This window comes from Agromyces sp. NPDC058064 (assembly GCF_042885275.1).
Lineage (GTDB): Bacteria > Actinomycetota > Actinomycetes > Actinomycetales > Microbacteriaceae > Agromyces.
Map to the genome: position 1 here is coordinate 196135 of NZ_JBHVSE010000004.1, position 111931 is coordinate 308065.

The window sequence follows — 111931 nt, forward strand, 5'->3', positions numbered from 1 at the left end:
CGGCCGCGAGCCGTGCCCGTTGCGCGGGGGCGACCCTGCGGAGGAGCTCGCTGCGCGAACGCTGCGTCTCGTCGACGAGCATGCACAGCGGGCAGCCGCGCGAGATCGTCACGGTGCCGTCGCCCGACGGCGCCCCGTGCCCGCAGCGGAACCTCACCGCGACCATGCGCCGCCTCCTGTGCTCGTCATGCCGACGATCATCCCCGCCACCACCGACACCGGGGCGGGCGCGGCATCCGGATGCGACGCTGTCGGTGCCCGGCGCGAGAATGGTGGGATGCGGATCGCGATCGGAACGGCGCCGCGCGGCCGGGTCGCGCTCGTCGATCTCGGCGAACCCGCCCAGCCGCTCGCCGTGGTCGCGCCCGACGAGCTGCCCGCCACGGTCGCCGAGCTCGAGCGGCAGCGCCCCAGATGGGTGTGGAGCGACGTCCGCCGCTGGTATCCCGCCCTGCTCGCCGCAGGCGTGCGCGTCGAGCGCTGCCACGACCTCCTGCTCGGCGGGGCGATCGTGGAGGGCTCCGCCGACGTCCTCGCGGCGCGCGCGGCCGATGACGAGGTCCGCCCGCAGTGGCTCGCGGCGGCGCCCAACCTCGCCGGCGGCGAAGGGGTGACGGTCCCGGCCGCCGGTGCCGCCGCGGCCCCTCGCGGCACCGCGCTCTTCGAGATCGGCGAGTTCGACGAGTTCGGCGACGGGGGCGGTGCGCCGATCGTCGGCCCGGTCGCGGCCGACGACCGAGCGGTCGGGTCCACGGTCGGCGGAGCGTCCGCGGCGCCTGCGGGGCGCGAGGCATCCGATCCGCTCGCGGGCGACGTCCCGGTCGAGGCCGTCGTCGCCGAGTACCGGCGGCAGATGCGCCTCGTCGAGGCGAGCGCGCGACCGCGCGCGATGCAGCTCCTCCTCGCCGCCGAGTCGGCGGGTGCGCTCATCGGAGTCGAGTTGCAGGCGGCCGGCCTGCCGTGGAATCGTGCGGTGCACGAGGCCGTGCTCGAACGCGAGCTCGGAGCGAAGCCGAAGCCGGGGTGGAAGCCCGCCCGCATGGAGGCGCTGGCCCTCGAGGTGCGCGCCGCGCTGGAGCAGCCGACCGTCAACCTCGACTCGCAGGTCGAGTTGCTCCGCGCGCTGCGGCGCGCAGGCATCCAGGTCGCCTCCACCGCCAAGTGGGAGCTGCGCGAGCACGACCACCCGGCGATCGCGCCGTTGCTCGCCTACAAGCGCCTCTCTCGGCTGCTCAGCGCGAACGGGTGGTCATGGCTCGACGAGTGGATCGTCGACGGTCGCTTCCGCCCTGACTACGTACCGGGCGGCACGGCAACCGGCCGGTGGGCGACCTCGGGCGGCGGAGCGCTCCAGCTGCCGAAGAACGTGCGCGCCGCAGTGGTCGCCGACCCCGGGTGGAAGCTCGTCGTCGCCGACGCCGCCCAGCTCGAGCCGCGCGTGCTCGCCGGACTCGCCCGGGACGAGGCCCTCGCCGGCGCCGCGCGGGGCACCGACCTCTACCGGGGCATCGTCGACGCGGGGGTCGTCGAGACGCGCGACCAGGCGAAGGTCGCGATCCTCGGGGCCATGTACGGCGCGACGACCGGCGACAGCGGTCGGCTCGTGCCCCGGCTCGCGCGGGCCTATCCGCGTGCGATGGCCCTCGTCGACCGCGCCGCTGCGGTGGGGGAGCGCGGAGGCCGGGTCACCACGAACCTCGGCCGCTCCTCGCCCCTGCCTCCGGCTTCGTGGCGCGAGACGCAGGCGCGCGCGAGCGACCCCGAGGCGACCGCCGTCGACGAGCGGCGCGCGCGCTCGGTGGCGCGCGAATGGGGGCGCTTCACCCGCAACTTCGTCGTGCAGGGCAGCGCCGCCGAATGGGCGCTCTGCTGGATGGCGGCGCTCCGCACCCGGCTCAGCGCGCTTCCGCCGTCGAACACGCGGGCGCCCCGTTCGGGCACGGCCTTCGCGGAGGTCCCGCACCTCGTGTACTTCCTCCACGACGAGATCATCGTCCACACGCCGGCCGATCGCGCCGACGAGGTCGCCGCCGCGGTGGCCGAGTGCGCCGCGAGCTCGGGGCGGCTCCTCTTCGGCGACTTCCCGGTCGACTTCCCGCTCGAGCTCGCCGTGGTCGACAGCTACGCGATGGCCGAGGGCTGATCGTCGGCGTCCGTCGTGCGCGCGGCAGCTGACGGGCGGCGGCCGCGCCGGGGGCGCTCGGCGCTCGGCACGAGTTCGAGCGAGGGTCCGGATGCCACGGCCGAGGCCGCGCGCTCGAGCCAGTCGACGGCGGCGCGGGCCCGCGCGGCGTCGGCCGCCCGCGCGAGCGACGCGAGCGCGGGCTCGGCGCCTGACGCCGGGCCCGCATCGAGCTCGGCCGCGGCCAGCCGTTCGCGCCAGCGCTGCGCCTCGGCCTCGACGATCGACGACGCGTCGATGCCGGGCAGGGAGGCCGCGATGAGCACGCGGTCGACGGTCTCGTCCCAGGGGTCGGCGCCCGGGGCATCCTCGCCGCCCAGCCAGGCACCGGCGGCCGCACGGCCGACCGCGGTGAGCCGGTGCAGCGGCAGCCCGTCGTCGGTGGCGCCGGCCGACTCGATCAGCTTCGCCTTCGCGGCGCGCTCGAGCGTCGCGTAGCTCTGCCCGACGTTCACCTGGCGCCGGCCGCCGGTCCGCACGGCGAGCGCGCCGTGGAGCTGGAACCCGTAGCCGGGTCCGGGGATGAGCGACGCCAGCAGTGCCTCACGAACGGCCATCCGCGACTCCTTCGATGTCGGGCGAATACTTCACCGAGCATAGTGATCCCCGGTACCTGGCGCACCGCCGGGCCAGTCCTCTTGTGAACCGCCCTGATCCGGGGCATAATCGGCGATGCGGCACCTGCCGCGCACAATCGAAGATCCGGCCACCTGCCGTTCAGAGGTCGTAGGGGAAGACGCACCTCAGCAGAACGGAGAAGGAGATGGCAGAGACGGTCGCGCGGGCCACACGCTCCGCGCGGGGTGTGCTGTTCGTGCATTCCTCGCTGCGGGCGCTCTGCCCGCACGTCGAGTGGGCGGCGGGCCGTGCCCTCGGCGTACCCGTGAACTTCGAATGGCAGGAGCAGCCCGTGCTCCGCGGCGCCATGCGCGCCGAGTTCTACTGGGAGGGCGAGCCCGGCACGGGCGCCAAGATCGCCTCGGCGCTGCGCGGCTGGGAGCAGCTGCGCTTCGAGGTGAGCGAAGACCCCACGCCCGGCAACGACGGTGCGCGATGGATGCACACGCCCGACCTCGGCGTCTACTTCGCGCAGACCGACGCCGCGGGCAACACCGTCATCCCCGAGGACCGCATCCGCTACGCCCTCGAGGTCGGCGGGCTCGACGCCCTCGAAGTGCACCGAGAGCTGCGGCTCGCCCTCGGGCAGGCGTGGGACGACGAGCTCGAGCCGTTCCGCCACGCGAGCGACTTCGCTCCCGTCGTCTGGCTGCACCAGGTGGGGTGACCTCGACCACGGGCCCGCTGCGGCGCGACGCGGAGGTCGGACGGACGAGTCCCCGGCAGACGTACGAGTGAAGCAGCAGGTCCGGCGACGACGAAGGTCCCGGTGCGATTCGCACCGGGACCTTCGTCATGCGGGAGGGCGTCAGACCGAACGGAACCCGACGACCGCGTTGTGCCCGCCGAAACCGAACGAGTTCGAGATCGCGACGAGCTCGCCGTCGGCGAGCGTGCGCGGCTCGCGCACCACGTCGAGCGGGATCTCGGGGTCGAGCTCGGCCACGTTGATCGTCGGGGGAGCGGTGCGCTCGTGGAGCGCGAGCACCGTGAACATCGCCTCGATGGCGCCGGCACCGCCGAGCAGGTGCCCGGTCGAGGCCTTCGTCGCACTGATCGCGATGTTGTCGAGGTGGTCGCCGAAGACCTCGCGGAGCGCGGTGTACTCGGCGATGTCGCCGACGGGCGTGCTCGTCGCGTGCACGTTCACGTGCGCGACGTCGCCCGGCTCGAGACCGGCCGCCTCGAGCGTCGCGCGCATCGCCCGCGAGGCTCCGAGACCCGAGGGGTCGGGCGCGGTGATGTGGTACGCGTCGCTCGTGACCGAGCCACCGAGCAGCTCGGCGTAGATGCGCGCGCCGCGGGCCTTCGCGTGCTCCTCGGTCTCGACGACGAGCGCGGCGGCGCCCTCGCCCATCACGAAGCCGTCGCGGTTCACGTCGTACGGCCGCGAGGCGGTCGCGGGGTCGTCGTTGCGCTTCGAGAGCGCCTGCATCGACGCGAACGAGGCGATGGTGATCGGGTGGATCGCCGCCTCGGAGCCACCGGCGATCACCACGTCGGCCTCGCCGGCCTGCAGCTGGTTGTAGGCGTTGACGAGCGACTCGGTGCTCGAGGCGCACGCCGACACGACGGTGCGGATGCCGGCGCGGGCGTGCAGGTCCATGCCGACCGCCGCGCCCGGGCCGTTCGGCATGAGCATCGGCACGGTCATGGGCAGCACGCGACGGGGGCCGCGCTCGCGCAGGGTGTCCCAGGCGTCGAGCAGGGTCCAGACGCCGCCGATGCCGGTCGCCCAGTCGACGGCGAGCCGTTCGGGCTCGACCTCGGGGGCGCCCGCGTCGGCCCAGGCCTCGCGGCCGGCGATGAGGGCGAACTGGCTCGAGGGGTCGAGACGCTTCATCTCGTGGCGCTCGAGCACCTCGGAGGCGGCGACCTTGGCGGTCGCGGCGAAGGTCACGGGCAGTTCGAGCTCGGCGACCCAGTCGTGCTCGAGGGCACGGGCGCCGGATTCGCCGGCGAGCAGCGCGTTCCAGCTGTCACGAGCGGTGCCGCCGATGGGCGAGGTCGCACCGATACCCGTGATGACGATCTTCTTGGTCATGACGAAAACACTCCGGGGAGGAAGACGAAGGAAAACGGATCGAGCGGGCCGGGCGATGCCGCGGCCCGCTCGTCGCAGCGACTAGGCCTGGGCCTTGACGATGAAGCTCACGGCGTCGCCGACGGTCTTGAGGTTCTTGACCTCTTCGTCGGGGATCTTCACGTCGAACTTCTCTTCGGCGTTGACGACGATGGTCATCATCGAGATCGAGTCGATGTCGAGGTCGTCGGTGAACGACTTGTCCAGCTCAACCGTGTCGGTCGCGATGCCGGTCTCGTCGTTGATGAGCTCGGCCAGGCCGGCAAGCACTTCTTCGGTGGACAATGCCATGGTTCTTCTCCTTGAGGGGTGTCTCGTTTGACCGAGAGACAGTCTAGATGGACAGGGGTCGGCGGTTCAGGGAAGAACCACCACTTGGGCGCCGAACACGAGGCCGGCGCCGAAGCCGATCTGGAGGGCGAGGCCCCCCGAGAGTTCAGGGTGCTCTTCGAGCAGACGGTGCGTCGCGAGCGGGATGGACGCGGCCGAGGTGTTGCCCGTGGTCGCGATGTCGCGGGCGATGACGACGGACTCGGGCAGCTTCAGCTGCTTCGCGAACTCGTCGATGATGCGCATGTTCGCCTGGTGGGGGATGAAGGCGGCGAGGTCCGCGCTCGTGACGCCCGCGGCATCCAGCGCCTGCTTCGCGACCTTCGCCATGTCCCAGACGGCCCAGCGGAAGACCGTCTGGCCCTCCTGGCGCAGCGTCGGCCACTCGGCGGTGCCGTCGCGGAACTCGACGAGCGTGCCGTTCATGCCGACCGCGCCCGCCTTCGAGCCGTCGGAGCCCCACACCGTGCGTGCGATCCCGGGCGTGTCGCTCGGGCCGATGACCGCGGCGCCCGCGCCGTCGCCGAGCAGGAACGAGATGCTCCGGTCGGTCGGGTCGACGACGTCGGAGAGCTTCTCGGCGCCGATGACGAGCGCGTAGTGCGCTCCGCCCGTGCGGATGAGGGCGTCGGCCTGCGCGACCGCGTAGGCGTAGCCCGCGCACGCGGCGTTGCTGTCGTAGGCCGCGGCGGGGTTCGCGCCCACCCGGTCGGCGACGACGGCGGCCATCGACGGGGTCTGCTGCACGTTCGAGATCGTCGCGACGATCACGAGGTCGATGAGCTCGGGTGCGACGCCCGAGCGCTCGATCGCCTCCTTCGCCGCGTCGGTCGCGAGGTCGAGCGCCGACACCTCGGCGCCGGCGCGGGTGCGGGTGATGATGCCCGTCCGCTGCTGGATCCACTCGTCGGAGGAGTTGATCGGGCCGATCAGGTCGTCGTTCGGCACCGCGTGCTCGCCGCGGGCGGCGCCCAGGGCGTAGATGCGGGTGTACGCGGGTCCGTGCGACTGCTGGAGCGTAGGTCTCGTCATGCTCGGCTTTCTCGTGATGCGGGGGTCAGGCGGCCTGGTCGATGAGGTCGATCGCGGCGGCGAGGTCGTCGGGCGTCTTCACGGCGACGGTCGGCACGCCCTTGAGGGCGCGCTTCGCGAGCCCGACGAGCGCGCCGGCGGGCGCGAGCTCGATGATGCCGGTCACGCCGGCCTCGCCGAAGGACTCCATGCAGCGGTCCCAGCGGACCGGCGAGGAGACCTGGCCGACGAGCAGCTCGAGGAAGGTCGCGCCGGATGCCACGCTGCCGCCGTCGCGGTTCGTCCACAGCGGGAGGGCGGGGTCGGCCGGAGCGAGCGTCGCGGCGACCTGCGCGAGACGCTCGACCGCGGGCTGCATGTACCGGGTGTGGAAGGCGCCGGCGACCTGCAGCGGGATGACGCGCGCACCGGCCGGCGGCTCGGCCTTCAGCTGCTCGAGCGCGTCGAGCGCGCCGGCGACGACGATCTGCCCGCCGCCGTTGAAGTTCGCGGGCTCGAGCCCGAGCTCGGCGAGGCGCGCGAGGAGCTCGGCCTCGTCGGCCCCGATGACGGCGCTCATGCCGGTCGCGACCTGCGCCGCGGCATCCGCCATGGCGCGACCGCGCTCGGCGACGAAGCCGATCGCGTCGGTGTCGCTGAGGACGCCCGCGCCGGCGGCAGCGGTGATCTCGCCGACCGAGTGGCCTGCGATGCCGCCGATGCGCGCTGCCCGGCCGTCGGCGAGGAGCCCGCCGAGCGTGAGCAGGCCCGCCGCGACGATCAGGGGCTGCGCGACCGCGGTGTCGCGGATCGTGTCGGCGTCGCTGACGGTGCCGTGCGCGGCCAGGTCGAGGCCCGCGGCGGCGGAGAAGGCGTCGAGGCGCTCGGCATAGCCGGGCACGTCGAGCCAGGGGGCGAGGAATCCGGGGGTCTGAGAGCCCTGTCCAGGGCAGACGACGACGATCACCACCCCAGTCTGCCAATCAGCGGGCCGCATGTGGTGTGCACACGCTACAAGCTCTTCGCGAAACCCTTGTGTCGACGACACAGCGGCGGCGACGCCAACGTCTCGTGCGACGCGCACGGTGCGCGATCAGGGACGGCGCGGCGTGCTGTGCTCGTGATCGCTCATCGAACCGATGATGAGCGCCGACTGCAGGATGAGCGCCTCCCGGGCCCCCGTCGCGTCCCACCCGATGACGTCGGAGACGCGCTTCAGGCGGTACCGCACCGTGTTCGGGTGCACGAAGAGCTCGCGTGCGGTCGCCTCGAGCGAGCGGCCGTTGTCGAGGTAGCTCCACAGCGTCGTGAGCAGTTCGGTCGAGTGCGCCCGCAGCGGGCGGTAGATGCGGTGCACGAGCGTCGCACGGGCGAGCGGGTCGCCCGCGAGCGCTCGCTCGGGCAGCAGGTCGTCGGCGTGCACCGGTCGGGGCGCATGGCGCCACGAGCGCGCCACGGCGAAGCCCGCGAGGGCCGCCTTCGCGCTCTTCGACGCGTCGACGAGGTTCGGCACCGCGTGTCCGAGCACGAGGTGCCCGGGGCCGAAGTGCGGTTCGAGCTGCGCGGCGATCTCCATGAAGGTCAGCGCCGGCGCGGTGCCGATCGACTCCTCCGCCTCGCGGGCGAGCGGGTCGGCGCGGCCGATGACGAGCACGAGCCGGTTGCCCTGCACGCCGATGAGTACATCGGCGTGCATGTGCCGGGCCGCGCGTCGCACGTGGTCGACGTCGAGCTGCTTCGGCGCCGTGCCGACGAGCACTGCGACCTCGCCGTGCCCGTGCCAGCCGAGCGCGGCGATGCGGCTGGGCAGCTCGTCGTCGGCCTCACCCGAGAGGATCGAGTCGACGACGAGCGCCTCGAGACGGGCGTCCCAGAGGCCGCGCGCCTCGGCGGCGCGCGCGTAGACGTCGGCCGCGGCGAAGGCGATCTCGCGCGAGTAGAGCAGGATCGCCTCGCGGAGCGGCTCGCCGCCGTCCTTCACGCGGTCCTCGACGACCTCGACCGTCACCCTGATGAGCTGCAGCGTCTGCTGCAGGCTCACCGATCGCAGCAGCTCACGCGGAGCCGCGCCGAACACGTCGGCGGCGATCCAGGGCGTCGATCGAGGGTCGTCGAACCACGCGATGAACGAGGAGATGCCGGCCTGGGCGACGAGGCCGACGGCGGAGCGGCGGCTCGGGGGCATGTCGCCGTACCACGGCAGGGTGTCCTCGAGTCGCTTGAGCGTCGCGGTCGCGAGCTCGCCCGCGATGGTCCGCAACCACGCGAGCGTCTCCGCCTTCGTCTTCGGCTTCGTCGCCACCTCGTCGCCCGCTAGCTCTCGCCGCCGGCCGATCCGGTCGTGCCGGCGTTCACGTCGTGCAGGCGGTACTTCTCGATCGCCTGCGCGGGCAGTGCGCGGTCGACCTCGCCGCGCTCGGCGAGGAGCTCGAGCGTGCGCACGACCACCGACGGGCCGTCGATCTTGAAGTAGCGGCGCGCGGCCGGACGCGTGTCGGAGAACCCGAAGTCGTCGGCACCGAGCGTCGCGTACTGGCCGGGCACGTAGGCGCGGATCTGGTCGGGCACCGCGTGCATGTAGTCGGACACGCCGACGAACGGGCCGCGGGCCCCCGCGAGCTTCTGCGTCAGGTACGAGACGCGACGCTCGGCGTCGGGGTTGAGGAAGTTGTGCTCGTCGGAGGCGAGGCCGTCGCGGCGCAGCTCGGACCAGCTCGTGACCGACCAGACGTCGGCCGACACGCCCCAGTCCTCCGCGAGGAGCTGCTGCGCCTCGAGAATCCACGGCACGGCGACGCCGGAGGCGAGGAGCTGGGCCTTCGGGCCGGCGACCGTCGACTCCGAGAGACGGTGGATGCCGCGGAGCAGGCCCTCGACGTCGACGCCCTCGGGCTCGGCGGGCTGCACGATCGGCTCGTTGTACACCGTGAGGTAGTACATGACGTTCGGATCGGCGTGGTTGCCGCCGTACATGCGCTCGAGGCCGGCGCGCATGATGTGCCCGATCTCGTAGCCGTAGGCGGGGTCGTACGACACGACCGCGGGGTTCGTCGAGGCGAGCAGCGGCGAGTGGCCGTCGGCGTGCTGGAGGCCCTCGCCCGTGAGGGTGGTGCGCCCGGCGGTCGCGCCGATGATGAAGCCGCGCGCCATCTGGTCGCCGGCCGCCCACATCGCGTCGCCCGTGCGCTGGAACCCGAACATCGAGTAGAAGACGTACACCGGGATGAGCGGCTCGCCCTGCGTGGCGTACGAGGTGCCGATGTTCGTGAACGCGGCGAACGCGCCGGCCTCGTTGATGCCGACGTGGACGATCTGCCCCTGCGGGCTCTCCTTGTAGGCGAGGAGCAGCTCGCGGTCGACGGAGGTGTAGTGCTGGCCGTTCGGGTTGTAGATCTTCGCGGTCGGGAAGAACGCGTCGATGCCGAAGGTGCGCGCCTCGTCGGGGATGATCGGCACGATGCGGTGGCCGAAGTCCTTCGAGCGGATCAGGTCCTTCAGGAGTCGCACGAAGGCCATCGTCGTGGCGATCTCCTGCGTGCCCGAGCCCTTCTTCGCGATCGCGTAGGTCGAGTCGTCGGGCAGGTTGAGCGCGACGTGCTTCGAGCGACGCTCGGGCACGTAGCCGCCGAGCTCGCGACGGCGCTCCTGCAGGTACTGGATCGCCTCGTCGTCCTGGCCGGGGTGGTAGTACGGCGGCAGGTAGGGGTTCTCCTCGAGCTGCGCGTCGGAGATCGGGATGCGCATCTCGTCGCGGAAGGTCTTGAGGTTGTCGAGGGTCATCTTCTTCATCTGGTGCGTCGCGTTGCGCCCCTCGAAGGACTTGCCGAGGCCGTACCCCTTGATGGTCTTCGCGAGGATGACCGTGGGCTGGCCCTTGTGCTCGGTGGCCGCCTTGAACGCCGCGTAGATCTTGCGGTAGTCGTGGCCGCCGCGCTTGAGGCCCCAGACCTCGTCGTCGCTGAGGTGCGAGACGAGCTCGAGCGCGCGCGGGTCGCGGCCGAAGAAGTTCTCGCGCACGTAGGCGCCCGACTCGGTCTTGTAGGTCTGGTAGTCGCCGTCGGGGGTGACGTTCATCAGGTTGCGCAGCGCGCCGTCGTGGTCGCGTGCGAGCAGGTCGTCCCACTCGCGGCCCCAGACGACCTTGATGACGTTCCAGCCGGCGCCGCGGAAGAAGCTCTCGAGCTCCTGGATGATCTTGCCGTTGCCGCGCACCGGGCCGTCGAGGCGCTGGAGGTTGCAGTTGATCACGAAGTTGAGGTTGTCGAGGCCCTCGTTCGCGGCGACCTGGAGCTGGCCGCGGCTCTCGACCTCGTCCATCTCGCCGTCGCCGAGGAACGCCCAGACCTGCTGGTCGGAGGCGTCCTTGATGCCGCGGTTGGTGAGGTACTTGTTGAGCTGCGCCTGGTAGATCGCGTTGATCGGGCCGAGGCCCATCGACACGGTCGGGAACTGCCAGAACTCGGGCATGAGGCGCGGGTGCGGGTAGCTCGAGAGGCCGTGCGGGGCACGCGAGCGCTCCTGCCGGAAGCCGTCGAGGTCGTCGTTGCTGAGACGCCCCTCGAGGAAGGCGCGGGCGTACATGCCGGGGGAGGCGTGGCCCTGGAAGAAGATCTGGTCGCCGCCGCCGGGGTGGTCCTGGCCGCGGAAGAAGTGGTTGAGTCCGACCTCGTAGAGCGAGGCGGCGCCCGCGTAGGTGGAGATGTGGCCGCCGACGGCGATGCCGGGGCGCTGCGCCCGGTGCACGAGGATGGCGGCGTTCCAGCGGAGCCAGGCGCGGTAGCGGCGCTCGATGTCTTCGTCGCCGGGGAACTCGGGCTCGTTCTCGGGGGCGATGGTGTTCAGGTAGTCGGTCGTCGGCACCATCGGCACGCCGAGGTGGAGCTCCTTCGAACGCTTGAGCAGGCTGAGCATGATCTCACGCCCGCGCTGGTGGCCCTTCTCGGCGACGAGGGCGTCAAGGGATTCGGCCCACTCGCTCGTCTCCTCGGGATCGGCGTCCATCGCCTCGACGGAGTAGGGGTCCTGGTCGTTGACAGTCACACTCGACCTTTCTCTACGGCAGATCATGCCGCGCGCGAGGTGCTGCGCGCACGACGAACGGCCGGGTTTCGACCGATCACACTTGGCCATACTAGTGACATTCGCACAACGTTTCGGCTCGGTCGGCTGTGCCTTCGCTCAGCCTTCCGACAAAGCAGAGGAGAGAACGGATGCCGCTGCAGATCGGTGCCCTCGCCCCCGACTTCGAACTCGTCGACCAGCACGGCCGCGCGGTCGGGCTGGCCACGCTCCGCGCCGAGAAGCCGGTGGTGCTCGTCTTCTTCCCCCTCGCGTTCTCGCGCACGTGCGAGGGCGAGCTGGCTGCGCTCCGCGACGCCCGCTCGCTGTTCGAGGGCGCTGGCGTGCACCTCGTCGGCGTCTCGGTCGACTCGAAGTTCGCGCTGCGCGCCTGGTCCGAGGAGCAGGGCTACGAGTTCCCGCTGCTCGCCGACTTCTGGCCGCACGGCGAGGTCGCGAGGGCCTACGACGTGTTCCTCGAGGAGCGCGGTCATGCGGCGCGCGCGACGTTCGTGATCGACGAGTCCGGCGTCGTCCGGGCGGCGTTCGCGACGGGGCCCGGTGAGCCGCGTTCGATCGAGCAGTACCGCGAGGCGCTCGAGCTGCTGCGGGCGGGCTGAGCGCGCCGTCCGCGATAGCATGGCGATGCGTCGCACCTACGCGACGGGCCTTTAGCTCAGTTGGTAGAGCGCCACGTTTACACCGTGGATGTCGTCGGTTCGAGCCCGGCAGGGCCCACTCCTCGTGACCTCGGCTCGAGTCCGATACCCCTCCCGAATCGATCGTCGCCGACATCCCGGATCGGTCGGTTCATCGACACCGCATCAGTGGACCCCTGGTCGGGTCGGTGAAGCACCTACGCTGGGGTCCCGAACCTCGTGCGCGGATCGTCGTATGGAGGGGCGCGTCCTGGGTGTCGATGTTGCGTCTGGTTGATGGCGGACTGGTGCTGCGCACGCCTGTGCAGCGGGGGCTGGTCGACTCGGGGCCCTACGGCGCCGGGCACGGCTACACTTCCTCCACGGATTGGAACGTACGATGACCCCCCGAAGCGTGATGACGGCTGCTGTCGTGGCGGGAGCACTGCTCCTGACCGGGTGCGCCGGGCCGAGCGAAGGGGAACGATCCATGACGCCCACCGAGTCCCGAGAGACCATGCTGACCCTGCTCGCCTCGACGGTTGACGCATCCGGGCTGTCTGCAGATGGGTGGCTCCACACGATCGACGTTCATGAGGAGTTTCGCGCCGACCCGTGTGCCCTCGCCGACGGCGGAACCGGCGTCAGCTACAGCAGCGGAATCGGCTGGGAAGGTGACACGAGTGACGCCGTCGAAATGGACGCGGTCGTCCGACGGGTCCGCGATCATTGGGAAGACCGCGGGATGGTCACCAGCCTCGACACTCGTGACGGGAACCCCGGAGACCAGCCGCATGTGTGGTTGATCGGCGAGGGCGGAGACGAGGTGAGGGGTGTCGACATCACCGTCATCCCGGGCAAGATCACGTTCTCCGCGGAATCGGTCTGCGTGGTCGGGGATGCGGCGAGACTCAATCTCGACGGTTGACTCAGTCTCGAGCGACCTGACCCATGTCGACCGGGGGCTCGGCCAGTTCGCCGAGGCGGCGTGCGGGAGTCCCTCTGCGTCGTGGACGAACAAGTCAGCCGCGACCGACAGATGTAGCCCCGGTCCTCGCTGGCGACTGCGACGAGGGTGTGAAAGCATGCGGAGGGATTTCGTATCCGAAGGAGCCTCTCTCCATGGTCATCGCCGGACTCGTGCTCGCGGGCGTCGCTGCGCTCGTGCACGTCTTCATCTTCTACCTCGAGTCCATCGCGTGGACGAGCAAGCGCGCCAGGCGCATCTTCGGCACCGGCTCGGTCGAGCAGGCCGCCGCGCAGAAGGAGCTCGCGTTCAACCAGGGCTTCTACAACCTGTTCCTCGCGATCGCCGTGGGGCTCGGCATCATGTTCTTCGCGATCGGCGAGCACGTCGTCGGCGCCACCCTCGTCTTCACCGGCGCCGGCTCGATGGTCGCGGCGAGCCTCGTGCTGCTGCTCTCGAGCCCCGACAAGGCAGGTGCAGCGCTCAAGCAGGGCGTCATCCCTGCCCTGGGCGTCATCGTGCTCGCGATCGGCATCGCGCTGTGACCCGACGCTAGGCTGGACGGGTGCCCCAGCAACTCGCCGATGTCCTCGCCGTCACCGAACGGCTGTGGCCGGCATCGGGCACCGAGCCGTGGGATGCCTCGGGGCTCGTCTCCGGAGCGATGGACGCGCCCGTTCGGCGCATCCTGCTCGCGGTCGACGCCGTCGCCGCGACGGTTGACGAGGCCGTCGAACAGGGCGCCGATCTCCTGATCGCCCACCACCCGCTGCTGCTCCGAGGCGTGACGACCGTCGCCGAGGACCGCTACAAGGGTGCGCTCCTCGCGAGGCTCATCCGGGCCGACTGCGCGCTGCTCGCGGCGCACACGAACGCCGACGTCGTCGCGACCGGCACCTCCGCGGTGCTCGCCGAGCGGCTCGGTCTCGTCGAGACGCAGCCGATCGAGGCATCCGACGACGGTGTCACCGGCATCGGGCGCGTGGGTCGGCTCGCCGAGCCGACCACCCTCGGCCGCCTCGCCCGGCACCTCGCCGAGCTGCTGCCGCCGACGGCGACGGGCGTCCGCGTCGCGGGCGGCTTCGACGATCCCGTCGGTACCGTCGCCGTGTGCGGCGGCGCGGGCGACTCGCTGCTCGGCCACCCGCTCGTGCGGGCCGCCGACGCCTACGTGACCGCCGACCTCCGGCACCATCCCGCCTCCGAGGCGCGCGAGCAGGCACTCGTCGGCGGCGGCCCCGCACTCGTCGACGTCTCGCACTGGGCGAGCGAATGGCTCTGGCTCGACACCGCCGCCGCCGAGCTGCGCGCGGCGCTGCCCGGCGTCGAGGTCGCCGTGAGCGAGATCCGCACCGACCCCTGGGACTTCCAGGTCGTGCAATGATGACTTCTTCCACCCCGACCCCCTCGAGGAGCACCACGTGAAGGCCAGCCCCGCCGAGCAGCAGGAACTGCTGCGCCTGCAGTCGATCGACACCCGCCTGGCGCAGCTCGCGCACCGGCTGGGCGCGCTGCCGCAGACCGCTCCGCTCGCCGAGCTCGCCCAGCGCGACACCGCGGTGCGCGGCACGCGCGCCGAGGCCGTCGGCGTCCTCGAAGACGCGAAGGCCGAGCTGGCCCGCCTCGAGTCCGACGTCGCACTCGTCGAGGCGCGCATGACCCGCGACAGCGAGCGGCTCCAGCACACCTCGTCCGTCAAGGACGTGCAGGCGCTCGAGAGTGAGCTCGCGTCGCTCGCGAAGCGCCGCTCCGACCTCGAGGACCAGGAGCTCGTCGTCATGGAGCGCGTCGAGGAGGCCGAGGTCGCGGTGTCGAGCATCGACCTCCAGCGCGCCGCCATCGTCACCGAGGTGACCGCGCTCGAGGCCGAGCGCGACGAGGCCGCGGGCACGCTCGCGGTCGAGCGCGAGCAGACCGAGCGCGACCGCGAGGTCGTCGCCGCGGGCGTCCCCGCGGAGCTCCTCGGCTTCTACGAGCAGCGCCGTGCCAAGGGCGCCGGCGTCGGCGCCGCCCTGCTGCGCCAGCGCACCTGCGGCGGCTGCACCATGACCCTCACGGGCTCCGACCTCGAGTCGGTGCGCCGTGCGGCGCCCGACGACGTCGTGCAGTGCCCCGAGTGCGATCGCATCCTCGTGCGCACCGACGAGTCGGGTCTCTGACGCTAGACTGCAAGGGCGAGTGGGTCGGCAAGACGGTCGCGTCGCACGGTTCCGATCGTGCGCCGAGGAACGTCCGGGCTCCACAGGGCAGGACGGTGGGTAACACCCACCCGGGGCAACCCGCGAGACAGTGCCACAGAAAGCAGACCGCCCGGTGCGCGAGCGCCGGGTAAGGGTGAAACGGTGGGGTAAGAGCCCACCAGCGGTCGCGGTGACGCGATCGGCTCGGTAAACCTCGTCCGGAGCAAGGCCAGACAGGGAACGATGGGGCTGCCCGTCCCGTTCCCGGGTAGGCCGCTGGAGGGTCACGGCAACGTGCCCCCGAGAGAGATGGCCGTCCAGCCGGTGTCGCGCAAGCGCCCGGTGAACAGAACCCGGCGTATCAGCCGGCCCGCTCGCCCCTACCTCGCCGCGAGCGACGCCGCCCCGAGGATGCCCGCGTTGTTGCGGTGCACCGCGGGCACGATCGGCGTCTTCAGCTCGAGCAGCGGCAGGAACTGCTCGTGGTGCTTCGAGACGCCGCCGCCGACGACGAACAGGTCGGGCGAGAAGATGAACTCGACGTGCGCGTAGAAGCGCTGGAGCCGCTCCGACCACTGCGCCCAGTCGAGGTCCTCGCGCTCCATCGCCGAGTACGCCGCGCGCTTCTCGGCCTCGAGCCCGTCGAGCTCGATGTGCCCGAGCTCGGTGTTCGGTACGAGCACGCCGTCGTAGAGGAAGGCCGAGCCGATGCCGGTGCCGAGCGTGGTGAGGATGACGAGCCCGTCGGCGTCGACCGCCGCGCCGTAGCGCGACTCGGCGTAGCCGGCGGCATCCGCGTCGTTGATGAAGTGGATCTCGCGGCCGAACGTCTGCTCGAAGAGCTCCTCGGCGGGCAGGCCGATCCACTCGTGCGAGATGTTCGCCGCCGAGAGGGTGCGCCCGCGCTTCACGATCGCCGGGAAGCAGACGCCGAGGGGGAGCGAATCGTCGAAGTCGGCCGCGAGCCTCGTGAGCAGTTCCTCCGTCGCCGCGAGGATGTCGTCGGGTCGGCCGCCCTCGGGCGTCTTCACCTTGATGCGGTCGGAGACGAGCTCGCCCGCGCGGAGGTCGACGACGGCCCCCTTGATGCCCGTGCCGCCGATGTCGATGCCGATCGCGAGTTCCGTGCTCATGCGGTTCACACTATCCCGAGCGGGCGGGGCGCTCGGCGAGGCTCAGGGCAGGGTCAGGATCTCGGCGCCGCGCTCGGTGACGACGAGGGTGTGCTCGAACTGGGCGGTGAGCGAACGGTCGCGGGTGACGACCGTCCAGTCGTCGGCCCAGACGTCCCACTCGATGCCGCCGAGGGTCAGCATCGGCTCGATCGTGAACACCATGCCCGGCTCGATCACCGTCGTCGCGCCCGGGTCGTCGAAGTGGGGGATCACGAGCCCGGTGTGGAAGGCGCGGCCCACTCCATGGCCGGTGTAGTCGCGGACGACGCCGTACCCGAAGCGCTTCGCGTACGCCTCGATCGCGCGCCCGATGACGTTCACCTGGCGGCCGGGGGCGACGGCGCGGATGCCTCGCGCGAGCGCCTCCCGCGTGCGCTCGACGAGGAGCACCGCCTCCTCGCTCGCCTCGCCGACGAGGAAAGTGCGGTTGAGGTCGCCGTGCATGCCGTCGAGGTAGGCCGTGACGTCGAGGTTCACGAGGTCGCCGTCGGCGAGCACGGTGTCGTCGGGGATGCCGTGGCAGATGACCTCGTTGACCGAGGTGCAGCTCGACTTCGGGTAGCCGCGGTACCCGAGGGTCGACGGGTAGGCGCCGTGGGCGACGACGTACTCGTGCGCGATGCGGTCGAGCTCGTCGGTCGTGACACCCGGCCGGATCGCGGCGGCCGCCGCCTCGATCGCCCCGGCGGCGACGCGCCCGGCCGCGCGGATGCGCTCGATCTCGTCGGGGGAGTAGCGGTCGCCGTCGCGGTTCGCCGCAGGCGCGGCGCGGCCGACGTACTCGGGCCGGGCGATCGACGTGGGAACGGCGCGGTTCGGTGACAGTCGGCCGGGGATCAGGTGGCCGGAGGCGTCCTTGGGCATAGGATCAGCCTATGGCCGAGGACATCGAGCACCGGTACTGGTACAACCTGAAGACCGGCGAGGTCGAGCAGGGCTTCGTCTCGCCGTCGGTCGATCGGGTCGGCCCCTTCGAGACGCACGCGGAGGCCGAGCGGGCGCTCGAGATCCTGCGGGCGAACAGCGCGAAGTGGGCCGAGGAGGACGCCGAGGAGGGCTGACGCGCCGGCGCCGCCCGGCGCCGCCTACTCGTAGGAGTGCTCGGCGTTCGGGTAGCTGCCCGACTCGACGTCGTCGCGCCATGCCTTCGCGGCGCCGCTGAGGATGCCCGCGAGGTCGGCGTACTGCTTCACGAACTTCGGCACACGGCCGATCGTGAGCCCGGCCCAGTCGGTCCAGACGAGCAGCTGGCCGTCGGTGTGGGGGCCGGCGCCGACGCTGATCGTCGGGATGTCGAGGAGTTCGGTCACCTGGCGCGCGGCGTCGGCGGGCACCATCTCGAGCACGACGGCGAAGGCGCCCGCGTCCTGGATGGCCTGCGCGTCGGCGAGCAGCTGCTTGACCGCGTCGCCGCGGCCCTGGATGACGTGGCCGCCCAGCCCGTGCTCGCTCTGCGGCGTGTAGCCGATGTGCGCCATGACCGGGATGCCGGCACCGACGATGCGTCGGATCTGCTTCTGGCTGCGCTCACCGCCCTCGAGCTTCACGGCGTGTGCACCGGTCTCCTTCATGAAGCGCACCGCGGTGTGCAGCGCCTCCTCGGGGCCGTTCTCGTACGAGCCGAAGGGCATGTCGGCGACGACGAAGGCGCGCTTCACGGCCCCTGCGACCGCGCGGGTCAGCGGGATGAGGTCGTCGACCGTCACCGGAAGCGTGGTCTCGTAGCCGAGCACGTTGTTGCCGGCCGAGTCGCCGACGAGCAGGAAGTCGATGCCGGCCTCGTCGAAGATGCGGGCCGTGAGCTGGTCGTAGCTCGTGAGCCCGGTGATCTTGATGCCGTCGCGCTTCGCGTTCTGGAAGTGCCGCGTGCGCACTCGCTTCGGGGCGCCCGGCGTCGGCGCGCCCCCGTACGGGTTCTGCTCGACCGGCTGGTCGTCGGATGCTGCGGTCTGGGGCTCGCCTGACATGTCGCCATCCTCGCACACGCGGGCGAGGCATCCGCCCACGGAACGTCGCGGTGAAGGGAGCGCGAGCCAGTACGCTGGATGATGCGAGAGAGGGTGTGGATGGATAAGCAGCGTGACTTCGTTCTTCGCACGATCGAGGAGCGGGGCGTCAAGTTCGTCAGGCTCTGGTTCACCGACGTCGTCGGCACCCTGAAGTCGGTCGCGATCGCCCCGGCCGAGGTCGAAGGGGCCTTCACCGAGGGCATCGGCTTCGACGGCTCCGCCATCGAGGGGCTCAGCCGCACGTTCGAGTCCGACCTCCTGGCCTACCCCGACCCGTCGACGTTCCAGACGCTGCCGTGGCGCGGCGACATCGACCCCACCGCGCGCATGTTCTGCGACATCACGACGCCCGACGGCGAGCCCGCGGTCTCCGACCCGCGCAACGTGCTGAAGCGCACGCTCGAGCGCGCAGCCGACCGCGGCTTCACGTTCTACACGCACCCCGAGATCGAGTTCTACCTGCTCAAGTCGTCGAAGTACGGCCCTGCCGGCCCCGAGCCCGTCGACTCCGCCGGCTACTTCGACAACGTGCCCGGCGGCACCGCCCACGACTTCCGCCGTCGCTCGGTGCGCATGCTCGAAGACCTCGGCATCTCGGTCGAGTTCAGCCATCACGAGGCCGGGCCGGGCCAGAACGAGATCGACCTGCGCTACGCCGATGCACTGACCACGGCCGACAACATCATGACGTTCCGCACCGTCATCAAGGAGGTCGCGATCGAGCAGGGCGTCTACGCGACGTTCATGCCGAAGCCCCTCGCCGATCAGCCCGGCTCGGGCATGCACACCCACCTCTCGCTCTTCGAGGGCGACGCGAACGCGTTCTACGAGCCGGGCGCGCAGTACCAGCTCTCGAAGATCGGCCGGCAGTTCATCGCAGGGCTGCTCCGGCACGCCCCCGAGATCACCGCCGTCACCAACCAGTTCGTCAACTCGTACAAGCGGCTCTGGGGCAGCGTCGGCGACTCCGGCCTGGCCGAGGCGCCGAGCTACATCTGCTGGGGTCACAACAACCGCTCCGCGCTCGTGCGCGTGCCGCTCTACAAGCCGAACAAGGGGCAGAGCGCGCGCGTCGAGTACCGCGCCATCGACTCGGCCGCCAACCCGTATCTCGCCTTCTCGCTCCTGCTCGCCGCGGGCATGAAGGGCATCGAGGAGGGCTACGAGCTCCCGCCCGAGGCCGAAGACGACGTGTGGGCGCTGACCGACCGTGAGCGACGTGCGCTGGGCTACGATCCGCTTCCGGCGAGCCTCGACCACGCGATCGAGTACATGGAGGGCTCCGAGCTCGTCGCCGAGACACTCGGCGAGCAGGTCTACAACTACGTGCTCGCGAACAAGCGGGCCGAGTGGCGCGACTACCGCTCGCAGGTCACGCCGTTCGAGTTGCAGCGCAACCTCGAGATCCTCTGACCCGCGACGTGTCTCGACAGGCTCCGACGCTCGGTCGGCTCGCGCGGGCGGGCTTCGCTGATCTCGACCGGGCGGCGACCGGCCTGGGGCGGCTCGCGGAGGCGACGGGCATCGAGGGTGAAGCGCTGCTCGAGGCGCTCGGCGCCGCGGCCGACCCCGATTCGGCGCTCGCCGAGCTCGAGCGCCTCCATGATCGCGCCTCCGCCGAGATCGTGGCGGTGCTCGCCGAGCCCGCTGCGGCCGAGCGCCTTGCACGCCTCCTCGGTGCGTCGCGCGGGCTCGCCGACTTCCTGGGCCGGCATCCCGCCGACATCGCGCTGCTGCGCGCGGTGCCGATGCCGCCGCCGACGTCCGCCGAGGCGCGCGGCCTGCTCCTCGCGGCCGTCGACGAGATCCCGGGGGGCACCGCCGCCGATCCCGACGTCGTCGCGGCCGCGATCCGCGCGCGGTACCGCCGGCTCCTCACAGGCATCGCGGTCTACGACCTCACCCGGCACGACGCCGTCGACGTCGTCGATGTCGTGGCCGCCGGGCTCGCCGACCTCGCCGGCGCGGCCCTCGACGCGGCGATCGCGGGTGCACGGCGCATCGTGTCCCGCGACGAGGGCGCCCCGGCGGCACCCGGGCGCTACCCGGCCGCAGAGGTCGAGGCGACCCGGCTGGCGATCATCGGCATGGGCAAGGCCGGCGCCCGAGAACTGAACTACGTCAGCGACGTCGACGTCATCTTCGTCGGCGAGTCGGCCGACGACGCCGTCGTGTCGACGCCGCGTGCGATCGAGATCGCCACCCGCATCGCCATGGTCGCGATGCGCCTCATCGGCGAACCCGGCATCGAGCCGCCGCTCTGGGAGGTCGACCCGAACCTCCGCCCCGAGGGCAAGGACGGCGCGCTCGTCCGCACCCTCGACTCGCACCTGCAGTACTACGAGCGCTGGGCGAAGAGCTGGGAGTTCCAGGCGCTGCTGAAGGCGCGCCCCCTCGCGGGCGACCTCGAGCTCGGCGGCCGGTACATCGCCGGTGTCGCGCCCATGGTGTGGTCGAGCTCGAGCCGCGAGGGCTTCGTCGAGTCCGTGCAGCGCATGCGCGAGCGGGTCACCGAGCACATCCCCGCCGACGAGGTCGACGTGCAGGTGAAGCTCGGCCCCGGCGGTCTCCGCGACATCGAGTTCACGGTGCAGCTGCTCCAGCTCGTGCACGGTGCGGGCGACGACTCGATCCGGCAGGGAGGCACCCTGCTCGCGCTCACCGCCCTCGCCGAGGGCGGCTACGTCGGCCGTGAGGAGGCGGGGGAGTTCTCGCGCGACTACCGCGTGCTCCGGGTGCTCGAGCATCGGCTCCAGCTCGAACGCCTGCGCCGGACCCACCTGATGCCGCGCGACGCCGACCGCCTCCGCGTGCTCGCCCGGGCGTCCGGGCTCGGGCGCGACGCCGCCGAGCTCACCCGCGTCTGGCAGTCGACCCGGCAACGGGTGCGGGGTCTCCACCAGCGGCTCTTCTACCGGCCGCTGCTGTCGGCGGTCGCCGCCCTGCCCGCGTCGGGTCTCGAGCTCACGAGCGCCCAGGCGGAGGCCCGCCTCGCCGCGATCGGGTTCCGCGACCCGCGCGGGGCGCTCGCGCACATCGCCGCGCTCACCTCGGGTCTCTCCCGTCGCGCGACGATCCAGCGGCATCTCATGCCGGTGCTCATCTCATGGTTCGCCGAGGGCACCGACCCCGACTTCGGCCTGCTCTCGTTCCGGCGCCTGAGCGACACGCTCGGCACGACGCACTGGTACCTCCGGCTGCTGCGCGACTCGTCCGACGCAGCGCTCCGCCTCACCCGCGTGCTCTCGGGCTCCCGCTACGCGGCCGAGCTGCTCGAGCGCGCCCCCGAGGCCGTCGCGTGGCTCGAGGACCTCGAGGAGCTGCGGCCCCGTTCGCTCGCCGCCCTGCAGGACGAGACCCGCGCGGTGCTCCGCCGCCACGAGCAACCCGACGACGCCGCGAAGATCTTCCGCGCTGTCCGCCGCCGCGAGATGCTGCGCCTTGCACTCGCCGGCATCCTCGACGTCTGCACCGTCGACGAGCTCGGCCACGGCCTCAGCGACCTCACCGAGAACCACATCGCTGCCCTCGTCTCGGCGATCCGGGGCGACGAGCCCGACGGCATCGAGTTCGCCGTGATCGGCATGGGGCGCTTCGGCGGGCGCGAGCTCGGCATCGGCTCCGACGCCGACATCATCTACGTGTACCGGCTGCAGGGCGCCGAGGCCGATGCCGCGCACTCGCGAGCCCTCCGCATCGTGAGCGAGCTCGTGCGCCTCTCCGAGGACGCACGCCTGCCCTTCGAGCTCGATGCCGACCTCCGGCCCGAGGGGCGCAACGGGGTCGTGGCGCGCTCGCTCGATGCGTACCGCGCGTACTACTCGCGCTGGTCGCTCACCTGGGAGGCGCAGGCGCTGCTGCGCGCCCGCGGCGTGGCCGGCGATGCGGCGCTCATCGCCGACTTCACCGAGCTCGCCGACACCGTGCGCTATCCCCGCGAGATCGCCGAGCAGGCGGTGCGCGAGGTCAAGCGCATCAAGGCCCGCGTCGAGAACGAGCGGCTGCCGCAGGGCGCCGACCCCACCCGCCACCTGAAGCTCGGTCGCGGATCGATCTCCGACGTCGAGTGGTTCGTGCAGCTCGTGCAGCTGCAGCACGCCGCCGAGATCGCCGCGCTCCGCACGACCTCGACGCTCGGCGCGCTCGAGGCGGCCACCACGGCCGGCCTCGTGGAGGCCGACGACGCCGAGACCCTGCGCGCCGCCTGGGTGTTCTCGTCCCGCGCCCGCTCCGCGCTCACGCTCTGGCTCGACCGCACGACCGACGTGCTGCCCGTCGAGCGCTCGCAGCTCGAGGGCGTCGCCCGCATCATGGGCTACCCGGCCGGCTCGGCGACCCAGCTCGAGCACGACTACCTCCAGCTCACCCGACGCGCCCGCGCGGTGTTCGAACGCGGGTTCTACGGGCTCGAGCCGAAGCGCGAACCCACCGTCTGACCGTCGACCCGGTCGACGGCGCGGATGCCACGGGGCCGGCCCCGTGGCATCCGGCTCGCGTCGCGGCTCGCTCGAGCGGAGCGCCCCGAGCTGGGGTCGTGCGCGTCGCGACGGAGGGCCGATAGGCTCGCGGCAAATGGCAGACATCCCCGGCGCGATCGCCCTCTTCATCTCCATCGCCGCATTCGCATTCTCGCTGCTCTCGTACGCGCTGCAACGTGCGAAGGATCGGCGCGATCTCTTCCTCAACCTGCACCAGACGCTCATCGAACCCGAGCTGCAGGAGGGGCGGCGGCGCCTGCACGTGCTCGACGAGAGCCGCCTCGGCACCATCCAGGACGAGGACCTCGACGGGTACCAGCAGATCAACCGCTCGCTCGCGATGTTCGACGTCTTCGCGATGTACGTCAACCGGCGGTACATCAGCGAGGAACTCGCGCTCGAGGAATGGGGCGACGTGCTCGCCCGCACCTGGACGAAGGCGGAGCCCTTCATCGAAGCGAGGTACGCGCGCTCCGGTCACCGTCCGTGGCCGCACCTCAGGGCGCTCGGCCCACGGGCCGTCGCGTGGGCGAAGGCGCACGGCGCGGGCGGCTGAGCGGCGCATCGGCCCGAGGTCGCCGCTGAACGGACCCCGAACGGCGGAAGGGCCGCCCCGCATGCGCGGGACGGCCCTTCCGGAGCAGCAGGGGGCTGCGGGGTGATCAGACGCCGTAGTAGAGCTCGAACTCGAACGGGTGCGGGCGCTGAGCGAGGGGCTTGAGCTCCTTCTCGCGCTTGTAGTCGATCCAGGTCTCGATGAGCTCCTTGGTGAACACGCCGCCCTCGAGGAGGAAGTCGTGGTCGGCCTCGAGCGCGTCGAGCGCCTCGCCGAGCGAGCCCGGCAGCTGCGGGATCGCCTTGGCCTCCTCGGGCGGGAGCTCGTAGAGGTCCTTGTCGACCGGCTCGTGGGGCTCGATGCGGTTCTTGATGCCGTCGAGGCCGGCCATGAGCTGGGCCGCGAAGGCGAGGTAGGGGTTGCTCGCGCCGTCGGGCACGCGGAACTCGATGCGCTTGGCCTTCGGGTTGGTGCCGGTGATCGGGATGCGGATGCACGCCGAGCGGTTGCCGGCCGAGTACACGAGGTTGACGGGCGCCTCGAAGCCGGGCACGAGGCGGCGGAACGAGTTGACGCTCGGGTTCGTGAAGGCGAGCACCGCGGGGGCGTGCTTCAGCAGGCCGCCGATGTACCAGCGCGCGATGTCGCTGAGCCCGCCGTAGCCGGCCTCGTCGTAGAACAGGGGCTTGCCGTCGTTCCAGAGCGACTGGTGGGTGTGCATGCCCGAGCCGTTGTCGCCGAAGAGCGGCTTCGGCATGAAGGTCGCCGTCTTGCCCCACTGGTCGGCCGTGTTCTTGACGATGTACTTGAACTTCAGGATGTCGTCGGCCGCGTGCACCATCGTGTCGAAGCGGTAGTTGATCTCCTGCTGTCCGCCGGTGCCCACCTCGTGGTGCGACCGCTCGAGGTGGAAGCCCGCCTCGATGAGCTTGAGCGAGATGTCGTCGCGCAGGTCCGCCGTCTTGTCGACGGGGCTGACCGGGAAGTAGCCGCCCTTGAACGGCGTCTTGTTGCCGAGGTTGCCGCCCTCCTCCTTGCGGCCGCTGTTCCAGGCGCCCTCCTCGGAGTCGACGGAGTAGAAGCTCGAGTGCTGGTTGATCTCGTAGCGGACGTCGTCGAAGATGTAGAACTCGGCCTCGGGGGCGAAGTAGGCGGTGTCGGCGATGCCGGTCGACGCGAGGTACTTCTCGGCCTTCTTGGCGACCTGGCGCGGGTCCTTCGAGTAGATCTCGCCGTTGCGCGGGTTGTAGATGTCGAAGACCATGACGAGCGTGCGCTCGGCGCGGAACTGGTCGATGTACGCGGTCGTCACATCGGGGATGAGCTGCATGTCGGACTCGTGGATGTTCGCGAAGCCGCGGATCGAGGAGCCGTCGAAGAGCTGGCCGACCGTGAAGAACTCCTCGTCGACCGTCGAGGCCGGGATGTTGAAGTGCTGCTGCACGCCCGGGAGGTCGGTGAAGCGGATGTCGAGGAACTTGACATCCGTCTCCTTGATGAACTTGAGGACTTCGGACGAATCAGTGAACATGTTTCGGCGTCTCCAACGGGGGCGGGTTAGCGGAACGGTCTTGCACAGCCACGAGCGACGCTATCCGCGCGCCGTTTCCCGACCGTGACCGGAATGTTTCGGCCATGTTACGCGGAGTCGGCTTCGGTAGAATCATCTGGTGCCCGACGCGAAACCTCAGACATTCGGCGATCTCGAACCGAGTCGCTGGCCCGGCGAACGACTCGGGCTCCCCGACAAGGGGCGCGGTTCGGTCGCTCGCGCCGGCCGCCGCATCGCGGCGCTCCTGCTCGACTGGGGCAGCGCGATGCTGCTCTCGCTGCTCGTGACGCCCTACGAGTCGGTGGCCTACACGTGGGTCACGCCGCTCGTGTTCGCGGTGCTGCAGATCGTCTTCATCCCGACGATCGGGGGCAGCCCCGGCCACCGGCTGCTCGGCATGCGCGTCGTCGCCGTCGAGGGCGGCTGGGTCGGCTTCGTCCGCCCGATCGTGCGCACGGGCCTGCTGCTCCTCGTGCTCCCCGCCCTCGTCTGGGACTCCGACCAGCGCGGCTTCCACGACAAGGTCGCCCGCACGGTGCTCATCCGGTCCTAGCCTGCGACGAGGCATCCGCCCGCCGCCCTCGGCTGCAACGACGAACGCGGCACCCGTCGATTCGAGACGGATGCCGCGTGGCCGAGGTGTGCGCTCAGCGCATCTTGCCGCGCTGCGGCCGGGCCTTCATGGGGTCGATGCCCTTCGGGATCGGCAGCGCCGTCTGGAGGGAGTTCAGGCGGTTCGAGACGGCGAGCACCTCGGGCTTCGTGAGGGCGCGCTTCGTCTTGCGGAGCGTCGCGGGGAGACGGTACAGCTCGATCGAGCCCTCGTCGTGCCCCACCGAGATGAGCGTGATGGGCACGTTCGGGAGCACCCGCGCGACCTTGCGCTGCTCGTCGTCGAGCATGCGCTGCGTGCGGCTCAGGGGGCCCTCGCTGATCAGGGCGACGCCGCCGCGGCCGACCGCGCGGTACACCGCGTCCTGGGTCTTGCCGTTGACGACGACGGGCATCTCGTTGCCGACCCAGCTGCCGCGCAGGCCGCTGCGCAGCACCGCGCCCACGGCGCCCGGCTGGCCGTCGATCTGCGAGTACGCGGCGCGCTCGGCACGGCGACCGAGCACCACGAGCGCGAGCAGGAGACCGGCGAGGACGCCGGCGACGATCCAGAGGGCGATGGTGAAGCCGTTGCCCTCGCTGAGCAGCAGTGCGAGCGCGAGACCGACGATGATCGGCCCGAGGAACGCCAGGAGCATCAGCCACTGCGCGGTCGAGTCGTAGCGGCGGGTCATCTGGAAGACCTGCCACATCTGCTTGAGGCGGCCGGGCTCCTTCTGAGCCTTCGATGCGTCCTTGGTGCGTGCCATGGTTCCAAGGATACCGGCGGCGGGGGCCTGCTCGGACCGCGTGGGACGTCGCGTTCCGAGCAGGCCGGTCACCCGCGGCGCCGGATCAGCCGACGGCCTGCGCGAACCCGAGCGATGCATCGGCGAGGTGCGCGAGCTCACCGGGGAGCTCGCGGCCCTTCGCCCGCATCGACTGCGCCCAGAGCCGGCCGGCCCGGTACGACGAACGCACCAGGGGTCCCGCCAGCACGCCGAGGAAGCCGATCTCCTCGGCCTCGGCCTTGATCTCAAGGAACTCCTCGGGGCGCACCCAGCGTGCGACCGGGAGGTGGCGCGGACTCGGGCGCAGGTACTGGGTCACCGTGATGATGTCGGTGCCCGCGTCGTGGAGGTCGCGGAGTGCCTGCGAGACCTCCGCGCGCTCCTCGCCCATGCCGAGGATGAGGTTCGACTTCGTGATGAGCCCCGCGTCGCGACCCTGCGTGATGACGTCGAGCGATCGCTCGTAGCGGAATGCCGGACGGATGCGCTTGAAGATGCGCGGGACCGTCTCGACGTTGTGCGCGAAGACCTCGGGCCGTGCGTCGAACACCTGCTGCAGGAGCTCGGGCTCGCCGTTGAAGTCGGGCACGAGGATCTCGACGCCGGTGCCGGGGGACTGGCGGTGGATCTCGCGGATCGTCTCCGCGTAGAGCCACGCGCCGCCGTCGGGCAGGTCGTCGCGGGCGACGCCCGTCACGGTCGAGTAGCGCAGTTGCATGCGCACGACCGACTCGCCGACGCGTCGCGGCTCGTCGGCGTCGAAGTCCGCGGGCTTGCCGGTGTCGATCTGGCAGAAGTCGCAGCGACGCGTGCACTGCGAACCTCCGATGAGGAAGGTCGCCTCGCGATCCTCCCAGCACTCGTAGATGTTCGGGCAGCCGGCCTCCTGGCAGACCGTGTGCAGCTCCTCGCTCTTCACGAGCGACTGCAGCGCGCGGTACTCGGGCCCCATCTTCGCCCGGGTCTTGATCCACTCGGGCTTGCGTTCGATCGGCGTCTGGGCGTTGCGGACTTCGAGGCGCAGCATCCTGCGCCCCTCGGGAGCGGTGCTCATGCCGCGATCGCCGCCTCGAACTCGAGGCGGAGGCGGTCGCTCACGGCGTCGACGAGGTCGGCCGGCGTGACCGTGCGGCCCGCTTCGCGGCTGACGGTCGTCACGCCGGCGTCGCGGATGCCGCAGGCGACGATGCGCTCGTACGGCTCGAGCGAGTTCGAGCAGTTGAGCGCGAAGCCGTGCATCGTGACGCCGTCGGCGACCCGGATGCCGATCGCGGCGATCTTGTTCTCGAGGACGGGGTCACCGACCCAGACTCCGGATCGGCCGTCGACGCGTCGGCCGGCGACGCCGAACTCGCGGAGGACGTCGATGAGGACGCCCTCGAGGCGGCGCACGTAGCCGACCACGTCGATCGGCTCGGCGAGGTGGATGATCGGGTACCCCACGAGCTGGCCCGGACCGTGCCAGGTGATCTTGCCGCCGCGGTCGACGTCGATGACGGGGGTTCCGTCGGTCGGCCGCTCGTCGGGAGCGGTGCGCTTCCCGGCGGTGTAGACGGAGGGGTGCTCCAGGAGGAGGACGGTGTCGGGGCGTTCGCCCGCGACGACCGCGCGATGGACGGCGCGCTGAAGGTCGAGACCCTCGATGTACGGCACGGAGTTGGCGCTTAGCCCCGTGACGACGATGTCGAGCATTCGGCCAGTCTAGGCGACTCGTCCTCCACAGCGGTTCCCCGGCCCCGCAGCCCGCCCGAATCGCCGGAGGCGGCGTCAGGACGACGCCTCGGCGAGCAGAGTTCCGGGATGAGACGTCATTTGCGCAGCCGCTCGGCCGCAGCTGCTCGTTCCCGCACGGACCCGAGCCACGACCTCGCGGCGACGCATGCGGCGCCGATCGGCGACGAGCGCGCGGTCATCTCGGGCTATCGGCTGCTCCGTCGCCTCGCCTCGGGCGATCGCGCCGGGGTCTACCTCGCGAGCAGCCTCACTCCCGCCGAGGGCGGGTCGCCTCCGGCGGCACCGGTCGCCCTGCGCATCTACGAGGCGGGGTGCGACGACGCGCGCGTCGCGGTCGAGATCTCGGCGATGACGGCGGATGCCACGGGCACCCTGCCTGCGCTCATCGACGTCACCGCGCTCGACGACGGTCGCTGCGTGCTCGCCGTCGAGCGGGTCGGCGGTCCCACGCTCGCCAGGCTGCTCACCGAGCGAGCACTCGAGCCGGGGGAGGCGGTCACGATCCTCGCCCCCATCGCGGTCGCGGTCGCCGGGCTCGCCGAGGCGGGCTTCGTGCACACGCGGCTCGCCCCGAACGACGTGCTGATCGACGGGGTCGGCCGGCCCAGGCTCATCGGGCTCGGTGCCGTCCGTCGGCTCGACGAGGTGTCGAGCGCGATCGAGCGCACCGAACTGCTCCGGGAGGGCCATGCGGCGCTGTCCCAGCTCGTGGCCGTCGTGGCGGAGGCGACGCGCCCCCGGGGCAGCCTCGACCGAGCCGTCGCCGCGATCCGCGACGCCGCCGCAGCGCGTCCCTTCGTCCGCAGCGAAGCGCTGCTCGAGCGCACGCTGTTCGAGTCGGCCGCCGCGTCGCCCGTCCGCGGCGTCATCGCAGTCGCTGGGCACTCGTCCTCGTGGACTCGGCCGCCCGGCATCGGCGAAGCCGACGGCGGCGGCCACGTGAGCGACCCGCAGCATGTCGCATCGCCCGGCGCCTCGACACCGGCGACTGCTCCCGAGCCACCGGCCCGCCCAGGCCTGCTCCGAACGCTCGCGGCCCTCGCCCAGCTGCCGGCGGACGCGTTCGAGCACGGTGCCCGCCTCGCCGACGCCGACCCCATGACGTCGCTCGTCGCTCGCCTGCGGCGTGCTCTCGCCGCGCGCCGACGGGCCGTGCTCGTCGCGGCGCTCGCGGGCGGCGCTGCGCTGGTGCTCCTGCTCGCATTCGTGCCTCCGGCCGATACGGGCGCCGCGGGGGTGAGCGGCGAGTTCGACGCCGGCGCGTCGGCGTCGAACTCGCCGGTCCACGGGCCCGGCGCCGTCGACGCCGCGGCAGATGGTGTCGGCGAGTCCGAAGCGGGGTCCGGCGAGGCCGACGTCCCCGCGGGTACGGTCGCGGACGAGGCGCAGGCTGAGGGCGGCGCCGAGCGCGAAGCCGACCCGGTCGCCGCGACCAGGGCGCTGCTCGCGCTCCGCGAGGACTGCCTCGGCTCGCTCGACGCCGCCTGCCTCGGGCAGGTCGCCCAAGCCGGTTCCGCGATCGAACGGGCCGACCTCGCGGCACTCTCGGGTGCGCGCGAAGGGGCCGCGATCGCGCCGGGCGCCTTCGCGCTCGACGCGGTCGCGATCATGGCGGAGATGGGCGATGCCGTGCTCATGACCGTGCCGTACACCGACCCCGAACGCGAACCGGCCTCGCTCCTCGTGATGAGGAGCGAGGCCGGTTGGCGTCTTCGAGAACTCTTCGACTAGATGCCGAGGTCGGCGTCGAACGCACCCTCTTCGAGACGGTCCTTGACCGCCGTGAGGAAGCGCGCGGCGTCGGCGCCGTCGATGATGCGGTGGTCGTACGACAGGGCGAGGTAGACCATCGAGCGGACGGCGATCGCGTCGGCGCCGTCCTGGGTGACGACGACCGGGCGCTTGACGACGATGCCCGTGCCGAGGATCGCCGACTGCGGCAGGAACACGACGGGCGTGTCGAACAGGGCGCCGCGCGAACCGGTGTTCGTCAGGGTGAACGTGCCGCCTGCGAGCTCGTCGGGCTTCAGCTGGTTGTTGCGCGTGCGGTCGGCGAGGTCGGCGATCTGCGCGGCGAGGCCGGCGATGTCGAGCTCACCCGCATTGCGGATGACCGGCGTGAGCAGGCCGCGCTCGGTGTCGACCGCGATGCTCATGTTCTCCTGCGGCGGGTAGACGATGCTGTCGCCGTCGACCGTCGAGTTGATGATCGGGTACGCGCGCAGCGCCTCGGCCGCAGCCAGGGCGAAGAACGGCAGGAAGGAGAGCTTGTTGCCGGTCTTCGCGAGGAAGTCGCCCTTCACGCGGTCGCGGAAGCGGGCGACGCGCGTGACGTCGACCTCGACCACGGTGGTGAGCTGCGCCGTCGAGGTCATCGAGACGACGGCGCGCTCGGCGACGACCTTGCGCAGGCGCGTCATCGGCACGGTGGTGCCGCGGAGCGGGGAGGTCTCGAGCGGGGTGCGCGCGGCGGGAGCGGCCGCGGCGGCGGGAGCCGCCTGCGCCGAGATCACGTCCTGCTTGCGGATGCGGCCGCCGACGCCGGTGCCCGTGACACTGGCGAGGTCGACGCCCTGCTCGTTCGCCAGCTTGCGGACGATCGGGGTGACGTAGCCGGAGGGGCCGGCGTGGGCGCCCGTGGTGGGCGCGGGAGCGGCGGCCGGCGCGGCCGGTGCTGCAGGCTCGGGAGCCGGAGCCGGAGCCGGAGCCGGAGCCGCGGGTGCGGCCTGCGGCGCCGCGGGAGCGGCGGCGGGCTCGGGAGTGGCCGCCGGGGCAGCAGGCGCTGCGGCGGGCTCGGGAGCGGCGGCCGGCGCCGCGGGCTCTGCAGCCGGCGCAGGGGCAGGTGCGGCGGCGGGCTCGGGAGCGGCCGGAGCCGCGGCGGGCTCGGGCGCGGGAGCGGGCGGTGCGGCGACCGGCTCTGCGGGAGCGGCCGCGGCCTCGGCGGCCGGAGCCTCCGAGGGTGCGGGAGCCGCAGCCTCGGGAGCCGCGGCCTCGGGCGCGGCAGCGCCGGAGCCGTCACCGATCGTCACGAGCGCGGTGCCGACCTCGACGGTCTCGTCCTCCTGGACGAGGATCGCCTCGATGACACCCGCGACGGGCGACGGGATCTCGGTGTCGACCTTGTCGGTCGAGACCTCGAGCAGCGGCTCGTCGACCTCGACACGGTCGCCGACATTCTTCAGCCAGCGGGTGACCGTGCCTTCAGTGACACTCTCACCGAGTGCCGGGAGGCTGACGGATTCGCTCATGCGCTTGTCTCCTTCACAGCGTGGGAACGCTTTCTAGCTTATTGCAGTCGTTGGGCGGGCAGCGGGGCTCAGATGGCGTGCAGCGGCTTGCCGGCGAGCTTCAGCACTGCCTCGCCGAAGGCCTCGGCCTGGGTCGGGTGGGCGTGGATGAACGGGGCGATGTCCTCGGGGTACGCCTCCCAGTTCACGGCCAGCTGCGCCTCGGCGATGAGCTCGCCGACGCGCCCGCCGATCATGTGGACGCCGACGATGGGGCCGTCGTTCACGCGCACGACCTTCACCGAGCCGCCGGTGCCGAGGATGCTCGACTTGCCGTTGCCCGCGAGATTGTAGTCGTACGAGCTGATCTGCTCGGCGCCGAACTTCTCGGCCGCCTTCGCCTCGGTGTAGCCGACCGAGGCGATCTCGGGCTCGCAGTAGGTGATCTTCGGCACGTTGACGTCTTCGACGACGATCGGGTTCAGGCCCGCGATCTCCTCGGCGACGAAGATGCCCTGCTGGTAGCTGCGGTGGGCGAGCTGGAGGCCGGGCACGATGTCGCCGACCGCGTAGACGCCGGGGACGTTCGTGGCGAGGCGCTCGTTCGTCAGCACGAAGCCGCGATCCATCGCGACGCCGGCCTCTTCGAAGCCGAGCCCCTGGGTCGACGGGCCGCGGCCGACGGCGACGAGCAGCAGCTCGGCGTCGTAGCTCTGACCGTTCTCGAGGGTGATGACGACGCCCTGCTCGTTCTGCGTGACGCCCTGGAAGCGGACGCCGAGCGAGAAGTCGATGCCGCGCTTGCGGAAGGCGCGCTCGAGCTGCTTCGAGATCGACTCCTCCTCGTTGGGAACGAGGTGGGGGAGCGCCTCGATGATGGTCACCTCGGCGCCGAAGGAGCGCCAGACGCTCGCGAACTCGACGCCGATGACGCCGCCGCCGAGCACGGCGACCTTCTTGGGCACGAAGTCGAGCTCGAGCGCCTGCTCGCTCGTGATGACGCGGCCGCCGATCTCGAGGCCCGGCAGCGAGCGCGAGTACGAGCCGGTGGCCAGCACCACGTTCTTGCCGACGTAGCGGTCGTCGCCGACCTGCACCGTGTCGGCGGCGACGAGCCGGCCCTCGCCCTCGACCACGGGGATGCCGCGTGCCTTGAGCAGGCCCTGCAGGCCCTTCCACTTGCTGGCCACGATGCCCTCGCGGTACGCCGAGACGCCGTTGATGTCGATGCCCTCGAACGCCGTCTTCACGCCGTACTTCGCGGCGTCCTTCGAGACCTCGGCGACCTCGGCCGCGTGCAGCAGCGCCTTGGTCGGGATGCACCCGCGGTGGAGACACGTGCCGCCGAGCTTGTCCTTCTCGATCACCACCGCGGTGAGCCCGAGTTCGACGGCGCGAATCGCAGCGGCATAACCCGCGCTGCCTCCGCCGAGGACGACCATGTCAAAGTTCTGCTCGGACAACCGCAATCTCCCTTGCGCATCTGATCTGCGTCATGGACCGCCGCCGGCGTGTCGCCGCGGCGGACTTCTGGGCGACGTTCTCGCCCATACGACCTTACTACTTGGCGGAGAGCTCCTCGCCCAGCGCGACGAGGGTGCGGACCGCCGCGCCGGTGGCGCCCGTTCCGGTGAATCCCCACCCCGCGCCGCCGTTGTGGCCGGGGCCGGCGATGTCGAGATGGGCCCACGGGATCCGCGTCTCCGTGCCGTCCTTCTTGCCGACGAACTGCTGCAGGAAGACGCCGGCGAGGAGCATGCCGGGCACCGTCATGCCGAGCTTCGTGTTCATGAGATCGGCGACGTCGGACTTGAGGAGGGGGAGCAGGTCGGCGGGGAGCGGCATCGGCCACGTGGTCTCGTCGACGGCGTCGGCGACCGCGCGCACGCGTGCGACGAGCTCGTCGTCGCCCATGAGTCCGGTGATGCGGTGGCCGAGCGCGACGACCTGGGCGCCGGTGAGCGTCGCGACGTCGACGATGGCGTCGGGCTGCTCCTCGCTCGCGGCCACGAGGGCGTCGGCGAGCACGAGCCGGCCCTCGGCGTCGGTGTTCACGACCTCGACGGTCTTGCCGCCGCGGATCCGCAGCACGTCGTTCGGTCGGATGGCGGTGCCCGACGGCATGTTCTCGGCGAGGCACAGCCAGCCGGTGACCTTGATCGGCAGCCCGAGCTCGGCGATCGCGACGATCGAGGAGAGCACGGCCGCTGCGCCCGCCATGTCGGTCTTCATGCCGACCATCGAGGCCATCGGCTTCAGCGAGAGCCCGCCCGAGTCGAAGGTGATGCCCTTGCCGATGAAGGCGACATGGGCGGATGCCCCGTCGGGCGCCCACTCGAGGCGCACGAGCCGGGGCCCGCGGCTCGAGCCCTGCCCGACGCTGGCGATGCCGCCGAAGCCGTCGGCCGCGAGGGCCGCCTCGTCCCACACCCTGCTGGTCACGCCGACGGCGGTCGCCGCCTCGACGGCGAGCGCGGCGAAGGACTCGGGGTAGAGCTCCGACGGCGAGGCGTTCACGAGATCCTTCGTGCGCGCCACCGCCGCGACGACCGAGCGGACGCGGTCGAGGCCGACCTCGTCGGCGGTGAACCCGGTGTGCAGCTCGAGGCGCGACACCGGCGGCTTGGGCTCGCTGCGGTACTCGTCGTACGCGTAGGCGCCGAGCGCGGCGCCCTCGAGGACGGCCGCGGCGGCGGCCGCGTCGTCGACGGTCGCGGCGATCGCGACGGATTCGGTGCCGGTGAGGCGGCGCACGGCGGAGCCCGCCGCACGACGGAGGCTCGAGGCATCCGCCCGCTCGCCGACCCCGACGACCGCGACGACGCGGGCGCCGCCCTCGACGCCGGGAACCCGCGTGAGTTCCTCGCTCGCCCCGGTCGCGCCGAGCGCGACGAGCTGGGGACCGACCCACTCGAATCCGTCGGCGGCCACCAGCTCGGGACCGTCGGCTCCCTTCGTCGCGAGGAGCAGCACGACGTCGGCGTCGGCGGTGGATGCGGGGGAGGTGGAGACGGAGAGCGTGGGAACGGTCATGACTCCCGATCGTACGTGTTCGCTCTCGGCATGAAGGCCCGGCGCCGGGTTCGGGAGGGCGCCCCGGCCGCGTCAGTAGGCTGGAATCATGCGCGATCCCCGCTCCCTGTTCGAGTTGAACGCCGACGTCACGGTGCCGCCGGGCCTTCCGCTCGTCGCGGGACTCACCGGCTCCGCCGACGCGGGCGGCGCCGTCGCGCAGACGACCGAGTACCTGAGGGAGACCCTCGACACCACGCTCGTCGCGAGCTTCGACATCGACGAGCTCCTCGACTACCGCGCCCGCCGCCCGATCATCCTCTTCGAGGGCGACCACCTGAGCGACTACACGCCGCCCAGGCTCGCGCTCGAGCTCGCCCGCGACGAGCTCGGCCGCCCGTTCCTCCTGCTCACGGGCTTCGAGCCCGACTTCCGGTGGGAGCAGTTCAGCGCCGCGGTGCTCCTGCTCATCGACGAGCTCCAGGTCTCGTCGACCACGTGGGTGAACTCGATCCCCATGCCGGTGCCGCACACGAGGCCCATCCGCGTCACGGTGAGCGGCAACCGCGAGGAGCTGATCGAGACCATGTCGGTCTGGCGGCCGACGACCCAGGTGCCGTCGAACGCCCTGCACCTGATCGAGTACCGCCTGGTCGAGCTCGGCCATCCGACGACGGGGTTCGTGCTCCTCATCCCGCACTACCTCGCCGACGCCGAGTACCCGTCGGCGGCGGTCGCCGCGCTCGAGGCGATCAGTGCCGCGACGGGGCGCATCTTCCCGACGGACGCCCTTCGCGAGCAGGGGCGCGACTTCCTCGGCCGCATCGACGAGCAGGTCGGCGAGAATGGCGAGCTCGCGAAGCTCGTCGGCACGCTGGAAGAGCGTCACGACGCCTACATGGAGGGCACGACGCTGCGTTCGCCGCTCACCGACGAGGACGGCGAGCTGCCGAGCGCCGACGAGATCGCCGCCGAGCTCGAGAAGTTCCTCGCCTTCCGGCGTTCCCGCGACGACGAGCCGCCGCGCGCGGGCTGAGCGGGTCCGGGCCGACGAGGTCAGGCCGACGAGGGGCGGGCCCCGAAGGAATTCCCGGGCCCCGCCGGGCGTTGACCAGAGATGTACGCCGGGGTGTCGAATGTGCGTTCGCGCCGTTCAGGGCCTGTATAATTAAGGCAGGACCCGTTCGGGTCCGCGGGTGCGATCGAGGTCGCACCGACACGCGGACTTGACATGGGTCCTCATAGTGTCCGAAAACGACCGGACCGACAGCTCGAGCCGCGCCCTCCGCCGAGGGCACACGCCGGCCGACGGTAGGAGAGGTTCATACGTATGGCAACGACGAAGGCGAAGGCGAAGGCGGCCGGCGAGGCTGAGGCCCCCGCCGCGAAGCGCCAGACCGCCGCGAAGTCGGCCGCGAGCAAGGCGCCCGCGAAGGCGCCCGCCGCCAAGGCCGCGGCGAAGACGACGACGGCGTCCAAGACGCCCCGCACCGCGACGGCGAAGGCCGCGGCGAAGCCCCGCACGAAGGCGAAGGGCAAGGCGTCCGAGGACGAGGACGAGGACGACGTCGAGCCGGTCGAGCTCGACGAGGTCGAGGTCGACGGCGACGGCGCCGACGAGGGCGACGACGACGCGAAGCCCGTCGCGGTCGAGCCGCACCCGACCGGCGCGCTCGTGCTGCGCGCCGCCGACGACGAGGACGAGGTCCCCGTCTACTCGTCCGCGATCACGGGTGCGACGGCCGACCCCGTCAAGGACTACCTGAAGCAGATCGGCAAGGTCGCGCTCCTGAACGCGGCCGAAGAGGTCGAGCTCGCGATGCGCATCGAGGCGGGTCTCTTCGCAGAAGAGAAGCTGTCGGCGATGACCGACGCCGAGAAGCGTTCGCAGCTCGGTCGCGAGCTGCAGTGGGTCGCGAAGGACGGCCAGCGCGCCAAGAGCCACCTGCTGGGAGCCAACCTGCGCCTCGTGGTCTCGCTCGCCAAGCGCTACACGGGTCGCGGCATGCAGTTCCTCGACCTCATCCAGGAGGGCAACCTCGGCCTCATCCGTGCGGTCGAGAAGTTCGACTACACCAAGGGCTTCAAGTTCTCGACCTACGCGACGTGGTGGATCCGCCAGGCGATCACCCGTGCGATGGCCGACCAGGCCCGCACCATCCGCATCCCGGTGCACATGGTCGAGGTCATCAACAAGCTCGCCCGCGTGCAGCGGCAGATGCTGCAGGACCTGGGCCGCGAGCCCACGCCCGAAGAGCTGAGCCGCGAGCTCGACATGACCCCCGAGAAGGTCATCGAGGTGCAGAAGTACGGCCGCGAGCCGATCTCGCTGCACACCCCGCTCGGTGAGGACGGCGACAGCGAGTTCGGCGACCTCATCGAGGACACCGAGGCGGTCGTCCCGGCCGACGCGGTGGGCTTCACGATGCTGCAGAAGCAGCTCGAGTCGCTGCTCGACTCGCTGAGCGAGCGCGAGGCGGGCGTGATCCGCATGCGCTTCGGCCTCGGCGACGGCATGCCGAAGACCCTCGACCAGATCGGCGACACCTTCGGCGTCACGCGCGAGCGCATCCGCCAGATCGAGTCGAAGACGATGGCGAAGCTCCGCCACCCGTCGCGGTCGCAGTCGCTGCGCGACTACCTCGAGTAGGCCGCAGGTGCGCTACGCGCCGGCGATCCTCGTCGGCCGACTCACCCGTTTCGCCGCCCGGCTGCGCAAGCCGGGCGGCGGTTCGGCCGTTCCCGGCCTCGCCGTCAACCGCATCGCCCCGAAGTACCTGAAGCGAACGCTGTCGGGCTTCCCGCAGGGGCTCGTCGTCGTGTCCGGCTCCGCCGGGAAGTCGACGACGACGAAGATGCTCGTCGCGATCCTCCGCGAGCACGGCGTCGACGTGTTCACGAACCCGTCGACGGCGAACATCAGCCAGGGGCTCACCTCCGCGCTGCTCGAGCAGGCCGACTGGCGGGGCCGCGTGCCCGGCGAGGTCGCGGTGCTCGAGATGGACGAGGGCCACGGCGCCCTCGTGATGCAGGGGGTCGACGCGCGCGTCGTCGCGCTCACGAACGTGATGGTCGACCAGATCGACCGCTTCCACGACTCCGAGATGGTCGCCGGAATGCTCGGCCGCATCGCGGCCCGCGCCGGCGAGGCGGTCGTCGTGAACGCCGACGACGCGTACCTCGAGCGTTTGGCCGCCGAGCTTCGACCGGATGTCGCGGTGCACCGGTTCGGCGTCTCCCAGGCCGTGCTCGACTCCGCCCCGCGCGGCCTCGGCTACACCGAGACGTCGACGCACCGGCTCGCGCCGGGCGACGGCCTCGTCATCGACGCGGTCGACGGACGCGAGGTCGTGCTCGACGACCGCGGCGCACCGGTGCGCGCAGGGCTGCCCGCGCGAGGCATCCACTACGCCGTCGATGCCGCCGCGGCCTACGCGACCGCATCCGCCGTGCTCGGCGACCGCTTCTCGGCAGAGGTCGCCGCGCGCGCGCTCAGCGCCATCCCCGCGGTCTTCGGCCGCGGCGAGCGCGTCACCGTGCGCGGCCAGGAGGTTGAGTTCGTGCTCGTGCAGAACCCGGCGAGCTACCAGCTCAACGTCGACAGCATCGAACCCGGCACGAGCGACATCCTGTTCGCGATCGGCTCCGACGTGCGCGACCCGTCGTACTTCTGGCCGGCCGACGCCGCCTCGCTCGAACGCGTGAAGATCGTGAGCGGTTCGAAGGCCGCGGAGGCGGCGCTCATGCTCGCCTACGACGGGGTCGAGATCGAGCGGGTCGAGCCCGAGCTCGGGGTCGCCCTCGACGACTTCCTCGCCGCGCCCGCGCCCGAGCGCGGCGTGAAGACGATCGTCTTCACCGCCGACTCGATGCGGCGCACGCGCGCCCACCTCGGACTGACGGGATCGGAATGACGTTCACCATCGTGTCGCTGCTGCCGACGCTGCAGAACACCAACGGCGACGCGCAGAACGCGGACGTGCTCGCGCGACGCGCCCGATGGGCGGGCCTCGAGGCCGAGGTCGTGGCCGTCGACGACCGCTCCGCGCTCCCCGAGCGGGTCGACGCCGTCGTCCTCGGCTCGGGCAGCGACGCCTCGCTCGAGTCGAGTCGCGAGGCGCTGCTCGCGATGCACGACGAACTCCGGCGGTGGGGCACCGAGGGTGTGCCCGTGCTCGCGGTCGGCACCGGCTGGGAGCTGCTCAGCTGGGGCATCGAGACGGGCGACGGGCGCAGCATCGAGGGCCTCGGCATCCTGCCCGGCCGCGCCGCGCCGCGTGACGGCCGGGTCACCGGCGACCTCGTCGTGAAGTCGCCGCTGCTCGGCATGCTCGTCGGTTTCGAGAACCACGCCCGCGACTACCTCGGCGCCGAGGGCTCACCGCTCGGGCGCGTCCGCGCCGGCGGCGGCAACGGGCGCGAGTCCGGCCAGGAGGGCGTCGTCATGGGCGCCGTCTTCGGCACGCACCTGCACGGGCCCGTGCTCGCGAAGAACCCCGCGTTCGCCGATCACCTGCTCGGCATCATGGCCGAGCGCGCGGGCGTCGCGTACGCCCCGGGCGGGCGGGCCGGCGAGGTCGACGGCTACGCGGCGGCGGCACGCGCCGTGCAGCTCCGCGCGGCGGGCGTCGAGGCATCCGCCCACTGAACGCCCGATCTGCTCGACGAGCCGCTCGAACGACGAAACGCCCCGGGGGAACCCGGGGCGTTTCTCATGCGATCGGTGCGCTCAGCGCTTGTCGTCGGCGAGCAGGCGGCTCGACTCGTCGTGCCAGCTGTGCGCGATCTGCGAGAGCTTCTCCTGGTGCTTGCGACCGTGGTGGGCGCAGAAGAGGAGTTCGCCGCTCGCGACGACGACGCGGATGTAGGCCTGCGCGCCGCAGGCGTCGCAGCGGTCGAGCGCGGTGAGCTCGTAGGGGGTCTCGAGTTCATCGACCGCACCGGTGGTCTCGGTGTACTGGGTCATGGCTCCTCCTCCGTGCTCATGGATTCCGTTCATCAATGAAAACACGCGGGGGACCGCCTCCCTTCCATGTGGCAGGGCATTTCGCTCAGCGCGTAGCGCCTGTCCGACGGTGTCGGTGCGGCTCACTAGGCTTGTTCGACGTGAGCTCCGACTATTCCGCCCGCCACCTCTCCGTCCTCGAAGGGCTCGAGGCGGTGCGCAAGCGCCCCGGCATGTACATCGGTTCGACCGACTCCCGCGGTCTCATGCACTGCGTGTGGGAGATCATCGACAACTCGGTCGACGAGGCGCTCGCGGGCCACGGCTCCGAGATCGGCGTGCTGCTGCATCCCGACGGCAGCGTCGAGGTGCGAGACCGCGCCCGAGGCATCCCCGTCGACGTCGAACCGAAGACCGGGCTCACCGGCGTCGAGGTCGTGTTCACGAAGCTCCACGCCGGCGGCAAGTTCGGCTCGGGGTCGTACGCGGCGTCGGGCGGCCTGCACGGCGTCGGCGCCTCCGTCGTCAACGCCCTCTCCGAGCGCCTCGACGTGGAGGTCGACCGGGACGGCAAGACCTACGCGATGTCGTTCCACCGCGGCGAGCCGGGCGTCTTCGCCGACTCGGGCACTCCGTCGCCCGACGCGCCGTTCACGCCCTTCGAGGAGCGCAGCGAGCTCCGCGTCGTCGGCAAGGTCAAGAAGGGCGTTACCGGCACGCGCATCCGCTACTGGGCCGACCGGCAGATCTTCACGAAGGGCGCCGAGTTCCAGACCGACGAGCTGCTGGGGCGCGCCCGGCAGACCGCCTTCCTCGTGCCCGGGCTCGCGATCGACGTGACCGACGAGCGCGGCGAGGTCGCGCACACGACCTCCTTCCAGTTCGACGGCGGCATCTCCGAGTTCGTCGACCACCTCGCGCCCGACTCGGGCATCACCGACATCTGGCGGCTGAGCGGCACCGGGAACTTCACCGAGACCGTGCCCGTGCTGAGCGACGGCGGCGCCATGGTGCCGACCGAGCTCACCCGCACCTGCGACGTCGACATCGCGCTGCGCTGGGGCACCGGCTACGACACGGTCGTGCGCTCGTTCGTGAACATCATCGCGACGCCGAAGGGCGGCACCCACCAGACCGGCTTCGACCAGGGCCTCCTGAAGTTCCTGCGCCAGCAGGTCGAGCAGAACGCGCGGCGGCTCAAGGCCGGCAACGACAAGCTCGACAAGGACGACGTGCTCGCCGGCCTCACGGCGGTCATCACCGTGCGCCTGCCCGAGCCGCAGTTCGAGGGCCAGACCAAGGAGGTGCTCGGCACGCCGGCCGTGCGCAACATCGTCTCGAGCGTGCTCACGAAGGAGCTGGGCGCCCGGTTCGCGTCGACGAAGCGCGACGACAAGGCGCAGTCGGCCCTGCTGCTCGACAAGGTCGTCGCCGAGATGAAGTCGCGCATCTCCGCCCGCGCCCACAAAGAGACGCAGCGTCGCAAGAACGCGCTCGAGAGCTCGTCGCTGCCGGCGAAGCTCGTCGACTGCCGTTCGAACGACGTCGCGCACAGCGAGCTCTTCATCGTCGAGGGCGACTCCGCCCTCGGCACGGCGAAGCTCGCTCGCGACAGCGAGCACCAGGCCCTGCTGCCGATCCGAGGCAAGATCCTCAACGTGCAGAAGGCGAGCGTCGCCGACATGCTCGGCAACGCCGAGTGCGCGTCGATCATCCAGGTCATCGGCGCGGGCTCCGGGCGCAGCTTCGACCTCGCCCAGGCCCGCTACGGCAAGGTCATCCTGATGGCCGATGCCGACGTCGACGGTGCGCACATCCGCACGCTGCTGCTCACCCTCTTCTTCCGCTACATGCGCCCGATGATCGAGGAGGGGCGCGTGTTCGCGGCCGTCCCGCCGCTGCATCGCGTCGTGGTCATCAACCCGGGCTCGAAGCCGAACGAGACGATCTACACGTACTCCGAGGCCGAGCTCAAGGGCGTGCTGGCGGGGCTCGACAAGCAGAAGAAGCGGTATCAAGACCCGATCCAGCGGTACAAGGGCCTCGGCGAGATGGACGCAGACCAGCTCGCGACGACCACGATGGACCGCCGTCACCGCACCCTGCGCCGCGTCGGCATCGGCGACGCCGAGAACGCCGGGCGGGTCTTCGAGCTGCTGATGGGCAATGAGGTCGCGCCCCGCAAGGAGTTCATCATCGAGAGCTCCGACGCGCTCGAGCGCGACCGCATCGACGCCTGAGCTCCACGGCGCCAGCCGGCGCCGGCGGCGTCGACGGGCTGCAGCCCGATGTGTCGTCGCCCCGAATGCGAAGGAGGCGGGCACCCGACCGGGTGCCCGCCTCCTGGTCTGCTTCGCGCGTCAGCCGACCCGGCGGCCGACCGCGGCGACCACCGACTCGAGCGGCTGGCCCGACCCGTCGCGCTTCGCGCCGGAGTCGGGCAGTTCACGGGTGCTGCCGTCGGGGCCGACCGCGAGCGCGGGGGAGGGCCCGACCCAGGCGAGGTGCAGCGCGTCCTCGCCCTTCAGGAACCGCTGGGCTCGGACGCCGCCGGTTGCGCGACCCTTGGCCGGGAACTCGGCGAAGTCGCTGACCTTCGCACTGCCGGGGTCGGTGCCGAGCAGGGTGTCGGTCGACGCGGCGACGGTGACCACCACGGACTGCGCTGCCTCGTCGGCGGAGATGCTCGTGAAGTGGATGACGTGCGCGCCCGAACCGAGGTTCAGGCCGGCCATGCCGCCGGCGGGGCAGCCCTGCGGGCGCACCGAGCCCGCGGAGAAGCGGAGCAGCTGCGCGTCGGAGGCGACGAACACGAGCTCGTCGCTCTCGTCGCCCTGGACCGCGCCCACGACCTCGTCGCCGGCCTTGAGGCCGATGACCTCGAACTCGGGCTTGTTGGGGTAGGCGCCGGTCGCGACGCGCTTCACGACCCCCTGCTTCGTGCCGAGCGCGATCGACCGGTCGGACGTGAGCGACACGATCGCGAGCACCCGCTCGTCGCGGTTGGGGAGCGCGAGGTAGTCGGCGACCTTGACGCCGGCACCGAGCTGCACCGAGGTCGGCGGCAGCATCGGGAGGTCGACGGGGGTGAACCGGATGAGCCTGCCGCGACTCGTCACCGCGCCGATCTCGGCACGGCTCGTCGTGTCGAGCGACGAGGCGATCGCGTCGTGCTTGCTGCGTCGCGCCGGCACGGTGATCGTCGGCGCGCCCTCTGCGCCCTCGGGCAGGTCGACGCGCGCGATGCGGCCGGTCACCGAGAGGAAGACGCGGCACGGCACGTCGGCCACCTCGAGCGCCGCGGCGGCCGCGCGCTTCGCGGCGGCGCCGGCGATCGACGGACGCGCGTCGGTGAGCAGGGTACGGCGCGGCGTGCCGTAGCGCTCGGCCGTCTCGGCGAGCTCGTCGGAGACGAGCGCCTCGATGCGGTGGCGGCTGGCGAGCAGCGCCTCGAGCTCGGCGATCTCGGCGCGCAGCTTGTCGCGCTCGGTCTCGAGCTCGATGCGCGAGAACTTCGTGAGGCGGCGCAGCTGCAGCTCGAGGATGTACTCGGCCTGCACCTGGCTGAGGTCGAAGACCTCCATCAGCCGGCTGCGGGCGGCCGCCGTGTCGTCGGATCCGCGGATGAGCTGGATGACCTCGTCGATGTCGAGGATCGCGATGAGCAGGCCGTCGACGAGGTGCAGCCGCTCGCGACGACGCGCGAGGCGGTACTCGGAGCGGCGCGTGACGACGGAGATGCGGTGGCCGACGTAGACTTGGAGCAGTTCGCGGAGGCCGAGCGTCTGGGGGCCGCCGTCGACGAGCGCCACGTTGTTGATGTTGAACGAGTCTTCGAGGGGCGTCAGCCGGTAGAGCTGCTCGAGCACCGCGTCGGGGCTGAAGCCGGTCTTGATGCCGATGACGAGCCGCAGACCGTTGGTGCGGTCGGTGAGGTCGGTGACGTCCGAGATGCCGTTGATCTTCTTGGCGTTGACGCCGTCCTTGATCTTCTCGATGACCTTCTCGGGGCCCACGAGGTAGGGCAGCTCGGTGACCACGAGCCCGGTCTTGCGAGCCGTGATCTGCTCGACCGAGACCTTCGCGCGCGTCTTGAAGCTGCCGCGCCCGGTCGCGTACGCGTCCTTCACGCCGGCGAGGCCGACGATCGTGCCGCCCGTGGGCAGGTCGGGCCCCGGCACGAACGCCATGAGGTCGTCGAGCGTCGCGTCGGGGTTCGCGATGAGGTGGCGGGCGGCGCCGACGACCTCGATGAGGTTGTGCGGCGCCATGTTCGTGGCCATGCCGACGGCGATGCCCGCCGCGCCGTTCACGAGCAGGTTCGGGTATGCGGCGGGCAGCACCTCGGGCTGGGTGAGCTGGGCGTCGTAGTTCGGCACGAAGTCGACGACGTCCTCGTCGAGGCCCTCGGTCATCGCGAGGGCCGTCGACGCGAGCCGCGCCTCGGTGTACCTGGGTGCCGCCGGGCCGTCGTCGAGCGAGCCGAAGTTGCCGTGGCCGTCGATGAGCGGCACACGGAGGGTGAAGGCCTGCGCCATGCGGACGAGCGCGTCGTAGATGGCGGTGTCGCCGTGCGGGTGCAGCTTGCCCATCACTTCGCCGACGACACGGGCCGACTTGACGTGGCCCTTGTCGGGCCGGAGGCCCATCTCGCTCATCTGGTAGAGGATGCGCCGCTGCACCGGCTTCAACCCGTCGCGGGCGTCGGGGAGGGCTCTCGAGTAGATCACCGAGTAGGCGTACTCGAGGAACGAGCCCTGCATCTCGGTGGCGACGTCGACGTCTTCGATGTGCTCGACGATCGGCTCGTCGGCGGGCTGCGATGTGGCTCGGGTCATCCGTGGTCTCTGTGCCGTGCGTGCTGGGCACGCGGGGGAACGGGGGCGCGCCCGGCCTGTGCCAGACTGGGCGCGATGTCTGCCATGCTACCGGTGCCCGCCGACACGGCCCCGCGCCTCACCGAGGTGCTCGGCAGTTCGCTCGCGAGCCTCACCGGGGCGCCGAACCCCCTCGGCCTCGCACCGGCGCGCAGCGCGGTCGTCGTGCTCGTCGACGGCCTCGGTGCCGCGAACCTGCGTCAGCGCGCGGGTCATGCCCGCCACCTCGCCGGCGCCATGGCGAAGCGGGACGTCATCCACACCGTCGTGCCCACGACGACCGCGGCCGCCCTCGCGAGCCTCACCACCGGGGCCATGCCCGGCTCCCACGGCCTCGTCGGCTATCGCACCCTCGATCGCGCGCACGACCGCCTCGTGAACCAGCTCAACGGCTGGGACGCAGGCATGCGCCCCGAGACGTGGCAGCTGCGTCCGACGATCTTCGAGGCGGCCGCCGTGGAGGGCGTGGACGCCGTCGTCATCGGTGCGCCGCGCTACGCCGACTCCGGATTCACGCGCGCCGTGCTGCGCGGCGCCCGCTACGTCGCGGGCGCGAGCATCGCCGATCGCTTCGACGCCGCGCTCGACGTGCTCGACAGGGGAGCGCCGGCGCTCGTGTACCTCTACATCCCCGAGCTCGACCAGGCCGCCCACGCCTCCGGCTGGGAGTCCGACCGCTGGCTCGGCCTCCTCGAGCAGCTCGACGCCGAGACGGCGTCGTTCGAGCGCCGGATGCCGCGTGGCACCGGCCTGCTCGTCACCGCCGATCACGGCGTGGTCGACGTGCCCGCCCACCGGCACGTCTTCGTCGACGCAAAGCCCGAGCTCGTCGACGGCGTCCTGCACGTGGGGGGCGAGCCCCGGTTCCTCCAGCTCTACTTCGACGACGAGCTCGACGCCGCGTCGCGCGCGAGCCTCGTCGAGCGGTGGCGCGAGTCGGAGTCGGGCCGCTCCTGGGTGATGACCCGCGCAGAGGCGATCGCCGCGGGCCTCTTCGGCGAGGTCGCGCCCGAGGCGGAGTCGCGCATCGGCGACCTCCTCGTCGCCGCGCGAGCGGGGATCGCCTACTACGACCGGCGCGCGGCCGACCGCCAGGCCGAGGCCATGATCGGCCAGCACGGCTCGCTCAGCGACGAGGAGGCGCGGGTTCCGCTGATTCGACGAGGTGCGTTCGCGCGCGCCTGACGTCGCCGAAACGCGAGGATGCCACGCAGCCGGCCGGCCACGTGGCATCCTCGATGTTCGAAGCGATCAGGCGGGGTACTTGCCGCGCTTGACCTGGGGCTTCGGCAGGCGCAGCGCACGCAGCTGCAGCGCGCGCATCGCCGCGTACCAGCGCACCTTCTCGACCTTGTCGGCGCCGAACTTCGCCGCGAGCTTGCGGGTCAGCACCTGGCCGAGGATGATCACGTCGATCACCGCGACGAGGAAGAACGCCCAGAGCGACATGATGCCGATGGCCTGGACCTCGGCGCTCGGGATGAACGTGAGCACGATGACGGCGAACATCACGGGGATGAGCACCTCGCCGATGCTGAAGCGCGCGTCGACGTAGTCGCGCACGTACTTCTTCTGCGGGCCGCGGTCGCGGGCGGGCAGGTAGCGCTCGTCGCCCATCGCCATGCCCACGCGGGCCTTCTCGCGGGCGTCGGCGGCCTTCACGCGCGCCTGCTTCGCCGCCTCCTTGCGGTCGTTCGGCACGAGCGGCCGCTTGTTGGCGGCCTCGCGCTCGGCGCGGGTCGGAGTCGGCGCGCCCTTGCCGCCGCCCTTCAGGCGCGTCTGGGTCTCTTCGAGCGTCTCGGCGCTCGGCTGCTCGGTGCTGTTGGGTTGTTTGGCCACGGGGTCCTCGAATCGGTCCCCTTAAGATTACCGGCATGAACGACTCTCTCCCCACTGTCGCCGGAGCTGATGCGGTGAACCCGCAGGTCGAGGCGATCCGGGCGGCCGTCGCCGACGGATTCCCGTCGACGATCGCCGACCTGACCGACCTCGTGAAGATCCCCTCGGTGTCGTGGCCCGCCTTCGATCCCGCCAACCTCCAGGCGAGCGCCGAGGCCGTCGCCGAGCTCGTGCGCGGACTCGGCGTCTTCGACCTCGTCGACGTCCGCCGTGCGCCCGTCGCCGGCGCCGAGCACGACGAGGACCCGCAGCTCGGCTCCCCGGCCGTGATCGCCCACCGCGCGGCGCGCAACGGCCGCCCGACGGTGCTGCTCTACGCGCACCACGACGTGCAGCCCCCCGGACGCGACGAGGACTGGGACTCGGCGCCGTTCGAGCCGACCCTCCGCGGCGACCGCCTCTACGGACGCGGCGCCGCCGACGACAAGGCCGGGATCATGGCGCACGTCGGCGCGATCCGCGCCCTCACCTCGGTGCTCGGCCACGACCTCGACCTCGGCATCGCCCTCTTCATCGAGGGCGAGGAGGAGTACCTGTCGCAGTCGTTCGGCAACTTCCTGCACGCGCACCGCGAACTGCTCGCCGCCGACGCGATCATCGTCGCCGACTCCGGCAACTGGGACCTCGAGACGCCCGCGATCACCGTCGCCCTCCGCGGCGCGGTCGCGTTCAACCTCCGCATCGACACCCTCGCGCACGCCTCGCACTCGGGCATGTTCGGCGGCGCGGTGCCCGATGCGATGTTCGCGGCCATCCGCCTGCTCGACACCCTCTGGGCGGCCGACGGCTCCGTCGCGGTCGAGGGGCTCACCTCAGCCGGACTCGAGACGCCCGACTACGACGAGGCGCAGCTCCGCGCCGAGACGGGGCTGCTCGACGGCGTCGCCCCCGTCGGCAACGACACGATCCTCTCGCGCATCTGGTCGCAGCCGGCCATCACGATCACCGGTATCGACGCGCCCGACATCGCGAACGCCTCGAACACCCTGGTGCCCGGCGTCCGCGTGCGCGTGAGTGCACGGGTCGCACCCGGCCAGGACGCCCGCGAGGCGTACGAGGCGATCCGCGCGCACCTCGAGCGGAACGCGCCCTTCGGCGCCAGGCTCACCTTCGACGACGTCGACACGGGGCAGCCGTTCCTCGTGGACACGAGCGGCTGGGCCGTCGAGGAGACCCGCGGCGCGATGGAGGACGCCTGGGGCAAGGCCGCGGTCGAGATCGGCGTCGGCGGGTCGATCCCGTTCATCGCCGAGCTCGTCGACGAGTTCCCGTCGGCGCAGATCCTCGTGACCGGCGTCGAGGACCCGGACTCGCGCGCCCACAGCCCGAACGAGTCCCTGCACCTGGGCGTCTTCCAGCGCGCGCTGCTCGCCGAGGCGCTCTTCCTCGCGCGCCTCGACGCGCGCGACGGAGATTCCTGAGCGCTTCCTGCCGTCGGCCGGTTTCCGGCGGTTACCATTGGATGAGGAACACGCGTTTCCAGACGCATCGAGGAGAGACATGAGCGACACGATCACCGACACCACGCACGGCGTGAAGCTGAGCGACCCCGCCGCCGACAAGGTGCGCAGCCTGCTCTCGCAGGAGGGCCGCGACGACCTGCGTCTGCGCGTCGCAGTGCAGCCCGGCGGCTGCTCGGGGCTGATCTATCAGCTCTACTTCGACGAGCGCCTGCTCGACGGCGACGCCGTCGTCGACTTCGAGGGTGTCGAGGTCGTCGTCGACAAGATGAGCGTGCCCTACCTCGACGGGGCCTCGATCGACTTCGAGGACTCGATCCAGAAGCAGGGCTTCACGATCGACAACCCGAACGCGCAGGGAAGCTGCGCGTGCGGTGACTCGTTCCACTGAGCCATACCTCATACTGCCGAAAGGAGGCCGCGAAAAGCGGCCTCCTTTCGTGTTTTCTGCAGATCGAAGGTGGTTTCCGGGGCGCGGCACGCCCGACACCGCGCCCGGATGCACACCTCGGGGGCGGAGTCGGAGTAGGCTAGACAACGATCAACGCGCTTCGCTGTGAAGCGCCTTCGAGTCTCCCGAAAGGTCACCGGTGCGCCACAATCGCCGTCTCCGATGGGCTGCTATCCCGATCGCAGCGTCACTCAGCCTCGTACTCGCCGGGTGCACGCAGGCTCAGCTGAACGGATTCCTCCCCGGCTTCGTCGAGGGCGAGGCACCGGTCACGAACCACACCGAGCGAATCTCGGGCCTGTGGGTCACCTCGTGGATCGTGCTGCTCATCGTCGGCGTCATCACGTGGGGTCTGACGATCTGGGCGGTCATCGCGTACCGCCGCCGCAAGGGCCAGACGGGCCTGCCGGTGCAGCTGCGCTACAACATGCCGATCGAGGTGTTCTACACGATCGTGCCGCTCATCCTCGTGCTCGGGTTCTTCGCGTTCACCGCGCGCGACCAGCAGGCGATCGAGCAGCGCTTCGCCGAGGACGAGATCGACGTCAAGGTCGAGGTCATCGCCAAGCAGTGGGCGTGGGACTTCAACTACGTGAACGAGGACGTCTACTCGCCCGGCATCCAGGGCCGGCTCTCCGACGAGGGCCCCAAGGGCTCGCTCGTCCAGTCCGAGCTGCCGACCCTGTACCTGCCCGTGGGCAAGAACGTCGAGATCGAGCTCGAGTCGCGCGACGTCATCCACTCGTTCTGGGTCGTCGACTTCCTCTACAAGAAGGACATGTTCCCGGGCAAGACGAACTACATGTCGTTCGTCCCCGAGCGCGAGGGCACCTACGCCGGCAAGTGCGCCGAGCTCTGCGGCGAGTACCACTCGCTCATGCTCTTCAACGTCGAGGTCGTCTCCGAGGCCGAGTACGAGGACTACATCGAGTCGCTCCGCGACGCGGGCCAGGAGGGCCAGCTGTCGAGCGAGTACGACCGCAATCAGAACCTGCCCGGCAAGGGCGCGCCTGAACTGAACGAGGAGCACGAAGCCGAATGAGCACCACGACCGCACCGGCTCGACCTCAGTCGAGCGGCCTGCCGTTCGGCGCCTCGAAGGTCGAACGCAAGGGCAACATCCTGGTGAAGTGGATCACCTCCACCGACCACAAGGTGATCGGGTACATGTACCTGATCACGGCCTTCATCTACTTCTGCATCGGCGGCGTGATGGCGCTGATCATCCGCGCTCAGCTGTTCGAGCCCGGTCTCGAGCTCATCCAGACCCGCGAGCAGTACAACCAGCTGTTCACCATGCACGGCACGATCATGCTGCTGATGTTCGCGACCCCGCTGTTCGCGGGCTTCGCGAACGTGCTGATGCCGCTGCAGATCGGTGCGCCCGACGTCGCGTTCCCGCGACTGAACGCCTTCGCGTACTGGCTCTTCAACTTCGGTTCGCTCATGGCGGTCGCCGGCTTCTTCACCCCGCAGGGCGCCGCGTCGTTCGGCTGGTTCGCATACCAGCCGCTCGCGTCGACGACGTTCTCACCGGGCGTCGGCGGCAACCTCTGGATGATCGGCCTGGGCCTCTCGGGCTTCGGAACCATCCTCGGTGCGGTGAACTTCATCACCACGATCATCACGATGCGCGCCCCCGGCATGACCATGTTCCGCATGCCGATCTTCACGTGGAACACGCTCGTCACCTCGATCCTCGTGCTGATGGCGTTCCCGGTCCTCGCCGCCGCGATGCTCGCCGCCGCTGCCGACCGCGTCTTCGGCGCCCACATCTACGACCCCGCCAACGGCGGCGTCATCCTGTGGCAGCACCTCTTCTGGTTCTTCGGCCACCCCGAGGTCTACATCATCGCGCTGCCGTTCTTCGGCATCGTCTCCGAGATCTTCCCGGTCTTCAGCCGCAAGCCGATCTTCGGGTACAAGACGCTGATCTACGCGACGATCGCGATCGCGGCCCTCTCGGTCACCGTGTGGGCGCACCACATGTACGTCACCGGCTCGGTCCTGCTGCCGTTCTTCGCCCTGATGACGATGCTCATCGCCGTCCCGACCGGCGTGAAGATCTTCAACTGGGTCGGCACGATGTGGCGTGGATCGATCACGTTCGAGACCCCGCTGATCTGGTCGCTCGGCTTCCTCATCACCTTCGTGTTCGGTGGTCTGACCGGCGTCATCCTGGCGTCGCCGCCCCTCGACTTCCACGTCTCCGACACGTACTTCGTCGTCGCCCACTTCCACTACGTGGTCTTCGGCACCGTCGTCTTCGCCATGTTCGCCGGCTTCTACTTCTGGTGGCCGAAGTGGACGGGCAAGATGCTGAACGAGACGCTCGGCAAGTGGCACTTCTGGCTGCTCTTCATCGGCTTCCACACCACGTTCCTCGTGCAGCACTGGCTGGGTGTCGTGGCCATGCCCCGCCGGTACTACTCGTACCTGCCCGAAGACAACATCACCTGGATGAACCAGCTGTCGACGATCGGCGCGGGCATCCTCGCGATCTCGCTCATCCCGTTCTTCCTGAACGTCTACATCACGGCTCGCCGTGCACCCAAGGTCACGGTCAACGACCCGTGGGGCTACGGCGGTTCGCTCGAGTGGGCGACCAGCTGCCCGCCGCCGCGCCACAACTTCACGTCGATCCCGCGCATCCGCTCCGAGCGTCCTGCCTTCGACCTGAACCACCCCGAGGCCGGCATCCCGGTCGGCATCGGCCCCGCGAAGGACGCCCCTGAGGCACCGACGTACGACGCCGCCACGGAGGAGATCAAGTAATGCGCGCCAACGTCATCCTGTTCTGGATCCTCACGGTCTTCTTCGTGATCATGGCCGGCGTCTACACGGCGTGGAGCTGGGCCGACAACCTCGCACACGGGCTCAACCACCCCGAGTGGGCGGGCACCGTCGCGATCAGCCTGAGCGCGATCCTGTCGGGGTTCATCGCGTTCTACCTCGGTCGTGTGCACAAGGCCCAGGGCGCTGAGCTCCCCGAGGACCGCCTCGACGCCAACATCGACGACGGTGACGCCGAGCTGGGCTTCTTCAGCCCGTGGAGCTGGTGGCCGATCATGCTCGCCGGCGCTGCCGCGCTCCTGTTCCTCGGCCTCGCCGTCGGGTTCTGGATCTCGTTCATCGCGGTCGGCATCGGCCTCATCAGCCTCGTCGGCTGGGTCTACGAGTACTACCGCGGCAACTTCGCCCGCTGAGCTCGATCGTTCGAAGCCCCTGACGCCGCACGGCGTCGGGGGCTTCGTCGTTCCGGTGGGCGCTGCGTCAGCGCTGCGCGCCGACGATGCACCAGCCGCGATCGCGGTGCCGGTAGCCCGCCTGCAGTCCATGGCGCGCGAGCACGTCGACCATGGCGTCGGGGGAGTGGATGAACCCCCGGTAGCTCCGCCCGACGAGCCACATCATCAGGTTCACGGAGACGGCACCTGCTCTGCTCACGAGGTTCCGCGGCGGGTGACTGAAGACGAGCGCCCGCCTCGCGCGATCGGCGGCCGCGGAGAGCAGCCGATCAGCGTCGGGGTAGCAGCAGACCACTCGGTGGAGCACGACGATGTCGGCTTCGTCCACCGCGTTCGGACGCTCGGCGAGGTCGAGGCCGACCGTCCTGGTCACCCGATCACCGACGCCGGCCGCGGCCGCGAGTCGACCGGCTGTCGCCTCGTACGCGGAGGAGAGCTCGAGGTTGACGGTGTTCGCGGCTCCGCGTTCGAGCAGCGCCAACTGGAGCTCGCCGACGCCTCCGCCGATCTCGAGCACTCGCGCGCCGACGATGCCGACCTCGTCCGCGAGGTAGTCGACGATGTGCTGCTCGGAGGGCGTCAGCCCGCGCTTGGAGTACTGCCGCGCGATGCGCTGAGCGAAGCGCTCGTCGAAGACCGCGTCGTAGCGGCCGTCCGCGAGGCGGTCGGGCGCACGCGAGTCCCCGCCGGCGCTGCAGCAGTCATCCACGCCGCCAGTATGGTGCCCGGGGCCCCCAGGCGCACGCGACTCGTGCCAGTCGTCTCAGGCAGGAGCCGTGAGTTCGAAGCTCAGGAGCTCGACCGAGACGGTGATCGGCTCGGTCGCGTCGGGCGCCGCGGGCGACTCGGTGGCGTCATCGCGGGCGAGGGCGTCGGTGTGGTGCGCTGAGGGGCCCATCTCGGCGAGCAGCAGTCGCGTGAGCCCGCTCGCCTCGAGCGGGTACTCGATCTGCGTGTTCGAACGCAGCGTGAAGCCGGCGCCCGTGAACTGCTCGACGAGCTTGGCGGACTTTCCGCTGGGGATGTCGAGCACGAGCCCCTCACGGCGCAGTTCCTGCAGGTGCCGTTCGGTCGGCACGACGACGAGCAGCTCGCCGCCGGGGCGAAGGACCCGTGCGAACTCCTCGAGATTGCGCGGCGCGAAGACGTTCAGGATGACGTCGGCGGCATCGGTGCGCAGCGGCAGCGGCCGCCAGATGTCGAGCACGATCCCGGTCGCGGAGCGAAGGGTGCGGAGGCCGGCACGCACCGCGTCGGGGGAGCGATCCGCGAGGAGCAGCTCGAGCTCGGGCATGGCGCGAGCCAGCTCCGCCGAGTAGTGCCCCGTGCCGCATCCGAGATCGGCGACACGGAGCGGGCGCGGAGCCGCGCCGGCGGCGTGCTGGCCGTCGCGTATGGTCAGCGGCCTCAGCGACGCGCGAACCGCCGTGATGAGCGCATCGGAGATCGGGGCGAAGGCTCCGCTGCCGAGGAGGTCGGCGCGTGCCCGCAGCATTCCCGGATCGTCACCGATCGTTCGGGGCGCCTTCGGTGGGAGCAGCGTGAGGTAGCCGTGCTTCGCCCGATCGAATCGATGACCCGTCTCGCATCCGAACGTGCGTTCGTCGACGGGGGAGAGCTCGAGGAAACAGTTCGGGCACCGAAGCCACGTCGAATCGATCGACATGGTTCGGTGCCCGGAACCGTCAGACGCGTGCGTCAGTGGTGGCCGTCGTGGCCGGACTCGAGCTCGCCCTTCGTGACCGGCGAGATGCGGTCTTCGAAGAACCAGCGGGAGAACCCGGCACGGATGCGCTGACCGACCGTGATCTTGCCACGGGCGTTCGGACGGATCATGAGCGGCTCGTAGCTCTCGAAGCTCACCAGGCGCCACCGCTCGTACTCGTCGAGCGGCTGGTGCACCTCGATGAACTCGCCACCGGGGAGCTTGACGATACGACCCGACTCGAAGCCGTGGAGCGCGATCTCGCGGTCCTTCTTCTGCAGGGCGAGGCACACGCGCTTCGTGATGAAGTACGCGATGAACGGGCCGATGACGACCACCGCCTGGAGCGCGTGGATCACGCCCTCCATGGTCAGCCAGAAGTGGGTGGCGAGGATGTCGGAGCTCGCCGCGGCCCAGAGGCCCGCGTAGAACGTGACACCGGCGGCGCCGATCGCGGTGCGGGTCGGGGCGTTGCGGGGACGGTCGGCGATGTGGTGCTCGCGCTGGTCTCCCTTGATCCACGCCTCGATGAACGGGTACATCAACACCAGCACGATGAAGATTCCGATCGCGATGAGCGGAACGAGGATGTTGAACGACCAGGTGCGGTCGAGCCAGACGAACTCCCAGCCCGGCGGGATGAGGCGCAGCGCGCCGTCGGCGAAGCCGATGTACCAGTCGGGCTGGGTACCGGCGGAGACGGGCGACGGGTCGTACGGGCCGTAGTTCCAGATCGGGTTGATCGTGAACATCGAGGCGATGAGCGCGAGCACACCGAAGATGATGAAGAAGAACCCGCCGGCCTTGGCCGCGTAGATCGGGAGGATGGGCGGGCCGACCGCGTTCTGCTGGGTCTTGCCGGGGCCCGCGTACTGGGTGTGCTTGTGCACGACCACGAACACGAGGTGGAGCGCGACGAGGGCGACCACGAGCGCCGGCAGCAGCAGGATGTGCAGCGTGTAGAGGCGGCCGACGATCACGGTGCCGGGGAACTCGCCGCCGAACAGCAGGAACGAGGTCCAAGTACCGATCAGCGGGATGCCCTTGATGAGGCCGTCGATGATGCGGAGTCCGTTGCCCGAGAGCAGGTCGTCGGGCAGCGAGTAACCCGTGAAGCCCTCGGCCATCGCGAGGATGAAGAGGGTGAAGCCGATCACCCAGTTCAGCTCGCGCGGCTTCCGGAACGCGCCGGTGAAGAAGATGCGCAGCATGTGGAGGCCGATGGCCGCCACGAAGAGCAGCGCGCCCCAGTGGTGCATCTGGCGCACGAACAGGCCGCCGCGGATGTCGAACGAGATGTCGAGGGTCGACGCCATCGCGACCGACATCTCGACGCCCTTGAGCGGCACGTAGGAGCCGTCGTAGTGGACCTCGGCCATCGACGCCTGGAAGAAGAACGTCAGGAACGTGCCCGAGATGAGCACGACGACGAAGGCGAAGAGCGCGACCTCACCGAGGAGGAACGACCAGTGGTCGGGGAACGCCTTGCGGCCGAGCTCCTTGACGAAGCCGGCGACACTCGTCCGTTCGTTGACGTAGACGGAGGCTGCCGCGGTGAACGACCGCTTCTGCGGCGCTGTGGCGGACGGTGCGGTGCTCAATGGCGCTCCCAGAAGCTCGGGCCGACGGGTTCGGTGAAGTCGCTCTGCGCGATGAGGTAGCCCTCGTCGTCGACGGCGATCGGCAGCTGCGGCAGGGGCCGCTTGGCCGGGCCGAAGATGACCTCGCAGTGGTTCGCCACATCGAACTGCGACTGGTGGCAGGGGCAGAGCAGGTGGTGCGTGTGCTGCTCGTACAGTGCGACCGGGCAGCCGACGTGGGTGCAGATCTTGGAGTAGGCGACGATGCCCTCGTACGACCAGCTCTCGCGCTCGGGGAGCTGGTTGAGCTCCTCGGGGTTCAGGCGCATGAGCAGCACTGCCGCCTTCGCCTTCTCCTCCAGCTTGCCGTGCTCGAGCTCGGTGAGGCCCTCGGGGATCACGTGGAACGCGCTGCCGATGGTGACGTCGGCGGCCTTGATCGGCGTGCCCGACGGGTCGAGCGCGAGACGGGTGCCCTTCTTCCACATGGTGTGGCTGAGGAGCTCGACCGGGATCTGGTCCTGGGGAGCGAAGCCGCGGAACAGCACGACGGCCGGGAGCGGGAAGACCAGCAGCGCGCCGATGAGGCTGTTGCGGATCGCCGCGCGGCGGGTGAAGCCCGACTCGCGGTCGGCGTCGGCGAAGACCTGCGCGGCCGCGGCCTGCGTCTCGGGGGAGCCGCCGATCGGGTGGCGCTCGTCGGCGAGCTCGACGTCGGTCATGATCGACTTCGCCCAGTGGACGGCGCCGAATCCGATGCCGAACAGGGCGAGCGTCGCGCCGAGGCCGATGAACATGTTGTTCAGTCGCACGTCGCCGACGTTGTTCGACTCCATCGGGAACAGCATGTAGGCCGCGATGGCCCAGACGCTGCCGAGGATCGACAGGTAGAAGAGCGTGTAGACGGTGCGCTGCGCACGCTTCTCGCGCTGGGGGTCCTCGTCGGTGACGCGGGGACGGTGCGGCGGGAATCCGGGGTTCTCGAACGCGTCGGCGGCGATGACCGCGGTACCCGGCGAGACGGCTGAATCGTGCGCGGCGTGCGACGAGTCGGCAGCGGCGATCTCCGCGCTGCTGTGGTCGTCCTGTGCCATGGTTCTCCTTCGTAGCTTCTTCAGTGCCGGGCGTGCGCTAGTTGGACTTCGCCGTGATCCACACGGTGATCGCGACGATCGCGCCGAGACCGAAGATCCAGATGAACAGGCCCTCCGCGACCGGGCCGAGCGAGCCGAGCTCGAATCCGCCGGGGGAACGGTTGTCCTGGACGTACTTGAGGTACGTGATGACGTCGCGCTTGTCTTCGGGCGAGATGTTCAGGTCGTTGAACACCGGCATGTTCTGCGGGCCCGTGACCATGGCCTCGTAGATGTGGACGCCCGAGACGTCGGTGAGCGGGGGAGCGAACTTGCCCTCGGTCAGTGCGCCGCCGGCGCCGGCGACGTTGTGGCACATCGCGCAGTTGATGCGGAAGAGCTCGGCGCCGTTCGCCGCGTCGCCGCCGCCGTTGACGAGGTGGTCGCTCGGGATCTCGGGGCCGGGGCCCAGCGAGGCGACGAAGTAGGCGAGCTGCTTGACCTGCTCGTCGGTGAACTGCACGGGCTTCTGCTGGGCCTGCGGGCCCTGCATCTGCATCGGCATGCGGCCGGTGCCGACCTGGAAGTCGACCGAGGCGGCGCCGACGCCGATGAGGCTCGGTCCGTTCTCGGTGCCCTGGGCCTCGAGGCCGTGGCAGGTCGCGCAGTTCGCCTGGAAGAGCTTCTTGCCCTCCTCGATGGTCTGCTGCGAGTTCGGGTCGACTTCGGCCTGGGCGACGGTGCCGGTGCTGAGCGCTGCGTAGGCGCCGCCGGTGAAGACGAGTCCGAGCGCGAGGAGCGCGACGGTGGCGAGCGGGTGCCGGCGTCCGGCGCGTCGCTTCGAGCGAGTCATGTGGTTCTTCCTGTTCACGGGCATGAGGGCTGACGCTTCTGGGGCGGCTTACTTCAGTACGTAGATGACGAGGAAGAGTCCGATCCAGACGACGTCGACGAAGTGCCAGTAGTACGAGACGACGATCGCGCTCGTGGCTTCGCGGTGGCCGAAGTTCTTGACGGCGAACACGCGGCCGATGATGAGCAGGAACGCGATCAGTCCGCCTGTGACGTGGAGGCCGTGGAAGCCGGTCGTCAGGTAGAAGGCGGAGCCGTAGGCGTTGGAGTCGATCGCGATGCCCTCGGAGACGAGGGTGGCGTACTCCCAGACCTGGCCGGCGACGAAGATCGAGCCCATGGCGAAGGTGAGGAAGAACCACTCGACCATGCCCCACTTCGCGAGGTTGTACCACGCGCCGGTCGCGTACGGCTGCATGCGCTCCGCCGCGAAGACGCCGAACTGGCACGTGAACGACGAGAGCACGAGGATGATCGTGTTCGTCAGCGAGAACGGGAAGTTGAGTCGATCGGCCTCGAACGCCCAGAGCTCGGGCGACGTCGATCGCAGCGTGAAGTAGATCGCGAAGAGGCCGGCGAAGAACATGACCTCGCTGCCCAGCCAGACGATCGTTCCCACCGCTACGGTGTTCGGTCGATTGATCACGGGCGCGCTCGCCTGATAAGTGATTGAGGTGCTCGTCACCCCCCCATTATGGCCGAAATCAGGCCTGAGTTTTCGTCATCCGCGCGGACCGTGTCGTGCGAGGCGAGTAAGGGAACCCTAAGTCGGGCTGTGGGAAGCCCGTGAATCCGCCTCGAATCGGCGGATAGGATCGGGACATGCCCGCTCACCAGAATTGGCCCGACATCCTGAACTCCCTTCTGCAGGGGGTAGATCTGAGCGTTTCGGATGCCGCGTGGTGCATGGAGCAGGTGATGACGGGCACTGCGACGGAGGCCCAGCTCGCGGCGTTCCTCGTCGCGCTCCGCATCAAGGGGGAGACGGTCGACGAGATCGTCGGCTTCCGCGATGCCGTCCTCGAACACGCCGTTCCGCTCGAGGCGGACCCGATGGCGCTCGACATCGTCGGCACCGGCGGCGACCGCTTCGGCACGGTGAACGTCTCGACGATGGCGTCGATCGTCGCCGCGGCCGCGGGCGTGCCCGTGATCAAGCACGGCAACCGCGCCGCGAGCTCCGCCTCCGGCTCCTCCGACGTCCTCGCGGCGCTCGGGCTCGACCTCGCCCTTCCCGCCGACCGCGTGACGCGGGTGCTCGACGAGGCGGGCATCACCTTCGCCTACGCGGCGGCGTTCCATCCTGGATTCCGTCACGCCGGCGCCGTCCGCGCCCAGCTCGGCGTGCCGACGGTCTTCAACTTCCTCGGCCCGCTCTGCAACCCGGCCCGCCCCGAGGCCTCGGCGGTCGGCGTCGCCCAGCTCGACCGGGTGCCGCTCATCGTCGGCGTGTTCCAGACCCGCGGCGCCACCGCGCTGGTGTTCCGCGGCGACGACGGACTCGACGAGCTCACCACCACCGGACACAGCCATATGTGGGAGGTCTCGGGCGGCACCGTGAAGGAGCACGACCTCGATCCGCGCGACCTCGGCATCCCTCGCGCGAGCATCGACCAGCTCACCGGCGGCGACGCGGCGCACAACGCCGCGATCGTGCACGAGGTGCTCGGCGGCGCGAAGGGCCCCGTCCGCGACATCGTGGTGCTGAACGCCGCGGCCGGTCTCGTCTCCTTCGAGCTGGCGAAGGACCCGTCGCAGTTCCAGCGCCCCATCCTCGACCGCTTCCGCGACAAGATGGCGATCGCCGAGGAGACGATCGACCGCGGCGCCGCCGCGACGAAGCTCGACGAGTGGATCGCGGCGACCAAGCGCTGAGGCCCGACCGACAGCGGCGCGGGCCCCGTGGCATCCACGGGGCCCGCGCTCGGTGTTCGGCGAGTGCTACTTGACGTCCTCGTCGACCCAGTCGAAGGTCTTCGAGACGGCCTTCTTCCAGAGCCGGAGCTGACGGTCGCGCTCGGCGGCGTCCATCTCGGGCTCCCAGCGGGAGTCCTCCTGCCAGTTGGCGCGGAGCTCGTCGAGGCTCGACCAGAAGCCGACCGCCAGGCCTGCCGCGTAGGCCGCGCCGAGCGCGGTCGTCTCGGCGACGACCGGACGCACGACCGGCACCCCGAGGATGTCGGCCTGGAACTGCATGAGCGTGTTGTTCGCGATCATGCCGCCGTCGACCTTGAGTTCGGTGAGCTCGACCCCCGAGTCGGCGTTCACCGCGTCGAGCACCTCCCGGGTCTGGAACGCCGTCGCCTCGAGCGCCGCCCTGGCGATGTGCCCCTTGTTCACGAAGCGGGTCAGGCCGACGAGGGCGCCGCGGGCGTCGGGACGCCAGTACGGTGCGAACAGGCCCGAGAACGCCGGCACGAAGTACGCGCCGCCGTTGTCCTCCACCGACTTCGCGAGGTCCTCGACCTCGGGGGCGCTCGAGAAGAGGCCCAGGTTGTCGCGCAGCCACTGGATGAGCGAACCCGTGACGGCGATCGAGCCCTCGAGCGCGTAGTGCGGCGCCTGGTCGCCGAGCTTGTAGCCGAGCGTCGTCAGCAGCCCGTTCTTGGAGTGGACGATCTCCTCGCCGGTGTTGAAGATGAGGAAGTTGCCCGTGCCGTACGTGTTCTTCGACTCGCCGGCGTCGAACGCGGCCTGCCCGAAGGTCGCGGCCTGCTGGTCGCCGAGGATTCCGGCGACCGGCACCTCGCGGAGCAGGCTCGACGGCTCGACGGTGCCGTACACCTCGGAGGAGCTCTTGATCTCGGGGAGCATCGAGCGCGGCACGCCGAAGGCGGCGAGGATGTCGTCGTCCCAGGCGAGCGTCTCGAGGTCCATGAACATCGTGCGGCTCGCGTTGGTCACGTCGGTCGCGTGCACGCCGCCCTCCGGACCGCCGGTGAGGTTCCAGAGCACCCAGGTGTCGGTCGTGCCGAAGAGCAGGTCGCCCGCCTCGGCCTTCTCACGGGCCCCGGGCACGTTCTCGAGGATCCAGACGATCTTCGTGCCCGAGAAGTACGTCGCGAGCGGGAGACCCACCTGCTGCTTGAACCGCTCGACGCCGCCGTCGGCCGCGAGGCGGTCGACGATCGGCTGCGTGCGGGTGTCCTGCCAGACGATCGCGTTGTACACCGGCTCACCGGTGTTCTTGTCCCACACGACCGCGGTCTCGCGCTGGTTCGTGATGCCCACCGCGGCGATGTCGTGGCGGGTCAGGTCGGCCTTGCCGAGCGCCTGGCCGATCACCTCGCGGGTGTTGCGCCAGATCTCGGCGGGATCGTGCTCGACCCAGCCCGCCTTCGGGAAGATCTGCTCGTGCTCGAGCTGCCCGGTCGACACGATCGATCCGGCCTTGTCGAAGATGATCGCGCGCGAACTCGTCGTGCCCTGGTCGATAGCCAGGATGTAGTCGGCCATGACTTCCTCTCATTCATGCGTGCGAGGCCGGTCGCCGCGCACGCTCGGTTCAGTGGCTGGGCGGAGCGGGCGGCGGGGCCGGTTCGACCCCGCCGCCGCGATTCAGCCGAGCACGGGCAGCAGCGCGAGCGCCGCCCAGCCGGCGATGAGTCCGCCGATGATCGGGCCGACGACCGGGACCCAGGAGTACGACCAGTCGGAGCCGCCCTTGCCCTTGATCGGCAGGACGGCGTGCGCGATGCGCGGACCGAGGTCGCGCGCCGGGTTGATCGCGTAGCCGGTCGGACCACCGAGCGAGGCGCCGATCGCGATCACGAGGAACGCGACGGGAATCGCGCCGAGCTCCGCCGGGGTGCCGCCGTAGCTGAAGCCCAGGATGACGAACACCAGCACGAAGGTGCCGATGATCTCGGTGACGAGGTTCCAGCCGTACGAGCGGATCGCGGGGCCGGTCGAGAACACGCCCAGCTTGTTCGCGGCCTCGGGCTCGGCGTCGAAGTGCTGCTTGTACGCGAGCCAGCAGAAGATCGCACCGATGAACGCACCGACCATCTGCGCACCGATGTACGTCGCGATGGAGGCGCCGTCGATCGGAATGCCGGGAACGAACTCCGTCTCGCCTTTGCCGAGCCGGTTCACCGCGAGCCCGAGCGTGACCGCCGGGTTGAGGTGAGCCCCGGACGCGTACGACACGATGACGCCGGCGAAGACCGCGAGGCCCCAGCCGATGTTCACCATGAGGAACCCGCCGTTGTGGCCCTTGTTCCTGATGAGCGCGACATTGGCGACGACGCCGCAACCGAGCAGCACCAGCATCGCCGTGCCGACCATCTCCGAAAGGAAGATGACTCCGAGATTCATTTCAACCCCCTCCGATGCGGGAGCTTCGTCGCCCCCGCTCACTGGTCACGATAGCCGCGCGGCACCGTCAGGCGGAATGCCCCCGCCGGAATCGGCTTGAAGCCCCTTACGCCGGAGGCAGCCGCGGGCGTAGGTTTGCGAGGGAGTGCTGCGTCGGGGTCGATGCACGGTCGCACGACCGCAGGCAGCCGCGGCGGAAGGGGTGTCCGTGAAGAAGATCATCAACGACCCGAAGCGCGTGGTCGACGAGTCGGTCGCAGGGTTCGCGCTGGCGCATGCCGATCTGGTGAGGGTCGAGACCGACCCGATCCACGTCGTGCGCGCCGATGCGCCGATCGCCGGCAAGGTCGGCATCGTGAGCGGCGGCGGCAGTGGGCACGAGCCGCTGCACGCCGGCTACGTGGGCTTCGGCATGCTGGATGCCGCGGTGCCGGGTGCGGTGTTCACCTCGCCGACGCCCGACCCCATCCTCGCGGCGACGAAGGCGGTCGACGGCGGCTCGGGCGTCCTCCACATCGTGAAGAACTACACGGGCGACGTGCTCAACTTCGAGACCGCCGCCGACCTCGCCGCGGCCGAGGGCATCACGGTGCGTGCGGTCGTCACGAACGACGACGTCGCCGTGAAGGACTCGCTGTACACGGCCGGGCGCCGCGGCGTCGCCGGCACGGTGCTCGTCGAGAAGATCGCCGGCGCCGCCGCCGAACGCGGCGACTCGCTCGACGAGGTGGCCGCGATCGCCGAACGCGTGAACGCCGGCGCCCGGTCGATGGGACTCGCCCTCACGCCGTGCATCGTGCCGCACGCCGGCGAGCCGAGCTTCACGCTCGCCGAGGACGAGATCGAGATCGGCATCGGCATCCACGGCGAACCGGGGCGCGAGCGCGTCGCACTCGAGCCGGCAGACCGGCTCGTCGACCGGCTGCTCGAGCCGATCCTCGACGACCTCCCGTACGCCTCCGGCGAGCGCACGCTGCTGTTCGTGAACGGCATGGGCGGCACGCCGCAGGTCGAGCTCTACCTCGCCTACCGGCGGGCGGCCGAGGTGCTCGCGGAACGCGGCATCCCGATCGCCCGATCGCTCGTCGGCAACTACATCACCTCGCTCGAGATGCAGGGGATGTCGATCACGCTGCTGAAGCTCGACGACGAGATGATCGAACTCTGGGACGCCCCGGTGCAGACGGCTGCACTCCGATGGGGCCGATAGGCCGGGAAGGCGAGGGGGAACCGGTGGGATTGGACATCACCTGGGCGGTCGACTGGGTCAGGCGGAGCGCGGACCGCATCTCGGAGCACCGCGTCGAGCTCATCACTCTCGACCGGGAGATCGGCGACGGCGACCACGGCGAGAACATGGATCGGGGGTTCCAGGCGGTGGTGGCGAAGCTCGACGACCTGCCCGCGGGCTCGACGCCCGGTGACGTGCTGAAGCTCGTGGCGACGACCCTGATCTCGACGGTCGGCGGGGCCGCGGGGCCGTTGTACGGCACGGCGTACCTGAAGGCCTCGGGCGCGGTCGGCGGTGCGACGTCGCTCGACGGCGCCGCGGTCGCCGCGCTGCTCGCCGCCGCGCGCGACGGCATCGTCAGCCGGGGCAAGGCGGAGCCGGGCGACAAGACGATGGTCGATGCCTGGACGCCGGCCGTCGACGCCGCCGAGGCTGCGGCGAGCGCGGGTGCCGACGCCGCCGAGGTGTTCGCCGCGGCGGCCTCCGCCGCAGAAGCCGGCGCGGTCGCCACCGAGCCGCTCGTCGCGCGCAAGGGCCGGGCGAGCTACCTCGGCGAGCGCTCCGCGGGGCACCGCGACCCCGGCGCCGAGTCGAGTGCACTCCTCCTGCGGGCCGGGGCCGACGCCGCGGCCGACGGGGCAGGGGCATGAACGGGGGAGCCCAGGGCAAGGTCGGTCTCGTCTTCGTCTCGCACTCGTCGCAGATCGCGGCGGGGCTCGTCGAGCTCGCTCGCCAGATGGCACCGACGGCGGCACTCGAACCCGCCGGCGGCACTGACGACGGCCGCATCGGCACGAGCTTCGATCTCGTCTCCACGGCGATCGCCGCGGCCGACTCGGGCAGCGGCGTCGTGGTGCTGTGCGATCTCGGCTCGGCCATCCTGACGACCGAGACCGCCCTCGACTTCCTCGACGACGAGCTGCGCGCTCGCGTGCGCCTCGTCGACGCGCCGCTGGTCGAGGGCGGGGTCGCCGCGTCGGTGGCCGCCGAGGCCGGCGACCCGCTCGATGCCGTGGTCGCCGCGGCCGAGTCGGCACGCGGCGTCGCGGGCGACGGCTCGCCTGCCGGGTCGCGCACGGATGACGCGCAGCTGGCCGGCACCGGCACCGAGGCATCAGGCTACTCGCGGAGGGTGACGCTCGTGAACGCCGACGGCCTGCACGCGAGGCCGGCGGCGGAGCTCGTGAAGCTCGCCGCGACCTTCGACCATCGAGTGACGGTGAACGGCGCCGACGCGAAGAGCCTGCTGGGGATCATGTCGCTCGGCCTCACGAAGGGCGCGGAGGTCGAGATCGCCACCGACGACATCGCCGGTGCGGCCGAGGTCGACGCCCTCGCGGAGCTCACTGCGTCGGGGTTCGGCGAGCACTGAGCCCGTCGCACCAACACGCCTGCACGGCGGTACGGCGGTGCGACGGGCGGTGCGCGGCGGCGCTGAACGCTCAGTTGCCGCCCGCGATGCGGATGTCGGCCCCAGTGGTGTAGCTCGCGTCGGAGGACAGCAGGTAGGCGACGGCGCCGGCCATCTCGTGCGCTTCGCCCGGGCGGCGCATCGGGATGCCGGGCGCGCGCTCGTCAGGCGCATCGGGGCGGCCGGCCGCGGCGTGGATCTCGGTACGGGTCGTGCCCGGCGAGACCGTGTTCACGCGCACGCCGACCGGGGCGAACTCCTTCGAGGCGCCCGTGGTGAGCGCGTTCAGCGCGGCCTTGCTCATCGCGTAGGGGATGTAGGTGTTCGGGGAGCCCGACTTCGCGGCGCCGGAGGAGATGTTGACGATCGATCCGCCGGCACCGCCGCGGTCGGTGGCCATGTGCTCGATCGCGGCACGCGTGAGCACGATCGGGGCGAGCACGTTCACCCGGAAGAGCAGCTCGGTCTCGTCGAGCGGGGCGTCGAGGAAGGGGCCGATGCGGCCCGTGATGCCCGCGTTGTTCACGAGGCCGGTGACGCGCCCGAACGCGGCGATGGCGGCGGGCACGACCCCCGCCGCCGCGTCGAGGTCGCCGAGGTCGGCCTGGAGGAGGAGCACCTTCGCCCCCGCGGAACTGCAGCGCTGCGCGATCGCGTCGGCCGCGTCGGCCCGTTCGCGATAGGTGAGCACGAGGTCGTGCCCTTCGGCGGCGAGGCGCTCGGCGATGGCGGCGCCGATGCCGCGGCTTGCGCCGGTGATGATGGTGACCGGGCGGGGGAGCGAAGCATCCGTCATGGGGCAAGCCTACGGCGCGCCTCTGGTGATGAGGATGCCTCAGGCGTACCATCTGCGGTATGGCACGCGACGCAGCGAGCCGCCCTGACGACGGCAACGCTTTCACCAGATTCTTCGATCGAGTCGATCACGCGCTCGAGCCGATCTTCGGCGCTCCGCCGATCACCGAGGGGGTCGACCAGGCCGACCCCGCCGAGCTGCAGACGCGACCGTGCCCGGTCTGCGGGCACGCGATCGCCGAGCACCGCTTCGACGATACGAACGGCAACATCGTCATGACGTGCCCGACCGACGAGCGGCTGCCCGAGCGGGCGACGAACGCGCCGCTCAACGAGCTCGGCATGCCGCTGACGGGGCGTCGGGCCGAGCGCGCGACGCCCTCGTCCGCACCCTGACGACGGCGCGCGCTACGCGCGGGGGAGTGCGACCCCGGTCATCGAGTCGATAGCATGCGTACGCATGAATCGATCCGGATGACTCGGAGGTCACCTGCATGGGCGAGCACACCGCGACCGGGCGACCCCCGCGGGGCGGACTCGCCGCCGCCGACCGACGGCAGGCGCTCACCGCGATGCTGGCGGCTGAGCCGCATCGACTGCGGCGGCGCAGCATCTCACTCGGGGTGCGTCCCGACGACGCCGACGACGCGGCGCAGATCGCGGCCATGCGCGCGTGGCGCTCGATCGACGCGCTCGACGCGACGGATCCCGGCACGATGTGCTCCTGGCTCGACGTGATCGCGCGGCGCACGGCCATCGACCTCCACCGCCGCACTCCGCCGACCGACGGCGAGGTCGAGTGCGAGCGGCTGCGGGCCGCGCAGGACGTCGAGCGAGCGGTCGAGACGCAGGCGCGCCTCGCCGCGGCGTTGCGTTCGATCCGCGCGCTCGCGCCCGAACTGCGGGAGCCGCTGCTCATGAGCGCGGTCGACGGGCTCTCGGCGACGGAGATCGGTGATCGCCTCGGCATCAGCGCCGCGGCGGCGCGACAGCGGGTGTCGCGTGCGCGCAAGGCGCTGGCGAGGCATCCGGCCGGCGCCCGGGCGGGGAGCCCGCCGAGTCGGCCCGTCGACTGACCGCGGGCCGACTCGGCCCCGATCAGGCCGTGCCGAAGGGATTGTCGATGACGAAGCGCCACCCCATGGCGTCGTCGTGGACCGCGACGTCGGAGGTGGTTCCGGCGAGCGCGATCTCGCTGCCGTCGGGGCCCGTGCCGCGCATGGTCCAGTCGGCGATCGCGAGGCCCGTCGAGCCGCTCACGAAGGTGCGGCGGACCGTCATGGTGATGGGCAGTCCGAGCGCGAGGAACTGCTCGAGCGCGGCGCGCACCTGCGGCACGCCCTGGACGGGCTGACCGGGCGCCGGCACGAAGACCGCGTCGGGCACGTTCAGGGCGAGGAGGCCATCGAGATCGCGGGCGTTGAACCGCTCTGCGAAGGCGAGGTTGAGCTGATCGAGGGAGGTGACCGGAGTCGTCATCTCGAGTCCTTTCAGTGTGGTGAGCCCGGCGGTCGCGGGGCTCCATGAGAAGGACGCGGGCCGGGGGTATCCGTGACAGGTTCCCCGAGCATGCCGAGTGGTGAATGTTCGTATCCCGGAACCGGTATACTGGGGAAGTCGGCTCGCGAGGGCCGGCGCGGGGCCAGACCCCGATGCGGACGTAGCGCAGCTGGTAGCGCGTCACCTTGCCAAGGTGAAGGTCGCGGGTTCGAACCCCGTCGTCCGCTCCATATCGATCTCCCCTCGTGGTATGCCAGCATGGCGTGATGACGACCGTGACCGTACGTGCGATGACGCAGGACGAGTACGACGACTGGCAGCGCGACATCGCTGAGGCCTATGCCGAGGAGCAGGTCGCCGCGGGGCGATGGTCGCAGGACGGCGCCGTGCAGCGGGCCCGCGACGAGAACGCCGAGCTGCTGCCGCAGGGCCTCCGGACCCCGCGCATGCTGGTGCTGCGCGGGGTCGATGCGTCGGGTGAGCCCGTCGGCCGCGCTTGGGTCGGACTCGATCATCCTCGCGGCGCACCGGACGTCGCGTTCCTCTACGACATCGAGATCCTCGAGCCGCGGCGCGGGAACGGCTTCGGTCGCGCCCTGCTGGCGGCCGTCGAGGACGTGGTTCGCCAGGCCGGCGTCCCCGCCCTCGAGCTCAACGTGTTCGGCCCCAACCACCCCGCGATCGCGCTCTACGACTCCGCAGGGTACGAGGTCACGACCCAGCAGATGCGCAAGGCCCTCTGAGCGGCACGCGCGACCGATCGCCGGTCACTGCCCGGATCGCTCGACCGGCAGCCACAGTTCGCACGTGGCGGTGCTGAAGTCGGCGGAGCGGTCGAGCACCGCCACGATCGACGGGCCCGGCCGCAGGCGCCACGGGTTCGACGGGAACCAGTCGGTCGCCGTCGCCGCCCAGGTCGACTGCAGCACCGCGGGATACGCGCCTTCGGCGCGGAACACCGCCCAGGCTCCGGCGGACACGTCGATGGCGTCGAGGTCGCCCGGAACCTCCGCATGCTCATCGACGGCCACGCCGTGGAGGTAGGTCAGTTCGCTGCCCTCGGTGTAGTCGGGGTCGACGCCGTCGCTCACCTGCAGCAGGCCCTCGGGCTCGGTGCTGCTCAGGGCCTTGAGGCGGGCGTGCTCCGACATGGGCAGCGCGGCGATGTGCGCCTGGATGTGCGGATTCGTGCCCTCGTGGATGAGCGGGACGCGTGCGGCGTGCCCGACGAGGCGGAATGCGGGTCGGTCGGAGATTCGGGTGTCCATCGGGGTGTTCCCTTCTACGGTCAGGCGGAACCTGAGCTGCGGTTGCGTGCGAAGGGGGCCGCCGTCGCGACGGACGTCGGCGGGGCCGGCACCGTGCACGGCCCGGAACGCCCGGCCGAACGCCTCGGTCGAGCCGTAGCCGTAGCGCACCGCGATGCCCAGCAGCTCACCGTCGCCGAGCACCTCGGCCGCAGCGACCGTCATGCGCCGACGCCTCACGTACTCGGAGAGCGGCATGCCTGCGAGCGACGAGAACATCCTGCGGACGTGGTACTCGGTGGTGCCGAGGGTGCGAGCGAGCACCGCGAGGTCGAGGTCGTCGGCCAAATGCAGTTCGACCTCGTCGACGACCCGGTTGAGTATCGCGATCACGGTTCCTCCTTCAACACCCAGCCTCGTCGGGGTCGTGCGTTCGCACCCGACTTCCGCGGTTCGATTCGATCAGGGCATGAGCAGCGCGGCGACCGGACTGAAGTGCAGGCCGTCGTCGCCCAGTGTGCTGCCGGCGTGCTCGGTCGCGCGGCGGCGGCCGTCGCCGAGGGCGGTGAGGCAGCTCGGCGCGGTCACGTCGCAGCTCGCTCTCGTCTCCCGTCGCGCATCGCCATTCCGAGACTCGGGGCGACGTCGTCGAAGCCGAGCGAGCGGTAGAGGCGCTGCCCGGGCGGATCTCCGATGAGGCTGATGTACGCACCTTCCGGCGCCCGCTCGCGGATGTCGGCGATGAGCCAGTCGAGGACCCGACGATCGAGGCCCCTGCGCTGGTGCGCCGGATCCGTGGCGATGTCGGCGATGTGGAAGTACCAGCCGCCGTCGCCGATCGTACGGCCCATCGCGACCACGGTGCCGGTGCCGTCGAGGATGTGACAAGCCGACCAACTGCCGGTGATCGCGCCGGCGCCCTGTTCCGGAGTCTTGGGCGACAGGCCGGAGTCGCGACGAAGACGCAGATAGTCCTCGAGTGGCGGGGGGCCGCTGATCAACGTGTAGCCGACGGTCATGGCATCAATTCTGGATGAGTTCGCGTTCACCGGCTGAGCACGAACAACCGGGCCGTCGTCCGGGTGGCTCGCCGCCGGTGACATCCCGCTCGATGGCCGCGGCGTGCTGAACGTGTCGGAGGCATCCTTCGACCGCACCGGGTCCGACTGGGGTCAGATCGGGGTGACCGTCGCCGGCCGCCACGTCTTCGACCTGACCGACTCGGTCGTCTACTCCGCCGGCCGCAGCACCGTCAGCACGTAGCTGTCGGGGTCGGGGCACGCCTCCTGCAACGCGGCATCCGTCTCCGGATCCATGAATCGGGGATCGTCCCCGACCGCCGGGAACCAGACGAATCCGGGCCACGTCTCGACCCAGACGTCTCGTCCGGGTGGCTCTGCCACCTCGATGCCGTTCGCCGCGAGGCATGGGCCGTAGAAGCCGGTCAGGTAGTCGTAGACCCAGCCGAGCTCGGCGTCGGTCGGGCCTGCGCGAGTGATCTTCGTCGGGTGGGCGGCGTCTCAGGCGTACGCCGCGATCCACTCCGCTTCGGTGGTGCCCGACCAGCTGATGGTGTCGGGTTGACCATCGGTGTTCTCAGCGGTTCGCCCTTCGTCGATCTGCAGGCCGGCGGCTTCGTAGCACGCGCGCAGCACGTCGACGCGGTTCTGGTCGGTGACATACCCCTCGAACTCGACCGCAGGACGCACGGCGTCGGGGAAGCTCGCAAGCACACCCTGCCAGCGCTGATCGGCGTCGGCGAGCCGTTTCGCCTCCGACTCCGCCTCGGTGAGCGGGGGAGCGGGCTCGGGGTACGGTGCCAGCTCGGGCATCTCGATGCTCACGATCGCGGCTGCCGACTCGGTCGGCGCTGCCGTGGCGCCGCTCGGAGGTGGCGTCGCGCACGCGGTCATCAGGGCGAGGGATGCCACGGAGAGGGCGAGGCACCGACCGACGACCGTCGCGGGCCGCCGGATGAGGAATCGGGTCATGGGCTCGATGGGTGCGGAGAACCGGCTCCGGATCAAGGCGACTCGGTGATCGCCTCAGGCAGCTGCTCGCACCGGGCGGAATCGCACGGCGACCGCCCCGGACCTGAACTCCTGCCGTTCGACGAGCTCGAGCTGGATGCGTTCGCGCAGCCCGGCGAGCAACGTCGGCCCGTGTCCGGCGAGGACCGGCTGCACGACGAACTCGTACTCGTCGATCAGGCCCAGGTCCGCCAAGGCCAGGGGGAGTGTCACGCCACCGACCCACAGACCCTCGCCGGGCTCCTCCTTGAGCCGTCGCACCTCCTGGCCCACGTCGCCTCGGAGGAGCTCGGCGTTCCAGTCGGCCTCGTCGAGCGTGCTCGACACGACGTACTTCCTGGCCCCGTCGATGGCCTCGGCGAACGGGATCTCCCACTCGTCCATCCAGTCGGGCCAGCTGCCCGTGGCCGGCTTCCGCCAGGCGCCTTCCATCATCCCGTAGGTCACCCGGCCGAACAGGAGGGCATCGGCCCGCTCCATCTCGGCCGTCCAGTAGCGCATCGACTCTTCGTCGGGCGGGAGCCCTGCCTCGTGATGGCAGCATCCGTCGAGCGTGACGTTGATCGAATAGCGAAGCGGTCTCATCTGGTGCTCTCCTCGATGCCGGATGGCGTCAGCCGCGGGCCGGTGCGACCGTCTTGCGCATCACGGTCTTGCTCTTGCCGATGTGGCGCTCGAACGTGAATCCCGCCTTCTCGAACATCGCCCTCGTGCCGTTGTGGAGGAACGAGGACGACGTGCGCTTGCCGGGGACGAGCTCATTGGGGAACGAGACCACCTCGCCCCCGCCGGCCTGAGCGATGAGCGCGAGCGCGCCGTCCAGCGCCTCCCGCGCCACTCCGGACCGCCGGTGGTCGCGATCGACGAAGAAGCAGGTGATGCGCCACGGCGCCGGATGGGTCTCGCCGGCGTCGTACTGCTTGCGGTGGTAGATGTTCGGGAGTTCGAGCGGACTGCCGTACTCGCACCACGCGATGGCCTCGTCGCCGTCGAACACGAGGGCGGCGTGCGCGATGCCCTCGGCCACGAGTCGCTGCTTGAACGTCGGCCGGTCGTGCTCGTCCTTCACGGTGTGCTCGGTGTCGTCGTGGAAGTAGGAGCAATAGCATCCGCCCCAGACCCCGTTGTGCTTCTCCGCGAGCGCCAGCCAGGCCGGGAAGGTCTCGGGGGAGAGCGGCTTGATGACGTGCGTCGTCATCGCAACGTCACCCGCCTCAGCGTGCGATCCGCCCGTCCGAGACGTTCGATCGCTCGCGGGCAGCGGCGGACGTGCTTGGTCACGAACTCATCATCGGCCACGGCAGACTCCTCGGCTCGGTCCTGACAGTCTGCCGACTTGGTCCGACGATTGACAAGGTCGGCAGACACCAGAGGAGGTGCGCTTCACTGAGGTGCCGTCGCTGAAGGCGGAGGTCGTCAGCGAGTGGTACGACGATCAGCCGCGGTACCGGCGGCTTGGCACGTCCCCTAGTGGCCGGCTCCGAGCTTGCCGGCGAGGCGTTCGTGCATCTTGGTGCTGGCTTCGTTCATGCCGGTGATGATGACGCGCTTGCCGTGGTGTTCGTACTTCGTGGTGATGGCGTCGAGCGCGGCGACGGTCGAGGCATCCCAGATGTGCGAGTTCGACATGTCGATGACAACCCGGTCGGGGTCGCCGGTGTAGTCGAACTGAGTGGTGAGGTCGTTGCTCGAGGCGAAGAAGAGCTCGCCCTCAACGCGATAGTTCGCGGACGGGACGGCGGCTTCCTCGTCGAGGCTGCGTTCAACGGTGGCGAAGTGGGCGACCCGACGAGCGAAGGCGACCATTGCCACGAGGACGCCGACGATGACACCGATCGCGAGGTTGTGCGTCGCGACGACGACGGCGACTGTGACGATCATGACCGTCGTTTCGCTCTTCGGCATCCGCTTGAGCGTGGACCAGCGGATCGAATGCCAGTCGAAGGTCGCGACCGAGACCATGACCATGACCGCGACGAGCGCGGCCATGGGGATGATGGCGACGAGGTCGCCGAGCACGACGACGAGGATCAGGAGGAACACCCCGGCCAGGAACGTGGAGATGCGTGTGCGGGCGCCGGAGACCTTCACGTTGATCATGGTCTGACCGATCATGGCGCAGCCGCCCATGCCGCCGAACAGGCCGGACAGCACGTTCGCGGCGCCCTGCCCGAGGGCCTCGCGGGTCTTGCGCGAGCGCGTGTCGGTGACGTCGTCGACGAGCTTCGCGGTCATGAGCGATTCGAGGAGGCCGACGAGTGCCATCGCCAGTGCGTAGGGGCCGATGGTCCTGAACGTGTCCCACGTGAGCGGGACGTTGGGGATGAACAGCTCGGGGAGACTCCGGGGGAGTTCGCCTTGGTCGCCGACGGTGGGCACGCTGAGTCCGATGCTCACGGTGGCGACGGTGATGAGCACGATCGACACGAGCGGAGCCGGCACCAGTTTGGTCAGCTTCGGGAAGAGCACCATGATCGCGAGACCGGCCGCAACCAGCGGGTACACCATCCACGGCACACCGATCAGCTGCGGCAGCTGCGCCGAGAAGATCAGGATCGCCAGTGAGTTCACGAATCCGACCATGACGCTGCGCGGGATGAATCGCATCAGCTTTGCAACGCCGAGCACTCCGAGGACGACCTGGAAGAGGCCGGCGAGGATCACGGTCGCGATGAAGTAGTCCATCCCGTAGTCGCGGGCGACCGGCGCGATGACGAGGGCAACTGCACCGGTGGCCGCGGTGATCATCGCGGGGCGTCCGCCGAGGAACGCGATCGCGACCGCCATGACGAACGAGGAGAACAGGCCCACTCGAGGGTCGACACCGGCGATGATCGAGAAGGAGATGGCCTCGGGGATGAGCGCAAGGGCGACGACGAGGCCGGCCAGCACCTCTTTCGTGAGGACGTGCGGGGTCCGCAGTGCGGTCAGAACGGATGGCTCGGCCACGTATCGGTTGGGTGCGTCGGGGCGCGGGGTGATCACCACAGGTGGTTCTCCAGATCGAGGGCGGGATGCTCGTGGATCCCTGAGAGGCGTCGAGGGGTCGCGCGCCGCGTTGCGCCAAGACCGAGAATGGACATCGTCGCCGGGGGACCCGGCGAGCAGTGGAACTCTACCCTAACGTAAGGGTAGAGTTATTCGGGAGGGGCGGAACGTGACGGACTCAGGCATGATGCACATCGGCGAGCTCGCCGAGCGGACGGAGCTCTCCCTGCGCACGATTCGTCACTACGACGAGATCGGACTGTTGAAGCCCTCAGGACGAAGCGATGGCGGGTTCCGGCTCTACACCGACGCCGATCTCGAGCGACTGTTCATCATTCGTCGCATGAAGCCGCTCGGGTTCTCGCTGGAGGAGATGGCCGAGCTTCTGCGCATCATCGACATTCGCCACACAGGCGACGCCGAGGCGCGCCGGGTCGTCGACGCCGACTACGAGCGGTACGTCACCGAAGCTGAAGAGCGCCGTTCCCAGCTGCAACGCCAGCTCGACATGGCGGACGAGTTCCTGGCTCGGCTGCGCAGCGCGTAGCGATGCGGATCCAGTCACGGTGCGAGCCGGGGGAGAAGTCACTGAGTCGTTCTCCATAAGCTCGGGCCAGACGCATTGAGCACCACGGTCTCTGCGAGTTCTGGATCTATTAATGGTGAAGCCACTTATCCGATTTTCCATAATGCTCGGTCCTTGGAGCGTTTAGCGCCCCGTCATCGCGACAGTAATGCGGGCGGGTCAAACGGCGATCGGGATTGCCTGGATCTCTCTCGTCGCTCCGCTCGATCGCCGGCATCGATGGGGGAACGGTCAGGGACCGGCTTGCGGGCGTCCGGTCACGGACCTTTATCGGCATCTGGGTAGAGTTGGGATGGTGAGCAGGGTCGTCATGATGTGCGGGCCGGCCGGTTCCGGGAAATCGACCGTCGCTAGAGAACTCGAAGCGAGGGGAATGACACGACTCTCGTTCGATCGGGAGGCCTGGCGACGCGGGATCCATGTGATGCCCCTCCCGCCCGAGGTGCACGAAGAGATTGAGCGAGAACTCCGCGCCCGCCTCGTCGAACTGGTCACGGCCGGTGCAGACGTTGTCCTCGACTTCTCGTTCTGGTCAAGACGATCACGACTCGCGTTTCGTGACCTGTTGCGACCACTCGGAGTGGTGCCCGAAACGATCTACCTCGCGACTCCACGAGAAGTTGCGCTTGAACGGATGCAGAAGCGCAGACATGAACACGCGGACGACTATGCGCTCGCTGCGGAGCTCGCGGCCGAGTACTTCGACCACTTCGAGCCTCCGACCGCCGACGAAGGCCCGCTCACCGTACTTCGAGCAGCTGGACCGCAATAGCGCCGGCTTACGGGCAGTTTGCGGTTCCGCTTACGTGAGGTCAACTACTAAGGTGGCGAGATTGCGCGAGCGGAAGAAGTCCTGTTCAGCTGGCAATTTATGCAGATCAATGATTTACTGTCCGACATAATGTGCATTATCGGCATACGTGACAAGGGTCATTTCGACCCGCGCCAGCTCATCCCGCACCTGCTCATCATCGCCGAAACCCGTTCGATGGATCGGTACTGCGCAGCGCTCACCACCGATAGGTTCGACGCATGTACGAACTCTTCGACTTCAGTGCGCTGTACAGTCTCGTCTGGGTCGTCTTCGCCCTTGTCGTGCTCGCCGCGGTCGTGAGCCTCATCGTCTTCCTCATCGCGGCGGCGAAGGCGGCGTCCGCACTGGCGCGCTATCGGCACGTGCAAACCGAGCTGCTGCTCTCCGAGGCCGTGCGCGACTGAAGCGCGTGGGCTCGAGCCTGCCCGTTCCGACATAATCTGCGGTACCCCACCCCGAGGCGTTCTCGCCTCGGCTGTCGGCGTCGACCGTCAGCTCTCGGGGTCGTACATGAATTCGCGCACCTCCTGTGCGCACCGGCAGGCCGCCGCGAACCTCGCCGCCCATTCGACCGCCGCCTGGCGAGATGGCAGCTCCAGCACGGCGTAGCCGCCTTCGATCGTCGTCGTCTGGGGGTAGGTTCCCTCGGTCACATTGCCCACCTCGTCGACCATGACGGGTGGCACCGACTCGTCGAGCCCACCGCCGAAGACCCAGACCCCGGCATCCTTCGCCGCTCGCAGGACGGCGTGCGCATCGCGCGCTGCGTCCCGCAGCTCGTCCTCGGTGAGCACCATGGCGGCGCTGGGAAACGAGATCAGGTACTTGGTCATGCCTCAGCCCTCGACCCCGTGGTCGCGCAGCGAGATGAGCGCCGCGATGCCGGCGCTCATCGCGACGAACCCCAGCAACCAGACGACGACCTTCATCAGGCGGACTCCCCCATCGGCCGATGGTAACGCGCGAGATTGCGACCGACCAGTGCGTCGCCGAGAGCGATCGAGCAGCTGCTTCACCGTGAGGCAGCCCGTGGGTCGATGTCCCGCCGTCGATGCCCCTCCCCTCCCCCGGGTGCCTGCACCGCACATCCGGGGTCGGATCCGCGGACGGATCGGTGCTGCCGAGGCGGCGGCCGCGCACCGATCGAGAGGCCGCCGCATCGAGCGGCGGCCTCTCGATCCCAGAGCCGAGGGGCGAGCTGCGGCGCGTGCTCGGGCACGTGCGCCTGGATGCGCTCGGCGACCGCGCGATCGCCTCGGCCAAGTCGATCCCCTTCGCTCAGTCGGCGTTCGTGGCTGTCGACTTCGACACTGGCGATCGGGGCATTCCGATGTCTCCGGGCCGATGGGCCGAGAATCGCTCGGAATCCCCGGTCAGTCGATGATTCGGATGCCGATATGGCTCGCGAGACTCGGCGCCAGGAGGGCGACCTGCATGCCGTCGAGCGTCGCGCCGCGGAGGCCGGCGATGCCCTCGAGGGACGACATCGCGGCGAAGTCGAGCCCCCGGAGATCGACATCGCGCAGGGTCGCCCCGGTGACGGCGAGCGCCCGGACCTCGCAGCCGTCGAACGCGACGCGCTCGGCACGCGCGTTGCCGAGATCGAGCTCTTCGATATCGCAGTCGGTGAAGCGGAGGTCGCGGATCTCTGCGCCCCGGAGGTTCACGAACCCGAGCTTGCAGCCGACGAACCGCACCGACTGCCACCGGTTGTCGATGAACTCGACGGAGCCGAGCCGTGAGCCCGAGATGACGACGTCGCGCAGCTCGGCGCGCGGTGCGTGCAGCACCGGTGCTTCGAGGCGCTCGATCGAGGTCCCGCGTATCGCCGCGCCGCGCAGCCTCGTCTCGTGGGCCGACACTCCCCTGAGTTCGCACTCGTCGACCCGGAGGCCCGTCAGGTCGCGCTCGCTGAGATCGGCGGCGGTGAAGCGCCGACCCTCGACGACGGCGCCGGCAACCAGGTCGGCGTCGTCGCCGTCGACGAGGTCGGTCAGGACGAGTTCGTCGATGCGGGGCGGGGCGAGGCGAGCCGGCTTCATGCGCCGACGTACTCGGCGAGATGCTGCCCCGTGAGCGTCGAGCGCGACGCCACGAGGTCGGCGGGCACGCCCTCGAAGACGATGCGGCCGCCGTCGTGGCCGGCACCCGGCCCGAGGTCGATGATCCAGTCGGCGTGCGCCATGACGGCCTGATGGTGCTCGATGACGATGACCGTCTTGCCCGAGTCGACGAGGCGGTCGAGCAGGCCCAGCAGGTTCTCGACATCGGCGAGGTGCAGGCCGGTCGTCGGCTCGTCGAGCACGTAGACCTCCCCCGGCTCGCCCATGGCGATGGCGAGCTTGACGCGCTGCCGCTCGCCGCCGGACAGCGTCGAGAGCGGCTGACCGAGGGTGAGGTAGCCGAGCCCCACGTCTTCGAGGCGGCTGAGGATCTTGACGGCCGCGGGGAGCTTCGCCTCGGCCGAGTCGAAGAAGCGGTGCGCCTGGGCGACCGGCAGGTCGAGCACCTCGGTGATGTCGAGCCCGCCGAGCTTGTAGTCGAGCACCGCCGCCTGGAACCGCTTGCCGCCGCAGTCTTCGCAGGGCGTCTCGATCGTGTCCATGAAGCCGAGCTCGGTGATGATCACGCCCGCGCCCTTGCAGCTCGGGCACGCCCCCTCCGAGTTCGCGCTGAACAGCGCCGGCTTCACCCCGTTCGCCTTCGCGAACGCCTTGCGGATCGGCTCGAGCAGCCCGGTGTACGTGGCGGGGTTGCTGCGCCGGGAACCCTTGATCGCGCCCTGGTCGATCGAGACGACGCCGTCGTGCCCTGCGACCGAGCCGTGGATGAGTGAGCTCTTGCCCGACCCGGCGACTCCGGTGACGACCGTGAGCACGCCGAGCGGGATGTCGACGTCGACGTCGTCGAGGTTGTTCTCGTCGGCGCCGCGGATCTCGATCGCGCCTTCGGAGCCGCGAATCTCGGCCTTGAGCGTCGCGCGGTCGTCGAGGTGCCGCCCGGTCAGGGTGCCGCTGGCCTTGAGGCCGTCGACGGTGCCCTCGAAGCAGATCTCACCGCCGTTGCGCCCCGCACCGGGGCCGAGGTCGACGACGTGGTCGCCGATCGCGATCGTCTCGGGCTTGTGCTCGACGACGAGCACGGTGTTGCCCTTGTCGCGCAGCTGCAGGAGGAGCGTGTTCATGCGCTGGATGTCGTGCGGGTGCAGCCCGATGGTCGGCTCGTCGAAGACGTAGGTGACGTCGGTGAGCGAGGAGCCGAGGTGGCGGAGCATCTTGATGCGCTGCGCCTCACCGCCCGACAGGGTGCCGCTCGGCCGCTCGAGGCTGAGGTAGCCGAGGCCGAGGGTGACGAAGGCGTCGAGGTTCGCACTGAGCGCCGCGAGCAGCGGGCCCGCTTCGGGCAGCTCGAGCCCCCGCACCCATTCGGCGAGGTCGGTGACCTGCATACGGCAGGCGTCGGCGATGCTGACGCCGTTGATCTTCGACGAGCGGGCGCCCTCGGTGAGTCGGGTGCCGTCGCACTCGGGGCAGCGCGCGAAGGTGGCGACCCGCTCGACGAAGGCGCGGATGTGCGGCTGCAGCGCGTCGAGGTCCTTCGACAGCATGGCCTTCGTGATCTTCGGGATCAGCCCCTCGTAGGTCATGTTGATGCCGCTGATCTTGACCTTCGTGACCTCGCCGTAGAGGAAGAGGTGCCGTTGCTTCTCGGTGAACTGCTCGATCGGCTTGTCGGCCGGATAGAACCCCGACTGCGAGAAGCCCTTCACCATCCAGCCGTCGGCCGTGTAGCCCGGAACCATGATCGCGCCGTCGTCGAGCGACTTCGACTCGTCGACGATCTGGGCGAGGTCGAGGTCGGAGACCGAGCCGCGCCCTTCGCACCGCGGGCACATGCCGCCGAGATAGATCGCGTCCTTCACGATCTTCTTCTCGCCGCCGGGGCCGGTCATCACCCCGCTCGCCTTCTGCGTCGGGATGTTGAACGAGAAGGCGGTGGGCCCGCCGATGTGGGGCGTGCCCAGCTTCGAGAAGAGGATGCGCAGCATCGCGTTCGCATCGGTCACGGTGCCGACGGTCGAACGGGGGTTCGCCCCGAGCCGTTCCTGGTCGACGAGGATCGCGGTCGTGAGGCCGTCGAGCACGTCGACGTCGGGACGCGGGACCGAAGGCATGAACCCCTGCACGAAGGCGCTGTACGTCTCGTCGATCATGCGCCGCGACTCGGCGGCGATCGTGTCGAAGACGAGCGAGCTCTTGCCCGAGCCCGAGACGCCGGTGAACACGGTCAGCCGGCGCTTCGGGATCTCGACGTCGACGTCCTTGAGGTTGTTCTCGCGCGCCCCCTGCACGCGGATGAGGTCGTGGCGGTCGGCCTGGTGCGGTGAGGCGGTGCTCATCGGGTCTCCATCGCGAGTCGTGGGTCGGGCACGCGCGCAGAAGGCGCGCCGTGCTCACCCGGTTCGAGGTCGATCCCTCGATCTAAGCAGTTCGCACCGACATCGGCGGGTGCCGCGTTCGCGCCCTCGGCGAACGCGGGATGATCGGCGGGCAGGTCACGGGCGCGGACGATGAGGCACATGCCGTCACGGTAGTTCGCACGTGGCATCCGGCGCTTCTCGATTCATGACCGATCGCCGTCGCGACCGGCGTTCCCCTGCCATTCGTCGCACTCCGTCGCATTGCGACGCGCGCATTCACATCCGATGCCCAGCTTGCATTCGGCCATAGCCTTGCCTCAACCTGCCCACGAAAGGACACACCATGTCGAACCCGCAGAGCACCGGGCTCTTCGCCACGTTCTCGCTGGACTCCGAAGAGCTCTCGAAGTCCGCGATCAACACCGTCCGCGCGACCCTCGGGATCAGCGGCGCGGTCGCGCTCATCGTCGGAATCCTGATCACCTTCTGGCCGAAGGACTCGGCGGTCGTGCTCACGGCGATCCTCGCGGTGTACTTCCTCATCGCCGGTATCGCCTACCTCGGCCTCGGCATCTTCTCGAGGGGGATCTCGGGCGGCGCGAGGGCGCTGGACATCATCCTCGGCGTCCTGTTCATCCTCGGTGCGGTGCTCGCGTTCGCGAACCTCGGTGCGACGACCGCCTTCCTGGCGGTCTTCATCGCCATCCTGATCGGCGTCCTGTGGATCGTCGAGGGCGTCGTCGCCCTCGTCCAGATCGGCGACGCCCCCTCGAAGGGCTGGGCGATCTTCTTCGGCCTGCTCAGCATCCTCGCCGGCATCGTGCTGCTCTTCTCGCCGATCTGGGGCGCCGTCGTGCTCTTCGTCATCGCGGGCATCGCGCTCATCGTGCTCGGCATCGTGCAGATCGTGCGCGCCTTCACCTTCGGTCGCGGCGCGAAGGTCTGAACGCCCGCCGCACGGCGATGAAGAAGGCCGGTCCCGGATGCTCCGGGGCCGGCCTTCTTCTCGTGCTGCGACTGCGGCGGGATCAGGCCTCGGGGGCGAAGCCCGACACGTCGCCGACGTAGCGCGTGCGGTCGGCGGGCACGGGGTCGACGACGGCTGCCGCGACCTCCGCGGCGAACTCCGCCACGTTGTAGAGGCGGCCCGCGTCCTGCTTGCGCGCGTCGATCGCGCCCGGGTTCGCGCGCTCGAGGAGCGTGGCCGTGATGGTGCCCTCGATCATGTCGCCGGACACGACGACGAACTCGACGCCCGCGGCGTCGAACTCGGGGAGCTTCGCGCGCAGCGCGTCTTCGCCGGCGCGCTTCGAGAGGGCGACGGGCTCGTACTCGGGCATCGTCGGCGTGGTGCGGATGAAGTGCGCCTGGTGGCTCGTGACGAAGACGATGCGGGCGCCCTCGGCGAGGTGCGGCAGCGCGCCGTCGACGACGTTGACCTGCGCGTCGCGGTTGAGGCGCATCGCGTAGTCCTCGCCCATGCCGGTCTCCATGCCGCCGGAGGCGTTCAGGACGAGCACGTCGATGGGGCCGAGCTCGGCGACCGTGCGCTCGAACATCGCAGCGACCGACGCGGGGTCGGTGAGGTCGGCGCCGACGGCGATCGCCGTTCCGCCCGCGGCGGTGATCTCGGCGACGACCTTCTCGGCGCGGGGCGCCTTGCTGCGGTAGTTCACGACCACCGAGGCGCCTGCGGCGGCGAGGGAACGGACGGTGTCGGCGCCGATTCCACGCGACGAGCCGGTCACGAGCGCGACGCGGCCGGCGAGCGAGCCGGGGGCGAGAGGGTTGGTCACTGGAGGTCTCCTCGAAGTTCAGAGCGGGCCGGCGCACGAGCGTCGGCGCGGCGAACCGAGACTATCAACTCCCCCATGCCCACCCCGGCACTGATAGTTTCGAATCAGCCGGCCGCGTGCGAAGGAGACCCGATTTGGATGTGCTGACCCAGTACGCGTGGATCGCATGGCTCGTGCTGATTCTCGCGTTCGCGACGATCGAGGTGTTCACGCTCGAGATGACCTTCCTGATGCTCGCGCTCGGCAGCGTGGCCGGGCTCCTGTCGGGTCTCTTCGGCATCCCGTGGTGGGCGCAGTTCGTCATCGCCGCCGTGGTCTCGGTCGCCCTGATCCTCGTCCTGCGACCGCCGTTGCTCCGCGCGCTCCGGCGCGGCTCCGACCCCGCGCGCAGCAACATCGATGCGCTCATCGGGGCCGAGGGCACCGTCGTGCACACCGTGGGCTCAGCGGGCGGCCAGGTCAGGCTGCAGAACGGCGAGACCTGGACGGCCCGGTTGTCGCCGGCGACCGAGCAGGCGGATGTCGCGGTCGGCGGGCGCGTGCTCGTCACGGGCATCGATGGCGCGACGGCCGTCGTCGTGCCGGTAGAGAGGGGAACAGCCGAGTAATGGACGTGTCCGGCATCATCGTGTCGATCGTCGTCGCCGCGATCGTCATCTTCGTGATCGTCGTCATCGCACGATCGGTCCGCATCATCCCGCAGGCCTACGCGGGCGTCGTCGAGCGGCTCGGTCGCTATCACAAGACGCTCACGCCCGGCCTCAACATCCTCGTGCCGTTCATCGACCGGCTCCGCCCGCTCGTCGACATGCGCGAGCAGGTCGTCTCGTTCCCGCCGCAGCCGGTCATCACGGAGGACAACCTCGTCGTCTCGATCGACACGGTCGTGTACTTCCAGGTGACCGACGCCCGGGCGGCGACCTACGAGATCGCGAACTACCTCGGCGCCGTCGAGCAGCTCACGACCACGACGCTCCGCAACGTGGTCGGCGGCCTGAACCTCGAAGAGGCGCTCACGTCCCGCGACAACATCAACGGCCAGCTGCGCATCGTGCTCGACGAGGCCACTGGCAAGTGGGGCATCCGCGTCTCCCGCGTCGAGCTGAAGGCCATCGACCCGCCCGTCTCCATCCAGGACTCGATGGAGAAGCAGATGCGCGCCGAGCGCGATCGTCGTGCGCTCATCCTCACCGCCGAGGGCACGAAGCAGTCGGCGATCCTCACCGCCGAGGGCGAGCGGCAGGCCGCCATCCTCCAGGCCGAGGGCGACGCGAAGGCGGCCGTGCTGCGTGCGCAGGGAGAGGCCGAGGCGATCCTCACCGTCTTCGACGCCATCCACAAGGGCGACCCCGACCCGAAGCTGCTCGGGTACCAGTACCTGCAGATGCTCCCGCAGCTGGCGCAGGGCGACGCGAACAAGCTCTGGGTCATCCCGAGCGAGCTGACCGAGGCGCTCAAAGGCATCGGCCGGGCCTTCACTCCCCCGGCCGCCGGCGCCGCGCCCGCGGCGGGTCCCGGCACGGCGCCGTCCGCACCGGCCGCGCCGCCCGTGACGCCGCCGCCCGGCACGTACCCGCCCCAGGCGTGAGCGACCGAGTGGCCTCGACCTACTTCGAGCCCGCAGGGCCCCGAGTGCTGGCGCACCGGGGCCTTGCGCTCGACGCACCCGAGAACACCCTCCTCGCGTTCGCGAAGGCGATCGCGGTCGGTGCCGACTACCTCGAGACCGACGTGCACGCGAGTCACGACGGCATCGCCGTGGTCTCGCACGACCCCTCGCTCGACCGGGTCGCCGGGCGCAAGGTCGACGTCGGGCAGCTGACCATGCACGAGCTCGGGCGCATCGACCTCGGGCACGGTCAGAACTTCTCCTCGCTCGAAGCGGCGCTCGACGCGTTCCCCGACGCTCGCTTCAACATCGACGTGAAGGAGTCGGCGGCGGTCGAGCCGACCATCGCGGCGATCGCGCGCACGCGATCGGCGGGACGAGTGCTCCTGACCAGCTTCTCCGAGCGTCGGCGGCGGCGACTCGCCGAGCTCGCGCCGGGTGCCGTCACCTCCGTCGGCGGTGCGGGCGTCCTTCGCTTCCGGAACGCCGCCTTCCTCCGCTCCCCCGCCTCGGCGACCCGCGCACTCCGCGGCGGCCTCGCGCTGCAGATCCCCGAACGGACCGGCCCCCTGCGGCTCGTCACGCGTCCGCTCATCGACCTCGCTCACCGCGTCGGCGCGGAGGTGCACGTCTGGACGGTGAACGATCCCGCCGACATGACGAGGCTCCTCGATCTCGGCGTCGACGGGCTCGTGACCGATCGCGCCGACCTCGCGATGGAGATCGTCTCCGCCCGAAGCTGAGAATTCCCCGCAAAACTTCAGCCCGCGGAAAGGGAACGCCCAGCTTGATCGTTGACAATGTCAGACGATCGAGTAGAGGAGCACACCATGGCGGACCGGAGCCTTCGAGGCATGCGAATCGGCGCACAGAGCCTGCAGAGCGAAGACGGCGTGGTGTTCGCCGACCGTGCGGAGCACACGTATCGATGCGAGGCCTGCGGCCACGAGACGGTGATGACCTTCTCGGCCGACGCCGAGCTCCCCGAGACCTGGGAGTGCCGTCAGTGCGGTGCCGCGGCGACCCTCCTCGTCGACTCGAAGCCCGTCGAGATCGACCGCTCGGGCGAGAAGGTCGCCCGCACCCACTGGGACATGCTGCTTGAGCGCCGCACCCGCGCCGAGCTCGAGGAGCTCCTCGAGGAGCGGCTCACCTACCTGCGCGCCCGTCGCGGCCAGCAGAAGATCGGCGCCTGAGCCGAGGGTCTGAACCGAGGACCCGGTCGCGCCCGTCCGCGACGAGCGTCAGTCGCGCTTCGACCGGCGCGGTGCGTTCCGCGTCGCGAGCACGCCCGCCGCGATGAGGCCCGCGAGCGACGCCAGCACGATCGTGATCGGCACCCATCCCGCGAGTGCCACCGACGGAGTGATGCCCTCGCGCAGCTCGACGTCCGTCACCATGGCGCCGGGCTCGTCGGCGGGTAGCGCGTCGATCGTGCGACCCGAGGGGTCGATCACCTGACTGGTGCCGACCGTCGAGATGTTCACCACCGAGCGGCCCGTCTCGATCGCGCGAAGCCGCGCGATCGCCAACTGCTGCTGGTTCTCGTCCGTTCCGCGGAAGTCGGCGTTGTTCGTCTGGAACAGGTACACCTCCGCCCCGTCGCGGGCGCCCTCCCAGATGACCTCGTCGTAGATCACGTCGAAGCAGATCGCGAGGCCCGCGACCGCGGGGCCGAGGTCGAACACGGGCGGATTCACGCCGGGCGAGTAACCGCGCTGCACCAGCCCGGTGAGGTCGGGCACGATCGCGTCGTAGAACCAGCGGTCGGGGATGTACTCGCCGAAGGGCACCGGATGCCGCTTGTCGTAGCTGTCGACGGCTCCCTCCCCCGCGCTCCAGAGCAGCGAGGTGTTGAAGTACTCCTCGCCGCGCACCGTGACGGTGTTGAGCACGACCGGGGCGTCGAGTGCGGTGCCGAGCGAGTCGAACACCTCGGCTGCGGCCGCGCTGCGGGTCGGATCGATGTCGGAACCGCCCTCGGGCCAGAGGAGGACGTCGATGCCCTCCTCGTCGAGGATCGGCTCGGTCGCCTCGAGCTGGGCGGCGAGCACGTCGCCCTGGGTCCGCACGTCGAAGTAGCCGGAGGGCCCGTTGCCCTGCACGCTCGCGACCCTGAGTTCGCCGACCGCAGTCGTCGGCCACGCCGGGAGCACGACGGCGACGACGAGCAGCGCGGCGACCGGGATCGCCGTGCGCAGGTCGCGCCACCCGCGCATCCGCACCCACTCGATGAGGCTGGCGACGATCGCGACCATCACGAAGCCGAGACCGGTCGAGCCGACCCAGGAGACGAGTTCGGCGAAGGGGCTCTCGGCCTGGCTGAGTGCGGCACGGCCCCACGGGAAGCCGCCGTAGGGCAGGGTGCCGTTCGCCGTCTCGCGGACGATCCAGAGGCCGGCGACGAGCAGGGGCAGCACGAGCAGCCGGACCCAGCGCGAACCGCTCGCCCGCGGCACCCACCGGTACGCGAGGGTGATCAGGACCGCTCCGCCCGCGACGAAGAGCGACTCGAGCAACGAGAGCGCGAGCCACGGGATCGGCCCGAGGTAGAGCGACGTCCACGACACCTGCTGCAGGTAGAACGCGAGCCCGAACACGAATCCGACGAGTGCCGCGCCCCAGGCGCGTCGGCCGATGAGGCTGAGGAGCGCGAGCGCGATGCCGACGAAGGCGAGCGGCCACATGCCGAGCCCGGGGAACCCCATGTCGTAGACGGAGCCGCCCACCGCGGCGGCGAGCACGGCGGCCCAGAGCGGCAGGGGCAGGAATCGACGTGTGGGGCTCTCGGGCACCAGATCAGCCTAAGCGACGCACCCCGGTGCCATGCGCCCGAGCGGCGGCGTCAGGCGACCGAGCCGTACGCGACGACGCCGCGGCGGACGGCATCGATGGCCGCGCGCGCCGTGGCGCCGAGTTCGGCGTCGGCGACGATCGAGATCTGATCGAGGAGGTCGACGACCTGCTTCGTCAGCCGGACGAAGTCGCCCGCCGCGAGCTCGGTGTCCTCCAGGACTCCGCCGAGGTCGCCGCCGCGTGCCCAGGAGTACATCGCCGAGGCGAGCGCGGGAGACGGCTGGTCGCTGCCCGGCAGTCGGTGGTCGCGTTCCAGGTCGTCGAGCTCGCTCCAGACGTCGAGCGTGCGATCGAAGGCCTCGCGGAACCCGCCGCGCGGCAGCCGGAAGTCGACGTTGCGGTCGTCGCGCCGCGGCTCGTAGACGAGCGACGCCGCCATCGCGGCGATGCCCGCGACGTCCAGGCCGTTCCACAGGCCCTGGCGGAGGCACTCGGCGACGAGCAGATCACGTTCGCCGTAGATGCGCTTGAGCGTCCGACCCGCCGGGGTCGAGACGACCTCGCCGCGCGAATCGCGCTCGAGATAGCCGAGTCGGGTCAGCACCTCGGCGACCTTGTCGAAGCGCTTCGCGACCTGCCCGGTCCGTGTCCGGATCTGCCGGAGCAGGTCGTCGTGCTCCTGCTTCAGCCGCCACCAGCGTTCGGCCCAGCGCGCATGCTGCTCGCGCTCCGCGCAGCCGTGGCACGGGTGGGCGCGGAGCGCCTTGCGGGCCGCGACGAGCTCGCGCTGCAGGCGTTCGCGCTGCGCGTGCGACGGGTTGCCCTTCGAGCTCTGCCGCTCGAGCCGGCCGATCTCCCGGCGCAGGCTCGCGTACTCGGCGAAGTCGCCGAGGTGGCAGCGCATCGCCTCCTCGAACCCGGCCATCGACTCCTCCTGCTTGCGCAGGGTGCGGGCGAGGTCGACGACGGCGCGGTCGGCCTGGAACTGCGCGAAGGAGAGCTCGAGGATCTGGCGTGTTCGGTCGCGGCCGAACTGGTCGATGAGGTTCACCGCCATGTTGTACGTCGGACGGAAGCTCGAGTTCATCGGGTAGCTGCGCCGCGAGGCGAGGGCCGCGACCGACTCGGGGTCGAGCCCGTCGACCCACTGGATGACCGAGTGACCCTCGATGTCGATGCCGCGCCGGCCCGCGCGGCCGGTCAGCTGGGTGTACTCCCCCGGCGTGATCGGCACCCGCGCCTCGCCGTTGAACTTCTCGAGCTTCTCGAGCACGACGGAACGGGCGGGCATGTTGACCCCGAGGGCGAGGGTCTCCGTCGCGAAGACGACCTTCACGAGCTTCTGCTGGAAGAGGTCCTCGACGATCTCCTTGAACGCGGGCAGCATGCCGGCGTGATGGGCGGCCACGCCGCGCTCGAGCCCCTCGAGCCACTCCCAGTAGCCGAGCACGGCGAGGTCCTCGTCGCGCAGCATCCTCGCGCGCTCTTCGACCATCGCGCGGATCTCGCTGCGCTCGTGCGCCTCGGTCAGCCGGATGCCCGATCGGAGCACCTGGCGCACCGCCTGGTCGCACCCCGCTCGCGAGAAGATGAACACGATCGCGGGCAGCAGGTTCTTGCTCTGCAGGAGCGCCACGACCTCGGGGCGGTCGAGTCGCCCCGAACCGGGCCCGCCCTGGTGGAACCGGCCGCGATCGCCGCCGCGCCGGCCGCGCTGCGACCGTTGCGCGATCGAACGCCCGCCGCTCATGCGCGCCAGCTGCTTGAGCTCGGGGTTCACGCGATGCGTCGCGGCCTGCCCCGAGGAGTCGAAGAGGTCGACGAGCTTCTGCTTCACGAGCACGTGCTGCTCGAGCGGCACCGGCCGGTCCTCGGAGACGATGACGTCGGTGTCGCCGCGCACGGCCTGCAGCCAGTCGCCGAACTCCTCGGCATTCGACACCGTCGCGCTCAGCGAGACCAGCCGCACGGCCTCGGGGAGGTGGATGATGACCTCCTCCCACACCGCCCCGCGGAAGCGGTCGGCGAGGTAGTGCACCTCGTCCATGACGACGTAGGCGAGCCGGTCGAGCAGGGCCGATTCGGCGTAGAGCATGTTGCGCAGCACCTCGGTCGTCATGACGACGATGCGGGCGCCCGAGTTGACGTTGGTGTCGCCGGTGAGCAGGCCGACGTTCTCGGCGCCCCAGGCGTCGACGAACTCCTGGTACTTCTGGTTCGAGAGCGCCTTGATCGGCGTCGTGTAGAAGACCTTCGCGCCGGGCTCCTGCATGGCGAGGTAGACCGCGAACTCGGCGACGACGGTCTTGCCCGCCCCGGTCGGTGCCGCCACGAGCACGCTGCGGCCCTCGTCGAGCGCCGCACAGGCGGCGCGCTGGAACGGGTCGAGGTCGAAGCGCACCGAGGCGGCGAATTCGGCGAGCCGAGGCTGCCTGCGCTGTTGGCGGGACAGCGCATAGCGCTCGGCCGGCGAGAGGCTCATCACCCCTCCAGCCTAGACAGGCTCGCCGAACTCCAGGCGGTTGCGGCGATCGACACGGCGATCATGCAGGCTCGCGATGAACCACGCCGCGAAGTACAGCCCGATCATCGGGATGGCGAGCATGAACATCGACACGACGTCGGCCGAGGGGGTCGCGATCGCCGTGAACAGCACGATCACGAGGATCGCGACGCGCCACGACTTGATGATCGAGGCTGCGCTGATCACCCCGGCGAAGTTCAGCAGCACGATGAACACCGGCACGACGAACGCGATGCCGATCGCGACCACGAGCTTCAGCACGAAGTCGATGTACTCCTTCGCGGTGAGCAGCGACATCGCCCCCTCGGGCACGAAGCTCGTCATGAGCTTGACGATGTTCGGCAGCACGAACCAGCCTGCCGCGCAGCCCGCGAAGAAGAGCGGGATCGCCGTCATGAAGAAGGCGAGCGTGAAGCTGCGCTCCTTCTTGTTCAGGCCGGGCACCAGGAACGCGAAGATCTGGTAGAGCCAGACCGGACTCGAGATCACGAGGCCGAGTGTCAGCGCGATCTGCAGGCGCAGATCGAACGCACTCGAGATCGTCGGGAAGACGATCGCCGTCTCGGCGTCCTGCCCGCGCGCCTCGGCGACACGGACGACCGGCTCCTGGATGGCGTCCCAGACGTAGAGGTCGGTCAGCACCCAGCCGGCCACCATGCCGACGACGATCGCGATCGCAGAGATGAACAGTCGCTTGCGCAGCTCGATGAGATGCGCGCCGAGCGACATCCGCTTCTCGCGGTTCTTCTCTCCGCGATCCTTCACCGCGGTCATCGAGGTCAGGCGCTCTTGCCGGAACCCGGCTCTTCGGACTTCGTCTGCTCGTCAGCGGCGGCGGCAGCGTCGCCGTCGCCCTTGTCGGAGCGCACTTCGGTCTTCAGGATCTTCATCGACTGCCCGAGGCTGCGGGCGAGTGCCGGAAGCTTGGGGGCGCCGAACAGCAGCAGAATGACCACGAGGATGATCAGCGCGTGCCAACCGGTGAAGCCTTGCCACATAGGTATTCGTCCGTTTCTCGGGGGATGTTGGCGACAGTCTACCTGTCGGAGGTTTCCGTGCGTCCAATCCTGTGGACGGATGCCCGCGCGCCGCGTCGTGCACTCAACTCGGAGGGCGGTCGGACCCGTCGGATTCGCCAGCGTCCGAGTAGCCCGCGAGCCCTGCATCGGCCCAGCCGGCGACGGCCGCCCGCGCCTCGGGAGGCCCGACCACCGTCACGAGACCGGGCAGGCCCGCCACGAGCCGCTTGAGGCCGTGCACGTGGGCGAGTCGCAGTGTGACGCGGAGGCGCCCGTCGACCTCGGCGGTCGTGGAGTCCGCGAGGTAATCGGCCAGGAGCGGCAGGGCCTCGGGCGCGACGTCCACGACGACGTCGAAGTCGGACTCGGAGGTCTGGAACAGGGTGTCCGGGACCTCGCGCTCGGGGTGCTCGTCGATCGGCACGTCCGACACGACGAGCTCGCTCATGCGGTCGACGCGGAAGTTGCGGACGTCTTCGCGGGTGTGGCAGTACGCCTGCAGGTACCAGTCGGCGTCCTGCGAGAGGATGCGGAGCGGGTCGACGCGACGGCGCCCGGCGACGCCGAGCGCGTTGCGGTAGTCGAACTCGAGCTGGCGGCCGCCTGCGACCGCCTCGCGGATGCGCGCGAGCGAGGCGTCGGCCTCGGACTCCGCGACGGCGAGCCGGCTCGGCACCGCCGACGCCCCGGCGGTCAGCTTCTGCATGAGCGCCGCGAGCGACGCGCTTCCGGCGTTCTCGGGAAGCGCGGAGAGGTACTGGAGGCCGGCGATCAGCGCGGACGCCTCGCGCGCGGAGAGCCGCGGCGCGTCGTCGATCGCGACGTGATGCACGATGACGATGACGTCGTCCTCCTCGAAGGAGTCCCAGTCGATGTCGAAGAGATCGTTCGGCTGGTACGTGCCGGTCGCGCCGGGAAGGCCCGACGTCGCGATGAGTCGCACCGCGTCGCGGATCTCCTCAGCGCCGATGCCGAAGTGCGCGGCCGCCTCGTCGACGTCGACGACCTGCTGCTCGAGCAGGTACGGCACGAACGAGAGCAGGAAGACGAGCTTGTCGGGCGCCTTCAGCGGGCGAGCGCGCTTCGCACTCATCGGATGTCTCCTTCGCGATGGGCCTCGGCGACCGCCCTGAGCCGCTCCCGGACGGCGTCGCGGAGCGACTTCGGCGAGAGCACCCTGACCTCGGGGCCGTAGGCCGCGAGCTCGTCGGCGAAGATCGCCGCATCGGTGTAGTGCAGGCGGATGACCCCGGCGTCCTCGTCGCGGAGCGCCGCGCGCTTGCCGAGGCGCACCTCGGCGTCGCTGCCCGCGGTGACCGCGAGATCGGCCGCGTTCGCGAGCCGGAGCGCGCTGAGGTCGGCGATCACCTGGTCCTGGATGCCGGGCGGCGGCGCCTCGAAGCTCGAGCCGGGCACGGTCGTCACCTCGCCGACGATGCGCGAGAGGAGGAAGGTGCGGGGCTCCTGCGCGTCGAGGTCGAAGGCGTGCAGATGCCAGCGGCCCTCGTGCAGCACGACCGCGAGCGGGTTGGCCGTGCGCTGGCGCGGGGCCTGCTCCCCCGGCTTGAAGTAGCGGAACCGCACCGCCTGGCGGCGATCGAGCGCCTGCCGGAGCGGTTCGAACGCCGCGTCGCGGACTCGGAGCCGCGGCGCATAGCCGATGACCGGTTCGTGCGGCTCGATGCCGAGCGAGCGCAGCTTCGTGAGGGCGCGCTGCGAATCGGCCGACAGGGATGCCTCGCGCCAGACCTCGGCGGCGAGGCCGAGGAGCGCGAGCTCGTCGGGGGTGAACCGCACCTCTTCGGGCAGCTCGTACTGCCCCTTCGGGATGCGGTAGCGCAGCGCCTGGTTGTCGCCGGGCCGGTCGGGCGACTCGACGGTCTCGAGCGGGATGCCGAGCTCGCGGATGTCGTCCTTGTCGCGCTCGAACTGCCGCTCGAGGTTGGCGTTCGCGCCCGAGGCGTCGAAGCGCTCGGCGTAGCCGCGCACCGTCGAGAGGATCTCGGACTTGAGGAGCCCCGTCTCGGTCGCGAGCAGCGCCAGCACCAGACTGAACAGGCGGTCCTCGACCGGTACCTTCACTTCGCTCCTGCGCTCTCCCCCGGCCACAGGAGCGATCATACTGAACCGCTCGCGCAGCCCGGACGCGCAGGCGCGATCAGAGCACGCCCAGGATGTCGACGACGAAGAAGAGCGTCGATCCGGCGGGGATCTTCGCGTTCGCCTGGTCGCCGTAGCCGTCTTCGGGCGAGACGATGACGCCGACCTGCGAGCCGACGGTCTGGCCGATGATCGCCTTCGAGAAGCCCGGGATCACCTGCGCTCCCTCGCCCTCGGCGACGGTGAAGGTCACGGGGCTGCCGTTCTCCCAGCTGGAGTCGAAGACGCTGTTGTCGTCCCAGAGGACGCCCGTGTACTGCACGACGACCGTGTCGCCCGACTCGACGACCTCGCCGTCGCCCTGCTTGAGCACCTCGACCTCGGTCTGCTCGGGCGGGTCGTTCTTCGGCACGGTGATGCCGGGACGCCCGTCGGGCGCGAGCACGACCGCGGGGAAGCCGTCGCGCGTGAGCCGCACGGCGCCGTCGGCGCGCGACGGGAAGGCCTGCTTCACGTCGATCACCATGACGAGGCTGTCGCCGGGGGCGATGCCGATCGACTCGTTGCCATTCGGCCCGAAGCCGTCCTTCTCGGGGATGACGACCGCGACGCGCGAGCCCTCGCGGGCGCAGGTGAGGCCGTGCTTGAGGCCGGGAAGCGTCGTGTCGGAGACCGTCAGCGGCACCGGGTCCTCGTCGCCGAAGCCCGTGACCTGCAGCTCGTCGCCGGTGGCGCCGTTGTAGACGGCCAGCCCGACGAGGCTCATCTGCCCCTCGGTGAGCAGCGGCCCCTCGCCCTCGATGATCTCGGTGCACTCGGTGTCGCTCGGGGTGAGCGGCGTCGGGAAGTCGACCTTCGGCGCCGAGCCGAACTCACCGGTCGCCTCGACGAGCTCGGACGAGCCGCCCGTGGTGGCCTCGGGCGCGGGCGCCGGGGCGGTGCAGCCGGAGAGGGCGACGGCGACGAGGCCGGCCGTGGCGATGAGCGCGAATGACGAGCGCACTGATCCTCGATTCTTCGATGGGTCGCGGAGGGGCGTTGAAAGCCTACCCGTCCGAGTCGGACGGTTCGGCGCCGGCGACGTCGTCGGCGCCTGCGGCACTGGACTTCCGCGCAGCGGCGCCGGCGGCGCGCACGCGCTTGCGGAGGCTCTTGTCGCTGACCTGCCGTTCGCCGAGGGCCCCGGGCGTCCACGCCTCGACGTCCTCGTCGCTGAACTCGGTCTTGGACGGGCGGCGCTTGAGCTCGGGAAGCACCGTGTCGGGCGCGAGACGGCGGGCCGTGATGAGGAACCCGGTGTGGGCGATCATGCGGTGATCGGGTCGCACGGCGAGGCCCTGCACGTGCCAGCCGCGCACCATCGTCTCGGAGGACTGGGGCTCGGTGTACTCGCCCGTCGCACGGATCGCCTCGGCCACGCGCGAGAGCTGCGTGGCGGTCGCGATGTAGCAGAGCAGCACGCCGCCGGGCTTGAGCGCCGCCGACACGGCGTCGAGGCACTCCCACGGGGCGAGCATGTCGAGCACGACCCGGTCGACCGAGCCGTCCTCGACCGTCTCGGGCAGCACCTCGGCGAGGTCGCCGAGGCCGATCGACCAGTTCTCGGGCACCGCGCCGTGGAAGGTCGCGACGTTGCCGCGGGCGACCTCGGCGAAGTCGCCGCGCCGCTCGAAGGAGTGGAGTCGCCCGGTCGCGCCGATCGCCCGCAGCAGCCAGAGCGAGAGCGCCCCCGAGCCGACGCCGGCCTCGACGACCGTCGCGCCCGGGAAGATGTCGGCCTGGGCGAGGATCTGCGCGGCGTCCTTCGGGTAGACGATCGCCGCACCGCGCGGCATCGACATCACGAAGTCGCTGAGCAGCGGACGCAGGGCGAGGTACTCGATGCCGACCTGGTTCGCGACGACCGATCCGTCGGGCAGGCCGATGAGGTCGTCGTGCGCGACGAGGCCCTTGTGCGAGTGGAACATCTGCCCCGGCTCGAGGGTGATGGTGTGCATGCGCCCCTTGGGGCCGGTGAGCTGCACTCGGTCGCCGACGCGGAACGGCCCGCTCTGCTCGCCACGGCTCGCGTTCATCGTGCGACCTCCTCTGCGGTGAGGAGCGCGGCGACGTCGGCGATGGACGCCCCCTCGAGCGTCGGCCAGATGACCGTCGAGGGCACGTCGTCGAGCTCGAGGATGTTGGGCACGCCGACGGCGATCGCGCCGGCGCTGAAGGCCGAGGTGAGCCCCGCGGGCGAGTCCTCGAAGGCGACGCACTCGGCGATGTCGACGCCGAGCATCTCGGCGGCCTGGAGGTACGGCTGCGGGTGCGGCTTCGGATGCTGGACGGAGTCGCCCGTGACGATCACGTCGAACGCGGTGAACGGGATGGCCGAGATGATCTCGTCGGCCATCGAGCGCAGCGACATCGTCACGAGCGCCGTCGGCACGGATGCCTCGCGCAGGGCCTCGAGCAGTTCGCGGGCCCCGGGGCGCCACGGCACGCCGTGCTCGACGAGCATCTCGCTGACCCGGGCGGTGAGGCGATTCACGATCGTGTCGGCGTCGAGGTCGACGCCCTTCGCCTGGAAGACCCGGGCCGACTCCCAGAGGCCGCTGCCGACGAGCGCCAGCGCCTCCTCGTGGCTCCAGCTGCCGCCGAAGGCCTCGACGAGCTCCTCCTCGGCGGCCATCCAGTAGCGTTCGGTGTCGACGAGGGTTCCGTCCATGTCCCAGAGGGCGGCGGCAGGCAGGCGTGTGGTCACAACCCCCAAGTCTACGGGCACGCCCTATTGTGGAGAGGACCCCGGGCGTCCGGGGCGGGAAGCGGGGCACCAGCAGTGAATCAGCCGGCCGGGTTCGAAGCTCGAAGGCTGCTCGTCGTGGCCTTCGAGGGCTGGAACGACGCCGGTGAGGCGGCGACCGGAGCGGCGAAGCTCCTGAGCGAACGCCTCGGCCTCGTCGAGATCGCCGCGGTCGACCCCGAGATCTACTTCGACTACCAGTTCACGCGCCCCACGATCGTCACCGGCGACGACGGCGCGCGCCGGCTCGAGTGGCCGGGCGCCGCGATCCTCGGCCCGAGCGGCCGGGTCGATCTCGACGACCCCGTGACCGGCCCCGGGGCATCCGGCCTGCACGTGCTCATCGGCGCGGAGCCCGCGCGCAGCTGGAAGGGATTCGCCGCCGAGCTCGTCGACGCGGCGCTCGCCGCCGACGTCGACGGCGTCGTGCTGCTCGGCGCCATGCTCGCCGACGCCCCGCACACCCGGCCCCTGACGGTCTTCGCCTCGAGCGAGAACCCCGAGGTGCGCGGTGCGCTCGGGGTCGAGCGCTCGACGTACGAGGGGCCCGTCGGCATCCTCAGCGTCATCGCCGACCAGGCCGAGCGGGCAGGCATCCCGACCGTGTCGCTCTGGGCGTCCGTCCCGCACTACGTGCACAACGCGCCGTCGCCGAAGGCCGTGCTCGCCCTCCTCGGCAAGCTCGAGGAGCTCACCGGGCTCTCCATCCCGCGCGGCAGCCTCGAGGTCGACGCGCAGGCGTGGGAGGCCGGCGTCGACGCGCTCGCCGCCGAGGACGAGGAGATGGCGGGCTACATCGCGCAGCTCGAGCAGGCGCGCGACGCGGTCGACGCCCCCGAAGCCAGCGGCGAGGCGATCGCGCAGGAGTTCGAACGCTACCTCCGCCGCCGCGGCGACGGCCCCGAGGGGCGCGCCGACGGGCGGGGCGGCCCGGTCGCGCCCTGACGCGCGCGCGACGCACGCGCGCCGCGATGCGGCCCTGCGGTCGCGGCGGCGATCAGGCCTGGATGACGCCCGTGCCGAGCATCACGAACAGCGCGCCGCCGAGCACGATGCGGTAGATCACGAACGGCAGGAAGCTGTGCTTCGAGATCCAGCTCATGAAGAACGCGATCACGAGGATGCCGACGACGAACGCGACGAGGGTCGCCGCAGCGGTCTCGATCGGGCCGTAGACCGTGGGCTCGTCGAGGCTCTTCACGAGCTGGAAGAACCCGCTGCCGAAGACCGCGGGGATCGCGAGCAGGAACGCGTATCGCGCGGCCGCGGCGCGCTCGTAGCCGAGCAGGAGCCCCATCGTGATCGTGCCGCCCGAGCGGGAGACGCCGGGGATGAGCGAGAGCGACTGCGCGAAGCCGTACAGCACGCCGTGCGGGTACGTGAGCTGGTCGAGTTTGCGGCGCTTCGCCCCGGCCCAGTCGGCGAGGCCGAGGATGATGCCGAAGACGACGAGCATCGTCGCGGTGATCCAGAGCGAGCGCAGCGTCGACTCGATCGCGTCCTGGAAGAGGAGGCCGAAGACCACGATCGGGATCGAGCCGATGATGATGAGCCAGCCCATGCGCGCATCGGGGTCGTTGCGGGGCACACGGCCGGTGAACGAGCCGAACCAGTGCGAGATGATCCGCACGATGTCGCGCCAGAAGAAGACGACGACCGCGGTCTCGGTGCCGAGCTGCGTGATCGCGGTGAAGGCGGCCCCCGGATCCTGCGCCCCGGGCAGGAACTCCCCCAGGATGCGCAGGTGGGCGCTCGAGGAGATCGGGAGGAACTCGGTGAGGCCCTGGACGAGCCCGAGGATGAGCGCTTCGATCACGTGGTGCTGTCGCCTTCCGTCTCCGCGCGCGGCGGATCTCCGCTTCGACCGTCGAGCGGCCGGTCAGTACTCGAGGAGCAGGTCGCGGAGGACCTGCCTCCCGAAGACTAGTGCGTCGAGCGGCACCCGCTCGTCAACGCCGTGGAACATCGCAGGGAAGTCCAAGCCTTCGGGCAGGCGGAGCGGCGCGAAGCCGTAGCCGGCGATGTCGAGCCGGCTGAGCGCCTTGTTGTCGGTGCCTCCCGACAGCAGGTAGGGGAAGACCGGCGCCCCCGGGTCGTGCGCCCCGAGTGAGCGCTTCACCGCGTCGACGAGGCTGCCGGAGGTCGGGCTCTCGAGCCCCACGTCGCGATGCAGGATCTCGATCTCGATGTCGTCGCCGACGAGCGCCTGCACCTCGGCGAGTACCGCCTCCTCCTCGCCCGGGAGCGTGCGGATGTCGATGAGCGCCTCGGCGCGGTCGGGGATGACGTTGTGCTTGTAGCCGGCCTCGAGCAGCGTCGGGTTGGAGGTGGTGCGCAGCGTCGCCGTGATGAATCCCGACGCCGAGCCCGTCGCGAGCGCGAGCTCGTCGGGCGAGACCTGTTCGGGGTCGACGCCGAGCACGCCCGCGATCTCGCCGAGGAGCTCCCGCGTCGTGTCGGTGAGCCGGATCGGCCAGTCGGTCCGGCCGAGCACGGCGACCGCCTCGGCGAGGCGCGTGATCGCGTTGTCGCGGATGCGGCGCGAGCCGTGGGCCGCGACGCCTCGGGCGACGAGCTTGATCCAGAGCAGCGACTTCTCCCCCGTCTGCAGCAGGTACGCGCGGCGCCCGCCGACCGTGATCGAGTAGCCGCCGACCTCGCTGATGGCCTCGGTCGCCCCGGCGAAGAGCTCGGGGTGGTGGTCGACGAGCCAGCTCGAGCCGGCTCCGCCGCCCGCCTCCTCGTCGGCGAAGAAGGCGAACACGAGCTCGCGCTCGGGCAGTCGCCCCGAACCGAGGATGTCGCCGAGCGCGGCGAGCATCATCGCGTCCATGTCCTTCATGTCGACGGCGCCGCGGCCCCAGAGCAGCCCGTCGCGGATCTCGCCCGCGAAGGGGTCGACGCTCCAGTTGCGCGCGTCGGCGGGCACGACGTCGAGGTGGCCGTGCACGACGAGCGCCGGCTTCTCGGGGTTGCGGCCCGGCACGCGTGCGACGACGCTCGTGCGCCGGGGTTCGGGCTCGAACAGCTGCGGCGTCAGCCCGAGGGCGGCGAGCCTGGCCTCGACGTACTCGGCGGCCTCGCGTTCGCCGTTCGCGCGGCCCGAACCGTAGTTCGAGGTGTCGAAGCGGATGAGGTCGCGGGCGATCACGGCCGTCTCGTCGAGCACCGGCGGCGTCGCCGCCGCGTCGGTCGCTGCGTTCGTCTCTGGGGTCGCGGATGCCTCGGCCATGCGTCAACGGTACTGGGTGCTCCTCCGTCGTGGCTCGCGGGCGACCCGCGGCGACCCTGCCGGTCCCGCCCGACCGGCGATCCGGGCCTCCGCGACAGTCGCCGGGGGCACCGGAAACCTGTTTTCTCCGGCGCGATCCGGGGTTTCACCGTTGACGGGCACCGCAGCACGCCGTTTGGTCAAACACCCCCTCGGAACCGTGCTAATCTCTTCTACGGCCGCTGAGAGATCAGCGGAAGACACAAGCGCGGGTGGCGGAAATGGCAGACGCGCTAGCTTGAGGTGCTAGTGCCCTAACGGGCGTGGGGGTTCAAGTCCCCCCTCGCGCACGCTTGTGTCGAGAAGGCCGGATCAGATGCTGATCCGGCCTTCTCGCGTTTCAGGGGTGCGTCCTCCGGGCTCCGCCCGTGGTTTCAGGGGTGCGTCCTCCGGGCTCCGCCCCGCCCTCTCGCGGGCGACGGTCAGAGCTCCTCGCTCGGCTCGACCGGCACGATGAGCTCGGGGCCGTTGTCGCCGAGCGGGGCGACCTCGTGGAACCGCAGCTCGGGCACCATCGGCCGCGAGGCGGCGACGGCCTGGTCGACGAGCGACTGGTCGCCCTTCGTCTCGGGGTCGAGCCAGGTCGACCAGAACTCGGGCGGCAGCATGACCGGGATGCGGTCGTGGATGTCGGCGAGCCCGCCCGTCGCGTCGGCGGTCATGATCGTCGCGGTGAGCACCCAGCGGTCGGGGTCGTCGTCGGCCTTCGAGCGGTCGCGCCACCACGAGTAGAGCCCCGCGAAGGCGATGGGCCCCTCCTCTGCGTGGATGAAGTACGGCGTCTTGCGCTTGCCGACGGTGTGCCACTCGTAGTAGCCGTCGGCGGGGATGAGCGCACGCTTGCCCTGCAGCGAGGCCCGGAACGCCGAGGAGGTCGCGACCCCCTCGGATCGCGCGTTGAAGGTGGGGTACTTCAGCTTCAGCTCTTTCGAGAACGAGGGCACGAGCGACCAGCGGGCCGACTCGAGGCGCCGCACCACCGGCCCCTCCTTGTTCGACTCGATGACGACGGGGATCTGCTCGGTCGGCCGCACGTTCCAGCTCGGCTCGGGCAGCCCCTCGCCGACCGTGTCGACGTCGAAGAGCTCGACCAGGTCGGGGGCGGTATCGGAGATGACGAAGCGTCCGCACATGGGGTCAGGCTACCCCGCCCCGCCGACATCCGAACCGGGTGGACGGACGGTGCATCCGACTTGCCACCTTCGAACATTTGTTCGAAACTGAAGTGGTGACACCGGCTGCTCCGCTCCCCTCCTCGACCGCTCGCCTCGAGCGCGTCGACGAGCTGCAGGCGCGCATCCACGGCATGCAGTCGACCCGGCTCGAGACCCGTGCGGTGCCCACCCACCCGGCCTTCGCGGGGCTCCTGCCGGGCGGCAGCCTCCGTGAGGGCACCGTCGTCGAGGCGCAGGGGTCGACGACCCTCGTGATGGCCCTGCTCGCGGCGCCCTCGGCGAGCGGGCGCTGGGTGGCCGTCGTCGGCATGCCCGAGTTCGGCGTCGAGGCGGCCGACCGGTTCGGCATCGAGCTCGACCGGCTCGTGCTCGTACCCGAGCCCGGCCGGCAGTGGCTCGCGGTGGTGGCGGCCCTGGCCGACGTCATCCCCGTCGTCGCCGTCCGGCCGGCCGAGCGGGTCAGCCCCGCCGAGGCGTCGCGCCTCTCGGCCCGCCTGCGCGAGCGCGGGGCCACGCTCATCGCCGCAGGCGCCTGGCCCGGCGCCGATGCGAGTCTCGGCGTCGAGGCGAGCGAGTGGCACGGCCTCGAACTGGGGCACGGCCTGCTCGACGAGCGCGAGGTCGTCGTGAGCGCGGCCGGCCGGGGCGGGTTCGCGAAGCGGCGACGCTCGAGGCTTCGCCTGCCCGACCGGGCGCTCGGGTTCGCGGTGGCCGCCGACGCGGCGGCCGATGCCGGCCCGGGCGTCGTGGGCCCGAGGCTCGCCCCCGTGCTCCACCCCGACTTCCGGAGGCCGGCATGACCGCCGTCTCCCCTGCCCGGGCGATCGTGCTCTGGTGCCCCGACTGGCCGGTCTTCGCGGCCGCCCGCGAGGCGGGGCTCGACCCCGGGGCGCCGCTCGCGCTGACCGAGGGCGGTGCGGTGCACTCGTGCTCGTCGGCCGCACGTCGCGACGGGGTCGTGCGGGGGCTGCGGCTGCGCGAGGCGCAGTACCGCTCCCCCGCGATCACGGTGCTGCCCTACGACCCGGTGCTCGACGTGCGCGCCTTCGAGCCGGTGGTGCGGCAGGTCGAGCAGACCGTGCCCGGGGTGCAGATCGTGCGGCCGGGCACGCTCGCGATGCGGGCGCGCGGGCCGGCGAGGTACTACGGCAGTGAGGATGCCGCGGCGCAGGCGCTCCTCGAGACCGTCGAGCGCCTCGGGGTCGAGGGCGCCAGGGTCGGCATCGCCGACGGTCCCTTCGCCGCCGAGCAGGCGGCACGGGCCGTGCGCTCCTCACCCGTGGGCATCGTGGCGGCGGGCGGCTCGGCCGCGTTCCTCGCACCTCTGCCCGTGGGCCTCGTCGTCGACGAACGCACCCGCACGCTGCTCAACCGGCTCGGCGTGCGCACCCTCGGCGAGTTCGCGGCGCTGCCGCAGGCCGACGTGCGCCGGCGTTTCGGCGCGGCCGGGGCGTTCGGCCATGATCGGGCCGCCGGGCGCGAGGCGACCGGGGTCGCGGCGCGAACCCCGCCGCCCGAGTTCGAGACGACGGCCGAGTTCGAGCCGCCGCTCGACCGCATCGACCAGCTCGCCTTCGCGTTCCGCGTGCCGGCCGAGCAGTTCGTCGACCGCATGCGGGCGGCACGGCTCGTGTGCACGGCGATCAGGGTCGAGCTCGACGACGAGCGCGGCGGGCACTCCGCCCGCAGCTGGCTGCACCCGCGCTGGTTCACCCCCGCCGACGTGGTCGACCGGGTGCGCTGGCAGCTGCAGGGCGCCGGTACCGCCGACACCGGGCTCGCCTCGCCGATCACGAAGCTGCGGGTGATCCCCGAGCGGGTCGACGGCACCGCGAACCACGAGACGGGGCTCTGGGGCCAGGGCCCCGACGAGCGCGTGCACCACGCGCTGACCCGGGTGCAGAGCATGCTCGGGCACGAGGGGGTGGTGACGGCGGCGGTCGGCGGCGGCCGGATGCTCGCCGACCGCCAGGTGCTCGTGCCGTGGGGCGATCGCCCGCCCGAGCGCCGTGAGGCGCCGTGGCCCGGCAGCCTGCCCGCACTCGCACCGGCGAGCGTGTTCCGCGAGCGGCATCCGGTCGCCCTGCTCGACGCGGCGGGCGCCCCCGTCGCGATCGACGACCGCGGTGCGATCTCGGCACCGCCCGAGCGCTTCGCGGTCGGCCGCGGCGCCCCAGCGCAGGTGCGGGCGTGGGCCGGGCCGTGGCCCGTCGTCGAACGCTGGTGGGACGCCGAGCGCGCCCGTCGCGTCCACCGCTTCCAGCTCGTCGACCACGACGGCTGCGCATGGCTGCTCGTGCGCGACGACGAGGGCTGGTGGGCCGAGGCGAGGTACGACTGATGGGCTGGAACAACCCCGAGATCCCCTGGTCCGAGCTCGAGCGCACGCTCTCCGACCGGCGCCGCCCGAACCCGGGCGCGTCGAAGCTCATCGCCGACGGCGGCGACGGCCCGGCGTTCAGCCGCAAGCGCCAGCCGTACCGACCGAGCGAGGGACTCACGGCACCCGTCGGGCCCGTGGTGCCCTACGCCGAGCTGCACGCGCACTCCAACTACAGCTTCCTCGACGGCGCCTCGGCGCCCGAGCAGCTCGTCGAGGAGGCGCATCGCCTCGGGCTTTCGGGCATGGCGATCACCGATCACGACGGCTTCTACGGCATCGTGCGCTTCGCCGAGGCCGCCGAGAGCTTCCCCGAGCTCGCCACCGTCTTCGGCGCCGAGCTCTCGCTCGGGCTCAGCGCCCCGCAGATGGGTGCGGCCGACCCCGAGGGCGAGCACCTGCTCGTGCTCGCCCGGCGAGAGGAGGGCTACCACCGGCTCGCCTCGGCGATCACCGCCGGGCAGCTCGCGGGCGGCGAGAAGGGCCGTCCCGTCTACGGGCTCGAGGCGCTCGCCGAGCACGCGGGCGGCGAATGGGTCATCCCCACCGGCTGCCGCAAGGGCGCGGTGCGCCGCGCCCTCGCCGACGGCGGCGCCGACGCGGCGTGGCGCGAGCTCGACCGCCTGGTCGCGCTCTTCGGGCGCGAGCAGGTGGTGGTCGAGCTCTTCGATCACGGGTCTCCGGCCGACCAGCGCGCGAACGACGTGCTCGCGGGCCTCGCCGAACGGGCTGGCCTGCCCCTCCTCGCGACGAACGCCGTGCACTACGCGACCCCGCCCGAGCACCGACTCGCGAACGCCCTCGCCGCGGTGCGCGCCCGGCGCAGCCTCGACGAGCTCGACGGCTGGCTGCCGGCCTCCGACGGCATGCACCTGCGCAGCGGCGCCGAGATGGCGGCCCGCTTCGCCCGCTACCCCGGCGCGGTCGAGCACTCGGTGGTGCTCGCCGAGGAGCTCGGCTTCACGCTGCGCAGCGCCCGCCCGCGGCTGCCCCGGCAAGAGGTGCCCGAGGGGCACACCCCGATGAGCTGGCTGCGCGAGCTCGTCGGGCGGGGCGCCGCCGAGCTCTACCCCGGGGTGCCCGAGCACGTGCACGCGCGGCTCGAGCACGAGCTCGCGGTGATCGAGCAGAAGGACTTCCCCGGCTACTTCCTGATCGTGCACGACCTCGTGAGCGAGGCACGGCGACGGGGCATCCTCTGCCAGGGGCGCGGCTCGGCCGCGAACTCGGCCGTCTGCTACGCGCTGCGCATCACCGCCGTCGACTCGATCAAGTTCGGCCTGCCCTTCGAGCGCTTCCTCTCGGCGCTGCGCGACGAGGAGCCCGACATCGACGTCGACTTCGACTCCGACCGCCGCGAGGAGATCATCCAGTACGTCTACGCGAAGTACGGCAGGCAGAACGCCGCGCAGGTGGCGAACGTGATCAGCTACCGGCCGAAGGTCGCGGTGCGCGACATGGCGAAGGCGCTCGGCTACGGCACCGGCCAGCAGGACGCGTGGTCGCGCCAGGTCGAGCGCTGGGGCGCCGTCGTCGAGACCGACGACCACGACATCCCCGCGCCCGTGATCGCGCTCGCCGAGCAGGTGCTCGGCTTCCCGCGGCACCTCGGCATCCACTCGGGCGGCATGGTGCTCACCGACCGGCCGGTGGGCGAGGTCTGCCCCATCGAGCACGCCCGCATGCCGAACCGCACGGTCCTCCAATGGGACAAAGACGACTGCGCCTGGATGGGGCTCGTGAAGTTCGACCTGCTCGGGCTCGGCATGCTCGCCGCACTGCAATACACCTTCGACCTCGTGCGCGAGCACACGGGCGAGGTGTGGGAGCTGCAGTCGATTCCCAAAGAAGAGGCCGCCGTATACGACATGCTCTGCCGTGCCGACTCGATCGGCGTGTTCCAGGTCGAGAGCCGGGCGCAGATGGGCACGCTCCCCCGGCTGAAGCCGCGCCGCTACTACGACCTCGTCGTCGAGATCGCGCTCATCAGGCCCGGCCCGGTGCAGGGCGGCGCGGTGCACCCGTACATCCGCCGCCGCACCGGCGAAGAGGCCGTCAGCTACCTGCATCCGAATCTGAAGCCGGTTCTCGAACGCACCCTCGGCGTGCCGCTCTTCCAGGAGCAGCTCATGCAGATGGCGGTCGCGGTCGGCGGGTGCACCGCGGCCGACGCCGACCTGCTGCGCCGGGCGATGGGTTCGAAGCGCGGGGTCGAGAAGATCTCGAAGCTGCGCGCGAAGCTCTTCGAGGGCATGGCGGCCAACGGGCTCTCGGACGACGACGCGATGGCGATCTACGAGAAGATCGAGGCCTTCGCGAACTTCGGCTTCGCCGAGAGCCACGCCCTCGCCTTCGCGCTGCTCGTCTACACGAGCTCGTGGCTGAAGCTCCACTACCCCGCCGCGTTCCTCGCCGCACTGCTGCGCGCGCAGCCGATGGGGTTCTACTCGCCGCAGACCCTCACCGCCGACGCACGGCGCCACGGGGTGCGGGTGCTCCGCCCCGACGTGCTGCGCTCGGGTGCGCACGCCGGGCTCGAGGTGCTCGGTGCCGACGGCGGCGCGGATGCCGCGTGGTCGCCCGACGACCGTCGCCGCGAGCCGAGCGGCCTCTGCGCGTGCACCGACGCCGAGCAGCCGCCGATCGGCGACTTCGACCGCTCGGCGCCCGACCGCTCGGCCGAGCACCGGCGCGATGCCGCCTTCGCCGTGCGGCTCGGCCTCGCCGACGTGCAGGCGATCGGCGAGCAGGTGGCGCAGCGCATCGTCGACGAGCGCGAGGCCGACGGGCCCTACCGCGACATGGCGGATGTCTCGCGGCGGGCCGGGCTCGACACCGAGCAGCTCGAGGCGCTCGCCGCGGCCGGCGCCTTCGACGGCTTCGGGCTCGCCCGACGCGAGGCGCTCTGGCTCGCGGGCGAGGCGGCGCAGGATCGCGCGGAGTTCCTGCCGGGCTCGGTCGTCGTGGTGCAGCCGCCGCTCCTGCCGATGCTCTCGCCCGCCGAGCAGGTCGTCTACGACCTCTGGTCGACCGGCATCTCCCCCGACGACCATCCGATCCGGCACATCCGCGAGCGACTCGACGAGCGCGGGGCGATCCGCATCGATCGTCTTCGCGACGTCGAGTCGGGTCGGAGGGTCGAGGTCGGCGGGGTCGTGACGCATCGGCAGCGCCCCGCGACCGCCTCGGGCATCACCTTCCTCAACCTCGAAGACGAGTCGGGCACCCTCAACGTGATCGCCGGGGTCGGCGTCTGGAACCGGTACCGGCGCATCGCCCGCGAGGCGCCCGCGATGGTGGTGCGCGGCATCCTCGAGCGGTCGAAGGAGGGGGTGACGAACCTCGTCGTCGACCGCTTCGAGTCGCTCACCGTCGCGGCGCCCGCGCGATCGCGCGACTTCCGGTGAGCGTCGCCGAGCCGACCGGCATACCCTGACATCGTGGAGGGCCGCGATCCGCAGTCGTCGGACCCGGGGCGGCGGGCCACTCGCCGATCGTCCGCCCCGCGGCTGTTCACGCGCGCATTCCTCGCACTCGGGATCGCGGAGCTCTGCTACTTCACCGCCGCGGGCGTCGCCATCTTCGCCCTTCCGCTGTACGTGACCGGTCCGATCGGCGGTGATGAGGCGTGGGCCGGCTCGGCATTCGGTGTGTTCGCACTGTCAGCACTCGTGCTCCGCCCGCTCGCGGGTCGCCTCGCCGACACGATCGGCCGATTCCCGCTCCTCCTCGGCGGCGCAGTGATCGCCGCCGCGAGCCTGGGCCTCCTCGCCCTGGCCGACGACCTCGCCTCCGTGATCGCGCTGCGGCTGTTCGCGGGCGTCGGGGAGGCCGCGTTCTTCGTCGCGGGGTTCGCCGCCCTCGCGGATCTCGCCCCTGAGGACCGTCTCGGCGAGGCCCTGTCGTACAACTCGCTCGGACTCTACCTCGGCATCGCGCTCGGCCCTCCGATCGGTGAAGCTCTCGTCGGCGGCGGTGGGTATCCGCTCGCCTGGGCGGGTGCCGCGGCGCTCGCCGTGCTGTCGGCCGGACTCACGTTCCTCGTCGGCGAGACGCGGGCGACGACCCCGGCCGCCCCGGCGGATCACCGATTCATCCACCGGCCGGCACTGCCGATCACGCTCGGCTTCATCACCTCGCTCGTGGCGATGGGCGGCTTCCTCGCCTTCGCCTCACTCCACTCGATGCGGGTCGGTCTGGAGAACGCGAGCCTCGCGCTGTTCGTGTACGGGGGTGTCGTCGTCGTCTGCCGCATCGCCTTCGCCAAGGTGCCCGATCGGCTGCCGCCGCTCGCCCTCGGCGCGGCGGCGCTCGTGACGATCGGCGTCGGCCTCGGGATCGCCGCGACGTGGTGGTCACCCACCGGGCTCGTCATCGGTGCGGGAGTCACCGCGGTCGGCGTGGCCTTCAGCACCCCCGCGTTCTTCGCCGCGATCTTCGCGACGGCCTCGCCGTCGCAGCGCGGCGTGGCCTCGGGTACCGCGAGCGCGGCGATCGATCTCGGGCTGGGAATCGGGCCGATCGTGCTCGGCATGGTCGCCGACGCCGCGGGGATCCCGTGGGCGTTCGGGGTCGGAGCGGCGATCGCCGGCTCGGGTGCGCTCTGGACGCTCGCCCTCCGGCACCGTGCGGGGGCCGCGAGGCGAGGCGAGGACTGAGACGATCACCCCTCGAGCGGTGCCGACACGTCGCCGACCGCGATCTCCCCGGACGACGCCGTCGCCGCTCGCCGTGTCGCTGCCACCCGCTCGATGGCCTCCGATAGCCTCGACCGGTGCCCGCAACGCCTCCCTTCGACCACGACCCGACCGACCGCTACGGCGCCGACGTGCTCTCGGGCGACTGGCGCGCCCGCGGCCGCACGGTGATCCCCACGGTCGAGGCCGAGCCCGAGCTCGTCGTCGAACTCGCCGAGTCGGGCTTCTGCGGCGCCGTGGTCGGCGTGGCGAAGGGCACCGTCACGCTCGAGGATCGCTTCGGCAAGCACCGGATGTTCCCGCTCGGCCACGGCTTCCTCGTCGACGGCCGTGCCGTGCAGCTCGTCGCGCCCAAGCCGAAGGCGCCGACGGGACGGCTGCGCACCGCCTCGGGCTCGTTCGTCGCCGAGGCCGCTCCCGCGCGGGTCGCGCTGCCCAGCCGCATCTTCGTCGAGGGTCGCCACGACGCCGAGCTCGTCGAGAAGATCTGGGGTGCCGACCTCCGCGTCGAGGGCGTCGTCGTCGAGTACCTCGAGGGCGTCGACGTGCTGCCCGAGACGCTGGCCGAGTTCCGTCCGGGGGCCGGGCGCCGGGTCGGCGTGCTCGTCGACCACCTCGTGCCCGGCTCGAAGGAGCAGCGCATCGCCGACGCCGTGGCGCGCGGCCCGCACGGCGCGCACGTGCTCGTGGTGGGGCATCCGTACATCGACGTCTGGCAGGCCGTGAAGCCCGCCCGCATCGGCAAGGCCGAGTGGCCGACGATTCCCCGCGGCACCGAATGGAAGCACGGCATCTGCGAGGCCTTCGGATGGCCGCACGAGGACCAGGCCGACATCGCGCGGGCCTGGCAGCGCATCCTCGGGCAGGTGCGCGGCTACGGCGATCTCGAGCCGGCCCTGCTCGGACGAGTCGAGGAGCTCATCGACTTCGTCACGACGCCCGCCTGAGCCGCGACGCGGGCCCGCGGCTCAGACCGAGAAGCCGCCGTCGCTGTGCATGAGCTGGCCGGTCACCCAGCGCGCCTCCTCGGAGACGAGGAAGCGCACCAGCCTGGCCGCGTCCTCGGGCGTGCCGAGCCGCCCCGTGGGCTGCTGGGCGGTGAGCGCGTCGCGGGTCGCGTCGTCCATCCAGCCGGTGTCGACCGGGCCCGGGTTCACGAGGTTCGCCGTGATGCCGAGCGGTGCGAGCTCGCGGGCCGCGGCGATCACGATCCGGTCGAGCGCCCCCTTCGAGGCGCCGTAGGGCACGTTGCCGACCACGTGATCGCTCGTGAGGGCGACGATGCGCCCGCCGACGCCGAGTCCTCCATCGACGCCGCGGCCGCCGACCGCGCCGCCGGTGCCGTCGGTGTCGCCGGTGCCGTTGGTGCCGTCGGTGTCGCCGTCAGCACCTTCGAACTGGGCGGCGAACGCCTGCACGAGCAGCAGCGCGGCGCGCGCGTTCACCGCGACGTGGCGGTCGAAGCTCTCGACCGAGGTGTCGAGGATGCCCGAGTCGACGCTCTGCGCATGCGAGAGCACGAGCGCACGCACAGGACCGAGCTCGGCCGCGCGCACGAGGAGTCGGGCGGGCACCTCGGGGTCGGCGAGGTCGGCGTCGAGTGCGACCGCACGGGCGCTGAGCGACCGCAGTTCGTCCTCGAGCGCGGCGGGGTCGCGATCGGGGTCGCCGCCGAGGGGCATCCGGCGGTCGTAGTCGCCGAGGTGGCTGAACGCGATGTCCCAGCCGTCGGCGGCGAGTCCGCTCGCGATCGCCCAGGCGATCGTGTTGCGGCGGCCTGCGCCGGTGATGAGGGCGACGGGGCGGGTCATGGCTCTCCTCGAGAACGTGGGCGCCGCACCGGCGGCGGGAGCGTCAGGGTGCGGTCGGCAGGGTCACGACGACGCGGAGCCCTCCGCCGTCGCGAGCCGCGAGGTCGAGGGTGCCGCCGTGCGCGCGGACGATGCTCTTCACGATAGCGAGGCCCAGGCCGACACCGGCGCGATCGCTCCTGAGTCGTTCGCCGCCTCGCCGGAACGGCTCGGTGAGCGTCCCGACGAGCGCGGCGTCCAGCGGGTCGCCGGTGTTCTCGACCATGAGCACCGCCGCACCCGGACGCGACGAGGTCGTGACGAGCACCGTGCCGCCGTCGGGCAGGTTGTGGACGATCGCGTTGTGCACGAGGTTCGTCGTGAGCTGCAGCAGGAGCGCCGGCGAGCCATGGGCGACGGCGACCTCGCCGGCAGCGTCGAGGGCGATGCCCCGCTGCTCGGCGAGCGGCAGCAGGGTCTCGGCGGCCTGCTCGGCGAGCAGCGAGAGGTCGACGGGCTCCCGCGCGAACGACTGCTGGTCGGCGCGGCTCAGCAGGAGCAGCGCCTCGGTCAGCTCGATCGCGCGGGTGTTGACCGCCTGCAGCCGCTCGAGGAGGGCCGCGGCGTCGTGCTGCGGGTCGTCGCGGGCGACCTCGAGGAGCGTCTGGGAGATCGCGAGCGGCGTGCGCAACTCGTGCGAGGCGTTCGCGGCGAATCGGCGCTGCTCGTCGAGGTGCGCCTCGAGCTGCGCGAGCATCGCGTCGAAGCTGTCGGCGAGCTCGCGGAACTCGTCGCGGCGGCCCTCCAGCTCGATGCGGTGCGAGAGCGAGCCCGTCGCCGCCCTGCGCGTGGCCCTCGTGATGCGGCGGAGCGGTGCGAGCATCCGACCGGCAAGGAACCATCCGCCTGCGAGCCCGAGCACGAGGAGGAAGAGCAGCGCCCACGCGACGGCGGGGACGAAGGCGCGGATGAGGTCGTCGCGCCCCGGCACGAATCCGCTGAGCGTCGCGATCGCCTCGGCCGGCACGTAGCGGAGGAGGAAGAGCCACACGACCGAGAGCAGCAGGGCTCCGGCGACCATGAGGAATCCCGCGTAGCTCAGGGTGAGCTTGAGGCGCACGCTGATGCCCGGTGCCCTATCCATGCGGTCGCGCCCTGCCGTCGTCCGGCTCGCCGGGCGACCGGTCGCCCCGGTCGCCCCGGTCGCCCAGATCATCGCCGACGGCGGGTCCGGTGTCGATGCGGTAGCCGACGCCCGGAACCGTGGCGATCGCCCAGGGCTCGCCGAGGCGCTTCCGCAGCGCCGAGACGGTGATGCGCACGGCGTTGGTGAACGGGTCCGCATTCTCGTCCCACGCCCGCTCGAGCAGCTCCTCGGCGCTGACGACCCCGCCCTCCGCGGCGACGAGCACCTCGAGCACGGCGAACTGCTTGCGGGTGAGGGCGACGTAGCGGCCGTCGCGGTGCACCTCGCGCCGGAACGCATCGAGCCGCAGGCCCGCGAGCTCGCGCACCGGCGGCCGGTTGTGCGCACGTCGGCGGTCGAGCGCCCGCAGGCGCAGCACCAGCTCGCGCAGGGCGAACGGCTTCGTGAGGTAGTCGTCGGCGCCGAGCTCGAATCCCGAGGCCTTGTCGTCGAGACGATCGGCCGCGGTGAGCATGAGGATGGGGATCCCGCTGCCGGAGGCGACGATGCGCCGGGCGACCTCGTCGCCCGACGGGCCGGGGATGTCGCGGTCGAGCACCGCGAGATCGTAGGAGTTCACGCTCAGCAGCTCGAGCGCGGTGTCGCCGTCGCCGGCGATGTCGGCGGCGATCGCCTCGAGCCGCAAGCCGTCGCGGATGGCTCCGGCCAGGAGTGGTTCGTCCTCGACGATCAGCACGCGCACGCTTCCGATGGTACGAGGCGGCGCATATCGCCGGCGTATGCGAATCCGCATACGCCCCGGCAACACGCGCCCGCGTTGGCTGGAGCGCATGAACTCGATGCTCCGCCCCGCTGCGCCAGTAGCGCGCCGCTCCACCCCCGCACCCCGCACGGCCGCCGGCCGTCGCGGCCACCCCTTCGCCGTGCTCATCGTGCTCGCGATCGTGATCGGGGCGACGCTGCTCGCGACGGCGATCGTGGGTTCGCTCGGCGGTGCGTCGTCGGCGGCGCCGGGCACGGGCGGCGGACCGCTCCCGGGATCCGGAGCAGATCCCGGAGCAGGACACGACGGCGAGGCCCTGATGGCCGGCGACGGCCGGGTCGGCGACGGCGTCACCGTGTTCGACGACGACGAGCCCGCGATCGCGAACCTCGACCCCGCCCTCCTCGACGCCGTGCGCCGGGCGGCGACGGATGCCGAGGCCGACGAAGGCATCATCTTCGTCGTCAACAGCGGATGGCGGTCGGCCGCCTACCAGGACGAACTGCTGCGAGATGCCGTCACCGAGTACGGCTCGGCGGAGGAGGCCGCGCGCTGGGTCGCGACGGCGGAGACCTCGCCGCACGTGCAGGGCGACGCGATCGACCTCGGCCCGTTCGACGCCACCTACTGGCTCTCGCAGTACGGCGCCGCGTACGGGCTCTGCCAGACCTACGCGAACGAGTCGTGGCACTTCGAGCTGCGCCCCGCGGCCGTCGACGAGGGATGCCCCGTGCCCTACGCCGACCCCACCGAAGACCCGCGGATGCAGCGATGACCACGACGACTGCGCGCGGTCCGGCCGCACGCACCGCCGAGGCATCCCACCTGCGCCCCTCGACCCGCACGCTCGTGCTCGCGCTGTTCGCGGGCTACCTCGCCCTGCTCGTCTGGATCGTGCTCTGGAAGTTCGAGGCGCCGTGGATCGGCGAGGGCCCGCGCCGGGTGATCAAGCTCGTGCCGTTCGCCGACACGGCGGAGTTCGGCGCGAGCGCACCGCGCGAGGTGCTCGCGAACGTCGTGTTCTTCGTGCCGCTCGGGGTCTACCTCGGACTGCTCGCGCCGGCATGGCGCTGGTGGCGGGTCACAGCGGTCGCCGCGACGGCCAGCGCCGTGCTCGAGGTGCTGCAGTACGCGCTCGCCGTCGGCAGCACCGACTCGACCGACGTGATCGCGAACGCCGCGGGCGCGCTCGTCGGCGTCGGCCTGCTCGGGCTCGCCCGTCGTCGCCTCGGGGCGCGCGCGACGGCGATCGTCGTGCGACTCTGCGCGCTCGGCACGCTGCTCGCGCTCGTCGCGAGCCTCCTCGTCGTCGCCTCTCCCCTGGGCTACGGCCCGCCCGGCGACCGGCCCGGCATGGTGCCCGGCGCCGGCGACGGCGAACCGGCCTCGCTGCACCGGCCGGGTCAGGCGAGGGTGGTGCCGAACGCGAGCCCCAGCAGGTAGGTGACCGCCGCGGCGCCGAGGCCGATCGCGAGCTGGCGGAACGCCCGCTTGAGCGGCGACGCACCCGAGAGCAGCCCCACCGTCGCCCCCGTGAGCAGGAGTGCGATGCTCACGAGCACGGTGGCAGTGACGATCGCCGCGAGCCCCGTCATGCCGAAGATGTAGGGCAGCACCGGGATGAGCGCACCCGAGGCGAAGAACAGGAAGCTCGAGATCGCCGCCGACATGCCCGTGCCGACCGCCTCGTCGTCGTGCTCGGTCACCGCGAGCGCATCGGTCGGGGCGTGCACCTGCTCGGCCGCCTGCACGCGTGCGACGACGAGGGCGGCGTGCTCGACGGCCTCCTGCGCCTCCATGCCGCGCGCCCGGTAGACGAGCGCGAGCTCGTTGGCGTCGACGTCGAGGTGCGGCAGCGCCTCGCGGGCGGTCGGGTCGGGGGCGGATGCCTCGAGCAGCTCCCGCTGCGAACGCACCGACACGTACTCGCCCGCCCCCATCGACAGTGCGCCGGCGAGGAGCCCGGCGATGCCGGTGAAGAGCACCACGCCCGGGGCGACACCCGTCGCACCGATGCCGAGCACGAGCGCGAGGTTCGAGACGAGGCCGTCGTTCGCGCCGAACACGGCCGCACGGAACGTGCCCGCGAGGCTGCGACGACCGCGGGCGGCGAGCCCGCGCACGACCTCGCCGTGGATGCGCTCGTCGGCGGCCATCGCCGGGGTCGCGTGCGGGTCGCTCGCGTACGGCGAGCGGGCTTCGGCGCGCTGGGCGAGGGCGAGCACGAAGATCGAGCCGAACCGGCGGGCGAGCGAGGCGAGCATGCGCGTGCGGAGGTCGGCGCGGGGCACACCGCGGTCGTCGCCGCCGAGCAGGCGCAGCCAGTGGGCCTCGTGCCGGCCCTCCGCCGCGGCGAGGGCGAGCAGGATGTCGCGCTCCTCCCCCTCGCGGCGCGCGGCGAGCTCACGGTAGACGGCGGCCTCGGCGCGCTCGGCGGCGAGGTAGCGGCGCCAGCGGTCGCGATCGGCGGGGGTGCCCTGGGGCTGCTCGTCGGTCATGTGCTCTCTCCTCCCGCGTCGCGGGCGCAGCGGCGGATGGGGAGGCCGCCGGGTACCCGCGCCAGTGCGCGGCCGCGGTCACGGCCGACGTTCACGCTATCGGTCGAGGTGGCCCCGAGCGGGCGGATTCGCCCGGATTGACAGCATTTCGGAGCGCCGAACGAACCATCCCGGGATGCCTCGCCCGCCGCGTCTTCGGAGATCGCCGCAGATTCGGCAGGGTCGGTGCGAGTCGGCCCGAATCTGTGGCGATCGCCGCGACTGCGGCGACTCGACGCCCGGTCGGGAGGCCTCAGCCGACGAGCTTGTTCCAGCCGTCGCCGTCGACGTGCTCGAAGATGAGGTTGGTCTCGGTGTGGGCGACCGCGGGGTGACCGGTGAGGTGCGAGAGCACGAACTCGCGCAGCTCTTCTGCGTCGCGGGCGGCGACGTGCAGCAGGTAGTCCTCGGCGCCCGCCATGTGGAACACGCCGAGCACGCCCGGGAGGTGCGGCACCTGCGACCGGAACGCGTCGATCTCGCTACGGTCGTGCTTCACGAGCCGCACCGCGATGAGCGCCTGGAGCGATACCCCGAGCGAGGCGAGGTCGACCTCGACGCGGTAGCCGCGCACGGTGCCGAGCGCCTGCAGCCGCCGCAGCCGGAGCGAGACGGTCGACTCGGCGACGCCGACCTCGGCGGCCAGTGCGGCACCCGAGGCCCTCGCGTTCGTCGAGAGCGCCTGGAGCAGTGCGCGGTCGACGCGGTCGAGTTCTGGTTTCTGCGCCATGTCTGGACTCCAAGCGGATCGATTCTGCAGATTCTGCGAGGCATCCAGAGTATCGCAATGATCGTGCAGGCCGAGTTGAGAGAATCAGCAGAATCTGCTTCAGTGCGAGCCATGCAGACATCGTCGTCGCACCTCGAGACCCGCGCCGTCCACGGCGGCATGAGCGGAGTCCGAGAGAGCGGATCCCACGTTCCCGTCATCGACTTCTCGACCACGAACCCGCTCGGTTCGGTCGAGACCGGCGGCCTCTCCTACGAAGAGCTCGCCACCGGCCACGACCTCGGCGAGGGGCGCTCGGCGGTGTACCAGCGGCTCTGGCAGCCCGGGGTCGCCCGCTTCGAGGAGTCCCTCGCGGGGCTGGAGGGCACCGACGGCGCCGTCGCGTTCGGCAGCGGCATGGCCGCACTCGCCGCAGTGCTCATCGCGACGGCCTCGGCGGGCAAGCCGCACGTCGTCGCCGTGCGGCCGCTCTACGGCGGCACCGACCACGTGCTCGAGAGCGGGCTGCTCGGCACCGAGGTGACCTGGGCGACCATCGACGAGGTCGCCGCCGCGATCCGCCACGACACCGGGCTCGTCATCGTCGAGACGCCGGCGAACCCGACCCTCGAGCTCGTCGACCTGCGTCGACTGGCCGAGGCCGCCGGCGAGGTGCCGCTGCTCGTCGACAACACCTTCGCCACCCCGGTGCTGCAGCGCCCCGTCGAGCACGGCGCGACGCTCGTGCTGCACAGCGCGACGAAGTACCTCGGCGGTCACGGCGACGTCATGGGCGGCGTGGTCGCCGCCGATCGCGACTGGGTCGAGCGGCTCCGCCGTGTGCGCGCGCTCACCGGAGGGCTCCTCCACCCGATGGCCGCCTACCTCCTCCACCGCGGGCTCCGCACGCTGCCGCTGCGCGTCCGCGCCCAGCAGGAGACGGCCCGCGAGCTCGCCGAACGCCTCGCCGGCCACCCGGCCGTCGCCCGCGTGCACTACCCGGGAGCGCCCGGCCAGGACCCCCAGGGCCTCGTCGGCACGCAGCTCGAGGGGCCGGGTTCGATCATCGCCCTCGAGCTCGCCGGCGGCTTCGACGCGGCGGCGCGGTTCACCGAGTCGTGCGAGCTCGTCACCCACGCGGTCTCGCTCGGCGGCGTCGATTCGCTCGTGCAGCACCCCGCGTCGCTCACGCACCGGCCCGTCGCGGGGGCT

109 protein-coding genes, 3 tRNA genes, 1 other RNA gene and 1 pseudogene (2 of these 114 running past the window's edge) are annotated in these 111931 nt (G+C 71.0%); 53 read left to right on the forward strand and 61 right to left on the reverse strand.

Annotated elements, in window-relative coordinates:
- Positions 1 to 166 carry the start of a hypothetical protein gene (locus ACFVSL_RS14800; RefSeq protein ID WP_386941736.1) on the reverse strand. It extends 605 nt beyond the left edge of the window, so the window shows 166 of its 771 coding nt (coding positions 1-166); it begins with the start codon at positions 164 to 166; its stop codon lies beyond the left edge, outside the window.
- Between the two features lie 111 nt (positions 167 to 277).
- On the opposite strand from ACFVSL_RS14800, the gene ACFVSL_RS14805 reads away from it, so the two are divergent.
- Positions 278 to 2143: a bifunctional 3'-5' exonuclease/DNA polymerase gene (locus ACFVSL_RS14805; RefSeq protein WP_386941737.1), complete on the forward strand. Its 1866-nt coding sequence runs from the start codon at positions 278 to 280 to the stop codon at positions 2141 to 2143.
- On the opposite strand, the gene ACFVSL_RS14810 is transcribed toward ACFVSL_RS14805, so the two are convergent.
- Positions 2122 to 2739 carry a PadR family transcriptional regulator gene (locus tag ACFVSL_RS14810; RefSeq protein WP_386941738.1) on the reverse strand — a complete coding sequence of 206 codons (618 nt, stop codon included), beginning with the start codon at positions 2737 to 2739 and terminating at the stop codon, positions 2122 to 2124. The two genes, ACFVSL_RS14805 and ACFVSL_RS14810, sit on opposite strands and share 22 nt — an antisense overlap.
- 206 nt (positions 2740 to 2945) lie before the next feature.
- Here ACFVSL_RS14810 and ACFVSL_RS14815 point away from each other — a divergent pair, with 206 nt between their 5' ends.
- On the forward strand, positions 2946 to 3467 hold the full coding sequence (locus tag ACFVSL_RS14815) for a DUF3145 domain-containing protein (protein ID WP_386941739.1): 522 nt from the start codon (positions 2946 to 2948) through the stop codon (positions 3465 to 3467).
- 141 nt (positions 3468 to 3608) lie between these two features.
- Here the strand turns inward: ACFVSL_RS14815 and ACFVSL_RS14820 are convergent, their stop codons facing one another.
- From ACFVSL_RS14820 to aceE, 6 genes are all read right to left on the reverse strand, one after another.
- Positions 3609 to 4844: a beta-ketoacyl-[acyl-carrier-protein] synthase family protein gene (locus ACFVSL_RS14820; RefSeq protein ID WP_386941740.1), complete on the reverse strand. Its 1236-nt coding sequence runs from the start codon at positions 4842 to 4844 to the stop codon at positions 3609 to 3611.
- Positions 4845 to 4925: 81 nt separating this feature from the next.
- Positions 4926 to 5174: an acyl carrier protein gene (locus ACFVSL_RS14825; protein WP_026378239.1), complete on the reverse strand. Its 249-nt coding sequence runs from the start codon at positions 5172 to 5174 to the stop codon at positions 4926 to 4928.
- Between the two features lie 66 nt (positions 5175 to 5240).
- Positions 5241 to 6245, reverse strand: coding sequence for a beta-ketoacyl-ACP synthase III (locus ACFVSL_RS14830; RefSeq protein ID WP_386941741.1), 1005 nt, complete (start codon positions 6243 to 6245; stop codon positions 5241 to 5243).
- Between the two features lie 25 nt (positions 6246 to 6270).
- Positions 6271 to 7191, reverse strand: coding sequence for an ACP S-malonyltransferase (locus ACFVSL_RS14835; protein ID WP_386941742.1), 921 nt, complete (start codon positions 7189 to 7191; stop codon positions 6271 to 6273).
- A gap of 126 nt (positions 7192 to 7317) precedes the next feature.
- Positions 7318 to 8526 carry a PucR family transcriptional regulator gene (locus tag ACFVSL_RS14840; RefSeq protein WP_386941743.1) on the reverse strand — a complete coding sequence of 403 codons (1209 nt, stop codon included), beginning with the start codon at positions 8524 to 8526 and terminating at the stop codon, positions 7318 to 7320.
- Positions 8527 to 8537: 11 nt separating this feature from the next.
- Entirely contained in the window at positions 8538 to 11264 is a 2727-nt protein-coding gene (gene aceE / locus ACFVSL_RS14845) for a pyruvate dehydrogenase (acetyl-transferring), homodimeric type (protein ID WP_386941744.1), read from the reverse strand.
- A gap of 170 nt (positions 11265 to 11434) precedes the next feature.
- Here aceE and ACFVSL_RS14850 point away from each other — a divergent pair, with 170 nt between their 5' ends.
- From ACFVSL_RS14850 to rnpB, 7 genes are all read left to right on the forward strand, one after another.
- Positions 11435 to 11902, forward strand: a complete 468-nt coding sequence (locus tag ACFVSL_RS14850) for a peroxiredoxin (protein WP_386941745.1) — start codon at positions 11435 to 11437, stop codon at positions 11900 to 11902.
- A 45-nt stretch (positions 11903 to 11947) separates the two neighbouring features.
- Positions 11948 to 12020 (forward strand) — tRNA-Val (locus ACFVSL_RS14855).
- 390 nt (positions 12021 to 12410) lie between these two features.
- Positions 12411 to 12848, forward strand: a complete 438-nt coding sequence (locus tag ACFVSL_RS14860; RefSeq protein WP_386941746.1) for a hypothetical protein — start codon at positions 12411 to 12413, stop codon at positions 12846 to 12848.
- A 194-nt stretch (positions 12849 to 13042) separates the two neighbouring features.
- Positions 13043 to 13432, forward strand: coding sequence for a DUF1304 domain-containing protein (locus ACFVSL_RS14865; protein ID WP_386941747.1), 390 nt, complete (start codon positions 13043 to 13045; stop codon positions 13430 to 13432).
- Between the two features lie 20 nt (positions 13433 to 13452).
- Entirely contained in the window at positions 13453 to 14271 is an 819-nt protein-coding gene (locus ACFVSL_RS14870; RefSeq protein ID WP_386941748.1) for a Nif3-like dinuclear metal center hexameric protein, read from the forward strand.
- A gap of 37 nt (positions 14272 to 14308) precedes the next feature.
- Positions 14309 to 15046, forward strand: a complete 738-nt coding sequence (locus ACFVSL_RS14875) for a zinc ribbon domain-containing protein (protein WP_386941749.1) — start codon at positions 14309 to 14311, stop codon at positions 15044 to 15046.
- 20 nt (positions 15047 to 15066) lie between these two features.
- An RNA gene (rnpB, locus tag ACFVSL_RS14880) (RNase P RNA component class A) lies at positions 15067 to 15444 on the forward strand.
- A gap of 3 nt (positions 15445 to 15447) precedes the next feature.
- Here the strand turns inward: rnpB and ppgK are convergent.
- Both ppgK and map read right to left on the reverse strand, forming a co-directional pair.
- On the reverse strand, positions 15448 to 16200 hold the full coding sequence (ppgK, locus tag ACFVSL_RS14885; protein ID WP_386941750.1) for a polyphosphate--glucose phosphotransferase: 753 nt from the start codon (positions 16198 to 16200) through the stop codon (positions 15448 to 15450).
- 42 nt (positions 16201 to 16242) lie between these two features.
- Positions 16243 to 17106, reverse strand: a complete 864-nt coding sequence (gene map / locus ACFVSL_RS14890) for a type I methionyl aminopeptidase (RefSeq protein ID WP_386941751.1) — start codon at positions 17104 to 17106, stop codon at positions 16243 to 16245.
- A gap of 11 nt (positions 17107 to 17117) precedes the next feature.
- Between map and ACFVSL_RS14895 the strand changes: the two genes are divergently transcribed.
- Complete coding sequence (locus ACFVSL_RS14895) at positions 17118 to 17303, forward strand: SPOR domain-containing protein (protein ID WP_386941752.1); 186 nt, start codon at positions 17118 to 17120, stop codon at positions 17301 to 17303.
- 24 nt (positions 17304 to 17327) lie between these two features.
- Here the strand turns inward: ACFVSL_RS14895 and panB are convergent, their stop codons facing one another.
- Positions 17328 to 18209, reverse strand: coding sequence for a 3-methyl-2-oxobutanoate hydroxymethyltransferase (gene panB / locus ACFVSL_RS14900; RefSeq protein ID WP_386941753.1), 882 nt, complete (start codon positions 18207 to 18209; stop codon positions 17328 to 17330).
- 99 nt (positions 18210 to 18308) lie between these two features.
- Here panB and ACFVSL_RS14905 point away from each other — a divergent pair, with 99 nt between their 5' ends.
- The 3 genes from ACFVSL_RS14905 to ACFVSL_RS14915 all read left to right on the forward strand — a co-directional run bounded on the left by ACFVSL_RS14905 (position 18309) and on the right by ACFVSL_RS14915 (position 23285).
- Complete coding sequence (locus ACFVSL_RS14905) at positions 18309 to 19664, forward strand: glutamine synthetase family protein (RefSeq protein ID WP_386941754.1); 1356 nt, start codon at positions 18309 to 18311, stop codon at positions 19662 to 19664.
- Positions 19665 to 19672: 8 nt separating this feature from the next.
- Positions 19673 to 22687 (forward strand): bifunctional [glutamine synthetase] adenylyltransferase/[glutamine synthetase]-adenylyl-L-tyrosine phosphorylase, encoded by a 3015-nt coding sequence (locus ACFVSL_RS14910; protein WP_386941755.1) that lies wholly within the window; start codon positions 19673 to 19675, stop codon positions 22685 to 22687.
- A 136-nt stretch (positions 22688 to 22823) separates the two neighbouring features.
- Complete coding sequence (locus ACFVSL_RS14915; protein ID WP_386941756.1) at positions 22824 to 23285, forward strand: hypothetical protein; 462 nt, start codon at positions 22824 to 22826, stop codon at positions 23283 to 23285.
- Between the two features lie 106 nt (positions 23286 to 23391).
- Here the strand turns inward: ACFVSL_RS14915 and glnA are convergent, their stop codons facing one another.
- Positions 23392 to 24816 carry a type I glutamate--ammonia ligase gene (gene glnA, locus ACFVSL_RS14920; RefSeq protein ID WP_386941757.1) on the reverse strand — a complete coding sequence of 475 codons (1425 nt, stop codon included), beginning with the start codon at positions 24814 to 24816 and terminating at the stop codon, positions 23392 to 23394.
- 136 nt (positions 24817 to 24952) lie between these two features.
- Here glnA and ACFVSL_RS14925 point away from each other — a divergent pair, with 136 nt between their 5' ends.
- A complete protein-coding gene (locus tag ACFVSL_RS14925; protein ID WP_386941877.1) occupies positions 24953 to 25390 on the forward strand; it encodes an RDD family protein in 438 nt (145 codons plus the stop codon).
- 94 nt (positions 25391 to 25484) lie between these two features.
- Here ACFVSL_RS14925 and ACFVSL_RS14930 read toward each other — a convergent pair whose 3' ends face one another.
- The 3 genes from ACFVSL_RS14930 to lipB all read right to left on the reverse strand — a co-directional run bounded on the left by ACFVSL_RS14930 (position 25485) and on the right by lipB (position 27911).
- The gene (locus tag ACFVSL_RS14930; RefSeq protein ID WP_386941758.1) at positions 25485 to 26198 is read right to left on the reverse strand and encodes a DUF4191 domain-containing protein; all 714 of its coding nucleotides are present in this window, start codon (positions 26196 to 26198) and stop codon (positions 25485 to 25487) included.
- Between the two features lie 85 nt (positions 26199 to 26283).
- Positions 26284 to 27273 carry a lipoyl synthase gene (gene lipA, locus ACFVSL_RS14935; RefSeq protein WP_386941759.1) on the reverse strand — a complete coding sequence of 330 codons (990 nt, stop codon included), beginning with the start codon at positions 27271 to 27273 and terminating at the stop codon, positions 26284 to 26286.
- Entirely contained in the window at positions 27270 to 27911 is a 642-nt protein-coding gene (lipB, locus tag ACFVSL_RS14940; protein ID WP_386941760.1) for a lipoyl(octanoyl) transferase LipB, read from the reverse strand. Before lipB ends, lipA begins: the two co-directional genes overlap by 4 nt.
- 108 nt (positions 27912 to 28019) lie before the next feature.
- Between lipB and ACFVSL_RS14945 the strand changes: the two genes are divergently transcribed.
- Positions 28020 to 29684 (forward strand): hypothetical protein, encoded by a 1665-nt coding sequence (locus tag ACFVSL_RS14945; protein WP_386941761.1) that lies wholly within the window; start codon positions 28020 to 28022, stop codon positions 29682 to 29684.
- Here the strand turns inward: ACFVSL_RS14945 and sucB are convergent.
- From sucB to ACFVSL_RS14960, 3 genes are all read right to left on the reverse strand, one after another.
- Positions 29681 to 31201, reverse strand: coding sequence for a 2-oxoglutarate dehydrogenase, E2 component, dihydrolipoamide succinyltransferase (gene sucB, locus ACFVSL_RS14950; RefSeq protein WP_386941762.1), 1521 nt, complete (start codon positions 31199 to 31201; stop codon positions 29681 to 29683). The two genes, ACFVSL_RS14945 and sucB, sit on opposite strands and share 4 nt — an antisense overlap.
- 68 nt (positions 31202 to 31269) lie before the next feature.
- Positions 31270 to 32643, reverse strand: coding sequence for a dihydrolipoyl dehydrogenase (lpdA, locus tag ACFVSL_RS14955; protein ID WP_386941763.1), 1374 nt, complete (start codon positions 32641 to 32643; stop codon positions 31270 to 31272).
- Between the two features lie 97 nt (positions 32644 to 32740).
- Positions 32741 to 34213 (reverse strand): leucyl aminopeptidase, encoded by a 1473-nt coding sequence (locus tag ACFVSL_RS14960; protein WP_386941764.1) that lies wholly within the window; start codon positions 34211 to 34213, stop codon positions 32741 to 32743.
- An 88-nt stretch (positions 34214 to 34301) separates the two neighbouring features.
- Here ACFVSL_RS14960 and ACFVSL_RS14965 point away from each other — a divergent pair, with 88 nt between their 5' ends.
- From ACFVSL_RS14965 to ACFVSL_RS14980, 4 genes are all read left to right on the forward strand, one after another.
- The gene (locus tag ACFVSL_RS14965) at positions 34302 to 35228 is read left to right on the forward strand and encodes a proteasome assembly chaperone family protein (RefSeq protein ID WP_386941765.1); all 927 of its coding nucleotides are present in this window, start codon (positions 34302 to 34304) and stop codon (positions 35226 to 35228) included.
- Between the two features lie 294 nt (positions 35229 to 35522).
- On the forward strand, positions 35523 to 36842 hold the full coding sequence (locus ACFVSL_RS14970) for an RNA polymerase sigma factor (protein WP_386941766.1): 1320 nt from the start codon (positions 35523 to 35525) through the stop codon (positions 36840 to 36842).
- A gap of 7 nt (positions 36843 to 36849) precedes the next feature.
- Entirely contained in the window at positions 36850 to 38106 is a 1257-nt protein-coding gene (locus tag ACFVSL_RS14975) for a Mur ligase family protein (RefSeq protein ID WP_386941767.1), read from the forward strand.
- The gene (locus ACFVSL_RS14980; protein WP_386941768.1) at positions 38103 to 38840 is read left to right on the forward strand and encodes a type 1 glutamine amidotransferase; all 738 of its coding nucleotides are present in this window, start codon (positions 38103 to 38105) and stop codon (positions 38838 to 38840) included. The genes ACFVSL_RS14975 and ACFVSL_RS14980 overlap by 4 nt, the downstream gene beginning before the upstream one ends.
- An 81-nt stretch (positions 38841 to 38921) precedes the next feature.
- Here ACFVSL_RS14980 and ACFVSL_RS14985 read toward each other — a convergent pair whose 3' ends face one another.
- A complete protein-coding gene (locus ACFVSL_RS14985; protein WP_022887733.1) occupies positions 38922 to 39158 on the reverse strand; it encodes a hypothetical protein in 237 nt (78 codons plus the stop codon).
- A gap of 140 nt (positions 39159 to 39298) precedes the next feature.
- On the opposite strand from ACFVSL_RS14985, the gene ACFVSL_RS14990 reads away from it, so the two are divergent.
- On the forward strand, positions 39299 to 41377 hold the full coding sequence (locus tag ACFVSL_RS14990) for a type IIA DNA topoisomerase subunit B (RefSeq protein ID WP_386941769.1): 2079 nt from the start codon (positions 39299 to 39301) through the stop codon (positions 41375 to 41377).
- A gap of 120 nt (positions 41378 to 41497) precedes the next feature.
- Here the strand turns inward: ACFVSL_RS14990 and ACFVSL_RS14995 are convergent, their stop codons facing one another.
- Entirely contained in the window at positions 41498 to 43975 is a 2478-nt protein-coding gene (locus ACFVSL_RS14995; protein WP_386941770.1) for a DNA topoisomerase (ATP-hydrolyzing) subunit A, read from the reverse strand.
- Positions 43976 to 44050: 75 nt separating this feature from the next.
- On the opposite strand from ACFVSL_RS14995, the gene ACFVSL_RS15000 reads away from it, so the two are divergent.
- Complete coding sequence (locus ACFVSL_RS15000) at positions 44051 to 45199, forward strand: alkaline phosphatase family protein (RefSeq protein ID WP_386941771.1); 1149 nt, start codon at positions 44051 to 44053, stop codon at positions 45197 to 45199.
- Positions 45200 to 45265: 66 nt separating this feature from the next.
- Here the strand turns inward: ACFVSL_RS15000 and ACFVSL_RS15005 are convergent, their stop codons facing one another.
- The gene (locus tag ACFVSL_RS15005) at positions 45266 to 45853 is read right to left on the reverse strand and encodes a DUF3043 domain-containing protein (RefSeq protein WP_386941772.1); all 588 of its coding nucleotides are present in this window, start codon (positions 45851 to 45853) and stop codon (positions 45266 to 45268) included.
- A gap of 35 nt (positions 45854 to 45888) precedes the next feature.
- Between ACFVSL_RS15005 and ACFVSL_RS15010 the strand changes: the two genes are divergently transcribed.
- The 5 genes from ACFVSL_RS15010 to ACFVSL_RS15030 all read left to right on the forward strand — a co-directional run bounded on the left by ACFVSL_RS15010 (position 45889) and on the right by ACFVSL_RS15030 (position 51030).
- A complete protein-coding gene (locus ACFVSL_RS15010) occupies positions 45889 to 47334 on the forward strand; it encodes a dipeptidase (protein ID WP_386941773.1) in 1446 nt (481 codons plus the stop codon).
- Between the two features lie 79 nt (positions 47335 to 47413).
- The gene (gene erpA / locus ACFVSL_RS15015) at positions 47414 to 47764 is read left to right on the forward strand and encodes an iron-sulfur cluster insertion protein ErpA (protein WP_157424487.1); all 351 of its coding nucleotides are present in this window, start codon (positions 47414 to 47416) and stop codon (positions 47762 to 47764) included.
- Positions 47765 to 47963: 199 nt separating this feature from the next.
- Complete coding sequence (coxB, locus tag ACFVSL_RS15020; protein WP_386941774.1) at positions 47964 to 48866, forward strand: cytochrome c oxidase subunit II; 903 nt, start codon at positions 47964 to 47966, stop codon at positions 48864 to 48866.
- Entirely contained in the window at positions 48863 to 50599 is a 1737-nt protein-coding gene (ctaD, locus tag ACFVSL_RS15025; RefSeq protein ID WP_386941775.1) for a cytochrome c oxidase subunit I, read from the forward strand. The genes coxB and ctaD overlap by 4 nt, the downstream gene beginning before the upstream one ends.
- Positions 50599 to 51030, forward strand: coding sequence for a cytochrome c oxidase subunit 4 (locus ACFVSL_RS15030; RefSeq protein ID WP_386941776.1), 432 nt, complete (start codon positions 50599 to 50601; stop codon positions 51028 to 51030). Before ctaD ends, ACFVSL_RS15030 begins: the two co-directional genes overlap by 1 nt.
- A gap of 67 nt (positions 51031 to 51097) precedes the next feature.
- On the opposite strand, the gene ACFVSL_RS15035 is transcribed toward ACFVSL_RS15030, so the two are convergent.
- The 7 genes and pseudogenes from ACFVSL_RS15035 to ACFVSL_RS15065 all read right to left on the reverse strand — a co-directional run bounded on the left by ACFVSL_RS15035 (position 51098) and on the right by ACFVSL_RS15065 (position 56967).
- Positions 51098 to 51781, reverse strand: coding sequence for a methyltransferase domain-containing protein (locus ACFVSL_RS15035; protein ID WP_386941777.1), 684 nt, complete (start codon positions 51779 to 51781; stop codon positions 51098 to 51100).
- A 54-nt stretch (positions 51782 to 51835) separates the two neighbouring features.
- Positions 51836 to 52567, reverse strand: coding sequence for a methyltransferase domain-containing protein (locus tag ACFVSL_RS15040; protein ID WP_386941878.1), 732 nt, complete (start codon positions 52565 to 52567; stop codon positions 51836 to 51838).
- A 48-nt stretch (positions 52568 to 52615) separates the two neighbouring features.
- Positions 52616 to 52738, reverse strand: a pseudogene (locus ACFVSL_RS15045) (putative RNA methyltransferase); the annotation flags it as partial.
- Between the two features lie 32 nt (positions 52739 to 52770).
- Positions 52771 to 54378, reverse strand: a complete 1608-nt coding sequence (locus ACFVSL_RS15050; protein ID WP_386941778.1) for a cytochrome bc complex cytochrome b subunit — start codon at positions 54376 to 54378, stop codon at positions 52771 to 52773.
- Complete coding sequence (locus ACFVSL_RS15055; protein WP_386941779.1) at positions 54375 to 55451, reverse strand: Rieske 2Fe-2S domain-containing protein; 1077 nt, start codon at positions 55449 to 55451, stop codon at positions 54375 to 54377. The genes ACFVSL_RS15050 and ACFVSL_RS15055 overlap by 4 nt, the downstream gene beginning before the upstream one ends.
- 37 nt (positions 55452 to 55488) lie before the next feature.
- Positions 55489 to 56283, reverse strand: a complete 795-nt coding sequence (locus ACFVSL_RS15060; protein ID WP_386941780.1) for a c-type cytochrome — start codon at positions 56281 to 56283, stop codon at positions 55489 to 55491.
- A 48-nt stretch (positions 56284 to 56331) separates the two neighbouring features.
- On the reverse strand, positions 56332 to 56967 hold the full coding sequence (locus ACFVSL_RS15065; RefSeq protein ID WP_386941781.1) for a heme-copper oxidase subunit III: 636 nt from the start codon (positions 56965 to 56967) through the stop codon (positions 56332 to 56334).
- 137 nt (positions 56968 to 57104) lie between these two features.
- On the opposite strand from ACFVSL_RS15065, the gene trpD reads away from it, so the two are divergent.
- A complete protein-coding gene (trpD, locus tag ACFVSL_RS15070) occupies positions 57105 to 58157 on the forward strand; it encodes an anthranilate phosphoribosyltransferase (protein WP_386941782.1) in 1053 nt (350 codons plus the stop codon).
- 66 nt (positions 58158 to 58223) lie between these two features.
- Here trpD and glpK read toward each other — a convergent pair whose 3' ends face one another.
- Together glpK and ACFVSL_RS15080 are read right to left on the reverse strand one after the other, a co-directional pair.
- Entirely contained in the window at positions 58224 to 59738 is a 1515-nt protein-coding gene (glpK, locus tag ACFVSL_RS15075) for a glycerol kinase GlpK (RefSeq protein ID WP_386941783.1), read from the reverse strand.
- 102 nt (positions 59739 to 59840) lie between these two features.
- A complete protein-coding gene (locus tag ACFVSL_RS15080; protein ID WP_386941784.1) occupies positions 59841 to 60599 on the reverse strand; it encodes an MIP/aquaporin family protein in 759 nt (252 codons plus the stop codon).
- A gap of 208 nt (positions 60600 to 60807) precedes the next feature.
- On the opposite strand from ACFVSL_RS15080, the gene dhaK reads away from it, so the two are divergent.
- The 3 genes from dhaK to dhaM are packed head-to-tail and all read left to right on the forward strand — an operon-like array spanning position 60808 to position 63202.
- Positions 60808 to 61809, forward strand: a complete 1002-nt coding sequence (gene dhaK / locus ACFVSL_RS15085; protein ID WP_386941785.1) for a dihydroxyacetone kinase subunit DhaK — start codon at positions 60808 to 60810, stop codon at positions 61807 to 61809.
- A gap of 23 nt (positions 61810 to 61832) precedes the next feature.
- Complete coding sequence (dhaL, locus tag ACFVSL_RS15090; protein ID WP_386941786.1) at positions 61833 to 62480, forward strand: dihydroxyacetone kinase subunit DhaL; 648 nt, start codon at positions 61833 to 61835, stop codon at positions 62478 to 62480.
- Positions 62477 to 63202, forward strand: coding sequence for a dihydroxyacetone kinase phosphoryl donor subunit DhaM (gene dhaM / locus ACFVSL_RS15095; protein ID WP_386941787.1), 726 nt, complete (start codon positions 62477 to 62479; stop codon positions 63200 to 63202). Before dhaL ends, dhaM begins: the two co-directional genes overlap by 4 nt.
- Positions 63203 to 63272: 70 nt before the next feature.
- Here the strand turns inward: dhaM and ACFVSL_RS15100 are convergent, their stop codons facing one another.
- Entirely contained in the window at positions 63273 to 64037 is a 765-nt protein-coding gene (locus ACFVSL_RS15100) for an SDR family NAD(P)-dependent oxidoreductase (protein WP_386941788.1), read from the reverse strand.
- Positions 64038 to 64096: 59 nt separating this feature from the next.
- Here ACFVSL_RS15100 and ACFVSL_RS15105 point away from each other — a divergent pair, with 59 nt between their 5' ends.
- A complete protein-coding gene (locus tag ACFVSL_RS15105; protein ID WP_386941789.1) occupies positions 64097 to 64432 on the forward strand; it encodes a hypothetical protein in 336 nt (111 codons plus the stop codon).
- Between the two features lie 98 nt (positions 64433 to 64530).
- Entirely contained in the window at positions 64531 to 65112 is a 582-nt protein-coding gene (locus tag ACFVSL_RS15110) for an RNA polymerase sigma factor (protein WP_386941790.1), read from the forward strand.
- A 22-nt stretch (positions 65113 to 65134) separates the two neighbouring features.
- On the opposite strand, the gene ACFVSL_RS15115 is transcribed toward ACFVSL_RS15110, so the two are convergent.
- Positions 65135 to 65515, reverse strand: coding sequence for a YybH family protein (locus tag ACFVSL_RS15115; protein WP_386941791.1), 381 nt, complete (start codon positions 65513 to 65515; stop codon positions 65135 to 65137).
- A gap of 175 nt (positions 65516 to 65690) precedes the next feature.
- Between ACFVSL_RS15115 and ACFVSL_RS15120 the strand changes: the two genes are divergently transcribed.
- Positions 65691 to 65766, forward strand: a tRNA-Gly gene (locus tag ACFVSL_RS15120).
- 36 nt (positions 65767 to 65802) lie between these two features.
- Positions 65803 to 66279, forward strand: a complete 477-nt coding sequence (locus ACFVSL_RS15125) for a GNAT family N-acetyltransferase (protein ID WP_386941792.1) — start codon at positions 65803 to 65805, stop codon at positions 66277 to 66279.
- A gap of 24 nt (positions 66280 to 66303) precedes the next feature.
- On the opposite strand, the gene ACFVSL_RS15130 is transcribed toward ACFVSL_RS15125, so the two are convergent.
- From ACFVSL_RS15130 to ACFVSL_RS15140, 3 genes are all read right to left on the reverse strand, one after another.
- The gene (locus ACFVSL_RS15130; RefSeq protein WP_386941793.1) at positions 66304 to 67176 is read right to left on the reverse strand and encodes a GyrI-like domain-containing protein; all 873 of its coding nucleotides are present in this window, start codon (positions 67174 to 67176) and stop codon (positions 66304 to 66306) included.
- A 69-nt stretch (positions 67177 to 67245) separates the two neighbouring features.
- Positions 67246 to 67371 carry a hypothetical protein gene (locus ACFVSL_RS15135; protein ID WP_386941794.1) on the reverse strand — a complete coding sequence of 42 codons (126 nt, stop codon included), beginning with the start codon at positions 67369 to 67371 and terminating at the stop codon, positions 67246 to 67248.
- Positions 67368 to 67886, reverse strand: coding sequence for a GNAT family N-acetyltransferase (locus tag ACFVSL_RS15140; protein ID WP_386941795.1), 519 nt, complete (start codon positions 67884 to 67886; stop codon positions 67368 to 67370). Before ACFVSL_RS15140 ends, ACFVSL_RS15135 begins: the two co-directional genes overlap by 4 nt.
- A gap of 19 nt (positions 67887 to 67905) precedes the next feature.
- Between ACFVSL_RS15140 and ACFVSL_RS15145 the strand changes: the two genes are divergently transcribed.
- The gene (locus ACFVSL_RS15145; protein WP_386941796.1) at positions 67906 to 68046 is read left to right on the forward strand and encodes a hypothetical protein; all 141 of its coding nucleotides are present in this window, start codon (positions 67906 to 67908) and stop codon (positions 68044 to 68046) included.
- Between the two features lie 257 nt (positions 68047 to 68303).
- On the opposite strand, the gene ACFVSL_RS15150 is transcribed toward ACFVSL_RS15145, so the two are convergent.
- The 4 genes from ACFVSL_RS15150 to ACFVSL_RS15165 all read right to left on the reverse strand — a co-directional run bounded on the left by ACFVSL_RS15150 (position 68304) and on the right by ACFVSL_RS15165 (position 71801).
- On the reverse strand, positions 68304 to 68774 hold the full coding sequence (locus ACFVSL_RS15150) for a hypothetical protein (protein WP_386941797.1): 471 nt from the start codon (positions 68772 to 68774) through the stop codon (positions 68304 to 68306).
- A 54-nt stretch (positions 68775 to 68828) separates the two neighbouring features.
- Positions 68829 to 69398 carry a dihydrofolate reductase family protein gene (locus tag ACFVSL_RS15155; protein ID WP_386941798.1) on the reverse strand — a complete coding sequence of 190 codons (570 nt, stop codon included), beginning with the start codon at positions 69396 to 69398 and terminating at the stop codon, positions 68829 to 68831.
- 28 nt (positions 69399 to 69426) lie between these two features.
- A complete protein-coding gene (locus tag ACFVSL_RS15160; protein WP_386941799.1) occupies positions 69427 to 70011 on the reverse strand; it encodes a GNAT family N-acetyltransferase in 585 nt (194 codons plus the stop codon).
- A gap of 269 nt (positions 70012 to 70280) precedes the next feature.
- Positions 70281 to 71801, reverse strand: coding sequence for a SulP family inorganic anion transporter (locus ACFVSL_RS15165; RefSeq protein WP_386941800.1), 1521 nt, complete (start codon positions 71799 to 71801; stop codon positions 70281 to 70283).
- Positions 71802 to 71970: 169 nt separating this feature from the next.
- Between ACFVSL_RS15165 and ACFVSL_RS15170 the strand changes: the two genes are divergently transcribed.
- The 3 genes from ACFVSL_RS15170 (at position 71971) to ACFVSL_RS15180 (ending at position 73605) form a co-directional block, all read left to right on the forward strand.
- The gene (locus ACFVSL_RS15170) at positions 71971 to 72348 is read left to right on the forward strand and encodes a MerR family transcriptional regulator (protein WP_386941801.1); all 378 of its coding nucleotides are present in this window, start codon (positions 71971 to 71973) and stop codon (positions 72346 to 72348) included.
- 334 nt (positions 72349 to 72682) lie between these two features.
- Complete coding sequence (locus ACFVSL_RS15175; RefSeq protein ID WP_386941802.1) at positions 72683 to 73159, forward strand: AAA family ATPase; 477 nt, start codon at positions 72683 to 72685, stop codon at positions 73157 to 73159.
- 260 nt (positions 73160 to 73419) lie between these two features.
- Entirely contained in the window at positions 73420 to 73605 is a 186-nt protein-coding gene (locus ACFVSL_RS15180; protein ID WP_386941803.1) for a hypothetical protein, read from the forward strand.
- 87 nt (positions 73606 to 73692) lie between these two features.
- On the opposite strand, the gene ACFVSL_RS15185 is transcribed toward ACFVSL_RS15180, so the two are convergent.
- The 4 genes from ACFVSL_RS15185 to ACFVSL_RS15200 form a co-directional block, all read right to left on the reverse strand.
- Positions 73693 to 74034: a YciI family protein gene (locus ACFVSL_RS15185; protein WP_386941804.1), complete on the reverse strand. Its 342-nt coding sequence runs from the start codon at positions 74032 to 74034 to the stop codon at positions 73693 to 73695.
- A gap of 540 nt (positions 74035 to 74574) precedes the next feature.
- Entirely contained in the window at positions 74575 to 75243 is a 669-nt protein-coding gene (locus ACFVSL_RS15190) for a pentapeptide repeat-containing protein (protein WP_386941805.1), read from the reverse strand.
- On the reverse strand, positions 75240 to 77600 hold the full coding sequence (locus ACFVSL_RS15195) for an ATP-binding cassette domain-containing protein (protein WP_386941806.1): 2361 nt from the start codon (positions 77598 to 77600) through the stop codon (positions 75240 to 75242). Before ACFVSL_RS15195 ends, ACFVSL_RS15190 begins: the two co-directional genes overlap by 4 nt.
- Positions 77597 to 77809 (reverse strand): hypothetical protein, encoded by a 213-nt coding sequence (locus ACFVSL_RS15200; protein WP_386941807.1) that lies wholly within the window; start codon positions 77807 to 77809, stop codon positions 77597 to 77599. The genes ACFVSL_RS15195 and ACFVSL_RS15200 overlap by 4 nt, the downstream gene beginning before the upstream one ends.
- A 155-nt stretch (positions 77810 to 77964) precedes the next feature.
- Between ACFVSL_RS15200 and ACFVSL_RS15205 the strand changes: the two genes are divergently transcribed.
- Positions 77965 to 78567 carry an HdeD family acid-resistance protein gene (locus tag ACFVSL_RS15205; protein WP_386941808.1) on the forward strand — a complete coding sequence of 201 codons (603 nt, stop codon included), beginning with the start codon at positions 77965 to 77967 and terminating at the stop codon, positions 78565 to 78567.
- 82 nt (positions 78568 to 78649) lie between these two features.
- Here ACFVSL_RS15205 and ACFVSL_RS15210 read toward each other — a convergent pair whose 3' ends face one another.
- Entirely contained in the window at positions 78650 to 79417 is a 768-nt protein-coding gene (locus ACFVSL_RS15210; RefSeq protein ID WP_386941809.1) for an SDR family oxidoreductase, read from the reverse strand.
- A gap of 140 nt (positions 79418 to 79557) precedes the next feature.
- Between ACFVSL_RS15210 and ACFVSL_RS15215 the strand changes: the two genes are divergently transcribed.
- The 4 genes from ACFVSL_RS15215 (at position 79558) to ACFVSL_RS15230 (ending at position 82222) form a co-directional block, all read left to right on the forward strand.
- Positions 79558 to 80025 carry an NfeD family protein gene (locus ACFVSL_RS15215; protein ID WP_386941879.1) on the forward strand — a complete coding sequence of 156 codons (468 nt, stop codon included), beginning with the start codon at positions 79558 to 79560 and terminating at the stop codon, positions 80023 to 80025.
- The gene (locus ACFVSL_RS15220) at positions 80025 to 81005 is read left to right on the forward strand and encodes an SPFH domain-containing protein (protein WP_386941810.1); all 981 of its coding nucleotides are present in this window, start codon (positions 80025 to 80027) and stop codon (positions 81003 to 81005) included. The genes ACFVSL_RS15215 and ACFVSL_RS15220 overlap by 1 nt, the downstream gene beginning before the upstream one ends.
- A complete protein-coding gene (locus ACFVSL_RS15225; protein ID WP_386941811.1) occupies positions 81002 to 81769 on the forward strand; it encodes a glycerophosphodiester phosphodiesterase family protein in 768 nt (255 codons plus the stop codon). Before ACFVSL_RS15220 ends, ACFVSL_RS15225 begins: the two co-directional genes overlap by 4 nt.
- A gap of 87 nt (positions 81770 to 81856) precedes the next feature.
- Positions 81857 to 82222, forward strand: coding sequence for an RNA polymerase-binding protein RbpA (locus ACFVSL_RS15230; RefSeq protein ID WP_022888234.1), 366 nt, complete (start codon positions 81857 to 81859; stop codon positions 82220 to 82222).
- Between the two features lie 48 nt (positions 82223 to 82270).
- Here ACFVSL_RS15230 and lnt read toward each other — a convergent pair whose 3' ends face one another.
- From lnt to ACFVSL_RS15275, 9 genes are all read right to left on the reverse strand, one after another.
- Positions 82271 to 83821, reverse strand: a complete 1551-nt coding sequence (gene lnt / locus ACFVSL_RS15235; RefSeq protein WP_386941812.1) for an apolipoprotein N-acyltransferase — start codon at positions 83819 to 83821, stop codon at positions 82271 to 82273.
- Between the two features lie 50 nt (positions 83822 to 83871).
- On the reverse strand, positions 83872 to 86304 hold the full coding sequence (locus tag ACFVSL_RS15240; protein WP_386941813.1) for a DEAD/DEAH box helicase: 2433 nt from the start codon (positions 86302 to 86304) through the stop codon (positions 83872 to 83874).
- A gap of 12 nt (positions 86305 to 86316) precedes the next feature.
- Positions 86317 to 87075, reverse strand: coding sequence for a twin-arginine translocase subunit TatC (tatC, locus tag ACFVSL_RS15245; protein ID WP_386941880.1), 759 nt, complete (start codon positions 87073 to 87075; stop codon positions 86317 to 86319).
- Between the two features lie 50 nt (positions 87076 to 87125).
- The gene (tatA, locus tag ACFVSL_RS15250; protein WP_386941814.1) at positions 87126 to 87344 is read right to left on the reverse strand and encodes a twin-arginine translocase TatA/TatE family subunit; all 219 of its coding nucleotides are present in this window, start codon (positions 87342 to 87344) and stop codon (positions 87126 to 87128) included.
- A 103-nt stretch (positions 87345 to 87447) separates the two neighbouring features.
- The gene (locus ACFVSL_RS15255) at positions 87448 to 88458 is read right to left on the reverse strand and encodes a helix-turn-helix transcriptional regulator (RefSeq protein WP_386941815.1); all 1011 of its coding nucleotides are present in this window, start codon (positions 88456 to 88458) and stop codon (positions 87448 to 87450) included.
- Positions 88455 to 89447 carry a helix-turn-helix transcriptional regulator gene (locus ACFVSL_RS15260; protein WP_386941816.1) on the reverse strand — a complete coding sequence of 331 codons (993 nt, stop codon included), beginning with the start codon at positions 89445 to 89447 and terminating at the stop codon, positions 88455 to 88457. The genes ACFVSL_RS15255 and ACFVSL_RS15260 overlap by 4 nt, the downstream gene beginning before the upstream one ends.
- Positions 89448 to 89523: 76 nt before the next feature.
- Positions 89524 to 90468: an FKBP-type peptidyl-prolyl cis-trans isomerase gene (locus tag ACFVSL_RS15265; protein ID WP_386941817.1), complete on the reverse strand. Its 945-nt coding sequence runs from the start codon at positions 90466 to 90468 to the stop codon at positions 89524 to 89526.
- A 43-nt stretch (positions 90469 to 90511) separates the two neighbouring features.
- On the reverse strand, positions 90512 to 91540 hold the full coding sequence (locus tag ACFVSL_RS15270) for a tRNA (adenine-N1)-methyltransferase (protein WP_386941818.1): 1029 nt from the start codon (positions 91538 to 91540) through the stop codon (positions 90512 to 90514).
- Positions 91537 to 92211, reverse strand: coding sequence for an HAD family hydrolase (locus ACFVSL_RS15275; protein ID WP_386941819.1), 675 nt, complete (start codon positions 92209 to 92211; stop codon positions 91537 to 91539). The genes ACFVSL_RS15270 and ACFVSL_RS15275 overlap by 4 nt, the downstream gene beginning before the upstream one ends.
- Positions 92212 to 92319: 108 nt before the next feature.
- Here ACFVSL_RS15275 and ACFVSL_RS15280 point away from each other — a divergent pair, with 108 nt between their 5' ends.
- Positions 92320 to 93195 (forward strand): proteasome assembly chaperone family protein, encoded by an 876-nt coding sequence (locus tag ACFVSL_RS15280; protein ID WP_386941881.1) that lies wholly within the window; start codon positions 92320 to 92322, stop codon positions 93193 to 93195.
- A gap of 52 nt (positions 93196 to 93247) precedes the next feature.
- On the opposite strand, the gene ACFVSL_RS15285 is transcribed toward ACFVSL_RS15280, so the two are convergent.
- Both ACFVSL_RS15285 and ACFVSL_RS15290 read right to left on the reverse strand, forming a co-directional pair.
- The gene (locus ACFVSL_RS15285) at positions 93248 to 94066 is read right to left on the reverse strand and encodes an undecaprenyl-diphosphate phosphatase (protein ID WP_386941820.1); all 819 of its coding nucleotides are present in this window, start codon (positions 94064 to 94066) and stop codon (positions 93248 to 93250) included.
- A 63-nt stretch (positions 94067 to 94129) separates the two neighbouring features.
- A complete protein-coding gene (locus tag ACFVSL_RS15290; protein ID WP_386941821.1) occupies positions 94130 to 95482 on the reverse strand; it encodes a M20/M25/M40 family metallo-hydrolase in 1353 nt (450 codons plus the stop codon).
- Between the two features lie 245 nt (positions 95483 to 95727).
- Here ACFVSL_RS15290 and ACFVSL_RS15295 point away from each other — a divergent pair.
- Positions 95728 to 95811: transfer RNA gene (locus tag ACFVSL_RS15295), tRNA-Leu, on the forward strand.
- Between the two features lie 132 nt (positions 95812 to 95943).
- Here the strand turns inward: ACFVSL_RS15295 and ACFVSL_RS15300 are convergent.
- A complete protein-coding gene (locus ACFVSL_RS15300; protein ID WP_386941822.1) occupies positions 95944 to 96654 on the reverse strand; it encodes an SOS response-associated peptidase in 711 nt (236 codons plus the stop codon).
- A 95-nt stretch (positions 96655 to 96749) separates the two neighbouring features.
- Here ACFVSL_RS15300 and ACFVSL_RS15305 point away from each other — a divergent pair, with 95 nt between their 5' ends.
- The 5 genes from ACFVSL_RS15305 to ACFVSL_RS15325 all read left to right on the forward strand — a co-directional run bounded on the left by ACFVSL_RS15305 (position 96750) and on the right by ACFVSL_RS15325 (position 104720).
- Complete coding sequence (locus ACFVSL_RS15305; RefSeq protein ID WP_386941823.1) at positions 96750 to 97496, forward strand: hypothetical protein; 747 nt, start codon at positions 96750 to 96752, stop codon at positions 97494 to 97496.
- On the forward strand, positions 97493 to 99037 hold the full coding sequence (locus tag ACFVSL_RS15310; RefSeq protein ID WP_386941824.1) for a DNA polymerase Y family protein: 1545 nt from the start codon (positions 97493 to 97495) through the stop codon (positions 99035 to 99037). The genes ACFVSL_RS15305 and ACFVSL_RS15310 overlap by 4 nt, the downstream gene beginning before the upstream one ends.
- Positions 99037 to 102483, forward strand: coding sequence for an error-prone DNA polymerase (locus tag ACFVSL_RS15315; RefSeq protein WP_386941825.1), 3447 nt, complete (start codon positions 99037 to 99039; stop codon positions 102481 to 102483). The genes ACFVSL_RS15310 and ACFVSL_RS15315 overlap by 1 nt, the downstream gene beginning before the upstream one ends.
- A 33-nt stretch (positions 102484 to 102516) precedes the next feature.
- Positions 102517 to 103734, forward strand: a complete 1218-nt coding sequence (locus ACFVSL_RS15320) for an MFS transporter (RefSeq protein ID WP_386941826.1) — start codon at positions 102517 to 102519, stop codon at positions 103732 to 103734.
- A 116-nt stretch (positions 103735 to 103850) separates the two neighbouring features.
- On the forward strand, positions 103851 to 104720 hold the full coding sequence (locus ACFVSL_RS15325; protein ID WP_386941827.1) for a DUF3097 domain-containing protein: 870 nt from the start codon (positions 103851 to 103853) through the stop codon (positions 104718 to 104720).
- 21 nt (positions 104721 to 104741) lie between these two features.
- On the opposite strand, the gene ACFVSL_RS15330 is transcribed toward ACFVSL_RS15325, so the two are convergent.
- From ACFVSL_RS15330 to ACFVSL_RS15340, 3 genes are read right to left on the reverse strand one after another with little or no spacing between them, the layout of a single operon-like run.
- Entirely contained in the window at positions 104742 to 105584 is an 843-nt protein-coding gene (locus ACFVSL_RS15330) for an SDR family oxidoreductase (protein WP_386941828.1), read from the reverse strand.
- 43 nt (positions 105585 to 105627) lie between these two features.
- Positions 105628 to 106707, reverse strand: a complete 1080-nt coding sequence (locus ACFVSL_RS15335) for a sensor histidine kinase (protein ID WP_386941829.1) — start codon at positions 106705 to 106707, stop codon at positions 105628 to 105630.
- Positions 106700 to 107452 (reverse strand): response regulator transcription factor, encoded by a 753-nt coding sequence (locus ACFVSL_RS15340; RefSeq protein ID WP_386941830.1) that lies wholly within the window; start codon positions 107450 to 107452, stop codon positions 106700 to 106702. Before ACFVSL_RS15340 ends, ACFVSL_RS15335 begins: the two co-directional genes overlap by 8 nt.
- 88 nt (positions 107453 to 107540) lie before the next feature.
- On the opposite strand from ACFVSL_RS15340, the gene ACFVSL_RS15345 reads away from it, so the two are divergent.
- Both ACFVSL_RS15345 and ACFVSL_RS15350 read left to right on the forward strand, forming a co-directional pair.
- Positions 107541 to 108248 (forward strand): M15 family metallopeptidase, encoded by a 708-nt coding sequence (locus ACFVSL_RS15345; protein ID WP_386941831.1) that lies wholly within the window; start codon positions 107541 to 107543, stop codon positions 108246 to 108248.
- On the forward strand, positions 108245 to 108916 hold the full coding sequence (locus ACFVSL_RS15350; protein WP_386941832.1) for a VanZ family protein: 672 nt from the start codon (positions 108245 to 108247) through the stop codon (positions 108914 to 108916). The genes ACFVSL_RS15345 and ACFVSL_RS15350 overlap by 4 nt, the downstream gene beginning before the upstream one ends.
- Here the strand turns inward: ACFVSL_RS15350 and ACFVSL_RS15355 are convergent.
- Together ACFVSL_RS15355 and ACFVSL_RS15360 are read right to left on the reverse strand one after the other, a co-directional pair.
- Positions 108877 to 109971, reverse strand: coding sequence for a VIT1/CCC1 transporter family protein (locus ACFVSL_RS15355; RefSeq protein WP_386941833.1), 1095 nt, complete (start codon positions 109969 to 109971; stop codon positions 108877 to 108879). The genes ACFVSL_RS15350 and ACFVSL_RS15355 overlap by 40 nt on opposite strands.
- 292 nt (positions 109972 to 110263) lie before the next feature.
- On the reverse strand, positions 110264 to 110740 hold the full coding sequence (locus ACFVSL_RS15360) for an Lrp/AsnC family transcriptional regulator (protein WP_376945220.1): 477 nt from the start codon (positions 110738 to 110740) through the stop codon (positions 110264 to 110266).
- 111 nt (positions 110741 to 110851) lie between these two features.
- On the opposite strand from ACFVSL_RS15360, the gene ACFVSL_RS15365 reads away from it, so the two are divergent.
- Positions 110852 to 111931, forward strand: the 5' portion of a protein-coding gene (locus ACFVSL_RS15365) for a trans-sulfuration enzyme family protein (protein ID WP_386941834.1). 198 nt of this gene lie beyond the right edge of the window; 1080 of the gene's 1278 nt are visible here — the first part of the coding sequence; the start codon lies at positions 110852 to 110854; its stop codon lies beyond the right edge, outside the window.

Coding starts and splice junctions, on each gene's coding strand:
- ACFVSL_RS14805 (WP_386941737.1), top strand. CDS start 278: ATGCGGATCGCGATCGGAACGGCGCCGCGCGGCCGGGTCGCGCTCGTC.
- ACFVSL_RS14810 (WP_386941738.1), bottom strand. CDS start 2,739: ATGGCCGTTCGTGAGGCACTGCTGGCGTCGCTCATCCCCGGACCCGGC.
- ACFVSL_RS14815 (WP_386941739.1), top strand. CDS start 2,946: ATGGCAGAGACGGTCGCGCGGGCCACACGCTCCGCGCGGGGTGTGCTG.
- ACFVSL_RS14820 (WP_386941740.1), bottom strand. CDS start 4,844: ATGACCAAGAAGATCGTCATCACGGGTATCGGTGCGACCTCGCCCATC.
- ACFVSL_RS14825 (WP_026378239.1), bottom strand. CDS start 5,174: ATGGCATTGTCCACCGAAGAAGTGCTTGCCGGCCTGGCCGAGCTCATC.
- ACFVSL_RS14830 (WP_386941741.1), bottom strand. CDS start 6,245: ATGACGAGACCTACGCTCCAGCAGTCGCACGGACCCGCGTACACCCGC.
- ACFVSL_RS14850 (WP_386941745.1), top strand. CDS start 11,435: ATGCCGCTGCAGATCGGTGCCCTCGCCCCCGACTTCGAACTCGTCGAC.
- ACFVSL_RS14860 (WP_386941746.1), top strand. CDS start 12,411: ATGACGCCCACCGAGTCCCGAGAGACCATGCTGACCCTGCTCGCCTCG.
- ACFVSL_RS14865 (WP_386941747.1), top strand. CDS start 13,043: ATGGTCATCGCCGGACTCGTGCTCGCGGGCGTCGCTGCGCTCGTGCAC.
- ppgK (WP_386941750.1), bottom strand. CDS start 16,200: ATGAGCACGGAACTCGCGATCGGCATCGACATCGGCGGCACGGGCATC.
- map (WP_386941751.1), bottom strand. CDS start 17,106: ATGCCCAAGGACGCCTCCGGCCACCTGATCCCCGGCCGACTGTCACCG.
- ACFVSL_RS14895 (WP_386941752.1), top strand. CDS start 17,118: ATGGCCGAGGACATCGAGCACCGGTACTGGTACAACCTGAAGACCGGC.
- panB (WP_386941753.1), bottom strand. CDS start 18,209: ATGTCAGGCGAGCCCCAGACCGCAGCATCCGACGACCAGCCGGTCGAG.
- ACFVSL_RS14905 (WP_386941754.1), top strand. CDS start 18,309: ATGGATAAGCAGCGTGACTTCGTTCTTCGCACGATCGAGGAGCGGGGC.
- ACFVSL_RS14915 (WP_386941756.1), top strand. CDS start 22,824: ATGGCAGACATCCCCGGCGCGATCGCCCTCTTCATCTCCATCGCCGCA.
- glnA (WP_386941757.1), bottom strand. CDS start 24,816: ATGTTCACTGATTCGTCCGAAGTCCTCAAGTTCATCAAGGAGACGGAT.
- ACFVSL_RS14930 (WP_386941758.1), bottom strand. CDS start 26,198: ATGGCACGCACCAAGGACGCATCGAAGGCTCAGAAGGAGCCCGGCCGC.
- lipA (WP_386941759.1), bottom strand. CDS start 27,273: ATGAGCACCGCTCCCGAGGGGCGCAGGATGCTGCGCCTCGAAGTCCGC.
- lipB (WP_386941760.1), bottom strand. CDS start 27,911: ATGCTCGACATCGTCGTCACGGGGCTAAGCGCCAACTCCGTGCCGTAC.
- ACFVSL_RS14945 (WP_386941761.1), top strand. CDS start 28,020: ATGAGACGTCATTTGCGCAGCCGCTCGGCCGCAGCTGCTCGTTCCCGC.
- sucB (WP_386941762.1), bottom strand. CDS start 31,201: ATGAGCGAATCCGTCAGCCTCCCGGCACTCGGTGAGAGTGTCACTGAA.
- ACFVSL_RS14960 (WP_386941764.1), bottom strand. CDS start 34,213: ATGACCGTTCCCACGCTCTCCGTCTCCACCTCCCCCGCATCCACCGCC.
- ACFVSL_RS14965 (WP_386941765.1), top strand. CDS start 34,302: ATGCGCGATCCCCGCTCCCTGTTCGAGTTGAACGCCGACGTCACGGTG.
- ACFVSL_RS14970 (WP_386941766.1), top strand. CDS start 35,523: ATGGCAACGACGAAGGCGAAGGCGAAGGCGGCCGGCGAGGCTGAGGCC.
- ACFVSL_RS14980 (WP_386941768.1), top strand. CDS start 38,103: ATGACGTTCACCATCGTGTCGCTGCTGCCGACGCTGCAGAACACCAAC.
- ACFVSL_RS14985 (WP_022887733.1), bottom strand. CDS start 39,158: ATGACCCAGTACACCGAGACCACCGGTGCGGTCGATGAACTCGAGACC.
- ACFVSL_RS14995 (WP_386941770.1), bottom strand. CDS start 43,975: ATGACCCGAGCCACATCGCAGCCCGCCGACGAGCCGATCGTCGAGCAC.
- ACFVSL_RS15000 (WP_386941771.1), top strand. CDS start 44,051: ATGTCTGCCATGCTACCGGTGCCCGCCGACACGGCCCCGCGCCTCACC.
- ACFVSL_RS15010 (WP_386941773.1), top strand. CDS start 45,889: ATGAACGACTCTCTCCCCACTGTCGCCGGAGCTGATGCGGTGAACCCG.
- erpA (WP_157424487.1), top strand. CDS start 47,414: ATGAGCGACACGATCACCGACACCACGCACGGCGTGAAGCTGAGCGAC.
- ctaD (WP_386941775.1), top strand. CDS start 48,863: ATGAGCACCACGACCGCACCGGCTCGACCTCAGTCGAGCGGCCTGCCG.
- ACFVSL_RS15030 (WP_386941776.1), top strand. CDS start 50,599: ATGCGCGCCAACGTCATCCTGTTCTGGATCCTCACGGTCTTCTTCGTG.
- ACFVSL_RS15040 (WP_386941878.1), bottom strand. CDS start 52,567: ATGCTGCGGGCACGCGCCGACCTCCTCGGCAGCGGAGCCTTCGCCCCG.
- ACFVSL_RS15055 (WP_386941779.1), bottom strand. CDS start 55,451: ATGGCACAGGACGACCACAGCAGCGCGGAGATCGCCGCTGCCGACTCG.
- ACFVSL_RS15060 (WP_386941780.1), bottom strand. CDS start 56,283: ATGACTCGCTCGAAGCGACGCGCCGGACGCCGGCACCCGCTCGCCACC.
- trpD (WP_386941782.1), top strand. CDS start 57,105: ATGCCCGCTCACCAGAATTGGCCCGACATCCTGAACTCCCTTCTGCAG.
- glpK (WP_386941783.1), bottom strand. CDS start 59,738: ATGGCCGACTACATCCTGGCTATCGACCAGGGCACGACGAGTTCGCGC.
- ACFVSL_RS15080 (WP_386941784.1), bottom strand. CDS start 60,599: ATGAATCTCGGAGTCATCTTCCTTTCGGAGATGGTCGGCACGGCGATG.
- dhaM (WP_386941787.1), top strand. CDS start 62,477: ATGAACGGGGGAGCCCAGGGCAAGGTCGGTCTCGTCTTCGTCTCGCAC.
- ACFVSL_RS15100 (WP_386941788.1), bottom strand. CDS start 64,037: ATGACGGATGCTTCGCTCCCCCGCCCGGTCACCATCATCACCGGCGCA.
- ACFVSL_RS15105 (WP_386941789.1), top strand. CDS start 64,097: ATGGCACGCGACGCAGCGAGCCGCCCTGACGACGGCAACGCTTTCACC.
- ACFVSL_RS15110 (WP_386941790.1), top strand. CDS start 64,531: ATGGGCGAGCACACCGCGACCGGGCGACCCCCGCGGGGCGGACTCGCC.
- ACFVSL_RS15115 (WP_386941791.1), bottom strand. CDS start 65,515: ATGACGACTCCGGTCACCTCCCTCGATCAGCTCAACCTCGCCTTCGCA.
- ACFVSL_RS15125 (WP_386941792.1), top strand. CDS start 65,803: ATGACGACCGTGACCGTACGTGCGATGACGCAGGACGAGTACGACGAC.
- ACFVSL_RS15140 (WP_386941795.1), bottom strand. CDS start 67,886: ATGTCACCGGCGGCGAGCCACCCGGACGACGGCCCGGTTGTTCGTGCT.
- ACFVSL_RS15150 (WP_386941797.1), bottom strand. CDS start 68,774: ATGACCCGATTCCTCATCCGGCGGCCCGCGACGGTCGTCGGTCGGTGC.
- ACFVSL_RS15155 (WP_386941798.1), bottom strand. CDS start 69,398: ATGAGACCGCTTCGCTATTCGATCAACGTCACGCTCGACGGATGCTGC.
- ACFVSL_RS15160 (WP_386941799.1), bottom strand. CDS start 70,011: ATGACGACGCACGTCATCAAGCCGCTCTCCCCCGAGACCTTCCCGGCC.
- ACFVSL_RS15180 (WP_386941803.1), top strand. CDS start 73,420: ATGTACGAACTCTTCGACTTCAGTGCGCTGTACAGTCTCGTCTGGGTC.
- ACFVSL_RS15185 (WP_386941804.1), bottom strand. CDS start 74,034: ATGACCAAGTACCTGATCTCGTTTCCCAGCGCCGCCATGGTGCTCACC.
- ACFVSL_RS15190 (WP_386941805.1), bottom strand. CDS start 75,243: ATGAAGCCGGCTCGCCTCGCCCCGCCCCGCATCGACGAACTCGTCCTG.
- ACFVSL_RS15195 (WP_386941806.1), bottom strand. CDS start 77,600: ATGAGCACCGCCTCACCGCACCAGGCCGACCGCCACGACCTCATCCGC.
- ACFVSL_RS15200 (WP_386941807.1), bottom strand. CDS start 77,809: ATGCCACGTGCGAACTACCGTGACGGCATGTGCCTCATCGTCCGCGCC.
- ACFVSL_RS15205 (WP_386941808.1), top strand. CDS start 77,965: ATGTCGAACCCGCAGAGCACCGGGCTCTTCGCCACGTTCTCGCTGGAC.
- ACFVSL_RS15220 (WP_386941810.1), top strand. CDS start 80,025: ATGGACGTGTCCGGCATCATCGTGTCGATCGTCGTCGCCGCGATCGTC.
- ACFVSL_RS15230 (WP_022888234.1), top strand. CDS start 81,857: ATGGCGGACCGGAGCCTTCGAGGCATGCGAATCGGCGCACAGAGCCTG.
- ACFVSL_RS15240 (WP_386941813.1), bottom strand. CDS start 86,304: ATGAGCCTCTCGCCGGCCGAGCGCTATGCGCTGTCCCGCCAACAGCGC.
- tatC (WP_386941880.1), bottom strand. CDS start 87,075: ATGTCGCTCGGCGCGCATCTCATCGAGCTGCGCAAGCGACTGTTCATC.
- tatA (WP_386941814.1), bottom strand. CDS start 87,344: ATGTGGCAAGGCTTCACCGGTTGGCACGCGCTGATCATCCTCGTGGTC.
- ACFVSL_RS15255 (WP_386941815.1), bottom strand. CDS start 88,458: ATGAGTGCGAAGCGCGCTCGCCCGCTGAAGGCGCCCGACAAGCTCGTC.
- ACFVSL_RS15270 (WP_386941818.1), bottom strand. CDS start 91,540: ATGAACGCGAGCCGTGGCGAGCAGAGCGGGCCGTTCCGCGTCGGCGAC.
- ACFVSL_RS15290 (WP_386941821.1), bottom strand. CDS start 95,482: ATGGCCGAGGCATCCGCGACCCCAGAGACGAACGCAGCGACCGACGCG.
- ACFVSL_RS15300 (WP_386941822.1), bottom strand. CDS start 96,654: ATGTGCGGACGCTTCGTCATCTCCGATACCGCCCCCGACCTGGTCGAG.
- ACFVSL_RS15310 (WP_386941824.1), top strand. CDS start 97,493: ATGACCGCCGTCTCCCCTGCCCGGGCGATCGTGCTCTGGTGCCCCGAC.
- ACFVSL_RS15315 (WP_386941825.1), top strand. CDS start 99,037: ATGGGCTGGAACAACCCCGAGATCCCCTGGTCCGAGCTCGAGCGCACG.
- ACFVSL_RS15330 (WP_386941828.1), bottom strand. CDS start 105,584: ATGACCCGCCCCGTCGCCCTCATCACCGGCGCAGGCCGCCGCAACACG.
- ACFVSL_RS15335 (WP_386941829.1), bottom strand. CDS start 106,707: ATGGATAGGGCACCGGGCATCAGCGTGCGCCTCAAGCTCACCCTGAGC.
- ACFVSL_RS15345 (WP_386941831.1), top strand. CDS start 107,541: ATGAACTCGATGCTCCGCCCCGCTGCGCCAGTAGCGCGCCGCTCCACC.
- ACFVSL_RS15350 (WP_386941832.1), top strand. CDS start 108,245: ATGACCACGACGACTGCGCGCGGTCCGGCCGCACGCACCGCCGAGGCA.
- ACFVSL_RS15355 (WP_386941833.1), bottom strand. CDS start 109,971: ATGACCGACGAGCAGCCCCAGGGCACCCCCGCCGATCGCGACCGCTGG.
- ACFVSL_RS15360 (WP_376945220.1), bottom strand. CDS start 110,740: ATGGCGCAGAAACCAGAACTCGACCGCGTCGACCGCGCACTGCTCCAG.